Genomic DNA, 115,343 nt, shown 5'->3' with positions numbered 1-115,343 from the left:
TGAAGCGCTGCGGCAGCTCCAGATGCGGACTGTGGCCGGCCGCCGGGATTGTCGCCACCCGCGGCGCCGGTTGCAGCGCGGCCATGGCCGCCGCCAGCGCGGGCCGGTAAAGCCGGCTTCGTTCCCCATACAGGCAGAACAGCGGCAGGGTCGCCTCGCGCAGGGTCTGCCGGTAGTCCTGCCGCGCCATGTCGAGCCACAGCTCGGCCAGCACGCCGGCGTCGCAGCCGGCCATCCATTCCCGCACCCGTGCCGCCTCGTGCGCCGGCGGCTCGACGCCGTCGGCCCATAGCCCCGCGCCGACCAGCGGCACCATGCCGTGCCAATGGCGCCGGACCTGCGCCGCCATCTGCTCGGCCTGGGCAGCGGTGTAGCCGCCATGCAGGCCATGCGGCCAGTCCGGCGCGGTCAGCAGCCGGGGCGTCATGTCGATCGCGCCGATCGCGGCGACGCGCGACTCCAGCCATTGCCGGGGACGGCCGCGCGCCAGCTCCCAGGCGACCATCGCCCCCATCGACCAGCCCACCACGATGGCATCGCGCAGAGCGAGCGCGTCGATCAGCCCGGCCACGCCGTCGGCCAGCCCGGCGATGGTGCCGCCGGCTGCGGGGCGCCACCGCACCGACAGCCCATGGCCCGCATGGTCGGGTGCAATCACCCGATATCCCCGCTGCGCCAGCGCCGCCTGGCCCGTGAAGGCCTGGCCGGGCACCGACCAGCCGTGCAGCAGCAGCAAGGGCCTGCCGGTGCCGGCTTCGCGCCAGCCGGGCAGGTTGGCGTCGCCGGGGTGTTCCGTGAAGCCAAAGGCGGTGTGGAGCGGCGCGGTGGAGAGGCTCGCAGTAGATGGCGGCGCTATGGAGGGCGGCGGGGCGGAGGGCGGCGCTATGGAGGGCGGCGGGGCGGAGGCTGGCGCGGTGGGAAGCGGCCCCGTGGAGGGCGGTGCGGCTGGACCGGGCAGGGCGGAGGGATCGGCGGCGTCCAAACGGTGTCTCCGTGGCGGCGTGGCGCGTCCCGAGGAGCGGCGAAGCCGCGTGCCGCCGCCGTGCCGGCCGGGGCCCCTTGGGACAGCCATCTATTGACATTCCGATTCGCTGCTTTATACCATGAAACATGAATCACTTATCAGGTTTGATGGCTTGATGCGCGATTCCGGAACATGCTCCGGCGATGCTGCACGGCGCCATGCGTTTCCGTTGCTCCCAACCGTATTCCCGCTTGAACGAAGGCGCCGATGCCACCGACCGAAGCCTGTGTGATCCCGAAAACCGCGCGGGGCCAGAAGACGCGCGAGGCGCTGCTGCGGGCCGCCGAGAAGGTGTTCGGCGAGAAGGGCTACTACGCCGCGTCGATCTCCGAGATCACGCAGGAGGCGCAGGTGGCGATGGGCACCTTCTACCTGTACTTCAAGGACAAGGAAGACGTGTTCCGCGCGCTGGTCCAGCACATGCTGGAACTGGTGCGCGCGCATCTGCGCAAGCATGTGGCGCCGGCCACCACGCAGATCGAGGCCGAGCGCCTGGGCCTGAAGGCCTTCCTGTCCTTCGTCTCGCGCCACAAGAACCTGTACCGGATCGTGCTCGACTCGTATTCGGTCGACGAGACCATCTACAGCCAGTACTTCCAGGTCTTCGCCGAGCTCTACAGCCGCCGGCTGACCCGCGCGCAGGAGCTGGGCGAGATCGTGCCGGGCGACGCCGAGGTACGGGCCTGGTGCCTGATCGGCATCAGCAACTTCCTCGGCATGCGCTATGCGCGCTGGAAGCGGCCGGCGTCGATGGAGAAGGTGGTCGACACCGCCTTCGACCTGATCACGCACGGGCTGGCGCCGCGATGAGCGCGCGTTGAGGGCGCGATGAGCCGGACATAAGCAAGGACACCAGCGGTACCAGCCAGGCCACGACAAAACAAGAAGGACCGAGGAGACAACGATGGGACCCCACCGCACCACCTGCCGCACCACCTGCCGCACCACCTGCCGCACTACCTGCCGCACTACCTGCCGCACCAGCGGCGGCACCAGCCACCGCATTACCGGCCGCATCACCCGCCGCACCGCCGCGCTCGCCGCGGCACTGGCCGCCGCGCTGCTGGCCGCCACCGGCACGGCCGCCGCCAAGGACATCCGCATCGCCCACGTCTACGACAAGACCGGGGCGCTCGAGGCCTATGCCAAGCAGACCCAGATCGGGCTGATGATGGGCCTCGAATACGCGACCGGCGGCACCATGACCGTCAACGGCCGCAAGCTGGTGGTGATCGAGAAGGACACGCAGGGCAAGCCCGACGTCGCCAAGGCGCAGTTGGCCGCCGCCTACAGCGACGACGGCGCCGATATCGCGGTCGGGCCGACCTCGTCCGGCACCGCGCTGGCGATGCTGCCGGTCGCCGAGGAATACCGCAAGGTGCTGCTGGTCGAGCCCGCCGTGGCCGATTCGATCACCGGCGACAAGTGGAACCGCTACATCTTCCGCACCGGCCGCAACTCGTCGCAGGATGCGATCGCCAACGCGGTCGCGCTCGACAAGCCCGGCGTGCAGATCGCCACGCTGGCGCAGGACTACGCGTTCGGCCGCGACGGCGTCAAGGCGTTCAAGGACGCGCTGAAGCAGGCGAAGGTCGTGCACGAGGAATACCTGCCGACCAATACCACCGATTTCACCGCGGGCGCGCAGCGGCTGTTCGATGCGCTGAAGGATAAGCCCGGCCGCAAGGTGATCTTCATCATCTGGGCCGGCGCCGGCAATCCGTTCAAGATCGCGGACCTCGATCCGAAGCGCTACGGCATCGAGATCGCCACCGGCGGCAACATCCTGCCGGCGATGGCGAGCTACAAGAACTTCCCCGGCATGGAAGGCGCGACCTACTACTACTTCGGCATCCCGAAGAATCCCGCCAACCAGTGGCTGGTGGCCAACCACTACAACAAGTACAAGACCCCGCCCGACTTCTTCACCGCCGGCGGCATGGCCTCGGGCATCGCGCTGGTCGAGGCGCTGAAGAAGACCGGCGGCGCCACCGGCACCGAGAAGCTGATCGCGGCGATGGAGGGCATGTCCTTCGATACGCCCAAGGGCCGGATGACCTTCCGCAAGGAGGACCATCAGGCGATGCAGTCGATGTACCACTTCAAGATCAAGGTCGATCCGGCGTTTGCCTGGGGCGTTCCCGAGCTGGTCCGCGAGATCAAGCCCGACGAGATGCAGGTGCCGATCCGCAACAAGCGGCAATAAGCGGGGGATAACCCGGTGCAAGCCAGCCCTGCCACCCTCGGCGCCGCCCGCTTGGCCACGGCCGCCCGCCGGGCCACGCCCGCGGGCCCACACATGGTCGCCCAAACGGTCGCGCATACGGTCGCGCATACGGTCGCCCACACGGCCGCCCACACGGCCGCGCGCACCGCGGCTGTCGACGGCGCCGCGCCGCTGCCCGGCGGCGATGCACAGCGCGGACCCACCGGCGCCGCATCGCCGGCCGGACAGCCGGCGCTCGAAACGCGCGACCTGACGATCCGCTTCGGCGGCCATGTGGCCGTCAACGCGGTGTCGTGCGCCTTCCGGGCCGGCGAACTGACCTGCATCGTCGGCCCGAACGGCGCCGGCAAGACCACCTACTTCAACCTGATCTCGGGCCAGCTGGCGCCGACCAGCGGCCGCATCGCGCTGTACGGCCGCGACATCACGGGCCTGAGCGCGTCGGGCAAGGCGCGCCGCGGCATCGGCCGCGCCTTCCAGCTGACCAGCCTGTTTCCCAATCTGACGGTGCTCGAGAACGTGCGGCTGGCGGTGCAGGCGCGGGCCCGCATCGGACTCGATCTGCTGACGGTCTGGAGCAGTCACCGCGGCATCAATGCCGAGGCCGAGCGCTGCCTGGAGCGGGTCGCGCTGGCGGCCAAGCGCGACCTGACCGTCGCCGCGCTGCCGCACGGCGACCAGCGCAAGCTCGAGGTCGCGATCCTGCTGGCGCTGCGCCCGCGCGTGTTCATGTTCGACGAGCCGACCGCCGGCATGAGCGTCGACGAGGTGCCGGTGATCCTCGACCTGATCCGCGAGATCAAGCAGGAGCGCTCGCACACCGTGCTGCTGGTCGAACACAAGATGGACGTGGTGCGCTCGCTGGCCGACCGCATCGTGGTGCTGCACAACGGCAGCCTGATGGCCGATGGCGATCCGGCCGAGGTGATCGCCTCGCCGATCGTGCAGCAGGCCTATCTGGGCCTGCCGGCCGAAGGGGAGGGCCTTGATGTCTGAACGCACGGCCCCGCCATCCGCCCCGCACGGCGCATCGGACCCCGCCCCGCACGCAGCCCCGCATGCCGCGCCGCCGCTGCTGCGCCTCGCCGACGTGCAGACGCATATCGGCCCGTATCACATCCTGCACGGCGTCACGCTCGACGTGCCGCGCGGCGGCGTGACGATGCTGCTCGGGCGCAACGGCGCCGGCAAGACCACCACGCTGCGCACGGTGATGGGCCTGTGGCGCGCGAGTGCAGGGCGGATCGAATTCGACGGCAGGGACATCACCGCGCTCGATACGCCGGCGATCGCGCAGGCCGGCATCGGCTACGTGCCCGAGAACATGGGCGTGTTCTCCGACCTGACCGTGGCGGAGAACCTGCGGCTGGCCGCGCGCCAGGGCCCGGCCGATCCGCGGCGGCTCGACTGGGTGCTGCGCATGTTCCCGGCGCTGAAGGTGTTCTGGCATCAGCGCGCCGGCGTGCTGTCCGGCGGGCAGAAGCAGATGCTGTCGGTCGCGCGCGCCATCGTCGAACCGCGCCGGCTGTTGATCGTCGACGAACCGACCAAGGGGCTGGCGCCGGCCATCATCCAGAACATGATCGCGGTGTTCCGCGAGCTGAAGCAGACCGAGGTGTCGATGCTGCTGGTCGAGCAGAACTTCCAGATGGCGCGCGCGGTGGGCGACACGGTGGCGGTGATGGACGACGGCCGCGTGGTGCACGCCGGCTCCATGGCCCAGCTCGCCGCCGACGAGGGCCTGCAGCAGCGCCTGCTGGGGCTGTCGCTGGCCGCGCATCAGTGACCGGTGATCCATGACGACGCCGAACCCGCTTTACACGCTCCCATGCGCGCCACCGTGCGTGCCATCGTGCGAGGAAACGAAACCATGACCGCTGGCAGGACCGTGTCCGAATCCGCCGCAGCGCATCCCGCAGCATCAGCAACAGCGTCGGCAACAGCGCCGGCCACCGGGTCGGCCACTGGGTCGACCACTGGGTCGGCCACTGCCGCCCCGGCAAGCGCCGCCGATCTGCCGGCCGCCCGCCTGGACTGGCTGCCGCTGGCGCTGGCGCCGCTGCTGATGCTGCTGGCCTGGCCGCTGATCGGCAGCGGCTCGACCTGGCTGACGCTGACCATCGCCGGGCTGGCGATGGGCATGATCATCTTCGTGGTGTCGTCGGGCCTGACGCTGGTGTTCGGCCTGATGGACGTGCTGAACTTCGGCCACGGCGCCTTCATCGCGCTGGGCGCCTATATCGCGGCTTCGGTGCTGCTGCCGCTGGCGCCCTGGGTCGAGGCCGACAGCCTGGCGCTGAACCTGGCGGTGTTCGCGCTGGCGATCGTCGCTGGGATGGCGGTGGCCGGCGTGCTGGGCCTGGCCTTCGAGCGCGTGATGGTGCGCCCGGTCTACGGCCAGCACCTGAAGCAGATCCTGATCACGATGGGCGGCATGATCGTCGCCGAGCAGCTGATCAAGGCGATCTGGGGACCGGAGACCATCGCGTTGACGCTGCCCGCCAGCTTCCGCGGCGCGGTGCTGCTGGGCGACGCCGCGATCGAGAAATACCGGCTGATCGCGGTGGTGCTCGGGCTGGTGGTCTTCCTCGCGATGCTGCTCGTACTGAACCGCACGCGCATCGGCCTGCTGATCCGCGCCGGCGTCGAGAACCGCGAGATGGTCGAGGCGCTGGGCTATCGCGTGCGCCGGCTGTTCGTCGGCGTGTTCGCCGTCGGCGCGGGGCTGGCCGGCATGGGCGGCGTGTTGTGGGGCCTCTATCAGCAGAACATCACCGCGTCGATCGGCGCGCAGGTCAATGTGCTGATCTTCATCGTGATCATCATCGGCGGGCTCGGCTCCACCGCCGGCTGCTTCGTCGGCGCGCTGCTGGTCGGGCTGATGGCCAACTACACCGGCTTCCTGTTTCCCAAGGTGGCGCTGTTCTCGAACATCCTGCTGATGGTGCTGATCCTGCTGTGGCGGCCGCAGGGACTGTATCCGGTGGCCCGGCGCTGAAGCGGCCGCCAGAGCCGCCCATCGCATCGTTGCCAGGCCATCCGTGCATCGCCGTCATTGCTTCCTCTTCGAGAAACCGACCGCATCATGATCCGACTGCTCTCCGGCGATACCCCGCGCAGCCGCACGCTGACGGTGCTGCTGCTCCTGCTGCTGCTGGCGTTGGTCTGCACGCCGTTCCTGATTCCGGGCGCGCGGGCGCTGAACATGGCCGCCAAGATCTGCATCTTCGTGGTGCTGGTGGCCAGCTACGACCTGCTGCTGGGCTACACCGGCATCGTCTCGTTCGCGCACACGATGTTCTTCGGCATCGGCGGCTACGGCGTGGCGATCGCGATGACGCGTTTCGAGCCCGGCTGGGGCGCGCTGCTGGCGGGCATCGTCGGCGCGCTGGCGGTGTCGATGCTGCTGGCGCTGGTGATCGGCCTGTTCTCGCTGCGCGTGCGCGCGATCTTCTTCGCGATGATCACGCTGGCGGTGGCGACCGCCTTTGCCACGCTGGTGTCGCAGCTGTCGGCCTGGACCGGCGGCGAGGACGGGCTGTCGTTCAAGGTGCCGGCGCTGCTGACGCCCGGCTTCGCGCTGGAGGACGCCGACGGCGAGGTGCGCGAATGGCTGGGCGTGCCGCTCAATGGCAAGCTGTTTTCGTATTACCTGGTGCTGGCCGGCGCCGCGGTGCTGTTCCTGCTGCTGCTGCGCGTGGTCAATTCGCCGTTCGGGCGCGTGCTGCAGGCCATCCGCGAGAACGACTTCCGCGCCGAGGCGATCGGCTACCGCACCGTGGTCTACCGCACCGTGTCGACCGTGCTGTCGGCGGCGTTCGCCACGCTGGCCGGCGTGCTGATGGCGATCTGGCTGCGCTACAACGGCCCGGATACCTCGCTGTCGTTCGAGATCATGGTCGACATCCTGCTGATCGTCGTGATCGGCGGCATGGGCACGATGTATGGCGCGGTGATCGGCACCGTGCTGTTCCTGCTGGCGCAGACCTATCTGCAGGACGTGATGAAGCTCGCCAGCGAGGCCACCGCGGCGCTGCCGCTGCTGTCGTCGCTGCTGCATCCGGATCGCTGGCTGCTGTGGCTGGGCCTGCTGTTCGTGCTCAGCGTCTATTATTTCCCGCAGGGCATCGTCGGGCGCCTGCGAGCCTTGCGATGAACACCGGCGCAGTGAACACCGGCGCAATGAACACCGGCGCAATGAACACCGGCGCAATGAACACCGGCGTAATGAACACCGGCGTAATGAACACCGGCACGATCGACACCGGCGCGATCGACACCGGCGCGATCGGCGTCCACGCGATGCTTTCCATCACCGGCACCATACCGATCCCAGGCCAAGCGGGGCGCCCATGTACGTAGTCGACTGGCTGCACAAGCACGCACAGCACCGCCCGGACAAGATCGCGCTGGTCGACGTCGACAGTGGCCGGCAGATCAGCTACCGCCAGTTCGACGAGCGCGCCAGCCGCTTCGCCGCATACCTGAGCGAGACGCTCGCGCTCTCACCCGGCAGCCGCGTCGCCGTGCTGGCGCACAACAGCTCGGACTATCTCGAGATGCTGTACGGCTGCGCCAAGGCCGGCATGGTGATGGTGTGCCTGAACTGGCGGCTGGCGCCGGCCGAGTTGAAGCCGATTCTCGACGACTGCACGCCGCAGGTGCTGGTCGCCGGCGACGGATTCCTGCACGTGTTCGCCGAACTGGCACGCGGACGCGCGTTGCGCGCGGTGCTGCATCTGGCGGACGACGAGGCGACCGATGTGCCGGCCGGCTGGACCGAGTACGAGGCGGTGCTGGCCGCGGCGTCCGGGCGCATCGTCGAGATGCCCTGCCGCGACGAGCACGAGGTCTGGCACTTGCTGTACACCTCCGGCACCACGGGCCGGCCCAAGGGCGTGATCCAGACCTACGGCATGGTGTTCTTCAACGCCGTCAACGCGACGATCGCGAACCGCATCACCCGCGACGACGTGATGCTGGCGGTGCTGCCGTTCTTCCATACCGGCGGATTGAACCTGTATGCCAATCCGGTGCTGCACGCCGGCGGCACCGTGCATGTCGCGCGCCAGTTCGACGCGGGCGCCACGCTGGCGCGGCTCGATGCGCGGTCCGGCGCCGGCATCACGATGTTCTTCGCGGTGCCGTCGATCTACCAGTTCCTCAGCCAGCATCCGGACTTCGAACGGGCCGACCTGTCGGGTCTGCGCAGCTGCGCGGCCGGCGGCTCGCCGGTACCGCTGCCGCTGCTGCAGGCGTACCAGGCCAAGGGCGTGACGATCTGCTTCGGCTTCGGCATGACCGAGACCGGCCCGACCGTGTTCGTCGCCGACGAGGACACCGCGCGCCGCAAGCCCGGCACGATCGGCAAGCCGGTTGGCTCGATGCTGACGCGCGTGGTCGATCCGCTCGGCAACGATGTCGCGCCCGGCGAGCGCGGCGAGCTGCTGATCAAGGGGCCGGGCGTGACGCCGGGCTACTGGAACCTGCCCGAGGCGACCGCGGCCGCGCTGCGCGACGGCTGGCTGCATTCGGGCGACATCGCCTATGTCGACGCCGACGGCGACTACTACATCGTCGATCGCGCCAAGGACATGTTCATCTCCGGGGGCGAGAACGTCTATCCGGCCGAGGTCGAGCAGGCACTGTTCGCGCTGCCGCAGGTGGCCGAGGCGGCGGTGATCGGCGTCGCCGACGAACGCTGGGGCGAGGTCGGCATGGCCCTGCTGGTGCTGAAACCCGGCGCCAGCCTGGACCCGCAGGACGTCATCGCGCATTGCCGGCAACGGCTGGCTGGCTACAAGGTACCGCGCCATGTGCGCGTGGTCGACGCCCTGCCGCGCACGCCGTCCGGAAAGATCGAGAAACACAAGCTGCGCATGCAATACCGGCAGCATTGATGCGGCGCTCGCATGCGGCGTTGCCACGCAAGGAGACCACGATGCAGCACAGACACGGAAGCGATGTGGCAGGACAGGGGGCGGGGCAGGCGGCAAGGCAGGAAGTGGGGCGAGCGGCCGGGCAAGGGGCAAGGCAAGACGCAGGGCACGGCGCAGGGCACGGCGCAGGGCAAGGACGCCGCGGCGCCGCCAGGGCCATGCCAACGGCGGCAGGCGCGGCGCCATCGATGTCGCGGCCGGCCGTGCGCCGGGAAGGGCGGCCCGCCTGTGCGGGACCGGCGCGTCCCGCCGCCACCCGCCTGCTCGCGGTGCCGCTGGCCTGCATGGCGCTGGTCGCATGCGGCTCCGACGATGACGACGACCGTGGCGCTCCGGTCAACCAGCGCCCGGCCTATATCGGTTCGCTGACCGTGCATGAGTACGACGGCAGCGCCGACGACCTGCTGACCGCCGGGCTCGGCAAGGACGGACTGGCAGGCACCGCGCTGCTGCCGGCCGATCCGAATGCGCCGACGCGCACCGAACTGCGCCGCTATGCGATCTGGAGCAACTACACGGCGCTGGTCGATGTCAGCGCCGCCGGCGGCTACGGCACGCTGTACGGGCCCAATGTCGATGCGCAGGGCACCGTGACCGGCGGCCAGGGCAAGATCCCCGGCGTCGAGTACCTGGCCTATGCCGACGACGGCAGCGGCCGGCAGAACGTCACGATGATGGTGCAGATCCCGGCCAGCTTCGATCCCGCGCGGCCCTGCCTGATCACCGCCACGTCCTCCGGCTCGCGCGGCGTCTACGGCGGCATCTCGACCGGCGAATGGGGCCTGAAGCGCGGCTGCGCGGTCGCCTATACCGACAAGGGCACCAGCGCGGCGCCGCACGATCTGGGCAACGACACCGTCGCGCTGATCGACGGCACCCGCACCAGCCGCGCCGCGGCAGGCCGCGAGGCGCATTTCGCCGCGCCGATCGACGACAACGCGCGCGCCGCCTTCAACGCCGCGGCGCCGCATCGGCTGGCCTTCAAGCACGCGCATTCGCAGCGCAATCCCGAGAAGGACTGGGGCCTGTTCACGCTGCAGGCGATCGAATTCGGCATCTGGGCAATCAACGACCGCCATGGCGAGGTGCGCGACGGCCAGCGCCGCCGCACCATCGACAAGGACAAGCTGCTGGTGATCGCCTCGAGCCTGTCCAATGGCGGCGGCGCGGCGGTCGCCGCGGCCGAGGCCGACGTGCAGGGCCTGATTGACGGCGTCGCGGTCAGCGAGCCGAACCTGAACATGCCGCAGGATGCCGGCATCACGGTGCGGCGCGGCGGCACGCCGGTCGCGGTGAACGGCCGCACGCTGTACGACTACACGACGATGGCCAACCTGCTGCAGCTGTGCGCGGCGCAGGACCCGGCCAACGCGCAGGCGCCGGCGGTCGGTTTCTACGCGACGCTGGGCGCCATTCCGGCCAACCGCTGCGCCGCGCTCGCCAGCGCCGGCATCGTCAAGGGCGCGACGCTGGCGGAACAGGCGGCCAGCGCCCAGCAGGCGCTGCGCGACTATGGCTGGGAGCCCGAATCGTCGGTGCTACACGCCTCGCTGGGCTTCTTCGAGGTGGCCAGCGCGGTGTCGGTGACCTATGCCAATGCGCTGTCGCGCGCCAGCGTGACCGACCGGCTGTGCGGCTACAGCTTCAGCGGCATCAACGCGGCGTTCGAACCCGCGCCGGTGACCCAGGCGCAGATGGCCAACATGTTCTCCACCGGCAATGGCGTGCCGCCGTCGTCGGGCGTGCAGCTGATCAACGACCTGGACCCGCGCGGTCCGCGCCGCGACCTGCTGTCGCGCTCGCCCGGCTCGCCGGTAGACGACGCCAACACCGCCGGCGCGCGCTGCCTGCGCGACCTGGCGACCGGCAACTCGCCGCAGGCCCTCGCGCTGCAGGTGGGCCAGCGCCTGACGCTGCGCAACGGCAACCTGCGCGGCAAGCCGGCGCTGATCGTGCACGGCCGCGACGATGCGCTGCTGCCGGTCAACCACACCTCGCGCCCGTACCTGGGCCTGAACCGGCAGCGCGAGGGCGCGGCCAGCCGGCTGTCGTATGTCGAGGTGACCAACGCCCAGCACTTCGACGCCTTCAATGCGCTGGTGCCCGGCTATGGCAATCGCTACGTGCCGCTGCATCTGTACCTGAACCGCGCGCTCGACGCGATGTACGACCATCTGCGCAGCGGCACGCCGCTGCCGCCGTCGCAGGTGGTGCGCACGGTGCCGCGCGGGGGCACGCCGAACTCGCCGGCGCCGGCGATCCAGCCGTCCAACGTTCCCGGCTTTGCCGCCAACCCCGCCGCCGGCGACCGCATCGAGGTCGTCGGGGGCATCGTCGAGGTACCGCAGTGACGACGGCCATCCAGCAGACCGCCGGGCCCGCGGTGGGCGCCGCACCTACCACGCCCGCCGCGGCCGCCCCGATCCGCGTGCTGACGCAGCACGACTTCGACCGCTTCGCGCGCCTGTCGCGCGACGACAATCCGATCCACTGCGATCCCGCGTTTGCGCGCGGCACGCATTTCGGTGCGACCGTCGCGCACGGCATGCTGCTGTTCTCGCTGCTGTGCGCGCAGATGCAGCGAGGGCGAGCGGGGCCGGTGCTGCCGCTGGCGCAGACGCTGATGTTTCCGCAGCCCACCTACGTCGGCGACGGCGTGGTGGCGGAACTGGTGCCGGGGGAGGGCGCGGCCGGACGGATCGCGCTGCGCACCGCGATCCGCTGCGTGCAGCGCGGCGGCCGCGCGCTGGGGGCTCCGCCGTCGGCCACACTTTCGGCCCCGCTGTCGGCCCCGCTGTCAGCCCCACTTTCCGCCCCAGTTTCGGCCGCACTTCCGGCCCGGGAATCGGCACCGTTGTCGGCCACCTTTTCGGCCACCTTTTCGGCCTCGCTGCCTGCTCATGAGGCGCCGGTCACGGCCAGCGGCGAGGCGGAACTGCTGCTCGATCCCGATGCCGCCGCGCTGGCCGGGCCGCTGGTGGCGGGTGCCGACGCGGCGATCGCCGGCGACGCGGCGCTGTACCACCTGCGGCCCGGGCAGCAGGCCGACGCGGTGCGCGCCTTCGAGGCAGCGGACATCGACGAGTACGTGGCGCTGAGCGAGGACGCCAATCCGCTCTACACGGACGCGGCGCTGGCCCGGCGCCGCGGCTTCGACGGCCCGGTGGTGCCGCTGCCGCTGCTGGCCGGCATGTTCTCCGACCTGCTCGGCACCCGCCTGCCGGGGCGCGGCACCGGCTGGATGAAGCAGTCGCTGCGGCTGCGGTCGGCGGCCCGGCTGGGCGAGCCGCTGCGGGCCACGGTGCGGATCGTGCGGCTGCGCGCCGACAAGGAGCTGGTCAATCTGGCCACCGACATCACGGGCGAGGGCGGCCGGCTGGTGCTGCAGGGCGAGGCGCTGGTGCTGGTGCGCAACCTGGAGCGCAAGCTCGCGGGCAGCGCCGCCGACCCTGCCGGCCCGGGGGAGGGCCGGCAGGCCGCGGCGTCGTCCTGATCCCTCCGCCGGCGCATCGCTTCCGCGTGCTCGTGCGCCGCTTGCGCGCTGCTTGCGCCACATCAAGCGACATCAAATACGCATCGTTTCGTCTTGAAATGTCACGGCAAAGCCCTATCTTCGGCAGTGACATCCGGTGTCCTGCCGGCCGACGACGCGGTGCGTACCGACTGCGCCGCCGGGGCCGCCTCGGGACACGTATCCCAGAGAGGGTTTCCCTATGCGTCTTGACAAACTGACTACCCGATTCCAGGAAGCGCTGGCCGATGCCCAGACCCTGGCGATCGGCAACGACAACCAATACATCGAACCGCAGCATCTGCTGCGCGCGCTGCTGGCGCAGAACGACGGCTCGGCGCGCGCGCTGCTGTCGCGCGCCGGCGTCAACATCAACGGCCTGGCCAGCGCGCTCGACGCCGCCATCAAGCGGCTGCCGCAGGTGCAGGGCACCAGCGAGGTCCAGCTCGGCCGCGAGCTGGCGGCGCTGTTCAACGCCACCGAGAAGGAAGCGATCAAGCGCGGCGACCAGTTCGTCGCCAGCGAGCTGTTCCTGCTCGCGGTCGCCGACGACAAGGGCGAGACCGGCCGCATCGCGCGCGAGCATGGCATGAGCCGCAAGTCGCTGGAGGCGGCGATCGACGCCGTGCGCGGCGGCGAGTCCGTCAACAGCGCGGACGCCGAGGCCCAGCGCGAGGCGCTGAAGAAATACACGATCGACCTGACCGAGCGCGCCCGCCTGGGCAAGCTCGACCCGGTGATCGGCCGCGACGACGAGATCCGCCGCGCGATCCAGATCCTGCAGCGCCGCACCAAGAACAACCCGGTGCTGATCGGCGAGCCCGGCGTCGGCAAGACCGCGATCGTCGAAGGGCTGGCGCAACGCATCGTCAACGGCGAAGTGCCCGAGTCGCTGAAGAACAAGCGCGTGCTGGTGCTCGACATGGCGGGCCTGCTGGCCGGCGCCAAGTATCGCGGCGAGTTCGAGGAGCGCCTGAAGGCGGTGCTGTCCGATATCGCCAAGGACGAGGGCCAGACCATCGTCTTCATCGACGAGATCCACACGATGGTCGGCGCCGGCAAGGCCGAGGGCGCGATCGACGCGGGCAACATGCTCAAGCCCGCGCTGGCGCGCGGCGAGCTGCACTGCATCGGTGCGACCACGCTGAACGAGTACCGCAAGTACATCGAGAAGGATGCCGCGCTGGAGCGCCGCTTCCAGAAGGTGCTGGTCGACGAGCCGACGGTCGAGGCGACCATAGCGATCCTGCGCGGCCTGCAGGAAAAGTACGAGCTGCACCACGGTGTCGAGATCACCGACCCGGCCATCGTGGCCGCGGCCGAGCTGTCGCACCGCTATATCACCGACCGTTTCCTGCCCGACAAGGCGATCGACCTGATCGACGAGGCGGCCGCGCGCATCAAGATGGAAATCGACTCCAAGCCGGAGGAGATGGACAAGCTCGAGCGCCGCACGATCCAGCTGAAGATCGAGCGCGAGGCGGTCAAGAAGGAAACGGACGAGGCCTCGCGCAAGCGGCTCGAGCTGATCGAGCAGGAGATCGCGCGGCTCGAGAAGGAGTACGCCGACCTCGACGAGATCTGGAAGGCCGAGAAGGGCGCGGCCCAGGGCGCCGCCGCGCTGAAGGAGGAGATCGACAAGATCCGCCTCGAGATCGCGCGGCTGCAGCGCGAGGGCAAGCTCGACAAGGTCGCCGAGCTGCAGTACGGCCGGCTGCCGGAGCTCGAGGGCAAGCTCAAGGCCGCCACCGCGGCCGAGGCCAGCGAGCAGAAGCAGCCCAACCGGCTGTTGCGCACGCAGGTCGGCGCCGAGGAGATCGCCGAGGTGGTCAGCCGCGCGACCGGCATTCCGGTGGCCAAGATGATGCAGGGCGAGCGCGAGAAGCTGATCGCGATGGAGGACTACCTGCACAAGCGGGTGGTCGGCCAGGACGAGGCCGTGCGGCTGGTGTCCGACGCGATCCGCCGTTCGCGCGCGGGGCTGGCCGACGAGAACAAGCCGTATGGCTCGTTCCTGTTCCTGGGCCCGACCGGCGTCGGCAAGACCGAGCTGTGCAAGGCGCTGGCCGAGTTCCTGTTCGACTCGGAAGAGCACCTGATCCGCATCGACATGAGCGAATTCATGGAGAAGCACAGCGTGTCGCGGCTGATCGGCGCGCCGCCGGGCTATGTCGGCTACGAGGAAGGCGGCTACCTGACCGAGGCGGTGCGGCGCAAGCCGTATAGCGTGGTGCTGCTCGACGAGGTCGAGAAGGCCCACCCGGACGTGTTCAACGTGCTGCTGCAGGTGCTCGACGACGGCCGGCTGACCGATGGCCAGGGGCGCACCGTGGACTTCAAGAACACGGTGATCGTGATGACGTCGAACCTGGGCTCGCAGATCATCCAGCAGATGAGCGGCGAACCGCACGAGGCGATCAAGGGCGCCGTGTGGCAGGAGGTCAAGACGCAGTTCCGGCCGGAGTTCCTGAACCGCATCGACGAAGTGGTGGTGTTCCACGCGCTCGACCAGAAGCACATCGAGTCGATCGCGAAGATCCAGCTGCAGCGCCTGCAGTCGCGCCTGGCCCGCATGGACATGGCGCTGGAAGTCAGCGACGCCGCCCTGGAGCGCATCGCCAGCGCGGGCTACGATCCGGTGTTCGGCGCGCGGCCGCTGAAGCGCGCGATCCAGCAGCAGATCGAAAACCCGGTGGCGCGGCTGATCCTGGAAGGCAAGTTCGCCGCCAAGGATGTCGTGCCGGTGGACTACCAGAACGGGGAGTTCACGTTTGGGCGGGTGGTGCATTGAGAAAGAGGTGGCGCGGCGCATCTCTGGCGCTTGCGCGGCGACGGCGCCCGTTCTTGACCTGCGTCAAGGCGCCGTTGCTTCCTTGCCCCTAACATCGACCCTGTCATGAAGCTGCGGGGGCGCACTTCATGACTTGTCTACCCGTTTCCAACCTGGAAACTTGACCCGCGGTGCTCCCGTACCGCGGGTTTTTTCTTTTGGGCGCGTCCGCGGGTCGTCATCGCCCAGCCGGTCATAGCGCCCTCATTGCCCCCCGTCATAACCCGCGTAATGACCCGCGTCATAACCTGCGTCATAACCCCGTCGTAGCCGCCGTCATTGCGGCCGTCATTGCCCCCGTGGCGGCCGCCGTCATTGCCGCCGCCACGGTCCTCCCGCCGCCTTATGCGAAAAACGTGCTTGGATCGGCGAAACCATTCGTTCCTTGTCGCCTTGCCCGCCGGTAGCCTCGATGCTGTCGCGATGGCCCATGCATGCCGTCGCGCATGCCAGCCTTGTTTTTTCCGACGGACGGGAGCCCTTGAAGATGATTCGCCAGTTGGCCATTGCGGCCGCAGTGTTGTCCCTTGCCGGCGTGGCCGGTCTCGCGCATGCCCAAACGACCCTGTTGAACGTGTCCTACGACCCCACGCGCGAGCTGTATGTCGACGTCAATGCCGCCTTCGCCAAGGCCTGGAAGGCCAGGGGCGGCGACAACGTGACGATCCGCCAGTCGCACGGCGGCTCGGGCAAGCAGGCCCGCTCGGTGATCGACGGGCTGGAGGCGGACGTGGTCACGCTGGCGCTCGGCTACGACGTCGATGCGGTGGCGCAGAAGGGCCTGATCAAGCCGGACTGGCAGAAGCGGCTGCCGCACAACGCCTCGCCCTATACCTCGACCATCGTGTTCCTGGTGCGCAAGGGCAATCCGAAGAACATCCGCGACTGGAGCGACCTGGTCAAGCCGGGCGTGCAGGTCATCACGCCCAACCCGAAGACCTCCGGCGGCGCCCGCTGGAACTATCTGGCGGCCTGGGGCTATGCGCTGCGCCAGCCGGGCGGCAACGAAGCCAAGGCGCGGGATTTCGTCGCCCAGCTGCTGAAGAACGTGCCGGTGCTGGACTCCGGCGCGCGCGGCGCGACCACGACCTTCGTCGAGCGCGGCATCGGCGATGTGCTGATCGCCTGGGAGAACGAGGCGCTGCTGGCGATCAAGGAGCTCGGCCCGGACAAGTTCGATATCGTCGCCCCGTCCGTATCGATCCTGGCCGAGCCGCCGGTCGCGGTGGTCGACAAGGTGGTCGACAAGCGCGGCACGCGCCGTGCCGCCGAGGCCTATCTGCAGTTCCTCTATACCGACGAGGGCCAGGAGATCGCGGCGCGCAACTACTACCGCCCGATCTCGCAGAAGATCGCGGCCAAGTACGCGTCGGCCTTCCCGCAGGTGAAGCTGTTCACCATCGACGAGGTGTTCGGCGGCTGGCAGAAGGCGCAGCAGGCCCACTTCGCCGACGGCGGCACCTTCGACCAGGTCTATCAGCCTGGCCGGCGCTGAGCCGCGGGACGGGAAGCATTCATGAGCCCAGCCGGCACCCAACGCGGCATCGATCGCGGCATCGATCGCGGCATCGATCGTGGCACCGAACGCGGCGCGCTCCGCCGTCGCGCTCCCGCCGATGGACGGCCGCTCGCGGAGGCGGGCGGCATTCGCGATCTTGAACGGTGCGCCGGCGCGCGGTTCGACGCGGCCGGCGCGCCGCCGATACCGGCCGACGCGCCGCCGCTTCCGGCCGCGCTGGCCCGCTATCTCGAGGCGCTGCCGGCGCGGCCCGAGCCCGGCTATTCGCTGTGGCGCGACGCGCACGGCCAGGTGCAGGGGCGCTTTCACCATTGCTCGCTGACCAGCGCGTTCGCGCCGCTGATCGCGCTGGCCGACCGCCGCGTGATCGGCCATGAAGGCACCATCCGGACGTACGCAGGCGAGCAGCCGGGACTGGCCGCGTGGAAGCTGTTCGCGCTGGCGGCCGACGACGCCTCGCTGGTCGCGCTCGACCGGCTGTCGCGGCTGCTGCATGCGATCAACTACGTGGCCGCGGGCGGCACGGGGCGGCTGGTGCTGAACGTGCACAACCGCCTGCTGGCGGCGGTGGCCGACGACCATGGCGCGGCGTTCCGGCGCGCGGTGCAGGCGCTGGACCTGCCGCAATCGCAGTTGGTGATCCAGGTGCCGGCCAGCGCCAACGACAACCTGCCGCTGCTGCTGCAGGTTGTGGGCAACTACCGGCGCAACGGCTTCGCCGTCAGCCTGCAGGCGTCAGACCCGGCCGAGGCGGGCGTGCTGATCGCGCAGGCGCGGCCGGACTGGCTCAAGCTCGATATGGGCCGGCTGTGGACCGACCGCCAGCTGGCCGGCCTGCGCGCCAGCGCCTTTGAGGTCGGCGTGACGCTGATCGGCCGCCGGCTCGACAGCGCCGAGACCGCGCTGCGGCTGCAGGCGGCCGGTATCGAACTGGGGCAGGGCACCCATGCCGGCGCGACGCTCGGCCCGGGCGAGTTGCGGCGCGCGGGGCGCCTGCCGTGCGGCCCGGACTCGTGCCGCGCCGACTCGCACCGCGCCGACTCATGCCGCCCCGACTCGGACCGCCCCGACTCGGACCGCGCCGACCCACACCACGCCGATTCGCGCCACGAAGACCAGGAGGAACCGAGATGACGTCGCATCTGCCGTCCCATGCCGCCGAAATCGAGCTCGAGGTCCCATCGGGGCTCGGCATCCTGACCGTGCCCGGGCTGCACGGCAGCGGCCCCGAGCACTGGCAGAGCCGTTGGGAACGCCGCTTCCCCGACTGGCAGCGCGTCGAGCAGCGCGACTGGTCGCGCCCGAGCCTGCATCTGTGGGCGGACCGGGTGGGCGACGCCGTCGCGCGGGTGCGGCGGGTGGCGCCGCGCGGCGCGGTGCTGGTGGCCCACAGTTTCGGCTGCCTGGCGACGCTGCGGCACGCCGCGAACGACGCCGACGGCATCGCCGGCGCCCTGCTGGTCGCCCCGGCCGATCCCGACAAGTTCGGCGTCGCGCCGCTGCTGCCGGCCTACCGGCTGCCGTTTCCGACGCTGCTGGTGGCAAGCCGCAACGATCCCTGGATGGCGCAGCGCACCGCCTTCACCTGGGGCACGCTGTGGGGCAGCGAGCTGCACGACGCGGGCAGTCTCGGCCACATCAACGCCGATTCGGGCCTCGGCCGCTGGCCGGAAGGGCTGGGATTGCTCGGCACGCTGCTGCAAAGGATCGACACCCGGCGCCGCGGACGCCCTCACGATCAGCACGGCACGGCGTGGGAAGCCGGGCTCGAAGTGATCCCGACCGTCCCATATATCTGAATCGACTAAAGACATGCGTAAATATTCGTTCTGGATATAAGCGCTGCTCTGCACAATCTATTGGTCCCGCCGCCGGCGCCGCACTGACGCGCCGGCGGCGCCCAACGTGCGTCCCGCGTGGCGCGCATCGTCGCCGTCGGCGGCTTTCGAACCAGACACCATGCCTGCCACCCTGCCATTGACCGATACCGTGCCAGCGGCGCCGACCTTTCCGCGGCGCCTGCCCGGCCCGCTGCGCGCCCGCCCGACGGTGCTGCCGGGCTTCGGCCTGTCGCTCGGCTTCACGCTGCTGTATCTGACGCTGATCGTGCTGATTCCGCTGGCGGCCGCCTTCCTGAAGGCATTCACGCTGAGCTGGGACAGCTTCTGGGCGATCGTCACGGCGCCGCGCGTGCTGGCCGCCTACAAGCTGAGCTTCGGCGCCTCGCTGATCGCGGCGCTGGTCAATACCGTGTTCGGGCTGGTGGTGGCCTGGGTGCTGGTGCGCTACCGCTTTCCCGGCCGGCGCCTGGTCGATGCGCTGGTCGATCTGCCGTTCGCGCTGCCGACCGCGGTGGCCGGCATCGCGCTGACCGCGCTGTTTGCCGGCAACGGCTGGATCGGCCGCTGGCTCGAGCCGCTGGGCATCAAGGTCGCCTTCACCCCGCTGGGCGTGGTGATCGCGCTGACCTTCATTGGGCTGCCGTTCGTCGTGCGCACCGTGCAGCCGGTGCTGGAGGAACTCGAGCGCGAGCTGGAAGAGGCCGCGGCCAGCCTTGGCGCGACCCGCTGGCAGACCTTCCGGCGCGTGATCGTGCCGGCGATCGCGCCGGCGCTGCTGACCGGGTTTGCTCTGGCCTTCGCCCGCGCCACCGGCGAGTACGGCTCGGTCGTCTTCATCAGCGGCAACATGCCGATGGTGTCCGAGATCGCGCCGCTGATGATCTACGCCAAGCTCGAGCAGTACGACTATGCCGGCGCGACCGCGGTGGCGGTGGTAATGCTGCTGATCTCGTTCGCCTTGCTGCTGCTGATCAACGGGCTGCAGGCCTGGTCGCGGCGCCGCCAGAACGGCGGCCGCCAGGCCCCGGCGCAGGCGCGCGACGACGCGGCCGACTCCTCCCGTGCGCTGACCGCTGCCGGAGACTTCTGAGATGGCCGCGACGATTCCTCTGGGCGCCGCCCGCGCGCTGCCGCCCGGGCGCCTGCATGACGCCACCGCCGAGGCGCCGTGGGTGCGCCGCACGCTGATCGCGCTGGCCGCGCTGTTCCTGACGCTGTTCCTGTTCGTGCCGCTGGCCGCGGTGTTCTACGAGGCGCTGCGCCACGGTTTGCATGCCTACTGGAACGCGCTGGTCGAGCCCGACGCGCTGTCCGCGATCCGCCTGACGCTGACCGTCGCGGCGATCGCGGTGCCGCTGAACCTGGTGTTCGGCGTCGCCGCGGCCTGGGCCATCGCCAAGTTCGAATTTCCCGGCAAGAGCCTGCTGACCACGCTGATCGACCTGCCGTTCTCGGTCTCGCCGGTGATCTCGGGCCTGATCTATGTGCTGCTGTTCGGCGCGCAGGGCTGGCTTGGTCGGTGGCTGGCCGAGCACGACATCCGCATCCTGTTCGCGGTGCCGGGCATCGTGCTGGCGACCGTCTTCGTGACCTTTCCCTTCGTCGCCCGCGAACTGATTCCGCTGATGCAGGCGCAGGGCACGGAGGAAGAGGAGGCCGCCATCGTGCTCGGCGCCTCGGGCTGGCAGACCTTCTGGCGCGTGACGCTGCCCAATATCCGCTGGGGCCTGCTGTACGGCGTGATCCTGTGCAATGCGCGGGCGATGGGCGAGTTCGGCGCGGTGTCCGTGGTGTCGGGCCATATCCGCGGGCTGACCAACACGATGCCGCTGCACGTCGAGATTCTCTACAACGAATACAACTTCGTCGCCGCCTTCGCGGTGGCCTCGCTGCTGACGCTGCTGGCCCTGCTGACGCTGGCGATCAAGACACTGGTCGAATTCCGGACGCGGCGGGAGCTGGGCGAGGCGAGCGAAGAGGCCGTGCCGGCCGCTTCGGCTGCCTCGCCCGCATCGGCAGTATCGGCGGCAACGTCCGCAGCGGCCGCACGGCCGGCCATGTTGCATGCGCATGCCCCCTCGTTCGGTGGGGAATCCGCGCGCGACGGGCACCCCGCCAAGGTACGCGGCCCGGCCGCCGCGGCCGACGCGCAAGACAGCTTGGGATGGACATCATGAGCATTCAGGTAAGGCATCTGCACAAACAGTTCGGCGATTTCGTCGCGCTGGACGACGTCTCGCTCGATTTCGCCGAAGGCGAGTTGACCGCGCTGCTGGGACCTTCCGGCTGCGGCAAGACCACGCTGCTGCGCGTGATCGCGGGGCTCGAGCGCGCCGACCGCGGGCAGGTGCTGCTGGAAGGCCAGGATGCGACGGGGCAGCCGGTGCGCCAGCGCCAGGTCGGCTTCGTGTTCCAGCACTACGCGCTGTTCCGCCATATGACGGTGTTCGAGAACGTCGCCTTCGGCCTGCGCGTCAAGCCGCGCGGCGAGCGGCCGAGCGAGGCGCAGATCCGCGAGCGCGTGCGCGCGCTGCTGGAGCTGGTGCAGCTGGACTGGCTGGCTGACCGCTATCCGCCGCAGCTGTCCGGCGGCCAGCGCCAGCGCATCGCGCTGGCCCGCGCGCTGGCGGTCGAGCCGCGCGTGCTGCTGCTGGACGAACCGTTCGGCGCGCTCGACGCCAAGGTCCGCAAGGAACTGCGGCGCTGGCTGCGACGCCTGCACGACGAACTGCATGTGACCAGCGTCTTCGTCACGCACGACCAGGAGGAGGCGCTGGAGGTGGCCGACCGCGTGGTGCTGATGCAGCGCGGCCGCGTCGAGCAGGTGGGCTCGCCGCAGGCGGTCTACGAGCATCCGGCCACGCCGTTCGTGTTCGGCTTCCTGGGCCATGTCAATCGCATTCACGGGCGGCTCGAGCGCGGGACCGATGGCGGGGCGCTGCGTAGCGGGGCGGCGCTGCTGTCGCTGTCCGATGGTCTGGGCGACGACGGCCTGGGCTCGGTCGACGAGGCCGAGGGCGCCGAGGCGATCGGCTACGTCCGTCCGCACGAGGTCGAGCTGGAGCGCTATGCGCCCGGCGCCGAAGGCATCGTCGCGACGCTGCGGCGTGCGCTGGCGCTCGGACCGGTCGCGCAGCTGGAACTGGAGCGCGAGGACAACCGCGAGCTGATCGAGGTGGTGCTGCCGCTGGAGCGCTTCCAGCGCGACGGCTATCGCGAGGGCGAGCTGCTGGCGGCGCGGCCGCGGCGCATGCGCGTGTTCGCGGGCGGGCAGGGCGTGCGGCAGGCGGGTCGAGGTTCGGCACAAGCGGCGGCACAAGCGGCGACGCAAGCGGCGGCGCAAGCGTCTGCACAGGCAGGAGCGGCCCGATGAACTTCCAGCAACTGCGATCGATCCGAGAGGCGGTGCGCCGCCAGTTCAACCTAACCGAGGTCGCCAACGCGCTGTACACCTCGCAGCCGGGCGTGTCGCGCCAGATCCGCGAACTCGAGGAAGAGCTGGGCGTCGAGATCTTCGAGCGCTACGGCAAGCGGCTGACCGGGCTGACCGCGCCGGGCCGCGAGATCGTCCGTATCGTCGAGCGTCTGCTGCTCGAGGCGGAGAACCTGCGCCAGGCGGGCGACGAATTCGCCGGCCGCCATACCGGCCGGCTGACGGTGGCCACCACGCATACGCAGGCCCGCTACGCGCTGCCGAAGGTCGTCACGGAATTCCGCCGCGCCTATCCGCACGTCACGCTGGCGCTGCAGGAGGCCTCGCCCAACCATATCGTCGAGCTGCTGCTGTCGGGGCAGGCCGATATCGGCATCGCCACCGAGGCGCTGGCGAGCGAGCCGTCGCTGACCGCGTTCGACGCCTACACCTGGCGCCATGTGCTGGTGGTCGCGCCGGACCACCCGCTGACGCGGCTGCCCGAGCCGACGCTGGAGGACCTGGCCGGTTTTCCGATCATCACCTACGACGCGGGCTTTACCGGCCGGCGCAAGATCGACAGCGCCTTCGCGCAGGCCGGCCTGCAGCCGGAGATCGTGCTGACCGCGCTCGATGCCGACGTGATCAAGACCTATGCGGAGCTCGATCTCGGCGTCGGCATCATCGCCTCGATGGCCTACGATCCGCGCAAGGACAGCGGGCTGGTGCGGATCGCGGCCGATCATCTGTTCGCGCCGAACACCACCAGCGTGGCGGTGCGCCGCGGCGCCTATCTGCGCGGCTATGCGCATGCCTTCATCCAGCTGTTCGCGCCGCAGCTGTCCGAGCAGGCGGTCAGCAGCGCGCTGGCCGAGGGCGGCAGCTTCGGGGCGCTGACGGCCGAGGCTGCGTAGGCTTGCGCACGAAGCCGGCATCGCGGCGCCGCCGCATGCTGGCTCTTCTTCGGCGCCGCGCGATCGCCGCGGTGCATCGTTGCATTGCCTCGCGATGCCGTCGCGCGGCCGCATCCACTTCGGACCCGGCAGCGGCCCCTTCGCGCCGCTGGTCGCCCGTTCGTCGCATCCGGGTTTCATTCGCGCCGTGACCCGGGTTACATTACGCGCACGGACACGGGATGCGTACCGATGCAGCGGCCGCCAGCCATGCTGCACCGCATCGCCGGTCATCCCGTGCCGCATGCGATCCGCCTCCGAGCTGGCGAATGCCGCGGTTGGGGGCCGCACCGCCGCATGGAACGTCGGCGGGTCGCGGCTAGAATGAGGCAATGGTCCCTCCCCACACCCGCGTCGCCGAGGTGGCGGTGGAAGGACGGAGGCGACATGAGATCGACGCACCGCTGTTTCACCCACGCCATTCCTTCCCGCCTGACGCTGCTGGGGCGCGACCTGGTGTTCGTGCTTGTCATGAACGGCGTGATCGCGGTCAGCCTCACCTGGGGCTTCCAGACCGGCGGCACCTTCCTGAAGAACTTCGTCTATAGCCAGCTGATCGGCCTGTCGATCTGGGCGCTGATCGATATTCCGCGCGTGGTGATCTGGCGCAACGAGCGCCCGGCGGGCTGGCCCTTCATCCTGCTGGCGATCGCCGCGGTGCCGCTCGGCGTGCTGTTCGGCAGCTGGGCGACGCGGATGGTGATGGACCTGCCGCCCAAGTCGATGGAAGAGGCCAACGACATGCTGCGCATGTGCCTGGTGGTCGGGATGCTGGCGGCGACCAGCATGATCTACTTCTACTGGTCGCGCGAGCGCCTGGCCTTCCTGCAGCGCCAGGCCGCGCTCGACGCGCTGCAGCGCGAGGAGGCCGAGAAGCAGCTGGTGCGCGCGCAGCTGATGGCGCTGCAGGCGCAGATCGAACCGCACTTCCTGTTCAACTCGCTGGCCCACCTGGACGGCCTGATCGCCACCGATCCGCATGCCGCGCGCAAGCTGCTGCAGGGGCTGATCGGCTTCCTGCGGCGCTCGCTGGCCCATACCCGCGCGGAACAATGCACGCTGCAGCAGGAATTCGCGCTGCTGCGCAGCTATCTCGATATCCAGGGGCTGCGCTTCGGCCAGCGCCTGTCCTATCAGTTCGATCTGCCCGACGATCTGGCCGAGGTCGAGATTCCGCCGATGCTGATCCAGCCGCTGGTCGAGAACGCCGTCACGCATGGCATCGAGCCCTGCATGGCGGGGGGGCGCATTACCGTGTCGGCGCGCGCGCAGGGCGAGAACGCCGTGCAGGTGTCGATCGCCGATACCGGCGTCGGCTTCGCGCAGGCGCCGGTCAAGGGCTCGGGCCTGGGGTTGACGCATGTGCGCGAACGCCTGGCGCGGATCTTCGGCGCCGCCGCCACGATGCAGATCGAGGAGAACGTGCCCAGCGGCGTGGTGGTGCGGCTGACCGTGCCGGTCACGCGCAAGCCGGTCCAGCAGGGCGTGACCGCGCCGGCGGCCACCTGCGGGACGGCGCAGGCCGGCGCCGCTGCGGCGGTGACCGTGCCCCCCGTGCCGGCCGCCTCGGCCGCGGCACGGTCGTGACATTGCGGACCCGATATCGGGTCTTGATACCGCGGGGCTGATATCGCGGTGCCGATATCGGTCCTGAAATCGAATTTGCCGACCCGGCGGCCGGTTGCCGCCGGGCCCTTCGTTGCCGCCGGCGGCCGCCAATGCCAAGCAATGACCGCCGAACCACCACGATCGACTGCCACCGACTCCACGATGACGCCGACCCTGCTGATTGCCGACGACGAACCGCTCCTTGCCCGCGTGTTGCATGCCGAGTTGTCCAGCCTCTGGCCGGAGGCGCAGATCGTCGCGACGGTGCATGACGGGGTGTCGGCGCTCGAAGCGGTGCGGCAGCACGCGCCGCGCGTCGCCTTTCTCGATATCCGGATGCCCGGCATCACCGGCATGGAGGTGGCGCGCGACCTGCTGGGCAAGCCCGGCGCGCCGCTGGTGGTGTTCGTCACCGCCTACGACCAGTTCGCGCTCGAGGCCTTCGAGAGTGCGGCGGTCGACTACGTGCTCAAGCCAATCCAGCGCGAGCGGCTGGAGGCGACCGTGAACCGGCTGAAGACGCGGCTGGCGATGCCGCCGCAGACGATGGACGGCACCCCCTCGGCGGGCGCGCTCGAAGGCGAGCGGCTGGAGCAGCTGCTGAACCGGCTCGAGGCGCTGGACCGCGATACCATCGCCCGCACCGGCGGGCCGTATCTACGCTTCATCAAGGCCCTGGTCGGCCAGGAGGTGCGGATCATCCCGGTCGACGAGGTGATCTACCTCGAGGCCACCGACAAGTATGTCAACGTGGTGTCCAGCAGCGGCGAGGCGCTGATCCGCACCAGCCTGCGCGAGCTGACCCAGCAGCTCGATCCGGACCGCTTCTGGCAGATCCATCGCGGCACGGTGGTCAACATCGACTGCGTCGCCGCCGCGGTCAACCAGTCGCTCGGGCGGCTCACGCTGAAGTTGCGCAATCGCCCCGAGACGCTGGCGGTGGCGCGGCAGTACGCGTATCTGTTCAAGCAGATGTAAGGGCTGTTGGGGGGTGCGCCGGCGCGGGCCTTGCGTCGGCCTTCTCCGGCCTTCGGCCTTCTCCGGCCTTCGGCCCGGCCTCCCGCGCGCGCTTCCTTCGGAGCTTCTGCCCGGCCTTCCGCGCGGACTTGCTTCCGCGCTTCTGCCCGGTCTTCCCCGGTCGTTTTCCACTATGATGCTTCGGTTGCGCCGCACCATCGGGCGCACCCGGGCATCGCGCCCGTCTTCGCGTTTTTCGCTTTGTCCGCTTTTTCCCCTTTTCCCCTTTGTTTCCCTGCTGATCGAGGAGTGAATTGCCATGGATTTCGCCACCACCGACCTTTGCGACGATCACGAGGCACGCCTGGCCGACGGCTCGCTGCGCGTGCTGACGCCGGGCTGGCAGGCCTTCGGCAAGCGCGCGCGCTTCGCCGGCCCCGCCATGACGCTGAAGGTGTTCGAGGACAACTCGCTGGTGCGCGAGGCGCTCGAGTCGCCGGGACAGGGCAGGGTGCTGGTGGTCGACGCCGGCGGCTCGGCGCGCTGCGCGCTGGTCGGCGGCAATCTCGGCCAGCTCGGCGAGAAGAACGGCTGGGCCGGCATCGTGCTGAACGGCTATGTGCGCGACACCGTCGAGCTCAACGATTGCGACATCGGCATCCGCGCGCTGGGCGTGCATCCGCGCAAGAGCGAGAAGCGCAACAGCGGGCAGCGCGACGTCGCGCTGCAGATGCCGGGTGCGGTAGTGCGTCCGGGCAACTGGATCTACGTCGACGAGGACGGCGTGCTGGTGTCGGACGTCGACCTGGCGAGCCCGGTGAGCGCGGTGAGCGCGAAGCAGGGCTGACGATGGCGCTGGTGTTCGTCTATGGCACCTTGCGCGCCGGCGAGGTCAACGACCTGAACGAGGCGGCGCGCCGCCATGGCCTGCCGGCGCCGCGGCTGGTCGGCAGCGGCAGCGTGCCGGGGCGGCTCTACGACTTCGGCAGCTATCCGGGCTATGTGCCGGCGGCGCTTGAGCCGGACAGCGCTGGCCTGCCCGGCGGTCCGCGCGTGGTCGGGGACATCTACGAGATCGACGAGGCCCTGATTCCCGTGCTCGACGAGATCGAGGAGGTCTATCCGGGCCAGGCGACGCTGTTCGTGCGCACCGAGCAGGAGGTGGCATGCGCCGATGGCAAGCGGCGCTGCCTGCTCTATCCGGTCGGCGCGGAGGCGGTGCGCAGCCTGCCGGAGATCGAAGGCGGCGACTGGGTGGCCTACCGGCGCGCCCGGGTTGCGGCCGGCTGAACCGCCCGACAGCGCTTGCACACAATTTCACGATGCGGAAAGACGTTTTGGTCCGCAAAAATACATGGATGCATGGCACAACGGTCGTTTCTCATGATGGGAAAGGTCTTGCCGCATCGTGAAATGTTTTCGATAAACTACTGAAATATAAGGATAAAAAATCTGCGGCGCAGGCCGCATCGAGCCTTGTTGCGTCGCGGGACGCTTCTCTACACTCTTATATAAGACATATGACTTGCGGCGCAGCCGGAACGCTGAAACCGGCACCCGGTGCCCCAGGTCGGCAGACCGGCTCCCCCTCCGGTCGCGTCGCACAGATTTGCCGAACCCCATCAACAGGAGAGTGACATGTCCCGCGAAATCGAAGCACAAAAGCTCAAGCAAGACTGGGAAACCAACCCGCGCTGGAAGGGCATCAGCCGCCACTACACCGCCGAGGACGTGGTGCGCCTGCGCGGCTCGGTCCAGATCGAGCACACGCTGGCCCGCCGCGGTGCCGAGAAGCTGTGGCATCTGCTCAATACCGAGCCGTTCGTCAACACGCTGGGCGCGCTGACCGGCAACCAGGCGATGCAGCAGGTCAAGGCCGGCCTGAAGGCGATCTATCTGTCGGGCTGGCAGGTCGCCGGCGACGCCAACCTGGCCGGCGAGATGTATCCGGACCAGTCGCTGTATCCGGCCAACTCGGTGCCGCAGGTGGTCAAGCGCATCAACAACACCTTCCAGCGTGCCGACCAGATCCAGTGGAGCGAAGGCAAGGGCGACATCGATTTCTTCGCGCCGATCGTGGCGGACGCGGAAGCGGGCTTCGGCGGCGTGCTGAACGCCTTCGAGCTGATGAAGGCGATGATCGAAGCGGGCGCCGCCGGCGTGCACTTCGAAGACCAGCTGGCCTCGGTCAAGAAGTGCGGCCACATGGGCGGCAAGGTGCTGGTGCCGACCCGCGAGGCCGTCGCCAAGCTGACCGCCGCGCGCCTGGCCGCCGACGTGATGGGCGTGCCGACGCTGGTGATCGCCCGTACCGATGCGGAAGCGGCCGATCTGCTGACCTCGGACATCGACGATCGCGACAAGCCGTTCTGCACCGGCGAGCGCACCGTCGAGGGCTTCTACCGCACCAAGGCCGGCATCGAGCAGTCGATCGCACGCGCGCTGGCCTATGCGGAAGTGGCCGACCTGGTCTGGTGCGAAACCGGCAAGCCGGATCTGGAATTCGCCAAGAAGTTCGCCGAGGCGGTGCACGCCAAGTACCCGGGCAAGCTGCTGGCCTACAACTGCTCGCCGTCGTTCAACTGGAAGAAGAACCTGGACGACGCCACCATCGCCAAGTTCCAGAAGGAGCTGGGCGCGATGGGCTACAAGTTCCAGTTCATCACGCTGGCCGGCTTCCACTCGCTGAACTACTCGATGTTCAACCTGGCCTACGGCTATGCGCGCAACCAGATGAGCGCGTTCGTCGAACTGCAGGAAGCCGAGTTCAAGGCGGCCGAGAAGGGCTTCACCGCGGTCAAGCACCAGCGCGAAGTCGGCACCGGCTACTTCGACGCGGTCACGCAGACCATCGAAGGCGGCCAGTCGTCGACCACCGCGTTGAAGGGCTCGACCGAGGACGAGCAGTTCTTCGACAAGAAGGTGGCTTGATGTAGTGGGTTCTCCCTCTCCGTCTCCCTCTCCCGATGGCGGGAGAGGGAGAGGGGAAGGGGTTCAGCGAAGGTGCTGCCTTACCGGTAGACGATCACCGGAATATCGGTATGCGTCAGCACCTTCTGCGTCTCGCTGCCGAGCAGCAGGCCGGACAGGCCGCGGCGGCCGTGCGAGGCCATGAAGATCACGTCGCAGCCATGCCGTTCGGCCGCGTCGATGATGCCCAGATAGGGCACCGCGAAGGTCGACATATCGGTGTCGCAAGGCACACCGGCCGCGGTCGCGGCGGTTTCGACCTCCTTCAGATAGATGCGCGCCTGCGCCTCGATGCGGTCCTTGAAGGCCTGCGGGGCCTCGACCACGATTTCGCTGAAGGGCGTGTACGGATATTCCTCGAGACAGACATAGGCCGTGACCCGGGCGCCGATGGCCCTGGCCAGTTCGATGCCGCCGTCGATCGCTTTCTTGGACAGCTCCGAACCGTCAGTGGGGAGCAGGATGTGCTTGAACATGGCCGATCTCCTTGCGATGAGTCCAAAGGCATACCCGAGGGGCACCGGAAGCGGGCGGACAAAACCGGGCCCGCGCTGACTTCATTGTAGCCAGTGTGGCGGCTAATGCATCGCGGGCGAACCCTTGCCCGATCGTCGTGCAGGGTCAGGCACCGACCGGCTCGTCGGTAGCGGGCAGCGGCGCCTGTTCGCCCCGGCGCCAGTAGGCGGGGTTGCCGTAGGTGTTCTTCAGATGATCGATAAACAGCCGCACCCGCAACGGCAGATGCTTGCGCTGCGGAAACACCGCATGGATGCCGATCGGCGGCGCCTGGAACTCATCGAGCACCGTCACGAGGCGCCCGGTCGCGATCTCGTGGCCGACCTCCCACCACGAGCGCCACGCCAGCCCGTGTCCTTGCAGACACCAGGCATGCAGCACCGCGCCGTCGGTGCATTCCATATTGCCGCCGACCTTGACCGTGACCGGCCGCCCGTCCTGCTGGAACACCCAGCCGCGCTGCACGTTGGCGCTGGCCCCGAAGGCCAGGCAGTTGTGCGCGGCGAGTTCCTCCGGCAGCTGCGGCGTGCCGCGCCGCGCCAGATACGAGGGCGCCGCCACCACCACGCGGCGGTTCTCGGCCAGCCGGATCGACACCAGGCTCGAATCGGGCAGGTCGCCCAGGCGAATCGCGCAATCGAAGCCCTCGTTGACCAGGTCGACCACGCGGTCCGACAGGTCCAGCGTGATGGTCACGTCCGGATGCGACTCGATGAACAGCGGCACCACCGGCGCCACGTGCTTGCGGCCGAAGCCCGCCGGTGCCGTCACGCGCAGATGGCCGCTGGCCTTGACGCCGCCCGCCGACACGCTGGCCTCGGCGTTCTGCAGATCGTTCAGGATGCGCTGGCAGTCTTCCAGGAAGGCCGAGCCCTCGAAGGTCAGCGTGATCTTGCGGGTGGTGCGCACCAGCAGCTTGACGCCCAGCCGTTCCTCGAGCGCGTCGATGCGGCGGCCGATGATGGCCGGCGCGACGCCCTCGGCGGTGGCGGCCGCGGACAGGCTGCCGCGCGAGGCGACCGAGACGAAGGTCGCCAGTTGCTTGAAATGATCCACGTGTCCCCGACGGTTTGCGGCTGCCCGGACACAAAGCGATCTTGGCGATACGTGCCGGTCAGCGGATGGCATGGTCGGAGCCGATATTGGTTTCGGATCTTCCGACGGTTCGCCAAGATTAGTAGGGCAAAAGTAAAAGATCAAGTGACCCGGGTCGGCTATGCCGCGCTGCAGCGCCTGCCTACAATGCTCGGAATTCGTGGTACGCCGGCCCTGCGCCGCGGCCGCCAACCCTGGTCCTTGCCCGCTATGAACCCGATCCGCGCCGTCGTCTTCGATGCCTATGGCACGCTGTTCGACGTGTATTCCGTCACGGCGCGCGCGGAGCAGCTGTTTCCCGGCAAGGGCGAGGCGCTGGCGCTGCTGTGGCGCGACCGCCAGATCGACTACACGCGGATCCGCACCCTGGCCGCGCCGGACGGGGCCTGGTACAAGCCGTTCTGGGCGATCACCGTCGACGCGCTGCGCTATGCGGCGCAGCGGCTGGCGCTGCGGCTCGATGCCGCGGCCGAGGCGCAGCTGCTGAAGGAGTACGCCTGCCTGTCGGCCTTTCCGGAGAACCTGGGCACGCTGCGCCGGCTGCGCGCGGCCGGGCTGCCGCTGGGCATCCTGTCCAACGGCAATCCCGAGATGCTGGACATCTCGGTCAAGAGCGCCGGCATGCAGGGCCTGTTCGACCATGTGCTGTCGGTCGACGCGGTGCGCCAGTACAAGACCGCCCCGGCCGCCTATGCGCTCGGTCCCGCGGCCTTCGGCGTGCCGGCGCACGAGATGCTGTTTGTCTCGTCCAACGGCTGGGACGCGTGCGGCGCGACCTGGTTCGGCTACACCACGTTCTGGATCAATCGTGCCGGCCACCCGGCGGAGCGGCTCGACGCCGAGCCGAGCGGGACCGGGCACGACATGAACGACCTGCTCGATTTCGTGCGCGCACGCGGCATTGCCGTCGCGCACGGATGACGAGGGCAGGCATGGCACAACCCCCATCGATCACAGGAGAACATTGATGGCCATCACGTTGCCTGCGGGCATGAAGATTACCGGCGAAATCCTGCCGGCCTACGAAGATATCCTCACGCCGGAAGCGCTGGCCCTGGTGGACAAGCTGCACCGCGCCTTCGAGCCGCGCCGCCAGCAGTTGCTGGCCGCGCGCGTCGAACGCGCCAAGCGCCTGGACGCGGGCGAGCGCCCCGACTTCCTGCCGGAGACCAAGTCGATCCGCGAAGGCGACTGGAAGATCGCGCCGATCCCCAAGGCGCTGGAGTGCCGCCGCGTCGAAATCACCGGCCCGGTCGAAGCCAAGATGGTCATCAACGCGTTCAACTCGGGCGCGGACAGCTACATGACCGACTTCGAGGACTCGAACACCCCGAACTGGCACAACCAGCTGCAGGGCCAGGTCAACCTGAAGGCCGCCGTGCGCCGCACGCTGACGCTCGAGGCCAAGGGCAAGGTCTACAAGCTGAACGACAAGATCGCCACGCTGCAGGTGCGTCCGCGCGGCTGGCATCTGGACGAGAAGCACGTGACCATCGACGGCCAGCGCGTGTCGGGCGGCATCTGGGACTTCGCGCTGTTCCTGTTCCATAACGCCAAGGAGCAGATCGCGCGTGGCGCCGGTCCGTTCTTCTATCTGCCGAAGATGGAAAGCCATCTCGAGGCGCGCCTGTGGAACGACATCTTCGTGATGGCGCAGAACGAGATCGGCCTGCCGCAGGGCACCATCAAGGCGACCGTGCTGATCGAGACGATCCTGGCCGCCTTCGAGATGGAAGAGATCCTGTACGAACTGCGCGAGCACAGCGCGGGCCTGAACGCCGGCCGCTGGGACTACATCTTCTCGTGCATCAAGAAGTTCAAGACCGACAAGAACTTCTGCCTGGCCGACCGCGCCAAGGTCACGATGACCGCGCCGTTCATGCGCGCGTACGCGCTGCTGCTGCTCAAGACCTGCCACAAGCGCGGCGCGCCGGCGATCGGCGGCATGAGCGCGCTGATCCCGATCAAGAACGATCCGGAGAAGAACGAGATCGCGATGCAGGGCATCATCGGCGACAAGCGCCGCGATGCCACCGACGGCTATGACGGCGGCTGGGTGGCCCACCCGGGCCTGGTCGAGCCGGCGATGAAGGAATTCGTCGCGGTGCTGGGCGACAAGCCGAACCAGTTCGAGAAGCAGCGCCCGGACGTCAACGTGAGCGCCGCCGACCTGCTGAACTTCCAGCCCGAAACGCCGATCACCGAAGGCGGCCTGCGCATGAACATCAACGTGGGCATCCATTACCTGGGCGCCTGGCTGGCCGGCAACGGCTGCGTGCCGATCCACAACCTGATGGAAGACGCCGCCACCGCCGAGATCTCGCGTTCGCAGGTCTGGCAGTGGATCCGCTCGCCGAAGGGCGTGCTGGAAGACGGCCGCAAGGTGACCGCCGAGATGGTGCGCGCGCTGATTCCGGAAGAACTGGCCAAGGTCAAGGAAGTGGTCGGCGGCGACACGAAGACCTACGACCGCGCCGCGGAGATCTTCGAGCAGATGTCGACGTCGGAATCGTTCGCCGAATTCCTGACGCTGCCGCTGTACGAGGAGATCTGAGTGTGAGCCTCGTCCCCGCTCGCGCGGGGACGACGGCCATCTCGATTCCAGAGTCCGAAGCCCGCATCCGCGGGCTTTTTGCTTTGCGGGATGCGGCCCCGGCGCGGGGCCTTCATAATGGCGGCTTGAGCAAGAGGGAGAATCAAGTTGCGCTTCGAGCATCTGGTAGAGATCAATGACCCCAACATGCCGGCGCTGGACCCGCTGACGGCGGACCAGGTCTGGCAGGGGCTGGTGCTGCGCGGCCAGTCGCCGGAGCTGTTCGTGCTGGGCCTGGACCGCGCCGAAATCACCGGCCGCGGCGACGACTGGATCGAGCGCGTGCTGCATTTCGGCAAGGCCGAAGTGCGCGACCGGGTCGTGTTCGAATCGCGCCGATCGGTCCGTTACGAGACCGCCGCCACCGCCGACCATGCCGGCGGCACGCTGACGATGACCATCGAGACGCCGGGCCCGGGCGCGCTGCTGCTGCGCTTCACCTACGAGACCACGATGCCGGCGGTCGACGCCAGCGGCGACGACCGCTACGCCGAGATCGTCAAGTCGGCCTATCACGAGGCCGATCTCGATACGGTCCGCAAGATCCGCGAACTGGCCAGCACCGGCAGGCTCGGGTGAGCGAAGGTTCCTTGCCGCCGCGCGGCGGCGACGGTCCGGCGCGCGGCGCGCCCACGCGCGCGCAGCTGCGCGAGCGCTACGGCGACAAGCTGCGCTGGCTGGTGCTGGTCACGCTGATGATCGGCACGATGTCCTCGATCGTGTCGTCGACCATCGTCAATGTCGCGGTGCCGGACCTGAGCCGGCATTTCGGCCTCGGGCAGGAACGCGCGCAATGGGTCGCGGCCAGCTTCATGATCGCGATGACGCTGGCGATGCTGCTGACGCCGTGGCTGCTGAACCGCTACGGCCTGCGCCGCACCTTTCTTGGCGCCGCCGTGCTGCTCGGCGTCGGCGGGCTGGTCGGCGGCTTCTCGCCGACCTATGGCGTGATGATCGCGATGCGCGTGGCCGAAGGCGTGGCCGCCGGCATCATGCAGCCGCTGCCCAATATCCTGATCCTGCGCGTGTTCGAGGAACGCGAGCAGGGCAGGGCGATGGGCATGTTCGGCTTCGGCGTGGTGCTGGCGCCGGCGCTGGGGCCGAGCCTGGGCGGCTTCCTGGTCGAATCGTTCGGCTGGCGCTCGATCTTCTTCGTGGTGGTGCCGCTGACCATCGTCGCCGGACTGATGGCGCGCCGCTTCATGGCGATCGATTCCGCGATGATGGGCGAGCGCAAGCCGCTCGACTGGCAGGGCCTGGCGCTGGCCGGCGTCGCCACCGTGATGCTGCTCAACGGCCTGGTCGAGCTGCGCGAGGACACCGTCACGGGCCTGCTGCTGTCGGGCCTGGGCGTGCTGCTGCTGGTGCTGTTCGTGCTGTGGCAGCTGCGCGCCTCGGACCCGCTGATGAACATGCGGCTGTACAGCTATCGGCAGTTCTCGGCCGGCGCGGTGGTGGCCTTCATCTATGGCGCCGGGCTGTTCGGTTCGACCTATCTGCTGCCGGTCTATATGCAGATGGCGCTGCAGTACTCGCCGTCGCAGGCGGGCTTCGTGCTGCTGCCGGCGGGGATCGCGCTGGCGGTGACCATCGCCGCGGCCGGCCGGCTGACCAGCCGCGTGCCGCCGCATATCCAGGTGTCGGCGGGGCTGGCGCTGCTGGCCGCGTCCTTCCTGCTGATGGCGCTGGGCTCGCTGACGACGCCCTATGTGGTGCTGGTGGCGCTGGCGGTGCTGGGGCGTATCGGCCTGGGCTGCATCCTGCCGTCGCTGTCGCTGGGCGCGATGCGGGGCGTCGATTTTTCGCTGATCGCGCAGGGGTCCAGCGTGATCAACTTTGTGCGGCAGCTGGGTGGTGCCATCGGTGTCAGCCTGGCCGGGGTCGGCCTGCAATGGCGGCTGGAGTCGCACGGCGCGCTGCTGGCCGGCAATCAGGCCGGGGCCGATGCCGCGGCGCGCATCCGCGCGTTCGACGAGACCTTCCTGGCGGTGGGGCTGGTGATTGCGACCGCGATCCTGGCCGCCTGGCGGATCCGGCCGCGGCAGCAGCCGGAGCGGGTGGGGCAGTAGCGCCTGATGTCTGTCGCGCCCGCGAACGCAGCGGGCGCACCGTGCTGGCTGTCTCGCGTGGAAGCCGCCGGGTCCCCGTCGGCGCAAGGGATGGCAGGGCGGGGACGGCGGCGCGGGGATGTCCGCGCGAAGAAGACAGCGCGCGAAGGCGGCGGCGCGGCGCTGGCTCAGCTGGCCGCGCCGGACTTCAGCTCCTCCACCAGCTCGATGTACTTCTGCATCGCCTCTTCCTGGCTGGTGCCCTTCAGCGTTTCCCAGGCCTCGAACTTGTAGCGCCCGACGAAGTCGGTCATGCCCGGCTTGTCGCCATGGACGTCGCCCTCGCTGCCTTGCTTGAACAGCGCGTACAGGCGCAGCAGCGTCATGTTGCTGGGGCGTTCGGGCAGTTGCTTGACGTCGTTCTGCGCTTGCTCGAAGCGCTGTTGCAGGTCGCTCATGGGGGACTCCGGGACGGTGAGGGAGATGGACCCGCGATGATAGCCCCCGGGCCGCCAAACCCGCCCGGAAAAAACCGAGGGCGGCTTCGGTTCCGCGGCCAGCGGATACAATCGCGGCATGTCATGGATTCTTGCCGTTGAAACCTCCACCGAGTGGTGTTCCGTCGCGCTCGGACACGCCTCGCCGACCGGCGGCCTGCGCTGCCTGGCCCGCCACGAACAGACCGGCCCGCGCTCGTCGGGCCGGGTCCTGCCCGCCGCCGGCGAACTGCTGGCCGAGGCCGGCATCCGGCTGGCCGATTGCGCCGCGATCGCCTTCGGCGCCGGCCCGGGCTCGTTTACCGGCCTGCGCACCGCCTGCGGCATCGCGCAGGGGCTGGCCTTCGGCGCCAATCTGCCGGTCGTGCCCGTCAATACGCTGATGGCCTGCGCCGAACGCGTGCGCGGGGGGCCCGGGGCCGCGCTGGAGGGCGACGCCACGGACCTGCCGCTGCCCGCCGGCGTGCCGGTGCTGGTCGCGCTCGACGCACGCATGGACGAGGTCTATACCGGGCTGTTCGAATGGGACGCGGTCCGCGGCGAATGGCAGGAAGCCGGTCCGATGCGCGTCGCGGCACCCGAGGCGGTGCAGGCGCCGGCCGCGCCGTTCTGGCTGGCCGGCAACGGCGCCGCCGTCTACGGCGAACGCTTGCATGCCGCCGCGCAAGCCGCGCGCACGATCGCCGGCGCGATGCCGCACGCGGCTGCCGTGGTCGCGCTTGCGCAGCGCGCGCTGGCGCGCGGCGAGACCGTGGCCGCCGCCGATGCCGCGCCGCTGTACCTGCGCGACAAGGTCGCCCAGACCGTGGCCGAGCGCCGGGCCGCGGCGGCGGGGCGCGCCTCGCTGGCGGCCACCGGAGAACGGCAATGAGCGCCGCCCTCGGCGACAGCCGCACCGGCGCCGCCGCCTGGCCCGCGGTGCCCGATATGCCGACGCTGCCCGGCGGCTGGGCGCTGGCGCGCATGAGCGCGCGCGACCTGGACGCGGTGGTCGACATCGAGCAGCGCGCCTACAGCCATCCGTGGACCCGCGGCAATTTCGAGAACTCGGTCAAGGCCGGCCATATCGGGCTGACACTGCGCGACCCGGCCGGCAAGCTCGCCGGCTATGCCGTGCTGATGCCCGTGGTCGACGAGATGCATTTGCTCAATATCACGATCGAGCCGGCGCGCCATCGGCAGGGCCTCGGCAAGCTGCTGCTCGCCGTGGCGCTGGCCACCGCGCATCAGCATCGGCTGCCCAATGTGCTGCTCGAAGTCAGGCCGTCGAATACCGCCGCGCTGGCGCTGTACGAGGCCGCCGGCTTCGAGACGATCGGCCGACGCAAGGGCTATTATCCGGCCGCCGACGGGCGCGAGGATGCGCTGGTGCTGCGCCGCCGCTGGGGCACGGAGCAGGGCACGGAGCAGGACGGGCAGCAGGGCGGCCCGCGGGGGGCATCGGCATGAACCGGCGCGCGCTGTTTCTCGAAGCGCTCGGCATCGGCACCGAATGGGTGCCGCGCCATGCCGAGGCGGTGCAGGCCGAGCCCGAGTCCGCGTCGGCATTGGCCGAGGCCGTGAGCCACGACGCGCCGAGCCACGAAGGGCCGAGCCGTGAAGCGTCGGGCAGTGAAGCGCCGAGCCCCGAAGTACTGAGCCGCGAAGCGCCGACCAACGAAGCGCCGAGTCGTGAAGCGTTGGGCCGTGAAGCGCTGAGCCAGGAAGCGCAGGGCCATGAAGCGCAGGGCCATGAAGCGGCAAGCCCGATGGCCGCCGCGCCGGCGCCGCGCCAGCCGACCATTCCGCTCGTGCCGATCATGCAGAGCGTGCCCGACGATGGCCTGCCGCTGTCGGAAGGCCAATCCATTGCCGCGCCCGCCGACGACCTCGCCACGCTCGACTGGCAGGCGCTGGAAGCGCGCGTGGCGGGCTGCACGGCCTGCCAGTTGTGCAGCACGCGGACCCGCACGGTGTTCGGCGTCGGCGACCGCGAGGCCGACTGGATGCTGATCGGCGAGGCCCCGGGCGAGAACGAGGACCGGCAGGGCGAGCCCTTCGTCGGCCAGGCCGGCAAGCTGCTCGACAACATGCTGGCGTCGCTGCAGCTGGCGCGCGGGCGCAATGTCTTCATCGCCAACGTGCTCAAGTGCCGGCCGCCCGGGAATCGCAATCCGGAGCCGGCCGAGGTCGAGCAGTGCGAGCCCTTCCTGCGCCGGCAGATCGCGCTGGTGCGCCCGCGCCTGATCGTCGTGCTGGGCCGCTTCGCCGCGCAGACCCTGCTGCGTACCACCACGCCGATCAGCAAGCTGCGCGGCACGGTGCATCGCTACGAGGGCATCCCGGTGGTCGTGACCTACCACCCGGCCTACCTGCTGCGCACGCTGACCGACAAGGCCCGCGCCTGGGAAGACCTGTGCCTGGCGCGCGATGTCTATCGGCAGAACGATCCGGCCGCGCCGGCCGATCTGCTCGACTCCCCACGGACCGGCGCTGCCGGCAGCGGCGATGCGGGAGCCGGTCACTGAACTGGCGGGCGCCGGCGCGACCACGGCCGAGCCGCTGTGGCGCGCCGCCACGTCGGCGCGGGTGCGCGATCTGGCCTGGTGCACGCTGGCGCCGCCGCTGTTGAGCGCCATTCCCCGCGAATTCGCCGCGCTGGCCGAACCCGGCGGCGCCGCGCTCGCCGGTTGGCCACCGGGAGCACTGGCCGCCTGGCAGCGCTGGCTGGCCAGCGCCGATCCGGACCTGCTGCCTCCCACCATCGAAGAACTGTCCGCCTTGCCCGGGGCCGTGCAGGCGCTGGCCCCGGCCGCGCGCAGCCTGCGGCTGGGCCGGCATGCCGAACGGCTGCTGCATTTCGCGCTGGAACACGGTGAGGGCATCGAGCTGGTCGCCTCCAATCTGCCGGTGCGCCGGCATGGCCCGCATGGCGTGCAGACGCTGGGCGAGCTCGACTTCGTCTGGCGGGACGTGGCGCGCGGCGGGACGGGGGGCGCACCGCAGGGCCAGCTCGTACATTGGGAGATGGCGACGAAGTTCTACCTGCTGGTCGAGCCGGAGGCGAACGTCGAGGCGATGGCGCCGGACCCTTGTACGCGGCTGCAAGCCTTCGTCGGCCCGAATCTGGTGGACCGGCTTGGCGACAAGCTGTCGCATATCCTGCGCCGGCAACTGCCGCTGTCACGCACGACCGAGGCGGAGGCGCTGCTGGGCGCGCGTGTCGATCGCAGCGAAATCTATCTGCTGGGCTGGCTGTTCTATCGCGATGGGGTGATGCCGGCCGGCCTGGACGCGCTGGGGCTCAATCCCGCCCATCTGCGCGGCTGGTGGTCGACGCTGGCGCAATGGGCGCAGCGGGTGGAGGCGCGCTCGCCGGGCTCGCCGGGCTCGTTGGACTCGTCGGGCACGTCGGGCACGTCGGGCACGTCGGCCTCCGCCTCATCGGTGCGCTGGCATCGCCTGCCGCGCGCCCGCTGGCTGTCGCCGGCGCTGGTGCCGGAGCACGAAACCGAACCGTTCGAGACCCTGCACGGCGCGCTGGCCGCACGCTTCGCCGAGCCGCATCGCGAGCTGGCCTGGCGGCGCGAGGCCCCGGTGATGGTCTGCGAGATGGAGCCGGCCGGCGCTTCCGCGCCGGGCTGGTGGCGCGAACGTTCGCGCGGTTTCGTGGTGCCGCCCGGCTGGGAGGAAAGGGCGCGCCAGCGGGCGGTGCAGCCGCCGCGATGCTGAGTGCACGGCGGCGTGCCGCCTTCGCATGGCCTGGTGCGGCCGCCGGAGGGGTCCAGGCGTTCGAGCGGGCTACGCGACGTAAACGGTGCGAACGAATTTCCGTTCGGTCGGCATCATCCCCTCGGCGCTGTCCAGGGAAATGAAGCGCTGCTCCAGGGCTTCGATGTACGCGTTGACCTTGTCGTTTGCCGAAGGACCCGCATCCGGTACGTGTGCCGCGGCCACCGACGCGAACTCGGTTGCCGTCTCGCGCAAACGCTGCACCACCGGCGCCAAAGGCGTGGCCTGTTCGGGGATCGCTGGCAGGGCGAGGATCTGTTCGAGCGAAACCAGCAGTGGCGTGGCCCAATCGCGCTGAAATGCGACTGGCTCCCCGGCGTTGCAATTGGCATTCCAGGCGCGGCTGAAGTCTTCGCAAAAGCGCTTCATTCTGGCTTCGACCTCCGGCATCGGCAGGTCCTTCATGGCGGCAGGCGAATAATCCGACAGACTTTCCCGCAGGTGCGCGAAGCGCAGGGAGGCGTCCTTCCTCGCTTCCGGTTCGAGCGAGCGGGGAGCCAGAACCAGCAGCATGACCAGCATCGGCGAAATGACGTTGAGCGCCTGCTTCGGAGGCTCGGCCGCTGCCGGGGAGCGCAAGTAATCGTTCAGATCGTCCAGGGTGGCCATGCCATCGGGCTGCGCAATGCGCGCGAGCAGATCGGCGGCTTCGGCGGTGCGCAGGAGCTCGCCCCTTACCCGCGCCCCAACATTCTGCGTATGGCCATGAACCGCCTGCCGAACGTCAGGGTGGGGAAGGCGAGGGTCGTTGATGCGGGCCACGTTCGGATAGGTCACGGATATGTCCTCCTGATAACGGCGATCGCCCGGGCCGATATTCCAGCCGGCCGCATACAGGGCGCTCGGGAGTTCGGCGTCGCTGACCGCTGCCAGGTATCCGCTGCCGTCATCCGCCAGCAGGTCCCGTAGATGGGCATTGATCCTGGCGACCTGCACGGCATGGGGTTCGGCCGGATCGGCGCCTGCCTGGCGGCAAAGTTCGGCAAACAGCGTCTGGTTGACGAAGCCGTGCGAAAAGACGGTTCGTCCGTCCAGCGAGGTCGAACACACGTTCAGATGCGGGAAATAGGCGCGTTCGGCTGCCTCGCGAAAGAAAGCGCGCGTGCCGCGATGCTCGTTCAGCAGCTTGTCGCACCGTTCCAGCGAGGCGGCCTGATCCGGGTTCTGCATCAGGCCGATGCCCTTGACCTCGAACGGCTCGTCCTGCGACCTGGACCGATTGCGCAGGTAGTACTGAATGAACCCCATGTCGTGGTTCGACAGAATCACCTGATAGTCGACGCCACGCTGATGGAGCAGGTCGAGTATGGCCAGCATGCAGATATCGTTGTGCATGCGGTCGGCGAGCAGATCGCCCAGCAGCGTCAGCCGGGTCTCCCGGCAGCCAGGGTCGACCGTGACGGCTCGATGCAGCGTATCCCGGAAGCGGGCGAGCCCGGCCGCGGTCATGGGTTCGCTCTGCAGCTTGCGGAGCATGCCGCGCAGCCGGCTCCATGCCTGGGGATCGGCAATCTCGAGGAAGCCGAGCTGTACCAGGCTGTGCAACAGCAGTTCGCAATTGCCGTGCATGTCGCCCAGCGCGACTTCATTGAACAGCGCGAGCCCATGCACGCGTTCGGGCTCCTGATCGAGATCATGGGAAAGCTGGATGCATTGCTGCGCGGGCGTCGGAAAACGGGTGACCTTGTCCAGCTCGAGCTGGCGGATCTTCGGATCGTTGGGGTGGCTTGCCGCAACCGTCCCGAACTTCTCCACCCGCGCGGAGATGGCCAGGCGATGCTTGATCGCTTCCGCGACATCGGGAGACACGGCCGCCAGCCAGGCGTCCAGTTCCTGGCCGATCCGGTCCACCAGGCCGGTGGCCATGTCCCTGGCCTGGGGCGCAGGGTAGTTGCCATACAGATGTTTGACCGCCTCCATGACACGGCCGACTTCCGGGGCAAAATGCGCGACCACGGTGTCCCGATGTCCATCCTTGACCCACTGTTCGGGCAGGGTCCCGGCCTTGGGCAGAGCCTTGGCCTCGGGCAGGGCCTCGGCCTCGGGCAGAGCGCCGGCCTCGGGCAGGGCGTCGGCTGGCGCCGCCATCCGTTTTTTCCACTGTGCCAGTTCGGTGTCGCGGCGCTGGCGTTGCATCGACGCCGCCGTGAAGATCGCATCGCGTTGCGCTGGGGTCGGTGTCAGCGTGGCCGGCGCGCGCAGACCGAACATCCGCAACAGCGCATCGATGTATCTGGAGAATCGTCCGCGGACCGCACCGGGCAGTTCGGCGAGCCGAATCTGGTCGATCTTCCGGGTGGCGGAGGTGTCCACCAGATATTGCATGGTTCGTTTGCCAATGCGGTACACCATGCCGGGAACCGGGGCGCTCACACTGCCGGGCGCCTGGGCGGCGCGAGCGGCCGCGTCGAAGAACGCGTGGCTGGAAGGGAAACTGAAGGTTGGCTGCTGCGTCGTGATCGGCATCGCGGAGTCCCGGAAAGTTGACGTATCGGGCCAGGGCCCGGGTGCCGGGATACTGCCGCGGCCTGCGCGAGCCCGCTTTCGGAATTGGATGCGTTTCGTGCCATTGTGGACGGCAGTGCGCCGCACACGCGCAGCCGGTCAGTGGTGCGCGGAGCAGGTCAGCTCGGGAGGCTACGGAGGGGAGGGCGGCCGCCCATGGACGGACGGCCGCGGCAGCGCAGGGCCGGACGCCGCCGTGGCGGCTGCCGGCGTGGCTTTGCTAGTGGTGCTTGTCCTCGCCGATCATCGCCAGCGAGTTGTACAGCCGGACGTTCTTGCGATGCTGGCGCATCACCAGCAGCATGGTGCCGCAGACGAACATGCCGAAGGCGATGATCACGATGCCGATCGGCACGTTCAGCTTGATCAGCAGCGCGTACAGGCACAGCATCAGCAACACCGAGACGTTCTCGTTGAAGTTCTGCACCGCGATCGAGTGGCCGGCCGACAGCAGCACGTGGCCGCGATGCTGCAGCAGCGCGTTCATCGGCACCACGAAGTAGCCCGACATGCCGCCCACCAGCATCAGGAACACGTAGGCGATCGCCATATACAGCGGCATCCGCATGCCCAGTATGTCGAGCGCGACATCGGGCATCGCGTCCTTGGTGTAGAAGGCCATCAGCATCACGATCGCGCCCATCGCCACGCCGAACGGCAGCACCGACAGCGACTTGCGCAGCGGGATGCGCATCGCCGCCATGATCGCGCCGACGGCCACGCCGACCGCCACCACCGCCTGCAGCAGCGCGCCCTGCGACAGGTTCAGGCCGAGCGACTTTTCCGCCCACTTCAGCACGATGAACTGCAGCGTCGCGCCGGCGCCCCAGAACAGCGTGGTGACCGCCAGCGAGATCTGGCCGAGCTTGTCCTTCCATAGCGCGGTGAAGCAGTCGGCGAACTCGGCGATCAGCTTGATCGGGTTCTTCTCCTGCTGCGGATAGCGCGCGCCGGTGTCGGGGATGAACAGGTTGAACAGCGCGGCGATCACGTAGAACAGCATGATCACCACCATCGCGGCCTCGGCCGGCGTGTCGATGCCGGTCTCGATCCACGGCAGGTCCATCGCCAGCATCAGGCTCGACACCTTGACCGAGATCAGCGCACCGCCGACCACCGTGCCGAGGATGATCGAGCCGACCGTCAGGCCCTCGATCCAGCCGTTGGCGGCCACCAGGCGCTCGGCCGGCAGCAGCTCGGTCAGGATGCCGTACTTGGCCGGCGAATACGCCGCCGCGCCGAAGCCGACCACGCCATAGGCCAGCAGCGGATGCAGTCCGAACATCATGATGGCGCAGCCGGCGATCTTGATCGTGTTGGTGATGAACATCACCTTGCCCTTGGGCATCGAATCGGCAAAGGCGCCGACGAAGGCGGCCAGCACGACATAGGACAGCACGAAGAACAGCTTGAGCAGCGGAGTCATCCACTGCGGGGAGTGCAATTCGGCGAGGAGGGCAATGGCGGCGATGAGCAGAGCGTTGTCGGCCAGCGAAGAGAAGAACTGCGCGGCCATGATGGTGTAAAAACCCTTCTTCATACCTTGGACTCTGTCTCCATCGCGATTTCCTTGCGCTACTGGCGTGCCCGCGCCAACGGCCGTCGGCATCGTGCGGAGGGGGTGAACGGCGGCCGTGCCAAAAGGTCGCCCGCGCCTGGTCCGGTTCGGCGTGGCTGGGGCGTGTACGTACCTGACGGGACCCGTCATATTGAATCACTTTTGAAACATGGCCGGAACGTCCGGCTTTATATCACGAAAGTCTTTCAATTCCGAAGAAGGGAAGACCGCAAATTGACCGGGTTTGACCATTCGACGTGGAGCGGATTCCCGGGAATCGCCGAACCAATGTGGTCAAATAACGGTCTACGCCGTGCGCCTTCGGTGTGCTGCCGCGCATTGGTGCCGAACGTGGCGCCGAACGCCGTCGACGTTCCCGCGGACAGTGCCCCAGGCACCACTTCGGCACGCCCGCCCAGGCCATCGCACACCAAGGGCCGGCACGCCGCGAGGCCGCTGTGACGAACCTTCCCTGATCCCATGCCAAGACCGATTCACGCTGTCATCCATCAACCCGCCCTGGCCAACAATCTCGAGGTGGTGCGCCGCCACGCGCCGGCGTCCCGCGTCTGGGCGGTGGTCAAGGCCAACGCCTACGGTCACGGCATTCGCCGCGCCTTCGCCGGGCTGCGCGCCGCCGACGGCTTCGGCCTGCTGGACCTGAACGAGGCCGTGCTGCTGCGTGAGCTGGGCTGGCAGGGTCCGATCCTGCTGCTCGAGGGCTTCTTCCAGCCGCAGGACGTGCCGCTGCTCGAGGAATACCGGCTGACCACGGCGATCCACAACGAGGAGCAGCTGCGCATGCTGGAGGTCGCACGGCCCAAGGGCCCGCTGGCGATCCAGCTCAAGCTCAATACCGGCATGAACCGGCTCGGCTTCGCGCCGGACCAGTACCGCACCGCCTGGGAGCGCGCCCGCACGCTGTCCGGGGTGGGCAGCATCGTCCATATGACGCATTTCTCCGACGCCGACGGCGAGCGCGGCATCGCGCACCAGCTGGAGGTGTTCGACACCACCACGGCCAATCTGCCGGGCGAGGCAAGCCTGTCCAACTCGGCCGCCACGCTGTGGCATCCGGCCGCGCACCGCGCCTGGGTGCGGCCCGGCATCGTGCTGTACGGCGCCTCGCCGAGCGGCCGGCACGTCGACATCGCCGACACCGGGCTGATGCCGGCGATGTCGCTGCACAGCGAACTGATCGCGGTGCAGGAATTGCGGCCCGGCGACACGGTCGGCTACGGCTCGCTGTTCACCGCGGACCGGCCGATGCGGATCGGCGTGGTCGCCTGCGGCTATGCCGACGGTTATCCGCGCCATGCCGCGGGCTGGGGCGACCGGCCGGCGCCGGTGCTGGTCGACGGCGTGCGCACGCATCTGGTCGGCCGCGTGTCGATGGACATGCTGTGCGTCGACCTGACGCCGTGCCCCAAGGCGCGCGTCGGTTCGCCGGTCACGCTGTGGGGCCACGGCCTGCCGATCGACGACGTGGCCGCCGCCAGCGGCACGGTCGGCTACGAGCTGATGTGCGCGCTGGCGCCGCGGGTGCCGGTCACGGTCGCGACGCTGACCGTGCCGGACGCGCCGAACGTGGCCGAGACCGCTCCGGCCAAGTAGAATCGGCGCCTCGCGGGCGCCTTGCAGCACCTGCGGCACCCTGCAGTCCCGCCGCCTGCGCCGCCTGCGCCGCCTGCCCCGCCTCCCGCTCCCCGGCCCCAAGGATTCCCGTTGGCAAAGACCAAGACCGCCAAGACCGTTTACACCTGTACCGAATGCGGCGGCTCCGTGCCGCGCTGGCAGGGGCAGTGCCCGCATTGCCAGCAATGGAACACGCTGGTCGAAAGCGTGCCCGAGGCGCCCTCGGCGCGGCGCTTCCAGCCGCTGGCCGCGTCGGCCACGGTGCAGCGGCTGTCCGAGATCGAGGCGTCCGACGTGCCGCGCTTCACCAGCGGCATCGAGGAATTCGACCGGGTGCTCGGCGGCGGGCTGGTGGCCGGCGGGGTGGTGCTGATCGGCGGCGACCCCGGCATCGGCAAGTCGACGCTGCTGTTGCAGGCGCTGGCGAACCTGGCGGCGAGCCGGCGCGTGCTCTATGTCAGCGGCGAGGAGTCGGGCGCGCAGATCGCGCTGCGCGCGCAGCGGCTGGGCATCGACAGCCCGAGCCTGGGCCTGCTGGCCGAGATCCAGCTGGAGAAGATCCAGGCGACGCTCGACGCCGACAAGCCCGAGGTCGCGGTGATCGACTCGATCCAGACGTTGTACTCGGAGGCGCTCAGCTCGGCGCCGGGCTCGGTGGCCCAGGTGCGCGAATGCGCGGCGCAGCTGACCCGGATCGCCAAGAGCAGCGGCACCACCATCATCCTGGTCGGCCATGTGACCAAGGAGGGCAGCCTGGCCGGGCCGCGCGTGCTCGAGCATATCGTCGACACGGTGCTGTATTTCGAGGGCGACACGCATTCTTCGCACCGGCTGATCCGCGCGTTCAAGAACCGCTTCGGTGCGGTCAACGAACTGGGCGTGTTCGCGATGACCGAGCGCGGGCTGCGCGGCATCAGCAATCCGTCGGCGCTGTTCCTGTCGCAGCATGAGCAGACCGTGTCCGGTTCCTGCGTGATGGTCACGCAGGAGGGCTCGCGTCCGCTGCTGGTCGAGATCCAGGCCCTGGTCGATGCGGCGCACGTGCCGAACCCGCGCCGCCTGGCGGTCGGCCTCGAGCAGAACCGGCTGGCGCTGCTGCTGGCCGTGCTGCACCGCCACGCGGGCATCGCCTGCTTCGACCAGGACGTGTTCCTCAATGCGGTGGGCGGGGTCAAGATCACCGAGCCGGCCGCCGACCTGGCGGTGCTGCTGTCGATCCACTCGTCGATGCGCAACAAGCCCTTGCCGCGCGGGCTGGTGGTGTTCGGCGAGGTGGGGCTGGCGGGGGAGATCCGTCCGAGCCCGCGCGGCCAGGACCGGCTACGCGAGGCCGCCAAGCTGGGCTTCACGCAGGCGGTGATTCCCAAGGCCAACGCGCCCAAGCAGCCGATCGAGGGGCTGGAGGTGATTGCCGTCGAACGGATCGAACAGGCGATCGAACGCGTGCGCTATCTCGACGGCTGATCGCCGTCCGCCAATCGCCAGGGGCTAGCGGCTAAAGGGTGGAGGGCTAACGGCCAACCGCCAAGGGTTTGGGCTCGGGATTCCGCTCGGGCTCGGGCTCGGGCTTGGGCTCGGGCGCCCTCAACCGAACACCGAGTCCTCGCACAGCGCGCCCAGTAGCGCCGCGATCAGCACCACCGCCGACACGAACAGCCAGCGCTGCGTGCGGCGGTATTCGGGCACCTGGTCGTCCTCGACCCGCAGCGAGCGGAACAGCGCCACCACCTGCAGGCCGGCGGCGACGCCCAGCGAAACCTCGACCACCAGCGACAGCGGGTTCCACGCGCCGGGGCTCTCGAAGCTCCAGTAGCGCCAGAACGCCAGCGTAAAGGCCAGCAGCACGGAGATCGCGGTGATGAACCCCTGGCGGTAGCCGACCGGCACCACCGGAACCGCCGGCCGTGCGGAATTGGCCGCCGGGCCGCGCTGGGCCATGGGCGCCGACGGCGGCGTGGTCGTGCGAAAACGCGGGGCACGAAAATCGTTGCTGCGCACCGCGCGCAGCGCATTGCTCTTCATGGGTACGGTCCTCGATGAAATCAGGGGGTCGAACGCATGGGAACGCATGGGGTTCACAGGGCGTGCCGACGCAATGAAACGGCATTGTTGGCGCGTTCGGCGCCATGGGCAATGCCGAGGTGCCGCGCTGCGGCGATCGGCCGCAACGATGGCCCCAGCGCGTGCAGGGGTCATCGCATCGCTGCGACGCGCGTGGCGCAAAATCGGTAAGATGGCGCCTGTCCGCGATGCCCGGCACGCCCGAGCCTTGCGTGCCTCGCCGTCTATTCACGTCGTCTATTCAGGCCTTCAATTCACGCTGTATTCCTTACCGCTCTGTCGACCGCCACTCCGCCATGCAAGCGAATTCCCGCGCCTACTTCCTGCTGATCGCCATCGTCTCGTTCGGGCTGGTCGGCTACGCCCTCTACCTGCAGCACGCACAGGGCTACCAGCCGTGTCCGCTCTGCGTGATGCAGCGCTTCGCCTTCGTCGCGATCGGCCTGTTCTCGCTGCTGGCGGCGCTGGGGCAGGGCACGCGCACGCTGTGGCAAGGGCTGGCGATGCTGTCCGGCGTCGGCGGCATCGCGGTGGCGGGCTATCACATCTCGCTGCTGCTCGATCCGAAGGCGAGCTGCGGCATCGATCCGCTGGAAAACTGGGTCAACGCGCTGCCGACCGCGCGGGTGCTGCCGCAGGTCTTCTATTCGGACGGCCTGTGCACCGCGCCGCTGCCGCCGGTGTTCGGCATCTCGATTCCCGGCTGGTCGCTGATCTGGCTGGTGGTGCTGACCGGCGTGCTGGCGGTCGGACTGATCCGGCGCGAGCGCAACTACCGTTGAGCGAGCCCGCGCGGCCGCTCGACACCATTCCTGGAGAAACTGGCCGTGTTCCGTTGGTTTGAAAGGCGCATCCACAACTACCCGGATTCGCTTCCCGATACGCCCCCGCAGCACTGGATCGCATTCATCGTCGATTGCACCGCGGGCGTGCGGCGTTATCTGCTGCTGCTGGTGCTGTGCGCGATGGCGATCGGCATCTTCGAGGCGGTGCTGTTCAGCATGCTGGGCCGCCTGGTCGACTGGCTCGCCGCGGTCAAGCCGCAGGAGCTGTGGTCGACCTATTCGGACCGCCTGCTGCTGCTGGCCGGCATCGTGCTGGCGAGCATCGTCGTGGTCGCGGTCTGGAGCATGCTGAAGTTCCAGACGCTGTTCGGCAATTTCCCGATGCGGCTGCGCTGGAATTTCCACCGGCTGATGCTCAACCAGAGCATGGGCTTCTTCCAGGACGAGTTCGCCGGGCGCGTCACCACCAAGGTCATGCAGACCGCGCTGGCCGTGCGCGACGCGGTGATGACGGTGGCCGATATCCTCGTCTACATCGTGATCTACCTGGTGTCGGCGGCGGTGGTGCTGGCCAATTTCGACGGCTGGCTGCTGGCGCCGTTCCTGCTGTGGGTGGTCGCCTATGTCGGCGCGTCCTGGTACTTCGTGCCGCGGCTGGCGCGCGTGTCGGCGCATCAGGCCGACGCGCGCTCGGTGATGACGGGGCGCGTCACCGACGCGTACACCAATATCGCCACTGTCAAGCTGTTCTCGCACTCGCGGCGCGAGGCCAGCTACGTGCGCAGCGCGATGCAGGAGTTCATGCAGCCGGTCTATGCGCAGGGGCGGCTGATCAGCGCCTTCGAGATCGTCAACCACACGCTGATCATGATGCTGATCGTCGCCACCACGGGGCTCGCGCTGTACCTGTGGTCGGCCGGCCAGATCGGCATCGGCGCGGTGGCGGCGGCGACCGCGATGGCGATGCGCCTGAACGGCATTTCGCAATGGGCGATGTGGGAGATTGCCGAGCTGTTCGAGCATATCGGCACGGTGCGCGACGGCGTGTCGACGCTGGCGCGTCCCCGGCATATCGAGGACCGTCCCGATGCCGTACCGCTGCGGGTGCCGCACGGCGAAATCCGCTTCGAGCACGTCGGCTTCTCCTACGGCTCCGGCCGGCCGGTGTTCGACGACTTCACGCTGACGATCCGCCCCGGCGAGAAGGTCGGGCTGGTGGGCCGCTCCGGCGCGGGCAAGTCGACGCTGGTCAATCTGCTGCTGCGCTTCTATGACGTCGAATCGGGCCGCATCCTGATCGACGGCCAGGATATCGCCGGCGTGACGCAGGACAGCCTGCGCGCGCAGATCGGCATGGTCACGCAGGACACCTCGCTGCTGCACCGTTCGGTGCGCGACAACATCGTCTACGGCCGGCCCGATGCCAGCGATGCCGAGATGATTGCCGCCGCGCGGCGGGCCGAGGCCGAGGACTTCATCCACACGCTGAGCGACCGGGAAGGGCGGCGCGGCTACGACGCCCACGTCGGCGAGCGCGGCGTCAAGCTGTCGGGCGGCCAGCGCCAGCGCATCGCGATCGCGCGCGTGATGCTCAAGGACGCGCCGATCCTGCTGCTGGACGAGGCCACCAGCGCGCTCGACAGCGAGGTCGAGATCGCGATCCAGCAGAGCCTGTACCGGCTGATGGAGGGCAAGACCGTGGTGGCGATCGCGCACCGGCTGTCGACGTTGGCGGCGATGGACCGCATCGTCGTGCTCGATCGCGGCCGCATCGTCGAGCAGGGCTCGCACCGCGAGCTGCTGCAGCGCGGCGGCCTGTACAGCAGGCTGTGGGCGCACCAGAGCGGCGGCTTCCTGACGGCCGAGGAGGCGTTGCAGGAGTAAGCGGCGGGGCTGGGGGAAAGCCGCGCGGGGAGACGGCCGCCGGAGACGGCGGCGGAAACCACCGCGGGGCAGCAGCAGCGGGAAAGCGGAGGCGGGAAGCGGAGAGGGGAAGCGGAGAAGGGAAGCGGAGAAGGGAAGCGGAGAAGCGGGCCGGGAAGGGCAAGCGGCGCGAAGCCGCTCGCCCGCCCTCAGGCGATCTGCTCGATCTGCTCCTGCAGCTCCAGCCAGCGCTCTTCCAGCGTGGCCAGTTCCCCCTCGACCTCGCCCTGGCGCTTGAGCATCTCCAGCAGCCTGGCCTTGTTGGCCTCCGCGTAGCTGGCTTCGTCGGCCATGAAGCCGTCGATCTCGGTCTTGGCCTGTTGCAGCACGGCCATCCGCTTCTCGACCTTTTCCAGTTCCTTGGTCAAGGGTTTGCGCAGCTGCGCCAGCCGCTGCCGTTCGTCGGCCTCGGCGCGGCGCTGGTCGCGGCGATTCTGCGCCGGCACCGCGGCGTCGGCCCCGTTGCTTCCTTCACCGCCATGGGCTCCGTCCGAGCGATGCGCCGCGGCCGCGGCGTTGCGCTTGGCGGCGGCCTGCAGCAGCAGCCAGTCGCGATAGTCGTCGAGGTCGCCGTCGAAGGGCTGCAGGCCGCCGTCGGCCACCAGCATGAACTGGTCGGTGGTGGCGCGCAGCAGATGCCGGTCGTGCGAGACCAGGATCAGCGTGCCCTCGAATTGCGCCAGCGCCATCGTCAGCGCCTCGCGCGTATCGAGGTCCAGGTGGTTGGTCGGTTCGTCGAGCAGCAGCAGGTTCGGCTTCTGCCAGACGATCAGCGCCAGCGCGAGCCGCGCCTTCTCGCCGCCCGAGAACGGTTCGATCGGCGAGGTCGCCATGTCGCCGCGGAAATTGAAGCTGCCGAGGAAGTCGCGCAGTTCCTGCTCGCGCGTATCGGGCGCCAGCCGCGCCAGATGCTGCAGCGGCGAGTCGTGGTCGCGCAGCGTCTCCAGCTGGTGCTGGGCGAAGTAGCCGATCTGCAGGCCCTTGCCGTGGCGCAGCGTGCCGGCCAGCGCCGCCAGCGTGCCTGCCAGCGTCTTGACCAGCGTCGATTTGCCCTGGCCGTTGGCGCCCAGCAGGCCGATGCGCTGGCCGTTCTGGATCGACAGCGTCAGGCCGCGCAGGATCGTCACCGGCGGCGGACCCGCGTAGCCGCAGTTGACGGCATCGAGCACCATCATCGGATTGGGCGCGGCATCGGGCTCGCGGAATTCGAACGAGAAGCCGGCCGCGGCGTGCACCGGCGCCAAGCGCTCCATCTTCTCCAGCGCCTTGACGCGGCTCTGCGCCTGGCGGGCCTTGGTCGCCTTGGCCTTGAAGCGGGTGATGAACGATTCGAGATGCGCGATCTGCTTCTGCTGGCGCGCGTAGGCGGCCTGCTGCTGCGCCATCTGCTGCAGCCGCAGCGTCTCGAACAGGCTGTAGTTGCCGCCGTAGCGGCGCAGCTGCTGCCGCTCGATATGGACGGTGACGTTGCAGATCGCGTCGAGGAATTCGCGGTCGTGCGAGATCATCACCAGCGTGCCGGGATAGCGCGCCAGCCAGTCTTCGAGCCAGACGATCGCGTCGAGGTCCAGGTGGTTGGTCGGTTCGTCGAGCAGCAGCAGATCGGACGGGCACATCAGCGCCTGCGCCAGGTTCAGGCGCATGCGCCAGCCGCCGGAGAAGGCTGCCACCGGCTGGCCGACCTGCGCCAGCGTGAAGCCCAGGCCCAGCAGCAGCGCCTCGGCGCGCGAGGCCGCGGTGTAGCCGTCGGCGTCGGCGTAGGCCGCGTGCGCCTCGGCCTCGGCGTGGCCGTCGCCGCTGGCCTGCGCAGCCGCGATGGTCTGCTCGATCGCGCGCAGCCGGGTGTCGCCGTCGATCACGTATTCCAGCGCGCTGCGCGCCACCGCCGGCGTTTCCTGCGCGACATGGGCCACGCGCCATTGCGCCGGCACCGCGACGTCACCGCCGTCCGGATGCAATTCGCCGCGCAGCAGCGCGAACAGCGTCGATTTGCCGCTGCCGTTGGCACCGACCAGGCCGACGCGCTCGCCGGGGTTCAGTGTCACGCTGGTGTGGTCGAACAGCACCTTGGTGCCGCGCTGGAGTACTAGCTGGTCGATTCGGATCACGAGAGTCTTTTATGGAAAGTCGAGCCCGGCACGGGGCCGGGCAGGGCGCATTTTAGCCCGGGGCGGCGGGCGGCATGGTGCGAGGCTGTCGAGCGCCTGTCGCGCGGCCCTCGCCAACGTCTAGCCAACGTCTAGCCAACGTCTCGCCAGGCTCGCCGGGCTTGCCAGGCTTTCGCGCGATTGCGCCGCGATTGCCGGACCATCGGCGGCTATCGCCTCCGGCGGGTTTTCGCGCGACAATGCGCGCCCCGCCGTCGTTTCGTGGCGGTTTCGCCGTCCTTCGCCGTTTCGCTGTTCCCCAATCAAGGCATGCCCCTCGAGCCCGCTTCCACCCTTCGCCCCGCCTGGACCGCCGTCCGCAAGGATTTCGTCGAGCCGGGCACGCGCTGCGCGGGCTCGGACGTTGGCACCGGTGTCGGCGCTGGCGTCAGCGCTGGCGTCAGCGCTGGCGTCGCGTCGGCTGGCAGGAAGGGCCACGGCATCGGCTCGGGCCATGCCTATATCCTGCGCGACGCGGCCGGCCACGAGCATGCCTTCGGGCCGGATTGCGCGCTGCGGCTGCTGGGCGGCCATGGCGCGTTCGACGGCGTGCCCGACTTCACCGCCCGCGCCGCGGGCGCCGGACCGTGGCGCGACGAGGCGCGGCCACGGCGCGGCGCGGGCGCGAGCCGCGAGCGGGAACAGGCCCGCCAGCATGCCGCCGCGGTCCGCTATCTGCTGCTGCGCATGGAGAAGGTCGCCGGCGTGCCGCGCGTGCAGCCCAGCGTCCGTTTCGCGCCGTTGGAGCCCTTGTATGCCGCCTATCGCGAGACCGGGGCGCTGACGCCGCAGCAGGCCGGCCGCGTGCTGGCGATCGAGCGCAGCCCGTCGACGCCGGCCACGCTGAAGAGCGCCAATCTGCTCGACGTCTACACCGCCTACGTGCAGCTCGAACGCGCGCTGCGCGAGGCCGTGCGGCTCGAGCAGCAACGCTTCCTGCGCGGGGTGATGGACTGGCTGGCGCGCCATCTGACGCTGACGCGCGCACAGGGCGAAGCGGCCGGACTGGCGCTGCATCCGCGCGCCTGGCAGCTGGAGGCGCCGCCGCGGCGCGCGGCGGGCGCCGGGGATGCCGACTGGGAGGGATGACTTGCCGGCACGGACTTGCCGGCGCTCGTTATCGACGCCGACCCATCCACGCCGACTTATCGGCGCAACTTATCGGCGCAACTTATCGGCATGTCTCATCGACGCCGGCTTGCCGCCGCCGGCCTACCGATCGCCGGCCAGATCAAGATCGTCGTACGGCAGGCTGACGTAGATCAGCACCGTCAGCAGCGTGATGAAGAAGCGGAACGCGTCGGGCACGCCGTTCCATTCCTTCGACATCCACATGCCGAACCACTCGCCGCCGATCGACATGAACGCGACCTGCCAGGTCAGGAAGCCCAGCGTCAGGCCGGCCACCGCCCACGTCTTGGCGCGATGGAAGGCACGCGGCGATTGCCGGCGCGCGCGCCACAGCGCGATGCCGCCGGCCCAGCACAGCAGCGCGGTGGCGGTTTCCAGCGCGATGATGCCGATATAGCCGGCGTGATGCAGTACCGGCGACCGGATGGCGCGGTACATGATGCCGTTGCCGGGGAAGGTCGTGTCCATCAGGAACACATGCTGGACGAAGGCGAAGTTGGTGCCGTAGTCGGTGATATTGCCGAACGACACCAGCGAGGCGAACAGGGCCATGGCCAATACCGCGGCGATCTTGGAATAACGCACGATCATGTTGACAGTCTCAGGATGAAGGACCGCGAGCCGGCCGGCGGGATGGGCGTGCCAATCCATGCCGGGCGCGCGACGTGGCGGTCGGGAACGAAGGGATCAGGCGGGACCCGGAGCGGGCGCGAGGGAAATCCGGCTGGAGATCGGGACTGGTGTTACCTGAGACGCGTGGCGGGCCTGGGAAGCCGCGCCGGCCGCGCTGGATCGATCCAACCTTGTGCGGACGGGATTGTACCGGCTGGCGCGCGGCGGCGGAATGGCGTTTAATGCGGTCATCGATCCTGGTCGCCCCGGAGAGCCGCCGATGCAGCTGCACGATTGCTTTTCAAGCCGCTACGAGGAAGCCCGCGCCAAGTTCAGGCTCGCGGCCGAGAACGTCGGCGACGTGCCCACGCCGTTCGCGCATCCCACGCGGCGCGGCGCCGAGGACGAGGAGCTGGCGATGGACGTCGCCTGGATCGGCCCGCGCGATGCGCGCCATCTGATCCTGGTCACCTCCGCGATGCACGGCGCCGAGGGCTTCTGCGGCTCGGGCGCGCAGATCGCGCTGCTGCACGATGCCACGCTGCTGCAGCAATGCGCCAAGGCCGGCGCGGCGCTGCTGCTGGTGCATGCGGTGAACCCCTACGGCTTCTCGCACATGCGCCGGGTCAACGAGGACAACGTCGACCTGAACCGCAACTTCATGGATTTCACGCGGCCGCTGCCGCAAAACCCGGCCTATGCCGAGGTCGCGCCGCTGCTGCTGCCGGCGCACTGGCCGCCGTCGGAGCAGGACGAGGCCGCGCTGGCGCGCGCGATCGCCGAGCGCGGCATGAGCTGGTACCAGGCCGCCGTCAGCGCGGGCCAGTACGACGATCCGCACGGCATGTTCTATGGCGGGCGCGTGGCGACCTGGAGCAATTACACGCTGCGCCGCATCCTCGCGCGCTACGGCGCGGGGCGGACCGGCCTGCGCTGGATCGACATCCATACCGGGCTCGGCCCGTGGGGCTATGGCGAGCCGATCTACATGGGACCGGACGATGCGGCGCAACTGGAGCGGACCCGCGCGATCTGGGGCCAGCACGTGACGTCGATGTACGACGGCTCGTCGACCTCGGCCAACCTGACCGGCCTGGCCTGGCACGCCGTTCCCGATACGCTGCCCGGCATCGACTTTGCCGGCATTGCGCTGGAATTCGGCACCTTGCCGCTGCCCGACGTATTGCAGGCGCTGCGCGGCGACCACTGGCTGCATCTGCATCCCGACGCCGACAACACGCAGCGCGCGTTGATCCGCCAGGGCATGTGGCGCGCCTTCTATGGCGACGCCGACGACTGGCGCGAAGGGGTCGTGGAGCAGTGCACGACCGCGGTGCGGGCCGCGGCGGCGGCGCTGGCGGCCGGGCAATAAGCCGCGCGCCGCGGCGATCCCGCGCCCGCGCGCTCCTGCGTCCCCGCGCGCCAGCGCTCGCGCGTCCCGCCCCCGGCGCCGCGGCCGTCCTTACAGGCCCGCCGCCTGCAGTGCCTCGTACGTCAGCAGGAACACCTGCTCCTCGCCCGCGCTGACCGTCAGCCAGACCAGTTCCAGGTCGGGGAAGGCGGCCTCGACATTCTCGAACTCGTTGCCGATCTCGACCACCAGCACGCCGCCGGGGTTCAGGTGCGCGCGTGCGCCGGCCACGATCCGGCGCACCACGTCCATGCCGTCGTCGCCGCCGGCCAGCGCGATGCGCGGCTCGGCCTGGTATTCGGCCGGCAGACGCTGCATGGCGCCTTCGTTCACATAAGGCGGATTGCTGAGGATCACGTCGTAGGTGGCACCGGCCGGCAGCGGCGCGTACAGGTCGCCGTGATACAGGTGGATGCGGTCCTCGAGGCCGTAGTCGGCGACATTGCGACGCGCCACCTCCAGCGCATCGGCCGAGATGTCGACCGCATCGATGGAGGCGTGCGGCCAGGCCTGCGCGGCCAGGATCGGCAGGCAGCCCGAGCCGGTGCACAGCTCAAGCACCGGGCCGATCGCGTCGATGTCGCTGACCCACGGGGCCAGGCCATCCTGCAGCAGCTCGCCGATGAAGCTGCGCGGCACGATCACGCGCTCGTCGACATAGAAGCGCTGCCCATGCATGTACGCCTCGTGCGTGATGTAGGCCGCCGGCACGCGCTCGTCGACGCGGCGGCGGATCACCTCCATCACCGCGGCGATTTCGTCGGGCAGCAGCCGGGCGTCGAGGAACGGGTCCAGCGTATCGAGCGGCAGATGCAGCGTATGCAGGATCAGGTAGACGGCCTCGTCGTAGGCGTTGTCGGTGCCGTGGCCGAACGAAAGGCCGGCCTGGGTGAAGCGCGACACCGCCAGGCGCAGCAGGTCGCGGACGGTGGACAGGGGAGAGGCGGTGGCCATGGCGAATCAGAGGTCAGGGGTCGGTCGGGGCGGCGCGATAACGGAGGCGCGGTCTGCGCAACGTGCTAAGAGCGGCGCGATCAGGGCAGTGCGGTCAGGAACGATCGCTCAGGCGATCAGCCGCTCCAGCACGCCGCGATAGATGTTCTTCAGCGGCTCGATGAAGCGCACTTCGACGTGCTCGTCGATCTTGTGGATGCTGGCATTGGGCGGACCGAACTCGATCACCTGCGGGCACAGCTTGGCGATGAAGCGGCCGTCCGAGGTGCCGCCGGTGGTCGACAGCTCGGTCTGCACGCCCGTCTCGGCGGCGATCGCCGCGGCCAGCGCCTCGGACAGGTCGCCGCGCGGCGTCAGGAACGGTTCGCCGCCCAGCGTCCAGTCGATCTGGTAGTCGAGCCCGTGCCGATCGAGGATCGCGTGCACGCGGGCCTTCAGCTGCTCGGGCGTGCTGGCCGTCGAGAAGCGGAAGTTGAAATCGATCGTCACGTGGCCGGGGATCACGTTGGTCGCGCCGGTGCCCGCGTGGATGTTCGACATCTGCCAGGTGGTCGGCGGGAAATACTCGTTGCCGTCGTCCCAGCGCTCGCCGACCAGTTCGGTCAGCGCCGGCGCCGCCAGATGGATCGGGTTGCGCGCCAGGTGCGGATAGGCGATATGGCCCTGCACGCCCTTGACGGTCAGCTTGCCGGACAAGGAGCCGCGCCGGCCGTTCTTGACCATGTCGCCGAGCGTATCGACCGAGGTCGGCTCGCCGACCACGCAGTAGTCGAGTCGTTCGCCGCGCGCCTGCAGCGCCTGTACGACCTTGACGGTGCCGTCGTGGGCCGGGCCTTCCTCGTCGCTGGTGATCAGGAGCGCGATCGAACCGGCATGGTCCGGATGGGCCTGCAGGAATTCCTCGATCGCCACCACGAAGCCCGCGATCGAGGTCTTCATGTCGGCGGCGCCGCGGCCGTACAGCTTGCCGTCGCGATGGGTCGGCTCGAACGGCGGCGAGGTCCATTGCTCCAGCGGGCCGGTCGGCACCACGTCGGTGTGGCCGGCGAAGGCCAGCAGCTTGCCGGCGGTGCCCAGCCGGCCGCGCTTGACGGCCCACAGATTGGTGACGCGGAACGCGTCGGGGCCGCTGACCAGCGACTCGCAGGCGAAGCCGAGCGCGGACAGCCGCGCCTGCAGCACGGCCTGGCAGCCTTCGTCGGCGGGGGTCACCGACTGGCGGCGGATCAGGTCTTCGGTCAGCGCCAGCGTCGGGTTGGCGGCGGGCGTTGCGGGGGCGTTGGAGGTCATGGGGCGGCGATGGTTAAGCGGACATTCGGACTGGCGGCGAGCAAACGGAAATCCAGCGGCAATCGAGCGGCAATCGAGCGGCAATCGAGCGGCAATCGAGCGGCAAGCAAGGGGCGGCAGGCCGGCAATCGGCGGGCTCAGCCCTGGAAACGTTCGGCGTACTGATCGGCGGCGAAGCCGACCGCGACCGCGCCGTCATGCTCGAGCACCGGCCGCTTGATCAGCGAGGGGCTGCGCTGCATCAGCGCGATCGCGCCATCGGCGTCCTCGGCCAGGGCCTTGTCGGCGTCCGGCAGCGCGCGCCAGGTGGTGCCCTTGCGGTTGAGCAGCAGCGACAGCGGCACCTGCTTGAGCCAGCGGCGCAGCATCGTCTCGTCGACGCCCTGCTTCTTGAAATCGTGAAAGGCGTAGTCGACGCCGTTGGCTTCGAGCCAGGTGCGGGCTTTCTTGACGGTATCGCAGTTCGGGATGCCGTAGAGCTGGACGGTCATGGCGAATGAAGAATGAATCGTTGGCGAGAGGGACGCGAGGCGCGATGGCGGCAAAGGACGATGGCGGCGCGATGGCGCGAGCCGTGGCCCGCTTCAGCGCAGCAGCAGATTGATGGCGATCACCAGCGCGGGCAGGCCCAGCGCGAAGCCGGCCATCGCCACGCCGGTCATCAGCCGCAGCCGGCGGTCCAGCCGGGCCGCTTCCTTGCGCAGCGCGTCGATCGTGATCGCATGTTGTTCGGCCAGCAGCTTGACGTTCTCGGCCTGCTGCATCGCGGCCGTTTCCAGCTCGGCGACGCGCGCCGCGAGCTGGCGCGCCTGCTCCTGCGGATCGGCCGCGGGCGTGCCGTCGCCGCCGTCGGCGGGCTCGTCCTTGCGCTTGCTCTTCTTGAGCTTCTCGATGGTCTTGTTGGCCTGCTCGAGAATGGTCGGCAGCAGGGACAGCACGGTGCTGACGGTAGCGGGGTCCAGGGCCATGAATCGCTTGCGTAGGGAGGGCACGGGTCACCTCACGTAAGAGCCGGCGCGTTGTGCCGCTCGGGGGCGAGGAGGGCGAGGCGCGGGTTGGGACGCGGGTTGGGGCGCGGGTTGCGGCGAACCGGACAGCGGTGGCGGCACGCGGGCCGCCACCTCGCTGCCGTCAGTCGCCGCGCAGCAGGTCGTTCAGGCTGGTCTTGGCGCGCGTCTGCGCGTCGACCTTCTTGACGATCACCGCGCAGTAGAGGCTGTACTTGCCGTCCTTCGACGGCAGGTTGCCCGCCACCACCACCGAGCCCGCCGGCACGCGGCCGTAGTGGATCTCGCCGGTTTCGCGATCGTAGATCTTGGTCGACTGGCCCAGGTAGACGCCCATCGAGATCACCGAGTTCTCCTCGACGATCACGCCCTCGACGACTTCCGAGCGCGCGCCGATGAAGCAGTTGTCCTCGATGATGACCGGGTTGGCCTGCAGCGGCTCGAGCACGCCGCCGATGCCGACGCCGCCCGACAGATGCACGTTCTTGCCGATCTGCGCGCACGAACCGACGGTCGCCCAGGTATCGACCATGGTGCCTTCATCGACATAGGCGCCGATGTTGACGTACGAGGGCATCAGCACCGCATTCTTCGCGATGAACGAGCCGCGGCGGGCGACCGCCGGCGGCACCACGCGAAAGCCGCCCTTGGCGAAGTCGTCGGCCGACCAGCCGGCGAACTTGGTCGGCACCTTGTCGTAGAACTGCGCGAAGCCGCCGGCGGCCATCGGCGCGTTGTCTTCCAGGCGGAACGACAGCAGCACCGCCTTCTTGACCCACTGGTTGACGATCCAGTCCTTGCCTTGCTTCTCGGCCACGCGCAGCGTGCCCGCGTCGAGCTGGCCGATCACCGTGGCCACCGCTTCGCGGATGTCGGCCGGGGCGGACTTGGGCGACAGGCTGGCGCGGTCTTCCCAGGCCTGGTCGATCAGAGCTTGCAGTGCTTGCGTCATATGCGTTTCTTCGCGTGTTGTCGTGGTTGAATTCGCGGCCGCCGCGCGGTGGCGGTCGGCAGCCGATATTGGGGTGGATATTGCGGTCGACTCCAGGTCCAAGGCGGCGAATCCCGGGACCGAACCGTGGGATCGAACCGCGCTCCGGCCGGTTCAGCCGCGGCCCGCCAGGCCCCGGCAGAAGGCGAGGATGCGCTCTGCACCCTCGCGGCATTCCTCGGGCGTCGCCACCAGCGCCATCCGCACGCGATTGGCGCCCGGATTGATGCCGTCGGCCTCGCGCGCCAGATAGCTGCCGGGCAGCACGGTCAGGTGCTGCTCGGCATAAAGCCGCGCGGCGAACTCGGTGTCGCTCAGCCCCGTGCGCGAGACGTCCGCCCACAGGTAGAAGCCCGCGTCGGGCAGGGCGACGTCCAGCACTTCGGCCAGCATCGGCGTGACCTCGGCGAACTTGGCGACATAGGCGGCACGGTTCTCGCGCACATGCGCCTCGTCGTTCCAGGCCGCGACGCTGGCGCTCTGCACCGCCGGGTTCATCGCGCCGCCATGATAGGTGCGATACAGCAGAAAGCGGCCCAGCAGCGCCGCGTCGCCCGCGACGAAGCCCGAGCGCAGGCCCGGCACGTTGGAGCGCTTGGACAGGCTGGAGAACATCACCAGCCGCTCGAAGCCGCGGCCCAGACGGTGCGCCGCCTCCAGCGCGCCCAGCGGCGCCTTGCCCTCGTCGAAATAGATCTCGGAGTAGCACTCGTCGGAGGCGATCACGAAGCCGTGGCGGTCCGACAGCGCGAACAGCTGGCGCCAGTCGTCCAGCGACAGCACCGCGCCGGTCGGATTGCCGGGCGAGCAGACATAGACCAATTGCACGCGCGGCCAGACTTCATCGGGGATACGGTCGAATGCCGGGGCGAAATTGCGGGCCGGATCGCTGTTGGCGAACACCGGCGTCGCGCCGGCCAGCAGCGCGGCGCCCTCGTAGATCTGATAGAAGGGGTTCGGACACAGCACCAGCGCGCCGGGGCGGGTGCCGTCGACCACGGTCTGGGCAAAGGCGAACAGCGCCTCCCGCGAGCCGGTGACCGGCAGCACCTGGCTGGCGGGGTCGACACGGGGCAGGCCGTAGCGGCGCTCCAGCCAGCTGGCGATGCATTGGCGCAGGGCTTCGGAACCGGCCGTTGTGGGATAATTCGCCAGCCCGCCAAGCGACTCGGCCAGCGCATCGCGGATGAAGCGCGGGGTCGGATGCTTGGGCTCGCCGATGCCGAAACTGATCGGCCGCAGCGCGCCGTTCGGCTGGATTCCCGCAAACAGGGCCTTCAGTTTCTCGAACGGGTAGGGCTGCAGCAAATCGAGACGCGGGTTCATGATGGGTCGAAGGCCTGTCGAAACGCAGCATTATAAGGGACGAGGCGCCGCGCCGAGGGACCGGCGTAACGCCGGCGTTCCGGTCCGGATCGGCTCCGATCCGGGCTTCACGTATCACCCACATCCATGTCAGGCACCGTTTCCCGGGTGCCGCCAGTGTTTTCCAATCCATGAGCCATTCCAACGCCAACGTGCGGCCCGGCGCCTCCCATGCCGACGCCCACGCCGATACCGATACCTTCAAGGCTTCCCTGTCGATCCTGCTCGGCGCCTCGGTGTGGGGCATCGCCTGGTATCCGTATCGGCTGCTGGCCGCCTGGGGCCTGGGCGGCATGAAGGCCGCGGCGGTGGTCAGCGCGGTCGCCGCCGTGCTGGCGCTGCTGGTGCTGCGGCGGCAATTGCGGGGCCTGCGCTGGTCGTGGCTGTTCGTCGCGATCGCGCTGGCGGCCGGGATTACCAATGCCGGCTTCGTCTGGGGCAGCGTCCACGGCCACGTGATGCGGGTGCTGCTGCTGTTCTACCTGACCCCGGTGTGGACCGTGCTGGTCGCGCGGCTGCTGCTGGGCGAGCGGGTCTCGCCGGCGGGCCTGATGCTGGTCGCGCTGGCGATGTTCGGTGCCGGGCTGATGCTGTGGACGCCAGAGGTCGGCGTGCCGCTGCCGGGCGATGCCGCCGAATGGGCGGGCCTCGCCGCCGGCATCGCCTTCGCGTTCAACAACGTGCTGTCGCGCCGCGCCGGCCAGCGCTTTCCCGAGATGGACGCGCGGCTGCGCACGCTGATGGTGTTCGGCGGCGGCACGGTGGTCGGGGGCATCGCCGCGCTGTGGCTCGATACCGGCGCCGTGGCGATCGCGCCCGAGGCGCGCGTGGCGGCGCCGCTGCTGGTGCTGGCCCTGGCGGGCACGCTGGTGGTCGGCAACGCCATCGTCCAGTACGGGCTGCAGCATCTGCCCGCCAACCGGGTCTCGCTGCTGATGCTGTTCGAGATCGTGGTCGCCGCGGTGTCGTCGTGGTGGCTGGCGACCGAGACGCTGAGCTGGAAGGAGGCGGCCGGCGGCCTGTGCATCGTGGCGGCCGGGGCGCTGTCCGGCCTGGTGCACCGGCGCAGCGGGCCGGCGCGGGCGCCGGCGGGCGAGGGCGCGGGGTGTACCGGCCTGCAGGGGCAGTAAGCGGCCGGCACGACCGCGTGGGTGTGCCGCCGGGATCGGCTCCGGACTGGACCGATGCGGCCCGAGATGCCGCCGGATGCCGGCCCGGTACCGCCAGCACGCCGGCCGGACGCCGCTCGTACACCGCCTCGATGCCGCCCGGACGCCGTCCCGAAGCCGCCCGGACACCGCCCGGACACCGCCCGGACACCGCCCGGACACCGCCCGGACGCCGCCCGGATGTCGCCCGGATGTCGCCCCGATGCCGCCCGAACCGGCCGGCAACGACCCCGTAACTGCCGGTAAATCCGGCTGGACGGCGTCACACCGATGGTATGATTAGCGCCAATTTTCGGGCACAAGTGCGCGACGAATGCGGTGCGGGCGGCACGTCCGCGCAGGGCGTCGCGCAGGCTGTCCGGCCTTTCTGGGTGCCGCTCCCGGGCGTGCCTCACCACGGATTCGAACCCATTCAAGACCAACCGTGCGACTGTCCTCGATCAAGCTGGCGGGCTTCAAGTCCTTTGTCGATCCCACCAATTTCCAAGTGCCCGGCCAACTGGTCGGCATCGTCGGTCCCAACGGCTGCGGCAAGTCCAACATCATCGATGCGGTGCGCTGGGTGCTCGGCGAGTCCCGCGCCTCCGAGCTGCGCGGCGAATCGATGCAGGACGTCATCTTCAACGGTTCCACCGCGCGCAAGCCGGCCGGGCGCGCCAGCGTCGAGCTGGTGTTCGACAACGCCGAAGGCCGCGCCGCCGGGCAGTGGAGCCAGTACGCCGAAATCGCCGTCAAGCGGGTGCTGACCCGCGACGGCACCTCGTCCTACTACATCAACAACCAGCCGGTGCGCCGGCGCGACATCCAGGACATCTTCCTGGGCACGGGCCTGGGCCCGCGCGCCTACGCGATCATCGGCCAGGGCATGATCTCGCGGATCATCGAAGCCAAGCCCGACGACATGCGGATCTTCCTGGAGGAAGCCGCGGGCGTGTCCAAGTACAAGGAACGCCGCCGCGAGACCGAGAACCGGCTGTCCGACACGCGCGAGAACCTGACCCGGGTCGAGGACATCCTGCGCGAGCTGTCGGCCAACCTCGACAAGCTCGAGGGCCAGGCCGAAGTCGCGCAGCGCTTCAAGGCGCTGCAGGCCGAGGGCGAGGAGAAGCAGCATCTGCTGTGGCTGCTGCGCAAGCGCGAGGCGCTGGCCGAGCAGGAACGCCATCAGCGCGCGATCGAGCAGGCCCAGATCGACCTGGAAGCGCAGACCGCGCAGCTGCGCCACGTCGAGGCCGAGCTGGAGACGCTGCGCGCCGCGCACTATGCCGCTTCCGACGGCATGCACGCCGCGCAGGGCGCCCTCTACGAGGCCAATACCGAGGTCAGCAAGCTCGAGGCCGAGATCCGCTATGTGGTCGAATCGCGCAACCGGGTGCAGGCGCAAATCGCCGCGCTGACCGCGCAGCGCGAGCAGTGGCAGGCCAAGGCCCAGCAGGCGAGCGACGAGCTCGAGCAGGCCGAGGAGGAACTGGCGCTGGCCGAGGGCCGCACCATCGAGGCGCAGCAGGCGGTCGAGCAGCAGAGCGAGGCGCTGCCGACGCTCGAAGCGCAATGGCGCGATGCGCAGGCCCTGCTGAACGAGCAGCGCACCGGCATCATGCAGGCCGAGCAGGCGCTCAAGCTCGAGGCCGCGCATCAGCGCAACGCCGACCAGATGCTGCAGCAGCTGGAGCAGCGCCGCGAACGCCTTTCCGGCGAGGAAAAGGGCCTGGACCGGCCCGACGACGTGCGGCTGGAGGAATTGCGCGCCGAGCTCGCCGAACACGAGGCGATGCTCGAGGACGCCCAGGCCGCGCTGGCCGAGGCCGAGGACAATCTGCCGCGGCTCGATGCCGAGCGCCGCGCCGCGCAGGAGCGCGTGCAGCGCGAAGCGGCCGCGATCGCGGCGCTGGAAGCGCGCCTGGCCGCGCTGCGCCAGCTGCAGGAGAACGTGCAGAGCGAAGGCAAGGTCCAGCCGTGGCTGGCAAAGCACGGCCTGGCCGAACTGCCGCGCCTGTGGAAGAAGATCCATATCGAACCGGGCTGGGAAAACGCGCTCGAGTCGGTGCTGCGCGAAAAGCTGGCCGCGCTGGAGGTCTCCAACCTCGACTGGATCAAGGGACTGCTGACCGACGCGCCGCCGGCCAAGCTGGCCTTCTACGCGCCGCCGCCCGCGGCACGCCCGGGCGAGGCGCCGGCCGGACTGCGTCCGCTGATGTCGCTGCTGCAGATCACCGAGCCGGGCATCCGCGCGGTGATGCAGGACTGGCTGGCCGACGTCTACACCGCGGACGACATGGAGCAGGCGCTGGCCGCACGCGCGAACCTGCCCGAGGGCGCGACCTTCGTCGTCGCCGAGGGCCATCTGGTCGGCCGCAGCTCGGTGCACCTGTATGCCGCGGACTCCGAGCAGGCCGGCATGCTGGCGCGCGAGCAGGAAATCGAGAATCTGCAGAAGCAGGCGCGCGCGCAGACGCTGCTGGCCGACGAGGCCAAGGCGCAGGCGGTGCGCGCCGAGGCGGCCTATACCGAGGGCAGCCGCAAGCTGGTGGAAGCGCGCGCCGACAGTGAGCGCGTCACGCGGCGCGTGCACGGGCTGCAGATGGACGTGCTCAAGCTGTCGCAGGCGATGGAGCGCTACGCCGCGCGCAGCAGCCAGATCCGCGAGGAGCTGGAGGAAATCGCCGCGCAGATCGACGAGCAGCGCGCGCTGAAGGCCGAATCCGAGGCCAACTTCGAGCGCCACGATACCGAGCTGGCCGAGATGCAGGCCGCGCACGAAGACCACCAGATGGCCTACGAAGCGCTGGATGCAAAGCTGTCCGACGCGCGCCAGCAGCTGCGCGACCTGGAACGTGCCGCGCAGGAGGCCGTGTTCGCCGAGCGCAATCTGGCGACCCGCATCGACGAGCTGCGCCGCAATATCCAGGTCGCGGGCGACCAGAGCGAGCGCATCGCCGAATCGCTGGAGAACGCGCGCGCCGAACTCGAAACCATCAACGAGCAGACCGCGCACACCGGCCTGCAGGAAGCGCTCGAACTGCGCGCCGAACGCGAGCAGAAGCTGGCGACGGCCCGCATCGAGCTCGACGCGCTGTCGGCGCAGCTGCGCCAGTTCGACGAGCAGCGCCTGGCCGCCGAGCGCAGCCTGCAACCGCTGCGCGACCGCATCACCGAACTGCAGCTCAAGGAGCAGGCCGCGCGCCTGGCGCAGGAGCAGTTCGCCGAGCAGCTGGCCGCGGCCGAGGTCGACGAGGCCGCGCTGATCGGCAAGCTCAACGGCGACATGAAGCCCTCGTATCTGCAGGGCGAAGTCACGCGCATCAACAACGCGATCAACGCGCTCGGCCCGGTCAACATGGCCGCGCTCGAGGAACTGGCGGCGGCGCGCGAGCGCAAGACCTTCCTCGACGCGCAGTCGGCCGACCTGAACGACGCCATCCAGACGCTGGAAGACGCGATCCACAAGATCGACCAGGAAACGCGCGCGCTGCTGCAGGGCACCTTCGACCAGGTCAACCATCATTTCGGCGAGCTGTTCCCGCAGCTGTTCGGCGGCGGCCAGGCCAGGCTGATCATGACCGGCGAGGAAATCCTCGATGCCGGCGTGCAGGTGATGGCGCAGCCCCCGGGCAAGAAGAACTCGACCATCCATCTGCTGTCGGGTGGCGAAAAGGCGCTGACCGCGATCGCGCTGGTGTTCGCGATGTTCCAGCTGAACCCGGCACCGTTCTGCCTGCTGGACGAGGTCGACGCGCCGCTGGACGACGCCAATACCGAGCGCTACGCCAATATGGTCGCGCGCATGTCCGACAAGACGCAGTTCGTCTTCATCTCACACAACAAGATCGCAATGGAAATGGCGCACCAGCTGATCGGCGTCACGATGCAGGAGCAGGGGGTGTCGCGGATCGTCGCCGTCGACATGGATGCGGCCGTTTCGATGGCGGAGGCGGCATGACAGGATCGCTTCGATCGACGCATGGGCCGAAGAACCGGCAGACGTATCAGCTGAAGGATTGGCTGAAGGATCGGCCGACGTCGGCCCCGAACCGCGGAGGGCGCGCGTGATGGACCTGCAAACCGCGCTGGTCGTCGCCGGCATCGTGCTGCTGCTGCTGGTAGTGGCCTACAACCAATGGCAGATCCGCAAGTCGCGCCGGCCGCGCGCGCTGCAACCCGAGGACGACCTGCCGCCGATGCGCGAGCCGGTGGTGGGCGAGGAAATCAAGCCCGAGGTCAGTGCCAAGCTGCACGAGCCGCCGCGTCCCGAAACGATCCAGCGCAAGGAGCCGACGCTGGTGGTGCCGCCGCTCGATGACGACGCGCAGGCGGCGCAGGCCGCCTCGCCGCTGGTGTCCGGCAGCGCCGATGCCGACGAGCTGCTGGCCGAGGAGGTCGCCGACGGCCTCGCGCGCAGCGCGCCGTCCGCCCGCACCGTGGCCCCGGGCAACGCCCACGGCGCCGACGCCGACGCCGGCAAGACGCCGGCGCAAGCGCCCGCATCTTCGTCCGCCGCGCCGTCCGCATCCCAGTCCGCATCCCAGTCCGCATCCCAGTCGGCACCGCCAGCGGCGCCGCGGCCCGAACCCGTCGCCGAGCCCATCGTGGCCGACGGCCAGCCCCGGCCCGCGGTGATCGATCCGCTGATCGACTGCATCGTGCCGCTGCATCTGGAGCGCAAGGCCTCCGGCGACCGCATCCTGCCGCTGACCGGGCGCCTGCGCCGCGCCGGCACCAAGCAGGTCCATATCGAGGGCCTGTACGAACCGGCCAACGCCTGGGAGCCGGTGACCGCCGGTCACCAGTACGAGGACCTGCAGGTGGCGGTGCAGCTGGCCAATCGCGGCGGTCCGCTGAATGCGCTGGAGTTCTCCGAGTTCGTCAACGCGGTCGAGGCCCTGGCCGAATCGCTCGACGCATCGGCCGAACTGCCCGACATGAGCGAGACCGTCGCCAATGCGCGCGAGCTCGACGGCTTCGCCGCCGCCTGCGACGTGCAGCTGGGCGTCAACGTGGTGTCCGATGGCGCGCCCTGGTCGGCCGCCTATGTGCAGAACGTCGCCACCCAGGACGGCCTGGTGCTGTCGCGCGACGGCACCCGCTTCACCCGCTACCAGGCCGGTCCCGACGGCATCCAGCGCGCGCTGTTCACGCTGCAGTTCGGCGATACCAACTTCCTGCGCGACGATCTGACGGTCAAGGCGGGCAGCCAGATCACGCTGCTGCTGGACGTGCCGCAGGCATCCCAGGCCGTCAAGCCGCTGAAGACCATGTGCGAGTACGGCGACAGCCTGGCGCAGCGGATGGGCGCGCGACTGGTCGACGACAATCATCGGCCGCTGACCGAGACGTCCTTCGTCGCCATCTTCCAGCAGCTGCAGGCGCTGTACGACAAGCTCGAGGCGCGCGGCATGCCGGCCGGCTCGCCGGTGGCATTGCGCCTGTTCAGCAGCTGACGCGCGGACCGGCACCGGTTTTTCGCCGTCCGCCTTTCGCCGCCCACCTTCGCCGCCACCTTCGCCGCCCGCTTTTTCGTACCGCTCACGCCTCATGCCAGCAAAGAAACACGGCGCTCCCACTTCGGCTGATGCGCCGCGGCCTGCCGCGGCCGATGCAGCCGACGCCGCCAATGCCGCCAATGCCGCCCGGCCGGACAATTCCGCCGACAAGCCCGACGCCCCGGCCGCGCGTGCCGACTGGCTGCGCGAGCAGATCGAGCACCACAACTACCAGTATTACGTGCTCGACGCGCCGACCATTCCGGACGCCGAGTACGACGCGCTGTTCCGCGAACTGCAGGAACTCGAGGCCGCGCATCCCGAGCTGTTGACGCCGGAATCGCCGACCCAGCGCGTCGGCGGCCAGCCACTGACGGCGTTCGCGACGGTGCGGCACCGGCTGCCGATGCTGTCGCTGAACAACGCCTTCGACGACGACGACGTGATCGGCTTCGATCGCCGCTGCGCGCAGGGCCTGGGCCGCACCGTGGCCGCCGAGGGCGCCGCCGACCTGTTCTCGGCCGCCGATGCGGTCGAATATGCCTGCGAGCTCAAGTTCGACGGGCTGGCGATGTCGCTGCGCTACGAGAACGGCCGGCTGGTGCAGGCCGCCACGCGCGGCGATGGCGAGACCGGCGAGGACGTGACCGCCAATGTGCGCACGATCAAGGCGATTCCGCTGAAGCTGAAGGCCGGCGCGCCCGCGGTGATCGAGGTGCGCGGCGAGGTCTTCATGTACCGGCGCGATTTCGACCGGCTCAATGCACGCCAGGCCGAGGCCGGCGAGAAGACCTTCGTCAATCCGCGCAACGCCGCGGCCGGCAGCCTGCGCCAGCTCGATCCGCGCATCACCGCGCGCCGTCCGCTGTCGTTCTTTGCCTACGGGCTTGGCGAGCTGGACGGCGAGCCGCGCCCGGCCACCCACGATGCGCTGCTGGAACGCTTCGCGGCGCTCGGCCTGCCGGTCTGCGCCGAGCGCGCCGTGGTCAAGGGCGCGCAGGGGCTGCTCGACTTCTATCGCGGCGTCGGCAGGAAGCGCGACAGCCTGCCCTATGACATCGACGGCGTGGTCTACAAGGTCAATGCGGTCGAGGAGCAGGAACGCCTGGGCTTCGTCTCGCGCGCGCCGCGCTTCGCGCTGGCGCACAAGTTCCCCGCGCAGGAAATGACCACCGTGGTCGAGGACATCGAGGTCCAGGTCGGCCGCACCGGCGCGATCACCCCGGTGGCGCGGCTGGCGCCGGTGTTCGTCGGCGGCGTCACGGTGACCAATGCCACGCTGCACAACGAGGACGAGATCCGCCGCAAGGACGTGCATATCGGCGACACCGTGATCGTGCGCCGCGCCGGCGACGTGATTCCGGAAGTCGTCGCCGTGGTGCCGGAGCGCCGGCCCGCCGATGCGCGGCCCTTCACGATGCCGACCGCTTGCCCCGTGTGCGGCTCGCATATCGAGCGGCTGGAGGACGAGGCGATCGCGCGCTGCACCGGCGGGCTGATCTGCGCCGCGCAGCGCAAGCAGGCGCTGCTGCATTTCGCCCAGCGCCGCGCGATGGATATCGAAGGGCTCGGCGAGAAGGTGGTCGACCAGCTGGTGGAGCAGGGCATCGTGCGCACGCCGGCCGACCTGTACAAGCTCGGCGTGGCCAAGCTCGCGGCGCTGGACCGCATGGCCGACAAGTCGGCCGGCAATCTGGTGGCCGCGATCGACGCGTCGCGCGCCACCACGCTGAACCGCTTCATCTTCGCGCTGGGCATCCGCCATGTCGGCGAGGCGACCGCCAAGGATCTGGCGCGGCATTTCGGCAAGCTCGACGGACTGATGGCGGCCGACGAGGCCGCGCTGCTTGAGGTCAACGACGTCGGCCCGGTGGTCGCGCAGTCGATCGCGCATTTCTTTGCCGAGGCGCACAACGTCGAGGTCATCGAGCAGCTGCGCGCCGCCGGCGTGCACTGGCCCGAGAGCGAGCCCGCCGCGCGCGCGCCGGCGCCGCTGGCGGGCAAGACCTTCGTGCTGACGGGCACCTTGCCGACGCTGTCGCGCGAGGCGGCCAAGGAGATGCTGGAGGCGGCCGGCGCCAAGGTGGCGGGCTCGGTGTCGAAGAAGACCGACTACGTGGTGGCCGGCGAGGAGGCGGGCAGCAAGCTCGCCAAGGCGCAGGAACTGGGCGTGCCGGTGCTGGACGAGGCCGGCATGATGGCGCTGCTCGAGGAGCACGGCGCGGCGGGACGCTGACAGGGGCAGGGACCGCGGTCCCTGTCGCTGTCCGGTGGCGACGATGTCCAGCGACGCTGTCCAGTGAGACGGCCGATCGCGGCTCGCCAAAGCAAAGGTGCAGCGCCGAATGCGAAAGATGCGGCCACTGCCGCGCGATTAACCTCGCCGGGTTCTTCCATCACGTGTTCCTCACGACAAGGAGTCCCCATGGGTTCGATCGCCGCCGCACACCATACGCCATGCCAGGATTGGGTCGCCGTCCGCGTCAAGCTCGAGGGGCTGCGCGAAGGCTTCCAGCGCCAGCCGGCGCAGCGGCACCAGCAGGACTTCGTGTTTCGCGGGCAGCATTTCCGGCTCGAGTATGTCGCCGACACGGACGCGGGCATCCTGCAAGGCCTCAAGGCCCACAAGGGCAGCGTCGAGCGGCCCGCCGGACGGCTGGTGTGCCGGGTCTCATCCGCGCCATCGCAGGCCTCGTGGATGGACCGCATCCGCCAGGTCGTCGCGAACCTGTTTGCGCCGCTGCTGGACATGTGGGACGGCGACAAGCAGTGGACATTCGGCTGCCCGATGCTGGAATCGCGCGCACAGGCGATGCTGCGCTATCTGGCACCCCATGTGCCGCTCGAGCGCCTGCGTTCGATCCATGTCGACGTGGACAGGATCTTTGCGGCGTGAGTGCGGATTCCGACGCGGGCGCGGACGCCGGCCGCGCCCGGAGGCGCTGGCTATAATCGACGGAATTTCGGCGGAGACCCGCCGCATGCGGCAGCCAACATCGCGCCCGGCTGCCCGAGCAGAGGACGAGCAATGATTCGCGACATTCTGAAAATGGGCGACCCCCGGCTGCTGCAGGTCGCGCGCCCGGTCCAGCGCTTCAATACCCCCGAACTGCGCACGCTGATCGAGGACATGTTCGACACGATGGACCACGCCAACGGCGCCGGGCTGGCCGCGCCGCAGATCGGCGTCGACCTGCAGGTGGTGATCTTCGGCTTCGAGCGCAACCCGCGCTACCCCGATGCGCCGCAGGTGCCCAAGACCGTGCTGATCAATCCGGAGCTGACGCCGCTGTCCGACGAGATGGAGGACGGCTGGGAGGGCTGCCTGTCGGTGCCCGGGCTGCGCGGCATGGTGCCGCGCCATACCAGCCTGCGCTATACCGGCTTCGACCTGATGGGACAGCGCATCGAGCGCGTCGCCGAGGGCTTCCATGCGCGCGTGGTGCAGCACGAGTGCGACCATCTGCGCGGCATCCTGTACCCGATGCGGGTCAAGGACTTCAGCAAGTTCGGTTTTACCGAGGTGCTGTTTCCCGAGTTGAACGGGGTACAGTCGGACGACTGAGGCCCCGGGCCGTAGCTCCGGCCCTCGGCCCTCGGCCGTCGGCCCTTGGCCCGTCGGCCCCCCGGCGATACGCAACAAGCGATAGCAAATTGGGATGGAGCCGGGACCGCGCGGTGCGCCGGTCCCGGCAGCGCGCCTCAGAACTTCTCGAACGGCCCCAGGAAGCGCCACTGGCCGACCGGCAGGTCGCCCAGCACGATGCGGCCCATGCGGACGCGTTTGAGTCCGACAACCTTCAGGCCGACCTGCTCGCACATCCGGCGGATCTGCCGTTTCTTCCCTTCGCGCAGCACGAAGCGCAGCTGTTCCTCGTTCTGCCAGCTGACCTTGGCGGGCTTGAGCGGCTCGCCGTCGAGCGACAGGCCGTGGCGCAGCTTGTCGAGCCGCTCGGCGGGGAACACGGCCGACACATTGCGCTCGACCGGGCCGTCGGGCGCATCCTCCCAGACCACCCGCACCAGGTATTCCTTCTCGATGTTCGAGTCCTCGCCGATCAGTTGGCGGGCGATGCGGCCGTCCTGCGTCAGCACCAGCAGGCCCGTGGAATCGATATCGAGGCGTCCGGCCGGTGCCAGGCCCTTGTGCTGCCAGGGCGCAAAGCGCTTGCGGGTCGGATCGTTTTCCCACTGGTTCTCGGCGGTGAACAGCGCGGCCGCCGGCTGATAGCCTTCCTCGGCCTGGCCGGACACATAGCCGACCGGCTTGTGCAGCAGCACCGTGACGCGCTCGCCTTGCTCGGAGCGGGCGGCCTGCTGGATCTCGATGGTCGCGTCCGGGCGGATGCGCGTGCCCAGCTCGGTCACGGGCTTGCCGTCGACCAGCACCCAGCCGCGCGGAATCCATTCGTCGGCCTCGCGGCGCGAGCACAGGCCCAGCTCTGACATCCGCTTGGACAGGCGCACCAGGCCGTCGGACTCGTGCGCCGCGCCGGCGGCATGGGCGTTCGACGGCGGGCGGGCCGGGCTGCGGGTGGGGGTGGCGCGCGGTGCGTCGTATGCCGCGGCGTGCGGCACGTTGCTGCGCGCGCGGGCGCCGCCCGGTTTGGGCGCGCGGCCGGTGCCGGCGCCGAAGCCGGAGCGGGCCGGGCGCATGTCGCCGGCTTCCGCCTGCGGACGGCGGGGACGATCGCGCGATTCGGCCGATGCCGGGCGCGGCGGACGATCGCCGCGCTCGGTCGGACGGGGGCGCTGACCGCGCTCGGTCGGACGGGGGCGCTGACCGCGCTCGCCGCGCTCACTGCGATCGCCCGCGAATTCGCGACGCGGCCCGGCGCCGGGGCGCGCGCCGCGGTCGGTGCGTTCGCCACGCTCGGTCGGGCGGCCACGTGGATCGCGCTCGCCGCGATCGGCACCGAACTCGCGGCGCGGGGCGGTGCCCGGACCGCCGCTGCGTTCGGTGCGCTCACCGCGCTCGAAGCGCGCCGGCCGCTCGGTGCGCTCGCCACGATCGAAGCGCTGCGGGCCTTCGGTACGCGGGCCGCGCTCGAAGCGCTGTGGGCGCTCGGTACGTTCGCCGCGCTCGAAACGCGGCGGCCGCTCGGTGCGCTCGCCGCGCTCCCCGCGCTCGAAGCGCTGTGGGCGCTCGGTACGTTCGCCGCGTTCCCCTCGCTCGCTGCGCTCGCCCCAGCGCGCCGGCCGTTCGCGCGCTTCGTCGCCGAAACGACGCGGCCCGCGTTCCTCGGTGCCGAAACGGCGCGGTCCGCGCTCGTCGCTGCTTGGCCGACGCAGGCCGCGTCCTTCCGGCGCCGGGCGGGCGCCGCCTGGTTTGCGCGGCTTGCCAGTGACGTCGGCGCGTTGCTGCGCGGCGCGCACGCCTTCGGCCACCGTCTGGACGCGGCGCCGGTTCAGATCGGATACGCGTACCGGCCGGGTGGCGCCGCTCTTGCGCGCGGGACTGGCGGCCGCGGACTTCAGTCCCAAGGTCTTGCGCTTGGGGGAGGGTTGATCGCTCATGGTTTCAATGGTGTCGCGGCTCAGATTTCGAGCGCCGCGAGCAGGTCCTGTTCAAGCTGGATTTCGAGCCGGTTGTCGGCGGCGAGTCGGCTGCCGTCGACGAGGAACATGTCCTCGACCCGTTCCCCCAGCGTGTTGATGCGTGCGGTATGCACGGAGATATGGTGGCGGCCCAGCACGCGGGCGATCGCGTACAGCAGGCCGGTGCGGTCGTTGGCAGACAGTTCGAGCAGGAAGTACTGGCCGCGCTCGTCGGGCCGCAGATCGACGCGCGGCTTGATCGGGAAGCTGCGCGACTGGCGCGACAGCCGGCCCTGCGACGGTTCCGGCAGCGGCGCCTGCTGCGCCAGCCGCTCGCACAGCTCGTGCTCGACCAGCGCGATGATGTCGCGGTACGTCTCGCGCCCGCCGCCGACGACGCCTGGATCGAACACCTGGAAGGTATCCAGCGCGTAGCCATGCCGCGTGGTATGGATCTTCGCCTCCTGGATCGAGAAGCCCTTGCGCTCGAAGTAGCCGCAGATGCGTGCGAACAGGTCGGGCTGGTCCTTGGCGTAGACCGCCACCTGCAGCCCCTCGCCGGCGGGCGACACGCGCGCCTTGACCACCGGCTGCTCGCTGTCGACACGGTCGGCCAGATGGCGCGTCAGCCAGGCGATGTCGCGCGCGTCGTGGCGCAGGAAGAAGGCCACGTCCAGCCGTTCCCACAGCGCCTCGGCGCGGGCCGGGTCGAAGGCCTGCAGCCGCAGTGCGGCGATGGTTTCCTCGCGCCGCTGCGCCCACAGCGAATGCGGATCGACGCGCGCGCCGCCGAGCACGCGCAGCGTGATGCGGTACAGGTCCTCCAGCAGCTTGCCCTTCCACGCGTTCCAGACCTTGGGACTGGTGCCGCGGATATCGGCCACCGTCAGCAGATACAGCGCGGTCAGATAGCGTTCGTTGCCGACCACGCGGGCGAAGGCATGGACCACCTCGGGGTCGGTCATGTCCTGCTTCTGCGCGACATGGCTCATGGTCAGGTGATGCTCGACCAGCCAGGCGATCAGGTTGGCGTCCTCGCGCGCGATGCCGTGCTGGCGGCAGAAGCGGCGCGCATCGGCGGTGCCGAGCTTGGAGTGGTCGCCGCCGCGGCCTTTGGCGATATCGTGGAACAGCGCCGCCAGCCATAGCACCCACGGCTTGTCGAAGTTCGCCATCAGCTGGCTGCAGAACGGGAACTCGTGGGTGTGCTCGACGATGGCGAACCGCCGCATGTTGCGCACGACCATCAGGATGTGCTGGTCCACGGTATAGACGTGGAACAGGTCGTGCTGCATCTGGCCGACGATGCGCCGGAAGTTGATCAGGTAGCGGCCGAGCACGCTGGTCTGGTTCATCAGCCGCAGCGCGTGCGTGATGCCCTGGGGCTCCTGGATGATCGCCAGGAACTGCTGGCGGTTGACCGGATCGTTGCGCCAGCGCGCGTCCATCACGGTGCGCGCGTTGTACAGCCCGCGCAGCGTGCGCGGCGACAGGCCCTTGACGCCCGGCGTGCGCTCGTACAGCAGGAACGTTTCGAGGATCGCGTGCGGATTGCGTTCGTACAGGTCGTCGCTGGTGATTTCCAGCATGCCCTGGCGCTCGACGAAACGCTCGTTGAGCACGCGCGTGACCTTCGACTCGCTGGGGAACAGCATCGCCTCGATATTGAGCAGCAGCACGCTGTTGAGCTGGGTCACCGCCTTGGCGGCCCAGTAGTAGCGCCGCATCAGCTGCTCGCTGGCGCGCTTGTTGGCGTTCTGCCGATAGCCGAAGGCCTCGGCCAGCGCGGTCTGCAGGTCGAACACCAGCACGTCCTGGCGGCGTCCGGCCAGCAGGTGCAGGCGGGCGCGGATGGTCTTGAGCAGGCGCTCGTTGCGCGTCAGTTCCTGCGCCTCGCGCTCGGTCAGCAGGCCCTTGTCGCGCAGCTCCTTCCAGCTGTCGCCGTAGCCCGCCGCCTGCGTCATCCACAGGATCACCTGCAGGTCGCGCAGGCCGCCCGGGCTTTCCTTGCAGTTCGGCTCGAGCGCGTAGGGCGTGTCCTGGTACTTGGCGTGGCGCTGGCGCAGTTCGAGCAGCTTGGCCTGGAAGAAGGCGCGCGGGTCCAGCTCGGCGCGATAGCGCGCCTGCAGCTCGGCGAACAGCGTGCGGTTGCCCGTCACCAGCCGGGCCTCGAGCAGCGCGGTGCGGATGGTCACGTCGGCGCGCGCCTCGCGCAGGCAATCGTCGACCGTGCGTACCGACGACCCGATTTCCAGTCCCAGGTCCCAGCACAGGCCGATGAACTTCTCCATGCGGCCGACGGTGTCGGCGTCCGGCTCGGCCGGCAACAGCAGCAGCACGTCGACGTCCGAATGCGGAAACAGCTCGCCGCGGCCATAGCCGCCCACGGCCACCAGCGCCATCCCGGCCGGCAGCCCGAGGCCGCGCCAGCATTCGACCAGCGCCTGGTCGACCGCCTGGCGCAGCCGCGTCAGCAGCGTGCCGACCTGGCCGCCGCCGGTGAAGGCGTCGAACAGCGCCTGCTTGCCGGCCTTGAGCCGGTCGCGCACGCGCGTGGCGAGCAGCAGTTCCGGAGAGGAATCCATGGCTGGGACGGGTTGGGTCGACATGGGTGAAGGAGGGCGCAGGTGGCGGCGAGGGCGGTGGCGACGTATGTCGGTGAACGGCGAATCGGCGCGACCCAAACGACAGGGGCGCCTCCCGGCGCCCCCTGCAATCAGGCCGCGAGCGTGTCGGTGATGAAGGCGGGCGGCGCCTGCGTGCCGGCCGAGACGGTCAGCACCTCGTAGCCGGTGTCGGTCACCAGCACGGTGTGTTCCCATTGCGCCGACAGGCTGCGGTCGCGCGTCTTGACCGTCCACTGGTCGGGCATCGTGCGGATGTCGCGCTTGCCGGCGTTGATCATCGGCTCGATCGTGAAGATCATGCCGGCCTGCAGCTCCATGCCGGTGCCCGGGCGGCCGTAGTGCAGGATCTGCGGGTCCTCGTGGAAGTTCTTGCCGATGCCGTGGCCGCAGTATTCGCGCACCACGCTGTAGCCGGCCGCCTCGGCGTGCTGCTGGATCACGTGGCCGATATCGCCGAGCTTCGCGCCAGGGCGCACCTGGGCGATGCCCTTCCACATGCATTCGAAGGTCACCTGGGTCAGGCGCTTGGCCAGGATCGAGCCCTCGCCGACGATGAACATCCGGCTGGTGTCGCCGTAATAGCCTTCCTTGGTGATCACCGTGATGTCCAGGTTCACCGCGTCGCCGTTCTTCAGCACGCGATCGCCCGGGATGCCGTGGCAGATCACGTCGTTGACCGAGGTGCAGATCGCGCCGGGGAAGGGCGGATAGCCCGGAGGCGCATAGTTCAGCGGCGCAGGCACCGTGCCTTGTACGTCACGCATATAGGCGTGGCACAGGCGGTCGAGTTCGCCGGTGGTGACGCCGGGCTTCACGAACGGCGTGATGTAGTCGAGGACTTCACTGGCCAGCCGGCAGGCGACGCGCATCTGGGCGATGTCTTCGGCGGTCTTCAAATGGATGCTCATGCTGCGACGCGGAAAAAGTGTCACGGGCGCCAAGTGGGGTTGGCGCCCGTTTCTGGATTGTCAAACCGGGATTATCGCACCATCGGGGGCCCGCCGCACCCCGCGGCGGCGAGAAGCCGGCGCCGCACCGTGACGGTGCCTCCTGGGATCGGCGACGTCGTGCGGGCTTGAGCGATGGCCGGGATGTTGCTACAATCGCGGGCTCGCTTGGCTTCGCCTCGCTTCACGGAGTCCTAATGTTAGGGATTTCGGCAATGCGCGATGGCGGTCCGGGCGGGTGCGGGAAGGCGCAGCATGCCAATCCCGCGAAATCGCGAGTCCGCCCATCCGGGGTGTTCCTGTTCAGGAATGTCGGGGCGGACTTCAGACCGAACCCTTTTGGAGAATTCAATGTCCGTCACCATGCGTGAAATGCTGGAAGCCGGTTGCCACTTCGGCCACCAGACCCGCTTCTGGAACCCCAAGATGGCCCCGTTCATCTTCGGCCATCGCAACAAGATCCACATCATCAACCTGGAAAAGACGCTGCCGATGTTCCAGGACGCGCTGAAGTATGTGCGTCAGCTGGCAGCGAATCGCGGCACCATCCTGTTCGTCGGCACCAAGCGCCAATCGCGCGAGATCCTGGCCGAGGAAGCTGGCCGTGCCGGCATGCCCTACGTCGACGCCCGCTGGCTCGGCGGCATGCTGACCAACTTCAAGACGGTCAAGACCTCGATCAAGCGCCTGAAGGACATGGAAGCCGCCAAGGAAGCCGGCGCGCTGGACACCATGAGCAAGAAGGAAGCGCTGATGTTCGAGCGCGAGATGGAAAAGCTCGAGAAGTCGATCGGCGGCATCAAGGACATGGGCGGCATTCCTGACGCGATCTTCGTGGTCGACGTCGGCTACCACAAGATTGCCGTGACCGAAGCCAACAAGCTGGGCATTCCGGTGATCGGCGTGGTCGATACCAACCACTCGCCGGACGGCATCGACTACGTGATCCCGGGTAACGACGACTCGAGCAAGGCGGTTGCGCTGTACGTGCGCGGCGTTGCCGACGCGATCCTGGAAGGCCGCGCCAACGCGGTGCAGGACGTGGTCGAGGCGGTCCGCGGCAGCGACGACTTCGTCGAAGTCGAGGAAGCCTGAGGTCGGGCCTGAAAGCCTGAAGGCCCGGACGGCCCTGACGGACCCGTGGCGCGCGGCGGCATCGTCGGCCGCGCGACCACCAGAAAAGGGGGCGACATGGTACGCCCCCTTTTTTGAATGCGCGCGGTCCGCGCGCAAGCCCGGCAACGGGCAGCAAGCAGCAAGCAGACAGGAATGATTGTCATCCGGCGTGGCTACGATCACGGCGGGTGAGTCTTTGAACACCACGCGGCCGGCCGCGGCGCGGGACTTCCAGTTCCGGCGGAATGGGCGGGGCGTGAACCAATCAAGGAGTGACAAATGGCGGCAATTACCGCAAGCATGGTGGCTGAACTGCGCGCGAAGACCGACGCGCCGATGATGGAGTGCAAGAAGGCCCTGACCGAGGCCGACGGCGACCTGGCCAAGGCCGAGGAGCTGCTGCGCGTCAAGCTGGGCAACAAGGCCAGCAAGGCCGCTTCGCGCGTGACTGCCGAAGGCGTGGTCGCTGCCTTCATCGACGGCACCACCGGTGCGCTGGTCGAACTGAACTGCGAGACCGATTTCGTCTCGAAGAACGACGACTTCCTGGGCTTCTCGGCCAAGGTCGCCGAGCTGGTCGCCAAGCAGAACCCGGCCGACGTGGCCGCGCTGTCGGCGCTGCCGCTGGACGGCCAGACCGTCGACCAGGTCCGTGCGGCGCTGATCGGCAAGATCGGCGAGAACATGACGATCCGCCGTTTCGCCCGCTATGCCGGCGGCGGCAAGCTGGTCTCGTACCTGCACGGCACCCGTATCGGCGTGATGGTCGAGTTCGACGGCGATGAAGTCGCCGCCAAGGACGTCGCCATGCACATCGCCGCGATGAAGCCGGTGGCGCTGTCGTCGGCCGACGTGCCGGCCGATCTGATCGCCAAGGAGCGCAGCATCGCCGAGCAGAAGGCTGCAGAGTCGGGCAAGCCGGCCGAGATCACCGCCAAGATGGTGGAAGGCTCGGTGCAGAAGTACCTGAAGGAAGTCTCGCTGCTGAACCAGCCGTTCGTGAAGAACGACAAGCAGACCGTCGAACAGATGCTCAAGGCCGCCAACACCACGGTCAAGGGCTTCACGCTGTACGTGGTCGGCGAGGGCATCGAGAAGCGCCAGGACGACTTCGCTGCCGAAGTGGCCGCGCAGGTCGCCGCCGCGCAGAAGGGCTGATATCCCGGGCGGGAGGCAGGCGCCGGTCTGGCGCCATGACGGCCCGCCGTATAATCCCGAGGGGCACCGCGAGGTGCCCCTCGGCACAAGAAGAGAGAACAATGGCGCGTGCCGCCCGAACGGCCGGCGCATGCGTCCAGCGCGTCGGTCTCGAAGCCGGCCGCGGAGCCCGTTTTCGCCGTCGCCCGTTTTGACTGGCATCGCCCCTTCGGGCCTGCCGACGCGCCCGGGCCACGGGGAAAGCCGGCTTGGTCCCGGCGGCATCCGCCCTCCGGGGCAAGGCCCAGATCGAAGACTCGAACCAGCCCGAGGGTGAATATGCCAGCCTACAAGCGCGTCCTTCTGAAACTGTCCGGTGAGGCCCTGATGGGCGACGATGCCTTCGGCATCAACCGGTCCACGATCGAAGGCATGGTCAATGATATTGCCGAGATCGTGAAGCTCGGCGTGCAGGTGGCAGTGGTGATCGGCGGCGGCAACATCTTCCGCGGCGTCGCCGGCGGCGCCGCCGGCATGGACCGCGCGACCGCCGACTACATGGGCATGCTGGCCACGATGATGAACGCGCTGGCGCTGCAGGACGCGATGCGGCACGCCAATATCGAGGGCCGGGTCCAATCGGCGCTGCGCATGGACCAGGTGGTGGAGCCCTATATCCGCCCCCGCGCGATCCGCCAGCTGGAAGAGGGCAAGGTGGTGATCTTCGCCGCCGGCACCGGCAACCCGTTCTTCACCACCGATACCGCGGCCGCGCTGCGCGGCTCCGAGATCGGCGCCGAGGTGGTGCTCAAGGCCACCAAGGTCGACGGCGTCTATACCGCCGATCCGAAGAAGGATCCCAGCGCCACGCGCTACACCACGATCAGCTTCGACGAGGCGATCTCCCGCAATCTGCAGGTGATGGACGCCACCGCCTTCGCGCTGTGCCGCGACCAGAAGCTGCCGATCAAGGTGTTCTCGATCGTCAAGCCGGGCGCGCTCAAGCGCGTGATCCTGGGCGAGGACGAGGGTACGCTGGTCCACGTTTGAGCCGCCGTGCGGGGCCGCCGCGAGGTGGCGCGCGCAACGGCACAGAGTAGAATGATTCGTTTTCGGCCCCGCCCGCCGGGGTCATGGCAGCCAGTTTTCCGGAGGTTATGATGAGCGTCGCCGACATCAAGAAGAGCGCCGAGCAGAAGATGCAGAAGACCATCGAAGCGTTCAAGGCCGATCTGGCCAAGATCCGCACGGGTCGTGCCCACACCGGTCTGCTCGACCATGTCCAGGTCGAATACTACGGTTCGCCGGTGCCCATCAGCCAGGTCGCCAATATCGGCCTGGCCGATGCCCGCACCATCAGCGTGCAGCCGTGGGAAAAGAAGATGGTCGGCGCGGTCGAGAAGGCCATCCGCGACGCCGACCTGGGCCTGAACCCCGCCACCATGGGCGAGGTCATCCGCGTGCCGATGCCGCCGCTGACCGAGGAGCGCCGCAAGGAGCTGACCAAGGTCGTCAAGGGCGAGGGCGAGAGCGCCAAGGTGGCGGTGCGCAATCTGCGCCGCGACGCGAACGAACAGTTCAAGAAGCTGGTCAAGGACAAGAGCATCTCGGAAGACGACGAGCGTCGCGGCCAGGACGAGGTGCAGAAGCTGACCGACCGCTATGTCGCCGAGATCGACAAGCTGGTCGCCGAGAAGGACAAGGAGATCATGACGGTCTGAGCCGCGGCGCCGCTCGCCAGTCCCGCCGTGGGCTGGCGCGGCGACGCCGTCGGGGACCCGTCCACCACCATGCACATCAGTTCCACACTCGCCATCCCCGAAACCGGTTACGTACCGGCCCACGTCGCCATCATCATGGATGGCAACGGGCGCTGGGCCACGCAGCGGCATCTGCCGCGGGTCGCCGGCCATAGCCGCGGCCTGGATGCGGTACGTACCGTGGTGGAGGCGTGCGCGGTGCGAGGGGTCAAGTACCTGACGCTGTTCGCCTTCAGTTCCGAAAACTGGCGGCGGCCGGCCGACGAGGTCACCTTCCTGATGCGGCTGTTCATGATGTCGCTGCGGCGCGAGGTGGTGAAGATGCACGCCAACAATATCCGCCTGAAGGTGGTTGGCGATCTGAGTCGCTTCAGCCCGCGCATCCAGCAGCTGATCGCCGACGCCGAGCGCCGCACCGCGGGCAATACCGGCCTGACGGTGACCATCGCCGCCAATTACGGCGGCCGCTGGGACCTGCTGCAGGCGGTGCGCAAGATGCTGCTGCAGCAGCCGATGCTCGACCCCTCGACGATCGAGGAATCGACGCTGGCGCCGCACCTGGCGATGGCCTACGCGCCGGAGCCAGACCTGTTCATCCGCACCGGCGGGGAACAGCGCATCAGCAATTTCCTGCTGTGGCAGCTCGCCTATTCCGAGCTCTATTTCACCGACGTGTTCTGGCCCGACTTCGACGCGGCCGAACTGGACAAGGCGTTCGCCTCGTACCGGCAGCGCGAACGGCGTTTCGGCCGCACCAGCGCGCAGGTCGTGGCGCCGTCCGGGCTGTCCGGCACCGCCTGAGCGGGCCGGCCGCTCGCCATCGAACCAACCGGGACTCGCAGCGCATGCTTCTTACCCGTGTCATCACCGCCCTGTGCCTGTTGCTGCTGATCCTGCCGATCCTGTTCCTGGCGCCGCCCGCGGCGCTGGCCGGCCTGATGGCGGTGATCGTGGCGCTGGCCGCCTGGGAATTCGGCCGCCTGCTCGGCCTGCGCGGCGCGGGCCCGTGGATCTACGCGATCGCCTGCGTGGTCGCGATGATCGCCTGGCATGACCTGCCCGCGCGCGGCGCCATGCTGTGGCTGATGCAGGCCGCGGTGGTCGCCTGGGGCGTCGCCATCGTGCTGCTGGCGCGCGGCGTGCGCAAGGCCACGCCGGCCTTCGCGATCGTTGCCGGCCTGGTCGGCCTGGTGATCCTGCCCGCCTTCGGCCATGCCGCGATGCTGCTGCGCGGCCTCGGCGTGGGCGTGCTGCTGTCGGCCGCGGCGCTGGTCTGGGCCGCCGATATCGGCGCCTATTTCGTCGGCAAGGCGATCGGCCGCCGCAAGCTGGCGCCGTCGATCAGCCCCGGCAAGTCGTGGGAGGGCGCGATCGGCGGCTGGCTGTTCGCGCTCGCCGTGGCGCTGTCGCTGGCGGCCACCCACGCCTTCGCGCCGACCTGGTTCGATCGTGTGGCCGACCGCAACGGCCTGCTGGTGGTGGCGCTGCTGACCACGCTGATGGTGATCGCCAGCGTGGTGGGCGACCTGTTCGAATCGCTGCTCAAGCGGCAGGTCGGCAAGAAGGACAGCAGCCGGCTGCTGCCCGGCCACGGCGGCGTGCTCGACCGCATCGACGCGCTGCTGCCGGTGCTGCCGCTGGCCGCGCTGCTGATCCTGTATCTCTGATTTTCCCCAGGCCTCTTTCATGCGTCGCATTACCGTCCTAGGCGCCACCGGCTCGATCGGCGACAGCACGCTGGACGTGATCCGGCGCCATCCCGAGCGCTACGCCGTGCATGCGCTGACCGCGCATCGCCAGATCGACAAGCTGGCCGAGCGCTGCGCCGAGTTCCGCCCGGCGCGGGCGGTGGTCGGCAGCGAGAGCGCGGCCGTCGAGCTGCGCGAGCGGCTGCGCGTAGCCGGCGTGGGCACCGAGGTGCTGCACGGCGACGCGGCGCTGGCCGAGGTCGCCGCCGATGGCGAGGCCGATACCGTGATGGCCGCCATCGTCGGCGCCGCCGGGCTGCGGCCGACGCTGGCCGCGGCGCGGGCCGGCAAGCGCGTGCTGCTGGCCAACAAGGAGGCGCTGGTGATGTCCGGCGCCATCTTCATGGACGCGGTGCGCGAGCACGGCGCGACGCTGCTGCCGATCGACAGCGAGCACAACGCGATCTTCCAGTGCCTGCCGTTCGACGATCCGCGCTATCGGGCCGGCGTCGCCCGCGTGGTGCTGACCGCCTCGGGCGGGCCGTTCCGCACGCGCGATCCGGCCTCGCTGCACGACATTTCCCCCGACGAGGCCTGCGCCCATCCGAACTGGGTGATGGGGCGCAAGATCTCGGTCGATTCGGCGACGATGATGAACAAGGGCCTCGAGGTGATCGAGGCCCACTGGCTGTTCGGCGCGCCGGCCGAGCGCATCGAGGTGCTGATCCACCCGCAGAGCATCGTCCATTCGATGGTCGCGTACGCCGACGGCTCGGTGCTGGCGCAGCTGGGCAACCCCGACATGCGCACGCCGATCGCCTATGGGCTGGCCTATCCCGAGCGCATCGACGCCGGCGTCTCGCCGCTGGACCTCGTCGCGGCCGGCACGCTGGCCTTCGAGACGCCGGACCTGCAGCGCTTCCCGTGCCTGGCGCTGGCCTTCGATGCGCTGCGCGCCGGCGGGGTGGCACCGGCGGTGCTGAACGCCGCCAACGAGATCGCGGTCGACAGCTTCCTGCAGGGCGCGATCCGCTTCACCGATATCGCCGGCGTTGTCGCGCGGGTGCTCGAGCAGGGGCCGCGCCATGCGGCCGATTCGCTCGACGCCGTGCTGCAGGCCGACCAGCAGGCCCGCGCGCTGGCCCGGACGCTGGTGCAGGCGGGCGGGCGGGCAAGTGCCGGCGCGAGGGCGGGTGCCAACGTCGGCACCAGCGCTGGCAACAACGCCGGCAACAACGCGGGCAACAACGCCGGCAACAACGCGGGCACCAACGCCGGCGCGGCCACGCCGAGCTGAACCGGACCGCCGCCATGCAGACCATCCTCGCCTTCATCGTTGCGCTCGGCATCCTGATCTACGTGCACGAGATGGGCCACTACCTGGCCGCGCGCGCCTGCGGCGTCAAGGTGCTGCGTTTCTCGATCGGCTTCGGCCGTCCGCTGCTGCGCTGGGTCTCGCGCCATCGCGACCGCACCGAATGGACGCTGGCGGCGATTCCACTGGGCGGCTACGTCAAGATGCTCGACGAGCGCGAACGCGATCCCGAGCGCGATCCTCCCTTCGATCCGGCCGACCTGCCGCGCGCCTTCAACCGGCAGCCGGTCGGCAAGCGCATCGCCATCGTCGCGGCCGGGCCGGTCGCCAATTTCCTGCTGGCGATCGTGCTGTATTTCACGCTGTTCGCCGGCGGCATGCAGGAGCCCGCGCCGGTGCTGGCCGCTCCGGTCGCCGGTACGGCTGCGGCGCAGGCGGGCGTGCGCGACGGCGACCGCGTGCTCGCGCTGAGCGCCAACGACGAGACCGAGACGGTGCGCTCGTGGAACGATCTGCGCATGGCCGTGATGGCGCAGGGCTTCGACGGTGCCGGCGCGGTGCTGCGCGTGCGCGGGGCCGACGGCGCCGACCGCGACCTGACCATTGCGCGGCTGCCCAATACCGGCGGCGATCCGCAGCGCGATCCGCTGGCCACGCTGGGGCTCGCGCTCAAGGGCGGGCCGGTGACGATCAGGGAGGTGTTGCCCGATTCGGCCGCCGAACGCGCGGGCCTGCGCGCCGGCGACCGCGTGCTGGCGTGGCAGGGCGAGCCCATCCGCCAGGCCGATCAGCTGATCCGCGCGGTGCGCGCGAATCCGGGCGCGCATGCGACGCTGTCGATCGAACGCGAAGGCCGGACGCTGCAGGTGCCGGTCAAGGTCGACGCGGTGCCGGCCGAGGGCGAAGGGCCGGGCGAGGGCGGCAGCAAGGCCGCCACGGCCGGCAAGCTGGGCGCCGCGCTGGCGCAGGCGGTGCAGATGGAGACCGTGCGCGATGCCCCGCTGCAGGCGCTGGTCCGTGCCGGACAGCAGGTGTGGGACACCAGCGTGCTGTCGCTGAAGCTGCTCGGCCGCATGCTGATCGGCCAGGCTTCGCTGCAGAACCTCAGCGGTCCGCTGACCGTCGCCGACTACGCGGGCAAGGCCGCGAACCTCGGCTGGCAACCGTTCGTCGGCTTCCTGGCGCTGGTCAGCGTCAGCCTCGGCGTATTGAATTTGTTACCCATTCCGGTATTGGACGGGGGGCATTTGCTGTATTATTGCGTTGAATTTTTGACTGGCAGGCCCGTTCCAGACCACTGGCAGGCTGTGCTGCAGAAGGTCGGCATTGCCTGCATCTTGCTCCTGACTTCTCTCGCCTTGTTCAACGACGTCAGCCGCCTGTTTCTCGCGCGCAGCTAGAATCCGGTGCGCAACGACGTAGCGGCGTGCTGTGGCACCGGCCACGGCGTACCGTTGCGGACCTCGTCGCGAGGCCGCCCGGCGAAGCATCAGAGCCCAATCCTGCATGGAATCAAAGAGGGGATCAAGATTGATCAGACATAAGCGCATCTCGCTTAGCATGCTGGCGAGTGCCATCATCGCGGCCTGGGCACCGGCGGGCTGGGCCGCGGATCCGTTTGTGGTCAGGGATATTCGGGTTGAAGGTCTGCAGCGGGTAGAACCCGGCACGGTCTTCGGCTATCTGCCAGTCAAGGTAGGCGAGACCTTCACCGACGACAAGGGCGCCGACGCGATCCGCGCGCTCTACAACACCGGCTTCTTCAAGGACGTGCAGATCCGCGCCGAGGATGGCGTGCTGGTCGTCCACGTCGAGGAACGCCCGGCCATCTCGCAGCTCGAGTTCGTCGGCATCAAGGAATTCGACAAGGACACGCTGCGCCGTTCGCTGCGGGCCGTCGGCGTGGCCGAGGCGCGCTACTACGACCGCGCGCTGATCGACAAGGCCGAGCAGGAACTGAAGCGCCAGTACGTCGCGCGCGGCTACTACGCGGCCGAGGTGCAGACCACGATCACGCCGGTGGACCGCAACCGCGTCTCCGTCGTGTTCAACGTCGACGAAGGCCCGATCGCCAAGATCCGGCAGATCAATATCGTCGGCAACAAGGCCTTCAAGGAAGGCACGCTGCGCGACGAGATGCAGCTGTCCACGCCGAACTGGCTGTCCTGGTACACCAAGAACGACCTGTACTCGAAGCAGAAGCTGACGGCCGACCTCGAGGCGCTGCGCTCGTTCTACCTGAACCGCGGCTATCTCGAGTTCGCGATCGAATCGACCCAGGTGTCGATCACGCCGGACAAGAAGGACATCTACCTGACGCTGAACATCAAGGAAGGCGACCAGTACAAGGTGTCCGACATCCGCCTCGCCGGCGAGCTGCTCGGCAAGCAGGAAGAAATGGAGAAGCTGCTGACCCTGAAGAAGGGCGACATCTTCTCGTCGGAAAAGCTGACGCAGAGCACCAAGGCCATCACCGACCTGATGGGCACCTACGGCTATGCGTTCACCACCATCAATCCGCAGCCGCAGATCGACCGCGAGAAGCGCGAGGTCGCGCTGACGCTGATGGTCGACCCGGGTCGCCGCGTCTACGTGCGCCGCGTCAACGTGGTCGGCAACAGCAAGACCCGCGACGAGGTGGTGCGCCGCGAGATGCGCCAGATGGAAAGCTCGTGGTTCGACAGCGAGAAGCTGACGCAATCGCAGGCCCGCATCAACCGCACCGGCTACTTCACCGACACCAACATCACCACCGAGGACGTGCCGGGCGCGCCCGACCAGGTCGATGTGAACGTCAACGTCACCGAGAAGCCGACCGGCCAGATCAGCCTGGGCATGGGCTTCTCGTCGACCGACAAGCTCGTGCTGCAGGCCGGCCTGCGCCAGGACAACGTGTTTGGTTCGGGTACCAGCCTGGGCCTGGACGTCAACACCGCGAAGTCGTTCCGCACGATTGCCCTGACGCAGTACGACCCGTATTTCACCGTCGACGGCATCAGCCGCTCCACCGACATCTACTACCGGACCTCGCGCCCGCTGTACTACATCGGCGACCAGGACTACCGCATCGTGTCGACCGGCGGCGGCTTCAAGTTCGGCGTGCCGTTCTCGGAGAACGACACGGTGTTCTTCGGCATCGGCTACGAGCGGACCGAACTGACGGTGTCGAACAACACGCCGATTCAGTACCAGCGCTGGGTACGCGAGAACGGCGACGTCACCAACAACTTCCCGTTCACGATCGGCTGGGCACGCGATCGCCGCGACAGCGCGCTGATCCCGACCAAGGGTCCGTACACGCAGGCCAACCTCGAAGTCGGCCTGCCCGGCATCGGCGATACGCAGTACTACCGCGCCACGCTGCAGCAGCAGTACTACTATCCGCTGTCGAAGGCCTTCACGCTGGCGTTCAACGGCGAGATCGCCTACGGCCACGGCTATGCCGGCAAGGACTTCCCGGTCTTCAAGTACTTCTACGCCGGCGGTATCGGCTCGGTGCGCGGCTACCAGACCAGCACGCTGGGCCCGAAGGACCAGAACGGCAACCCGATCGGTGGTGCCTCGAAGGTGATCGGCAACGTCGAATTCATCTTCCCGCTGCCGGGCTCCGGCGTGGACCGCACGCTGCGGCTCTTTACGTTCTTTGATTTCGGTAACGTGTACCAGGAAGGCGAGGCGCCGCGCTTCAGCGATCTGCGGTATTCGACCGGCCTTGGCCTGTCGTGGCTGTCGCCGATCGGTCCGCTGAAGGTCAGCGTGGGCTTCCCGCTCAAGCGCGAAGAGGGCGACCGCACCCAGCGCTTCCAGTTCCAGATCGGTACCGCGTTCTGACAGAGGTCGATTCATGAAAAATACAACCCGCATCATCCAATCGTTTGCCGTCGCCGCCGCGGCGGCGGCCGCACTGGCGGTGGCCGCGCCCGCCGGCGCGCAGGAAACCCGCATCGCCGCCGTCAATTCCGAGCGCATCCTGCGCGATTCGCAGCCGGCCAAGCAGGCTCAGGTCAAGCTGGAGCAGGAGTTCTCCAAGCGCGACCGCGAGCTGCAGGACATGGCCCAGAAGATCAAGGGCATGGCCGACCGGCTCGACAAGGACACCGCCGTGCTGGCGGACGCAGACCGCCAGCGCCGCCAGCGCGAGCTGGCCGATCTGGACCGCGAATTCCAGCGCAAGCAGCGCGAGTTCCGCGAGGACCTGAACCAGCGCCGCAACGAGGAACTGGCGCAGGTGCTCGAGCGCGCCAACCGCGTGATCCGGCAACTGGCGGAGCAGCGCAAGTACGATCTGATCGTGCAGGAAGCCGTCTACGTCAATCCGCGCATCGACATCACCGACGATGTGATGAAGGCCCTGAACGCCGGCGGCAAGTAAGCCGTCCGCGTTCGTCGTTCCAGGAAGTACCGCGATGAAGACACCCACACTGGGTCAGCTCGCCACGGACACCGGCGCGCAAGTTGTGGGTGATCCCACGCTGGCCGTGCGCGGCCTCGCGCCGCTCGACCAGGCCGGGGAAGGGCAGCTGTCCTTCCTGTCCAATCCGCTGTATCTGCCGCAGGCGCTGACCTCGTCGGCCGCCGCGGTGATCGTCTCGCCGGCCGACCTCGAGCGCATCCGAGAGCAAGGCCACGCCGACGGCCGCAACTGGCTGGTCGCGCGCAATCCTTACGTCTGCTTCGCCCGCATCGCGCAGCAGTTCGACCGCGCCGCCAACCACGACCCGCGCACCGGCATCGATCCGCGCGCCAGCGTCGCCGACGATGCGGTGGTCCCCGCCTCCTGCTATATCGGCCCCAATGTCGTGATCGAAGCCGGCGCCCGGCTCGGCGAGCGCGTGCGCGTGCTGGCCAACACCTATATCGGCGCGGGCGCGCAGATCGGCGACGACACGCTGCTGTTCGCCAACGTATCGATCTATCACCGCTGCGTGGTCGGGCAACGCTGCATCGTCCACAGCGGCGCGGTGATCGGCGCCGACGGTTTCGGTTTTGCGCCGGACATCCGCCCGGATGGCGTCGAATACGTCAAGATTCCGCAGACCGGCCGCGCGGTGCTCGGCGACGATGTCGAGATCGGCGCCAACACCGCGGTCGACCGCGGCGCGATGGGCGACACCGTGATCGAGGAAGGCTGCAAGATCGACAACCAGGTCCAGATCGCGCATAACGTGCGCGTCGGCGCCCACACCGTGATCGCCGGCTGCGCCGCGGTGGCCGGCAGCACCCGGATCGGCCGCTTCTGCATGATCGGCGGCTCGGCCAATTTCGCCGGCCATCTGCAGATCGCCGATCGCACCACGGTATCAGGCGGGACCTCGATCACCAAATCGATCGCCAGGCCGGGCCAGCACTTCACCAGCGTGTTTCCCTTCCTGCCGCATGGCGACTGGGAGCGCAACGCCGCCATCGTGCGGGGGCTGTCCAAGCTGCGCGAGCGCGTGATGCAGCTGGAGAAGCGCCTGCGCGGGCAGGGCCCGGACGCCACGACAAAGAATACGGAAGAGAAATCATCATGACCGCCACCGACATCGACATCCGCCAGATCCTGAAGCTGTTGCCGCATCGCTACCCGATCCTGCTGGTGGACCGCGTGCTCGAGTTCGAGCCGCAGAAGCGCATCAAGACGCTGAAGAACGTCACCATCAACGAGCCGTACTTCCAGGGCCATTTCCCCGGCGCGCCGGTGATGCCGGGCGTGATGATCCTCGAAGCGCTGGCGCAGTCGGCCGGCCTGCTGACCTTCGGCGCCGACATGGAGCGCAAGGAAGGCTCGCTGTACTACTTCGTCGGCATCGACGGCGCCCGCTTCAAGCAGGTGGTCTATCCGGGCGACCAGCTGCATATGCATGTCTCGGTCGAACGCTATATCCGCGGCATCTGGAAATTCAAGGCCTACGCGACTGTCGAAGACAAGGTCGCCTGCGAGGCCGAACTGATGTGCACCGTCAAGCAGGCCGACGCCTGAAGACACGGCGCCAGGCGCCGTCTTGACGCGGCGTCCGCCACGGCGGACGCGCCGCCCACCCCAAGATCGATAGGACTTTCACGCATGACGCAAATCCATCCCACCGCCCTGGTCGACCCGAAGGCCGAACTGGCGGCCGACGTCAGCGTCGGACCGTTTTCCATCGTCGGTCCCCATGTGCGGATCGGCAGCGGTACCGTGATCGGTGCGCATACCACGATCGAAGGCCATACCACCGTCGGCGCGGACAACCGCATCGGGCCGTACGCCTCGGTCGGCGGCGCGCCGCAGGACATGAAGTACCGCGACGAGCCGACCCGGCTGGTGATCGGCGACCGCAACCGCATCCGCGAATTCACCACGATCCATACCGGCACGGTACAGGACGAGGGCGTGACCAGCATCGGCAACGACAACTGGATCATGGCGTACGTGCATATCGCGCACGATTGCCGCGTCGGCAACCACACCGTCTTCTCGAGCAATGCGCAGATCGCCGGCCACGTGCAGGTCGGCGACTGGGCCATCCTCGGCGGCATGAGCGGGGTGCACCAGTTCGTGCGCATCGGCGACCACGCGATGCTGGGCGGCGCCTCGGCGCTGGTGCAGGACGTGCCGCCGTTCGTGATCGCGGCCAGCGACAAGAACGGCAACAAGGCCACGCCGCACGGCATCAACGTCGAAGGGTTGCGCCGCCGCGGTTTCGACGCCGGCCAGATCGCCGCGCTGCGCCAGGCCTACAAGCTGCTGTACAAGTCGGACCTGGGCTTCGACCAGGCCCAGGCCGAGATCGGCCAGATGCTGGCCCAGGCCGATGCGAGCACCGCCGTGCCGCTGCGCGCCTTCCTCGACTTCATCGCCGCGACCAAGCGCGGCATCGTGCGCTGAAGCCCGGCGTCGCCATGGCCGACGCGAAAATGCAGCCGATTCCGGTATTCGAATCCCAGGCCGCCGCGGCCCCATCGGCGCTGTCCGACCTGCGTGGCGAGATTGCGATGGTGGCCGGCGAGGCCTCGGGCGACCTGCTTGCCTCGCTGCTGTTGTCGGGGCTGCGGGCCCGGCTCGGCGACGCGGTGTCCTACTCGGGCATCGGCGGCGCGCGCATGATGTCGCAGGGCTTCGTCTCCCATTGGCCGATGGAGATCCTGTCGGTCAACGGCTATGTCGAGGTGCTGGGCTCGCTGCGCGAGATTCTCGCCACGCGGCGCGCGATCCGCGACAGGCTGCTGGCCGATCCGCCGCTGTGCTTCATCGGCGTCGACGCGCCCGACTTCAATTTCGGCCTGGAGGTGCCGCTGCGCCGCGCCGGCATCCCGGTCGTGCACTTCGTCAGCCCGTCGATCTGGGCCTGGCGGGGCGGGCGCATCCGCACCATCGCGAAAGCCGTCGACCATATCCTCTGCCTGTTCCCGTTCGAGCCCGAGATCTACGCCAAGGCCGGCATCGCCGCGACCTATGTCGGCCATCCGCTGGCCGACGTGATTCCGATGGTGCCCGACGTCGACGGCGCGCGCGCCAGGCTGGGCCTGCTTCCCGGGCGCCGCGTGGTAGCGGTGCTGCCGGGAAGCCGGCAGTCCGAGGTCCGGCACCTGGGCGCGACGTTCTTCGCCGCGATGGCGCAGATGCGGCAGATGGACAACGCGCTGGCCTTCGTGGTGCCGGCGGCCAATGCGTCGCTACGGGCCGTGATCGAATCGCATGCCAGCGAATATCCCGAACTCGATGTCACCATCGTCGACGGCCAGTCGCACCTGGCGATGGAGGCGGCCGACGTGGTGCTGCTCGCCAGCGGCACCGCGACGCTGGAGGCGGCGCTGTACAAGAAGCCGATGGTGATTTCGTACAAGGTGCCCTGGCTGACCGCGCAGATCATGAAGCGGCAGGGCTATTTGCCCTATGTCGGCCTGCCGAATATCCTGTCGGGACGCTTCGTCGTTCCAGAGCTGCTGCAGGACGACGCCACGCCCGAGGCGCTGGCGCGCGAGACGCTGCTGCAGCTGAACGACCAGGACAACACCGCCTTCCTGTACGAGCACTTTACGCAGATGCACCAGACCCTGCGCCGCAATACCGCCGATATCGCCGCCGACGTGGTGGTCGATCTGCTGCGCAGCCGGAGGGCCGGCTGATGGTGCGGCTGCCTGCGCGCAATCCCGGCAGCGGTGCCGCCGCCGGAACTGCCACTGGCGCCGCCAAGGCCGGCAAGACCGGCGCGAAGACCAGGGCCGCCACGGCCGCGAAGGCAACGAGGCCCGGCAAGGCCGCCAAGGCCGCCGCCGCCGAAGCGCAGCTGGGCCTGTCGCTGTCGCCCGCCGCGGCGATGGCGCAGCGGCTGTGCGGCGTCGACGAGGCCGGACGCGGGCCGCTGGCCGGTCCGGTGTTTGCCGCCGCGGTGGTGCTCGATCCGGCCCGGCCGATCGAGGGCCTGGCCGACTCCAAGATCCTGACCGCGGCCCGGCGCGAGGCGCTGTTCGACGAGATCCGCTCGCGCGCGATGGCCTGGCATATCGCCTTTGCCACGGTCGAGGAGATCGACACGCTGAACATCCTGCACGCGACGATGCTGGCGATGCAGCGCGCGGTCCACGGCCTGGCCGCCTGCGGCATCGCGCCGGACCTGGTGCAGGTCGACGGCAACCGCTGCCCGCACGTGCCGTATCCGGTCGAGGCGGTCATCAAGGGCGATGCCACTGTGCAGGCGATCTCGGCGGCATCGATCCTCGCCAAGGTCGCCCGCGATCGCGAACTGGTCGCGCTGCACGCGCAATATCCCGAATACGGCTTCGACAGCCACGTCGGCTACGGCACGCCGCAGCATCTGCTGGCGCTGGCGCGCTTCGGCGCCACGCCGCATCACCGCCGCTCGTTCGCGCCCGTGCGCGAGGCCCTGCTGCGCGGGCCGTTGGGCGCCGACGCCATGCTGCCGGTCGGCGAGCTGGACGCGGCGGCCGCGGGACTGCGGCCTTCGCCCGACGAACTGGCCGAGACCATCGATGCCTTCGACGCGCTCGATGCGATGGAAGCGATCGACGACGCCATCGGCGCGGCCGTCAGCCCCGGGCCGGCGCTGTCCTGAGCCGCTGCGGCATAACTTGGTGGCATAACCCCTGCGGCATAACGTAGAACCACGTGGATTAACGTGAAGCACGTCAGCTCGCGCGACAACGCGCTGTTCAAGCATCTGAAGGCCCTGACCGGCTCGACCCATCAGCGGCGCAAGGCCGGCCAGTCGGTACTCGACGGCGTGCATCTGGCCGACGCCTATCTGGCTGCGCTCGGCCAGCCGGTCAGCTGCGTGGTGTCCGAGCGCCATCTCGATCATCCCGAGGTCGCCGCGCTGCTGGCCCGCATCGACGAGCAGCGCGTCGTGGTGCTGGCGGACGCGCTGTTCGCGCAGATCACCGGCGTGGTCAACGGCATTGACCTGATGCTGGTGATCGATACCCCGGCGGGCCATCTGCCCGCGCGCATCGACACCGACTGCATCGTGCTGGACGGCGTGCAGGATGCCGGCAACGTCGGCTCGATCCTGCGCAGCGCCGCGGCGGCCGGCATCCAGCATGCGTTCCTCGGTACCGGCTGCGCCTTCGCGTGGTCGACGAAGACGCTGCGCGCGGCGATGGGCGCCAACTTCCACCTGAATATCGTCGAGCACTGCACGGTCGAGATGCTGGCGCCGCGGCTCGCGGTGCCGCTGCTGGCGACCTCGTCGCACGCGGATGCGGCGCTGTTCGATACGGACCTGCGCGGGCCGGTCGGCTGGGTGGTCGGCAACGAAGGGGCGGGGGTCAGCGCGCAATGGATGGCGCTGGTGCAGCGCACGGTCGGGATTCCGCAGCCCGGCGGGCTCGAATCGCTGAACGTCGCCGCGGCTACCGCGGTGTGCCTGTTCGAGGCGGTGCGGCAGCGGCGGGGGTAGGGCGCTCGTCGGCGTCGACACTCGGCTGCTCCCCTCTACCGCAGGGGCGGGAGAGGGAGGCAACCCAATGCTCGATCAATAATTGTCCCGATCGACCTTGATCTCCTGCAGGATCGTGGTGGCGATTTCCTCGATCGACTTGTGCGTCGACGACAGCCATTTGATCCCCTCGCGGCGCATCATGATCTCGGCTTCGTTGACCTCATAGCGGCAATTTTCCAGCGAGGCGTATTTGCTGCCGGGACGGCGCTCATTGCGGATTTCCGACAGCCGCTGCGGGTCGATCGACAGGCCGAAGATCTTTGGCTTGAAATCGTACAGCGCGGACGGCAGCTTGCCGCGTTCGAAATCGTCGGGGATCAGCGGGTAATTGGCCGCCTTCAGGCCATATTGCATCGCCAGATACAGGCTGGTCGGGGTCTTGCCGCTGCGCGAGACACCCACCAGGATCACGTCGGCCTCGGCCAGATTCTTGTGCGACTGGCCGTCGTCGTGGGCCAGCGAGAAATTGATGGCCTCGATCCGGTTCTTGTACGCCTCGGTATCGGCATTCTGGTGAAAGCGCCCGATCGCATGGGTCGATTTCAGGCCCAATTCCTTTTCGAGCGGCTCGATAAAGGTCTGGAACATGTCCAGAATCATGCCCTTGGCGCGGCGCAGCGCCTTGTTCGACTCGGCATTGACCAGCGTGGTGAAGACGATCGGCGGAACGCCTTCGGCATGGAAGGCCTCGTTGATCTTGCCGACCGCCATATGCGCCTTTTCCGGCGTATCGATAAAGGGCATTCGCACCTTGCGAAAGCGCATCTCGAACTGGGCCAGGATCGAATGACTGAAAGTTTCGGCGGTGATCCCGGTGCCGTCCGAGACGATAAATACGGTGCGGACGGCGGGCTTGTCGGCGCGCGGCGCGGCGGGGGAATCCATGTCTGAACAATTATTTGGGGCCTGCCGCACGCGAAAGTGCGGTGCGGCACGGTAGAATAGCGGCGATCTTTTCGCTAAGCAATTGCACGGCGCGCCACGCGCGGGACGATTCGAAGCGGGATTGTCGACAAAATGGCTCGACAGCATTCCGCCGATTCCATCGACCCGATCCGTCGCGAAGGGCGCGATGACCGCAATGACCGCAATGAGCGCGATGGCCGACCGGATGTCTCGATCGATATCGAAACCACGGTCCCCCGTGCCCCGGATTGTTTAGCAAAGCGATCCGCCCGGTAGCAGAACTCCAACCACATTCCGGCGTGAGCGACAGGTTTCCTACTTTGTTTTGAGGCATTTATGACCAACCTGGCAAATGACGGCGCCTACGTGCTGCCGTTCGAGCAGTTGCGCATGGCGGATGTGGAAGTGGTGGGGGGCAAGAATTCGTCGCTCGGCGAAATGATCTCCCAGCTGGCAGGCGCCGGCGTGCGCGTGCCCGGCGGCTTCGCCACCACCGCGCTGGCCTTCCGCGACTTCCTGGCCCACAACAACCTGACCCAACGCATCTCCGATCGCCTGAAGGCGCTCGACGTCGACGACGTCAAGGCGCTGGCCGAGGCCGGTGCCGAGATCCGCAACTGGGTCGCCACCGCACCGTTCCAGCCGCGCCTGGAACAGGAAATCCGCGAGCACTACGCCCGCGTCGCGGAGCGCGAGGGCGCCGAAGCGTCGTTCGCGGTGCGCTCGTCGGCGACCGCCGAGGACCTGCCCGACGCCTCGTTTGCCGGCCAGCAGGAGTCCTACCTGAACGTCAGCGGCATCGAAGACGTGCTCGACAAGATCAAGCACGTGTTCGCCTCGCTGTACAACGACCGCGCGATCTCCTACCGCGTGCACAAAGGCTTCGCCCATGACGTGGTGGCGCTGTCGGCCGGCGTGCAGCGCATGGTCCGTTCGGACCTGGCCGCGTCGGGCGTGATGTTCACCATCGACACCGAATCGGGCTTTCCCGACGTGGTCTTCATCACCTCCAGCTACGGCCTGGGCGAAACGGTGGTGCAGGGCGCGGTCAATCCGGACGAGTTCTACGTCTTCAAGCCGACGCTGCAGGCCGGCAAGTACCCGATCATCCGCCGCTCGATCGGCTCGAAGCTGATCAAGATGGAATTCACCGCGCCGGGCGAAGCCGGCCGCGTCAAGACCGTCGACGTGCCGAGCGAACTGCGCAACCGCTACTCGATCACCGACGAGGACGTCTGCGAGCTGGCGCGCTACGCGATGACCATCGAGAAGCATTACGGCCGCCCGATGGACATCGAGTGGGGCAAGGACGGCAAGGACGGCAAGATCTACATCCTGCAGGCGCGTCCCGAGACCGTGAAGAGCCAGTCGGCCGGCAAGGCCGAGCAGCGCTTCAAGCTCAAGGGCACCTCGGCGGTGCTGGCCACCGGCCGCGCCATCGGCCAGAAGATCGGCACGGGTCCGGTCCGCGTGATCAACGACCCCAGCGAGATGGAGCGCGTGCAGCCTGGCGACGTGCTGGTTGCCGACATGACCGACCCGAACTGGGAACCGGTGATGAAGCGCGCTTCGGCCATCGTGACGAACCGCGGCGGCCGCACCTGCCACGCCGCGATCATCGCGCGCGAGCTGGGTGTGCCCGCCGTGGTCGGCTGCGGCGACGCCACCGATGTGCTGAAGGACGGCACGCTGGTCACCGTCTCGTGCGCCGAGGGCGACGAGGGCCGCATCTACGACGGCCTGCTCGAGACCGAGGTCACCGAGGTGCAGCGCGGCGAGATGCCGGAGCTCGACGTCAAGATCATGATGAACGTCGGCAATCCGCAGCTGGCCTTCGACTTCGCGCAGATCCCGAACAGCGGCGTGGGCCTGGCCCGCCTCGAATTCATCATCAACAACAACATCGGCGTCCACCCGAAGGCCATCCTCGACTATCCGCAGGTCGACTCCGACCTGAAGAAGGCCGTCGAGAGCGTGGCCCGCGGCCATGCCAGCCCGCGCGCCTTCTACATCGACAAGCTGGCCGAAGGCATCGCCACCATCGGCGCCGCCTTCTATCCGAAGCCGGTGATCGTGCGCCTGTCGGACTTCAAGTCCAATGAGTACAAGAAGCTGATCGGCGGCTCGCGCTACGAGCCGGACGAGGAAAACCCGATGCTGGGCTTCCGCGGCGCCTCGCGCTATATCGCCGAGGACTTCGCCGAGGCGTTCGAGATGGAATGCAAGGCCATGAAGCGCGTGCGCGACGAAATGGGCCTGACCAACGTCGAGATCATGGTGCCGTTCGTGCGCACGCTGGGCCAGGCCGAGAAGGTCGTCGACCTGCTCGCCAAGCACGGCCTGAAGCGCGGCGAGAACGGCCTGCGCGTGATCATGATGTGCGAGGTGCCGTCCAACGCGATCCTGGCCGAGGAGTTCCTGCAGTACTTCGACGGCTTCTCGATCGGCTCGAACGACCTGACGCAGCTGACGCTGGGCTTGGACCGCGATTCGGGCATGGAGCTGCTGGCCAAGGACTTCGACGAGCGCGATCCCGCGGTGCGTTTCATGCTGTCGCGCGCGATCTCGACCGCGCTGCGGCTGAACAAGTATGTCGGCATCTGCGGCCAGGGCCCGTCCGACCATCCGGACTTCGCCGCCTGGCTGGCCAAGGAAGGCATCAAGTCGATCTCGCTGAATCCCGATTCGGTGATCGACACGTGGCGGCAGCTGGCGTCGTAAATTCGATCGACAACGCCAGTCAACGGCACCGTCAGCCGCACCCTACCTCGGTCGGGTGCGGCCATGCCCCCGCAGGCGCCACGGCGCCGCGGGGGTTTTTCGCTTTGGCAGGGCGCGCCCGCGGTCGATGCACATGGGGCCGCGCCCGGCATCAGAACAAGAACAGCAACAACGATATCGAGGGGTGAATCGCCATGGCGGACTACCACATCTGGTTCGGCCTTGCGGTCCTGCTGGTCATTGCGGAACTGGCCAGCCTGACGCTGTATCTGCTGATGGTCGCGCTGGCGGCCGTGGCCGCGGGCATCGCGGCGCTGTCGGGGCTCGGCGTCGCGGCGCAGTTCGGCGTCGCGGCGGTGGTCGCGCTGGTCGGCTTCGCGGCGCTGCGGCGCTCGCGCTTTGGCCGCGCGCGGCGCGGGGCGGCCGCCACCGATCCGAACGTCAATCTCGATATCGGCCAGGAGCTCGATGTACCGGCCTGGGATGCCGATCGGCGTGCCCGGGTGCCGTATCGCGGCGCGCAGTGGCAGGTCGAGCTGGGCGCGCCCGGCGAGGCCCTGCCGGGCCGCTATCGCATCGTCGAGGTCCGCGGTAATACGCTGGTCGTGGTGCCGCGCTAGGCTGCCGCGGGGCAGCACCGCCTTCGTTTTCCCTTCAAGCAACCGATGGAGTCCCCATGCTAGACGTCGCCGGCAGCGTGCTGCCTCTCCTGGTCCTGATCGCCGTGATCGTGCTGCTCGCGCAGAGCTTCAAGATCGTGCCGCAGCAGCACGCCTGGGTGCTCGAGCGCCTGGGCAAATATCGCGCGACGCTGACTCCCGGGCTCAACGTGGTGCTGCCGTTCATCGATCGCGTCGCCTACAAGCACATCCTGAAGGAAATCCCGCTCGACGTGCCCAGCCAGGTCTGCATCACCAAGGACAACACGCAGCTGCAGGTCGACGGCGTGCTGTACTTCCAGGTCACCGACCCGATGAAGGCGTCCTACGGCTCGAGCAACTTCGTCGTCGCGATCACGCAGCTGGCGCAGACCACGCTGCGCTCGGTGATCGGCAAGATGGAACTCGACAAGACCTTCGAGGAGCGCGAGTTCATCAACCACAGCATTGTCAATGCGCTGGACGAGGCGGCCTCGAACTGGGGCGTCAAGGTGCTGCGCTACGAGATCAAGGACCTGACGCCGCCGAAGGAGATCCTGCATGCGATGCAGGCGCAGATCACGGCGGAGCGCGAGAAGCGGGCGCTGATCGCTGCCTCGGAGGGGCGCCGGCAGGAGCAGATCAACCTGGCTTCGGGCGCGCGCGAGGCGGCGATCCAGCAGTCGGAGGGCGAACGCCAGGCGGCGATCAACCAGGCGCAGGGCGAGGCCGCGGCGATCCTGGCGGTGGCCGAGGCCAATGCGCAGGCGATCGAGAAGATCGGCCGCGCGATTCGCGCGGAGGGCGGCGTCGAGGCGGTGAACCTGAAGGTCGCCGAGGAATACGTGAGCGCGTTCGCCAATCTGGCCAAGACCGGCAATACGCTGATCGTGCCGGGCAACCTTGGCGAAATGAGTTCGATGGTGGCGTCGGCGCTGCAGATCGTCAAAAGCCAGAAGAACGCGGGCTAGCTGATTCAGCGACAAGCCAGGCTAGCCCGGCAGGGCGGAGGAGAGGACCGGGCGGCGGGACTTATTCCTTGCCGCCGCTCTTGATGATCCGCGCCTTCTCGCGCTGCCAGTCGCGGTCCTTCTCGGTCTCGCGCTTGTCGAACAGCTTCTTGCCCTTGGCCAGGCCGATCTCGCATTTGACGCGCCCGCGCGTGTAATGCAGGTTCAGCGGCACAAGCGTATAGCCGCGCTGCTCGACCTTGCCGATCAGCTTGCGGATCTCGTCGGCCTTGAGCAGCAGCTTGCGGGTGCGCACCGGATCGGGCTTGACGTGCGTGGAGGCGCTCTGCAGCGGGCTGATATGCGCGCCGATCAGGAACAGCTCGGCGTCGCGCACCACCACATAGCCTTCCTTGATCTGCACGCGCCCGGCCCGGATCGCCTTGACCTCCCAGCCTTCGAGCACGATGCCGGCTTCGTATCGCTCCTCGATGAAATAGTCGAAGAAGGCCTTCTTGTTGTCTGCGATGGTCATGCGTGGTGGTGGATGGTAGGGTGCGGCGGCGCCGTGCTGCGGGCCCCGCCGGTTTGGCGACCGCCGGTGGCGGCCGCTGGTACGATGACTGGCGCCGCGGCCGATGGCGGCGTTCCGGCCGGAGGGTGCGCCAGGGCAGGCGCGCGTCGGCTAAAATCCGGATTCTAGCAAACAGACCGGCCCCGGTTGTCGCCCGTGGACAGCCATCGGCCCAGAACCGTCAACTCATGGCAGACGTCCATAAAACCGTGCTGCTCGGTTATTCGGCCGAGCGAATGTACGACCTGGTCACGCGCGTCGAGGACTATCCCAAGTTCCTGCCCTGGTGCGGCGGCGTGGAAGTGTTCGAGCAGACCGAGACGTTGCTCGACGCCAAGCTGCATATCCATTTCAACGGCATCAAGCAGTATTTCCATACCCGCAATACGCAGCATCGGCCGACCCGCATCGACATGAATTTCGCCGATGGGCCATTCAAGACCTTCAACGGCTACTGGAATTTCATTCCGCTGCGCGAGGACGCCTGCAAGATCGAATTCCATCTGCATTACGAGTTCTCCAGCATCATCCTCGAGAAGATCATCGGGCCGGTGTTCAGCATGATTGCGAATACCTTCGTCGACGCCTTCGTCAAGCGCGCGGAGGTGGTCTATGGCAATAGCTGAGCCGGGCGGGGCGACCGTCCGCGTGGCGGTCTGCCATGCGAAGCCGGACGCGGTGTTCATGAAGGAGATCGAACTGCCCGCCGGCAGCACGATCGCTGCTGCGATCGAGGCCAGCGGCGTGCTGGCGGCCCATCCGGAGCTCGATCCGGCGACACTGCGCGTCGGCATCTTCGGCAAGCTCAAGACGCTGGAAACGGCGGTGCGCGAGGGCGATCGCATCGAGCTCTACCGGCCGCTGGTGGCCGATCCCAAGACGGCGCGACGGCGCCGCGTGCAGAAGGCGCGCGAGGCCGGCACGCGGGAAGGGCAGAAGTGGATGCGCGGCGGCGGCGACAGCGAGGCGGTGGGGCGCTGAACCGTCGGCAGGCGAGGGCGAAAAGCCGCCCCAAGCCAGCCCAATCCGGTCTGTCCCAATCCGGTCGGTCCTGACCCGGCCCTAAGCGATCCGTTTGCCGGCCTGGCCCGATTCGGCGGTTTCGCCGGCTTCGGCGCTTGCAGGCTCACCCGCAGCCGGTGCCGGCGCCGCGGCCTTGTCCCCCGCATGCAGCCGCACCGACCACGCCACGCCGATCATCAGCAGCACGATCGCCGCCAGCTCCAGCGGCCGCGGCCAGCGCTGCTCGTACAGGAAGCCGTAGGCCAGCGCGAACAACGTCTCGAACACGATCATCTGGCCCGACAGCGTCAGCGGCAGCCGCCGGCTGGCGATATTCCACAGGTTGTTGCCGATCAGCGAGGCGCCCAGCGCCACCGCCGCATTGACCCACCAGAACCATTGCCAGTCGCGCCCGCTGCCCGGGGCGGTCAGCACGTCGCGGAACAGCAGCCAGCCCACCAGCGCCAGCAGCGCCGACACGATGCCGGTCGACAGCCCGTACAGCGCCGACCATTCGTTGCCGCTGTATTGCGGATTGCGCTGCAGGTAGCGGGCATTGTCGACGGCGTAGAGCGTCCAGCAGACCAGCGCGCCGGCCGCGCAGACCACGCCGGCCAGCTTCTGCCAGACCGGCCGTGCGGCCTCGGCGGCGGCCGCGCCGTGGGCGCCGTGCCCGCCGCCGGCGAACAGGTCCAGGTTGATGCAGGCGATGCCGACCGCGACCACCAGCAGCGGCAGCAGCAGCCGCGACAGCGGCACCGCGCCGTGGTCGCGCCGGCCCATCACGGTGACGGAGATCGGCAGGATGCCGATGATCAGCGAGGTCGGACCGACCCCGGCCAGTTGCACGCCGAAGGCCAGCAGCACGTAGTAGAGCAGGTTGCCGGTGAAGGCCTGGCGCAGCAGGGCGATGCAGTCGGCGCGGGTCAGCTTGCGGGCGATGCGGCGCATCAGCGGCGCCGCCGCCACCGCGGCCACCAGCCCGTAGGCCAGGTATCGGCCGATCGCCAGTTCCCACGGCGAAAACACCGGCAGCAGTTTCGGCGCGATGAACACCATGCCCCAGAACGCGCCGGCCAGCAGGCCGCACAGTACGCCGATTCCCATCCGTTTTGCCGCGCTGGACGCGCCTCCGCTCAGAAAAGCCTCAAAGCATAGCATTGGCCCGGCAGTTTCCGCGCACGCGGACGTCATGCAAAGGGCGGTTCCTGTATAATTCGATTTTGCGCCTAGAGGAATCGCTATGCGTCTTGTCCAGAAAGCACTCACGTTCGATGATGTGCTGCTCGTGCCGGCCTACTCGGCCGTCCTCCCCCGGGATGTCTCCCTCCGCACCCGCCTGACCCGCTCGATCGAATTGAACATTCCGCTGGTTTCCGCCGCCATGGATACCGTGACGGAAGCGCGCCTTGCGATCGCCATGGCGCAGGCGGGCGGCATCGGCATCGTTCACAAGAACCTGAAGCCAGCCGACCAGGCCCGGGAAGTCGCGCGGGTCAAGCGCTTCGAATCGGGCGTGCTGCGTGATCCGATCACCATTTCGCCGGACATGAAGATCCGCGACGTGATCGCGCTGTCGCAGCAGCACGGCATTTCGGGCTTCCCGGTGCTGGAAGGCAAGACCGTGGTCGGCATCATCACCAACCGCGACCTGCGCTTCGAGGAAGAACTCGACGCCCCGGTGCGCGCCAAGATGACCCCCCGCGAGAAGCTGGTCACGGTGGCCGAGGGTGCCAGCCTGGACGAGGCCAAGCGCCTGATGAACCGGCACCGCCTGGAGCGCGTGCTGGTCGTCGACGACGCCTTCCAGCTGCGCGGCCTGATCACCGTCAAGGACATCCAGAAAGCGGTCGAGCACCCGCTGGCGAGCAAGGACGACCATGGCCAGCTGCGCGTCGGCGCGGCGGTCGGCGTCGGCCCGGACAACGACGAGCGTGTCGAACTGCTGGTCAAGGCCGGCGTCGACGTGATCGTGGTCGACACCGCCCACGGCCATAGCCAGGGCGTGCTGAACCGGGTCCGCTGGGTCAAGGACAACTTCCCGCACGTGCAGGTGATCGGCGGCAATATCGCCACCGGCGAGGCCGCCCGCGCGCTGGTCGAGCATGGCGCCGACGGCGTCAAGGTCGGCATCGGCCCGGGCTCGATCTGCACCACGCGTATCGTCGCCGGCGTCGGCGTGCCGCAGATCACCGCGGTGTCGAACGTGGCCGAGGCGCTGGCCGGTACCGGCGTGCCGCTGGTGGCCGATGGCGGCGTCCGCTACTCGGGCGATATCGCCAAGGCGCTGGCAGCAGGTGCGCATACCGTGATGATGGGCGGCATGTTCTCGGGCACCGAGGAAGCCCCGGGCGAAGTGTTCCTGTACCAGGGCCGCTCGTTCAAGAGCTACCGCGGGATGGGGTCGGTCGGCGCGATGAAGGACGGCGCGGCCGATCGCTACTTCCAGGAAGACAACACCGCCAACGTCGACAAGCTGGTCCCCGAAGGGATCGAAGGCCGCGTGCCCTACAAGGGCTCGGTGATGGCCATCATCCACCAGCTGACCGGCGGCGTGCGCGCCTCGATGGGTTATTGCGGCAGCAGCTCGATCGCCGAATGGCACGAGAATGCGCAGTTCGTGCAGATCACCGCGGCCGGCATGCGCGAGTCGCATGTCCACGACGTGCAGATCACCAAGGAAGCACCGAACTACCATATCGACTGACGTCAGCGACTGACCGGCGAACGCCGCGCCATTCGCGATGCCAGTGATGCGCGGCTGCACGGCCTGAAGGCGGTGCAGCCGCGCGTCATATCCGGGCCGCGCATTGCACGCGTAACACGCGGGCCGGCCGGCGATGCTGACCGGCCCGCTGGTTTTTCGCGGTTTCAGTTGTCGGTCCGCCAAATTGTTGGTCCGCTCGTCAGTCGGGAATCAGTCGGGAATCAGTCGGAATCAATCGACGTCAGTCCGCCAAGGAGAATCGATGAAGGTCCTGCTCCGCGCCGTGTTGTTCTTCGATGCCCTGTTCGACCTCGCGCTCGGCGCCGTGCTGCTGCTCGCGCCGTTCGCCACCTTCTATGCCGCGTTGCAACTGCCGCAGCCGCAGCCGGCGCTGTACGGCCAGCTGCTCGGCATGGCGCTGCTCGGCTTCGCCTGGCTGCTGGCCCAGGCGGCGTTCCGCGGCCAGCTGACGGTGCCGGTCGCACGCATGGCCGGGCCGGTCAATCTGGCCAGCGCGGTGCTGATCGCGGCCTGGCTGCTCTTCTTCGATCTGCCGGTGCAGGGCGCCGGCCGGATCTGGCTCGGACTGCTGGCCGCGATGCTGGCCTTCTTCGCGCTGGTGCAGATTACGCTGGCCAAGCGCATCCGCAATCGCGAGCGCGAGGAACTGCTGCGCCGCGAGGCCGAACTGGCGGCGGCCAACCGTCCCGCGGCCGCCGCCCCGACCATTCATCCAACCCCATCCCCCGAAGTCCGGCGCGAGCCGGTCATCACGCCGCCGCCCGGCTACGGTCCCGGCACCGAAGTGGTGACCGATGTCGAACCGGTCGACACGTCAATCGCTCCCCATCATGCACGACAAAATCCTCATCCTTGATTTCGGCTCGCAAGTTACGCAGCTGATCGCGCGACGCGTCCGCGAGGCGCACGTCTATTGCGAGATCCATCCGAACGACGTGTCGGACGAATTCGTGCGCGAGTTCGCGCCGAAGGGCATCATCCTGTCGGGCAGCCACGCCAGCACCTATGAGGACCATCAGCTGCGCGCGCCGCAGGCGGTGTGGGACCTGGGCGTGCCGGTGCTGGGCATCTGCTACGGCATGCAGACCATGGCCGTGCAGCTGGGCGGCAAGGTCGAGTGGAGCGATACCCGCGAATTCGGCTACGCCGAGGTCCGCGCGCACGGCCATACCGAGCTGCTGAAGGACGTGCAGGACTTCGTCACGCCGGAAGGCCACGGCATGCTGAAGGTCTGGATGAGCCACGGCGACAAGGTTACCGAACTGCCGCCGGGCTTCAAGCTGATGGCGTCGACGCCGAGCTGCCCGATCGCCGGCATGGCCGACGAAGCGCGCGGCTACTACGCCGTGCAGTTCCACCCCGAGGTCACGCACACGGTCAAGGGTCGCGAAATGCTGGAGCGTTTCGTGCTGAAGATCGCCGGTGCCAGCCCCGACTGGGTCATGCGCGACCATATCGCCGAGGCGGTGGCCAGGATCCGCGAGCAGGTCGGCGACGAGGAGGTGATCCTCGGCCTGTCCGGCGGCGTCGATTCGTCGGTGGCTGCGGCGCTGATCCATCGCGCGATCGGCGACCAGCTGACCTGCGTGTTCGTCGACCACGGCCTGCTGCGCCAGGACGAGGGCAAGCTGGTGATGGAGATGTTCGCCGGCCGCCTGCACGCCAAGGTCGTGCACATCGACGCCTCGGAACAGTTCCTCGGCCATCTGGCCGGCGTCACCGATCCCGAGCAGAAGCGCAAGATCATCGGCCGCGAATTCGTTGAGGTGTTCCAGGCCGAGGCGAAGAAGCTGACCCGCGCCAAGTGGCTGGCCCAGGGCACGATCTACCCCGACGTGGTCGAGTCCGGCGGCACCAAGACCAAAAAGCAGACCACCATCAAGAGCCACCACAACGTCGGCGGCCTGCCGGAGACGCTGGGCCTGAAGCTGCTAGAGCCGCTGCGCGACCTGTTCAAGGATGAAGTGCGCGAACTCGGCGTCGAACTTGGCCTGCCGCCCGAAATGGTCTACCGCCATCCGTTCCCGGGCCCCGGCCTGGGCGTGCGGATTCTCGGCGAGGTCAAGCGCGAATATGCCGACCTGCTGCGCCGCGCCGACGCGATCTTCATCGAAGAGCTGCGCGGCACCATCGCCACGGCGCAGGACGCCGCCGCAGGCCTGTGCACTGAAGACCAGGTCGGCAAGAGCTGGTACGACTTGACCAGCCAGGCCTTCGCCGTGTTCCTGCCCGTCAAGTCGGTCGGCGTGATGGGCGACGGCCGCACCTACGACTACGTCGTCGCGCTGCGCGCGGTGCAGACCACCGACTTCATGACGGCGCATTGGGCGCATCTGCCGTACGCGCTGCTGGGCCGCTGCTCCAACCGGATCATCAATGAAGTGCGGGGTTTGAACCGGGTCGTCTATGACGTTTCGGGGAAGCCGCCGGCGACGATCGAGTGGGAGTGAACCAGCGTTCAGAGCTGGTCTGCACCACGCACCGCCAAGACACACCGAAGCCCGCGTAACCGCGGGCTTTTTTCATTCTCAGCCCGACACTGTCCAGCAAGCTCAACCCTTCTCGTGGTCGTTGCCACCGTGCGCGGCGATGAACATGGCGACAGCCGACCGGCAATAGGATTCGATTTCGTTGTCGTCCTGTGCTCTCGCCTCATCGAAGCGTGCGATGAGCAGGAGATCGGATCCCTTGAAAAGCGCGGCAAACAAGCGGGCGGACCGGAGAGGATCGGGCACGTTCAGTACCGCCTTCGCGTGCAACTGACGCAACAGGGCCTCGATTTGGGCGATGACATGGGCGGGGCCGGCTTCGTAATGGCGCTTGCTTAACGACTTTTGATTCGTCTTGTCGGCCATGATCATGGCTTCGACACTGCGCACGTCCGGGTTCAGCAGCGTGCGGAGCAGGGATGATCCCACCGCCATCAGCTGGTCTTCGGCCGAACCGTCGACGCCTTCAAGAAGGGCCTGTGGTGCGAACTGATGGCAGCGGGCCGCGATGGCCGCGCTGAACAGCGCCTCCTTGTTCTCGAAGTGCCGATAGATGCTTAGCTTGGATATCTTCGCGCGCTGGGCGACCTTGTCCATCGTCGTCGCCTGAAAACCCAATTCCACAAAGAGTTCGCACGCGGCGTCGACGATCGTTTGGCCAAGCGCCTCGTTGGCGGGCCGCCCGCGCCGGCCCTGGTTGTTTTCGGTCACGACAATTCCAGTACTTGACAGTATTCAAATTCGTGCATTACGATACCATTAAGTATCGTAAATGGTCAAGCACGGAGCCCATCACCATGAATGACGTCATCATCATCGGCGGCAGCTTTGCCGGGCTCGCCGCCGCCCTGCAGCTCGGCCGTTCCCGCCGCAAGGTCACCGTTCTGGATACCGGCCTGCCGCGCAATCGCTTCGCCGACCACTCGCATGGCCTGCTGGGCCACGATCACAAGCCACCGCTCGACATCCTGGCCGAGGCGCGGCAGCAGCTGATGCGTTATCCCACGATCAGGCTGGTCAGTGCCCGGGCCGAGAGCGTCTCCGGCGCCATCGACGATTTCTCGGTCCTCACTGGCGATGGCGAAAGCCTTGCGGCGCGCCGCCTGATCCTGAGCTATGGCGTCGCGGACCAGATGCCTGATGTTCCGGGCTTTGCCGAAAGCTGGGGCACGTCCGTCGTGCCTTGCCCCTATTGCGACGGCTTTGAAGTCGCCGGCCGGCATTGGGGCCTCGTCTGGTCCGGCCCGCCGTCGCACAACCATGTCAGGCTGTACCAGGACTGGACCGACACGTTGACGGTCTTCGCCAATGGTCACGACCTTTCACCCGATATCCGGGCCGATCTGGCGCACCGCAATATACCTGTCGTCGATGGCCGGATCACCGAAATTGACCATGACGAGAGCCATAACACCACCGTCAAACTCGATGCCGGCGCCAATGTCGCGGTCGACATCCTGTTCGCGCATCCGCGCAACAAGCCGTCCGCAAGCCTGCATGAATCGCTGGGCCTTGCCACGGTCGATACGCCCCTGGGCATCGCCCTCAAAGTCGACGAGCGCCGCGAAACAAGCATGCCCGGCGTCTACGCCGCGGGCGACCTCGCCAACCCCCTGATGCACTCGGTCACCACGGCATCATGGCAGGGCGCGATGGCCGGTATCTTCGCCCAGCAATCGATGGTGACTTGAGAGCACAGGGTTGGCTCGAGACGATACGCGCCTTCGCATCGGTTCGGATCGTCCTTGTCTTGATCGACGGGTAGCTGGTTGAGCAGCTCCAGCGATGACGGACTACCCTGGACGGCGGTCCGTCATTCCTCCGGTAGTCGTCCACGAGGTTGAAGCGGTCGAACCGCCGGCGGTAGTCCCGGGCCGTCGGCCGCCATGCTTCCGGCAGATTACGAACGGCCGTCACTCCGGCTCAATCCCGGCCCCCTTGACGACACGGCCCCATTTCTGGATTTCGGCATTCTGAAACGCGCGCAGCTCCGCGGCCGTCGTGGTCCAGGGCTGTGTCGCGGAATTGCGGAAGAAGGCGCGCGCTCCCGCGCTGCCGACCGCCGTAATCAGTAGCTGTCGCAGCCTCGCGGCAACGGGGGCGGGCGTTCCTGCCGGCACGTAGGCGGCGAACCAGTACCCCATGTCGTAGCCCTTGATGCCGGCCTCATCCAGGGTCGGTATGTCCGGAAGCTCGGGCAGCCTTTCCCGGGTGGACGCGCCAAGTGCGCGGAGTTTGCCCGATCTGATCTGCGACAGGCCGGTGACCGTGTCGATGACCATCATGTCGATATGACCGCCGAGCAGATCGTTCAGGGCGTTTGGATTGCTGTTGTATCCGACCCAGACGATGTCCGTACCGGTCAGCTGCTTGAGCATTTCGCCCGCCATTCGGCTGGAGGAATTGCCGCTGCCGAAGCTCAGTTTTCCTCTCGCCTTCCTGGCTGCCTGCAGCAGATCGTCGACGGTGCGGAAAGGCGCGTCGGCGCGCACGACGAGCACCTGACCGCCACGCCCCAATCCCGTCAAGGGCAGGAAATCCGCGATCGGGTCGTAGGGCAGTTTCTTGAAAAGGTGGGGATTGGCGGCTTGCGTCGTGTTCGTCGTAATCAGCACGGTGTAGCCGTCCGCGGCGGCGCGGGCAACATGCTGTGCGGCAATCATGCCGCTGGCGCCGGGCCGGTTTTCGACGACGACGGCCTTCCCGGTCTGCTGTGCCGTCGACGCCGACAGGGCGCGCGCGAGCAGATCGGTCGCGCTGCCGGCGCCGAACGGCACGACAAAGGTAATCGGCTTTTCCGGAAAGTCGGCCGCCCGTGCCGATATGGCGCAGGCCAGGCCGATGACCGCCGATGCCATCGCGGCTGCCAGACGGGCGATGCGTGTTGTGGTCCGGATCATGGTGTTTGTCTCCTGTTATATGGGACGCGGCGTGCGAGCGGCTTCACCGTGCCATGCACCTGTCCCGAGCGAGCGCCGTAGCTGCGCCTTCAGCGGGATTGCGGGTAGAGGTGGCGTCGTGCGCGGCGCCCCAGGAAATCCCGCACGGCAGCCTTGTGCTCGTCACCGCAAAGCAGGATCGCCTGCATCGCGGCCGCAGTCTCCAGCGCCACGGGCAGCGTCGTTTCGGCCGCGTCCAATACCAGGCGCTTGGCCATGCGCAGGGCCTGGGGCGGGCTGGATGCGATCCGGCGCGCCATGGTGGTACTGACTTCGTCCAGCGCCTCGGGCGAAACGACACGGGACACCATGCCAAGCTGCAAGGCCGTAGGCGCATCGACAAATTCGCTGGTCAGCGTCAGTTCCAGCGCCTTTGCCGTTCCGACCAGCCGGGTCAGGAACCACGCGCCGCCGATGCCGGACACGAGGCCCAGCCGCAGAAAGCTCTCGGCGAAGGTGGCCCGCTCGCTCGCGACGCGCAGATCGCACATCAGCGCCAGGTCGCAACCCGCCCCGATCGCTGCCCCGTTGACCGCGGCGATCGACGGCACCTGCAGTGCCTGCAGGGCATGGGTGATTCGGTGCAACGTGGCTTTCAGCCGCGCCCGGACCTGCGTCGCGGAACCCTGCATCAGATCCGATCCGCTCTCCATGTCCTTGACGTTGCCGCCGGTGCAGAAATACTCGCCGGTGGAGCGCAGCAGTACGCAATGGACGTCTGGCAGGCGATTGGCGGCCTCAAGGGCTTCGGCAAGCGCCTCGGCCATGGCCACCGACATGGCGTTGCCCGTGCCAGGGTCATTGAGGCTCAATGTGAGGACGCCTTCGCCGATGTCTTGCCGAACCAGCGTGTCGGGCAGGGCGTTGGAGGGGCGCATTGCGCGGGCTTCTTCCGATTTCATCGACGTATCCTGGGTCATGTGGATGTGGTGTGGTGAACGACGAGGACGCCGCGCTCGCGCATGGCGTCGATTTCAGGCCGCGTATAACCGCATTCCTCGAGGACATCGGGACCATGCTGGCCCAGGGTAGGCGCGGGCATATCGCGATCCTCTGCACTGGCCGCGTGGGCAGGCCCCGGCGCGAAGCCGGGCATGCGCACCTTCCCGGCGAGCGGGTGGTCAACCCAGCTGTCGAGGCCGCTGGCTGCGTACTGAGGGGATCGCAGCACCTCCTGGTAGCTCGCAACGGGCGCACACAAGATGTCGTGCGCGGCCAATTCCTGCATCCATGCTTCGGTGGTGCGCTGCTGGAACAACGGCGTCAGTACCTGGCGCAGCGCGTCGCGGTGTGCGACGCGGTCAGCATTGCCGGCGAAGCGCGGGTCGTTTTCGAGGTCAGGCGCTCCGAGGACTGCGCATAGTGCTTGCCAACGCTTCGGGTGGTAGGCAGCGACCATGATCCAGCCATCACGCGTCTGGTACGCTTCATTGGGCGCCGCGTACGGGGCTGCGCTGCCCGTCCTCGCAGGCAGCGCGTTCGTGGCGAAGTACGATGCGTAGCCGATCTGCTGCAGCATCAGCGTCGCGTTGTACAGGCTGATGTCGAGGTACTCGCCTTGGCCGCCTTGCCGGGCAGCGTTGACCGCGGCAAGGACGGCGATCGTCGCCAGATAGCCAGCCACCATATCTGCGACCGGGATCGCGACCTTCATGGGCTCGCTGTGCGCGGTGCCAAGCGTGCTCATCAGCCCGCTGGCGGCCTGGATGATTCCGTCCACACCGGCGCGATCGCGCATCGGCCCGGTTTGGCCATAGGCGGAGATCGAGCAGTACACCAGTTTGCGGTTGCTGCGAGCGACCGTGTCATAGTCCAGGCCCAATGCCTGCATGACGCCCGGCCTGAAGTTCTCGACCACCACGTCCGCGCCCTGGATCAGGCGACGGGCAACTTCGCGGCCATCCGCGCATTTCAGGTCCAATGCGATGCCGCGCTTGTTGCGGTTGACGCTCAGGTACACCGCGCTTTCACCCGCTATCCAGGGTGGGCCGATCTGCCGCCCCAATTCGCCACAGGGCGGTTCGACCTTGATGACATCGGCGCCCATGTCGGCAAGCATCATGGTGCAAACGGGTCCCGCGAGGACATGCGAAAAATCGACGACCCGCAGTCCTCGCAAGCTGCGCTTCAACATATCCTGCCTCCCGGATGACACGGCCTCGCTGGTGGCCGCGATCAGTTGTCATGCGGGCAGAATAGGCAGGGGGACCCGGGCCGGCAATCGACTTTATGGGCCGTACGCTTTGACTTTTTGTAAAGGGGATCGCCCGGGCGGATCAGGTTGCTACGAGAGTGGCCAGCCAATCGCGAAATGCGCGCAATGCGCTTGACTGCGGTTTGCCCGTCGGCCACGCGAAGTAGTATGTGTAGTCGCCGCGATCGAGCGTCTGACCGAGTGGCGCCACCAGCGTCTGGTCCGCCAGCTCTTTCTCGATCAATGCCTTCTGCGCGATGGCCACGCCATGCCCTTCGATTGCCGCCTGATAGGCAAGCAACGATGTCTCGTATTTCATGCCATGGGTAGGACTGACGTTGCGCAAGCCTGCCGCGCGCAGCCATAGCATCCAGTCGTCGGGGCGCGCCATCGAGTGGAGCAAGGTCTGCGTGGCCAACTGCTTCTTGTGCGTCAGGCGCACGGCAGGCGAGGTGACGGGAACAAGCTCGTTGCGAACCAGCTGCAGCGTTCGCATTCCCGGCCAACGCCCGTCGCCCAGTTGTATGCCTGCGTCGATGTCCTCGCGCTCGAAGTCCAACGGCGCGAACGAGGTCATGAGCTGAACGTCGATGTCCTTGTGCAGCTGGTGAAAGCTCGCCAACCGGGGGATCAGCCAGCGCACCGCGAACGTGGCGGGCGATCTGATCCGCAAGGTGTTCCGGCCAGGGCTGCTGTTGGTCACCGCCAGGGTGGCTTCCCGCAATGTCTCGAACAGCGGTATCAGGTCGGAAAGGTAACGCGCGCCGGCCGGCGTCAATTCCAGCCCGCCGTGGACGCGGACGAACAGAGGCGTTCCGAGGTAGCTCTCCAGCGCGCGTACCTGCCTGCTGACCGCGGCGGGCGTGACACACAACTCATCGGCGGCCTTGGAAATGCTGAGCAGCCGCCCGGTGGCTTCGAATGCTCGGGCCGGATTCAGTGGGGGAAGCAGGGCGCGACGGACCATGGCAGTAACAGGAGGCGTACGCTGAGTGGTCGTCACTATAACGCCCTGTCCCCCGTGGAGTCAGGACGCCAGTCCGGCCATCAGCACGTATTTGACCTCGACATACTCCTCGATCCCGTAGTAGCTGCCTTCGCGCCCGTAGCCCGAATGCTTGACCCCGCCGAATGGCACCGAGGCGGTGCCCACCGAACCGGAATTCAGGATCACCATGCCCGCCTCGATATCGCGGGACAAGCGAAAGGCTCGGCCGAGATCGCGCGTGCAGGCATAGGCCACGAGTCCGTATTCGGTGTCGTTGGCTCTGCTCACGACTTCGGCTTCATCACGGAAGCGATAGAAGGGGAAGACCGGTCCGAAGATCTCGGTATGGGCAATCGGCATATCGTCATCGAGATCGGTGAGGACGGTGGGTTCATGGAACAGTCCGCCTTTCTCGTGCGGTTTGCCGCCGAGCAGAACTTTGCCACCGCGCCGCTTCGTGTCTTCGACGAGCTGAACGACCTTGTCGAAGCCCGCTTGATTGATCAGTGGCCCGACGACGAATTCCGGCTGCAATCCCTGGTCCACGCGGAATTGGGAGACTTTTTCCACCACGGCGGCGACGACGCGATCGTAGACGCCATCCTGCACGTAGATGCGGTTTGGCGAAATGCAGACCTGGCCGGAATTTCGGAGCTTGGCGGCGATCAGGCCGCTTACGGCGTCGTCCAAATTGGCGTCATCGAAGACGATGAAAGGCGCATTGCCGCCCAATTCCAGTGTCATCTTTTTCAACGCCTGCCCGCTGGCCTCGGCCAGCAGTTTGCCGACGGCGGTGGAGCCGGTGAACGAGATCTTGCGGATCCGGTCGTCGCTGGTAAAGAGCGCACCGATCTCTTGCGGGTTGCCGGTGACCATTTCGAATACGCCCTCCGGAATGCCCGCCTTGCGCGCGTACTCGAGCAGCTTGTACGCGGTCAGCGGCGTTTCTTCGGAGGGCTTGATGACCATGGTGCAGCCCGCCGCCAGTGCCGTCGCGACTTTGCGCGTGATCATCATGAAGGGAAAATTCCACGGCGTGATGGCCGCAGTCGGTCCAACGGGCTCTTTGATGACCATCACGGCGGCATCATTCGCGTGGGACGGGATGGTGTCGCCATAGACCCGCTTGGCTTCCTCGGCATACCACTCGATAAAGCCGAGCCCGTAGTCGATTTCGCCCAGTGCTTCGGCAAGGCACTTGCCGTTTTCCCTGACCATCAATTCGGCAAAGACCTGCTTGTCGTCCCTGACGAGTTCGAACCAGCGGCGAAGCAGCTCGCTGCGTTCCCTGGCGAGTTTGCGCGACCATGCCGGAAATGCGCCGCAGGTCCTGTCTATTGCCGCCTTTACCGCCGCGCCGTTCATGTGGGGCGCGGCCCCGACGCGCGATCCGTCTGCAGGGTTGAGTACGTCGATCATGAGAGTTCCACCGCTCCAGTTGATAGCAATGCGCGCCGCGTCACCACGACGCGGCCTGGCGCTGCGGATTGAATAATGGAATCAAGCTGCGCATGACTCCATGGCAACGGGTCTCTGATGTTTGCCTGATCCTATGAGCGGCAAGAATTCCGGCAAAGGTGCTGGTAAGCTACGCCGCAATGCAGACAAGGGATTCAAGCCATGGCTCGATCTGGCAAAAGCGAGGCGCCAAGCCAGGCGATGTTGGTACAGCGGATGGTGTCCATGCTGGCAGCGCTCGCGCCGCGCGAAGGATATAACCTGTCGGCGTTGCCCGATGTCCGATTCCTGCGTTCCAACCGCCCATTGAAAGCGGTGCCGGTGCTCTACGATCCCGGAATCGTGATCGTTTGCCAGGGCAGGAAACGCGGGTATTTCGGCGATCGGATTTACCTGTACGACGATCGGCATTACCTGGCCGTTTCGGTGCCGGTGCCATTCACCATGGAAACGGACGCCAGCGAAACCGAGCCGCTGCTGGCGATCTACATGCATCTCGATTTCAAGCTCGCCGCCGATTTGATGTTGCAGATCGACCAGCATGGCGGCATGGAACCGACCGAGCCCAGAGGCATGATGTCCAGCCCGATGGACAGCCGGCTATGCGAATCGCTGGTTCGATTTCTTGAGGCGATGAGCCGGCCTCTGGAAGCCCAAATTCTTGGCCCGGCGCTGCTGCGCGAGATCTACTTCCATGTGTTGACCGGGGAGCAAGGGGCGTCGATGCGCGCCGCGCTGTCCATGCATGGACAGTTCGGCAAGATTGCGCGAGCGTTGCGCCGGATCCATGCGTCTTTCCATGTCGACGTCAGCGTCGAGCAGCTGGCGCGCGAAGCAGGGATGAGCGTTCCTGCCTTCCACGCTCACTTCAAGGCCGTCACCAGGACGTCTCCGGTGCAGTACCTGAAGTCGATACGGTTGCATCAGGCTCGCCTGCATATGGTCCGCAGTGGCATGACCGCGGCAGCCGCCAGTGCCGAAGTCGGCTATGACAGCCCCTCGCAATTCAGCAGGGAATTCAAGCGCCTGTTCGGGCGAAGTCCTGTCGAAGAGGTCAAGCGGATGAAGGCGGAATTTGCCGTGCCGCCCCCGCATGCTGGCTCGCCGTTTGTGTCATCGCACTGATGCTACTGATCGCGCTTGTTGCGAGCGGTCCGGCGCTTGGCGTGCAAGCATGCGGCGACGGCCGCGGCCCCCGAGAGGCCGCGTAGCCGGATCAGGCCAATGGCGCGCGCCGGCGTTGCGATCGCATCCACCAGGCCTGCAACACGGAGCCGATCACAAAGACGATCAACCACGCGGCCAGCGCGCCGCGCACCACAGGCGATTGCGGGCCGTCGGCAAGAGGATGGGCGGCGGGCAGTCGCGTCAGCGTCTCGTTGATTCCCGGGTACGAGCAGCAGGAAGAAGCTGAACGTGAGACCGAACTGGGACAGGTAGGGTTGGGCGCGGGTCAAGACCGGAATTCGGGGCAGCAACAGCGCGCCGGAGATGGCCAGCAGCGCCAGGATGCCCAGCGCATGGCCGGCGTTGAAGCCTCCGGTGCTGGACAGCCCGAATGACGTCAGTACCGATAGCACCAGCCCAACGAGGTAAGTCTTGCCGGCGTGTGTGGCGCTGTCGATCCTGCAGTGGCGCGCGAAGCTATAGAGGCCAGCGATGACGGGGACGATGCTGATCAGGGTGTGCCCGGACCCCAGGGCGGAAATCGGATGCGGCATAGGACGATGGCTCCTTCAAACCACGGGTTGAAACAACGGGATTCCACGCGCATGGCAACCAACTAGTTGGTCGGTAGCGCAGTGAAAAAATAGCCGGCTCGCGGCCGGTACAAAACAGCGGTCAATTCGCCCCGGTCAGCCGTCGGATCGCCGCTTGCGAGACGGAGGCGAATGCCTCGGGATTATCGAAAGCCCGTGCGGTCAACATGGCGCCGTGCACCGTGGACATGAACGTCTGTGCCTCGACAAGCGGGGTATCGCGCAGATGGAATTGTCCTTTCGCGGCACCGGCTTCAAGGACCGTTGCCAGCCATGCGGTCAGGTCCCCAAAATAGGCTCGCACCTCATGCGCGATCTCTTGCGGGATCATGGGCAATTCGGCGGCAAGCATCGCGCAAATACATATCGGCAAGGTGCCATCGCCTATGCACCGGGACCAGTAATCGATATAGGCCGCCAGCCGCGCCAGCGGATCGCCGATCTGTTGATCGAGCGCGGCCATACCTTGCACTGCCTGCGCCCGGTGCAGCCTGACCACAGTCAGGACCAGGTCCGCCTTGCTCGGAAAATGATGATGGATGCTCGGCTTGCCGATATGCACGCGCTCGGACAGATCCGCATAACTGAATCCGTGATAACCGCCGGCGGC

General features: G+C 68.3%; 95 protein-coding genes and 3 pseudogenes (2 of these 98 only partly in view). 69 read left to right on the top strand and 29 right to left on the bottom strand.

The window, feature by feature from the left end; translation table 11 throughout:
* On the bottom strand, nucleotides 1-736 hold the 5' portion of the coding sequence (locus tag KZ686_RS12675; RefSeq protein ID WP_265632543.1) for an alpha/beta fold hydrolase. It extends 32 nt beyond the left edge of the window; 736 of the gene's 768 nt are visible here — the first part of the coding sequence; its start codon is at nucleotides 734-736; its stop codon lies beyond the left edge, outside the window.
* Nucleotides 737-1,231: 495 nt separating this feature from the next.
* Here KZ686_RS12675 and KZ686_RS12670 point away from each other — a divergent pair, with 495 nt between their 5' ends.
* From KZ686_RS12670 to aceA, 23 genes are all read left to right on the top strand, one after another.
* Nucleotides 1,232-1,834, top strand: a complete 603-nt coding sequence (locus KZ686_RS12670; protein WP_006577456.1) for a TetR/AcrR family transcriptional regulator — start codon at nucleotides 1,232-1,234, stop codon at nucleotides 1,832-1,834.
* Nucleotides 1,835-2,039: 205 nt separating this feature from the next.
* The gene (locus KZ686_RS12665; RefSeq protein ID WP_149319190.1) at nucleotides 2,040-3,230 is read left to right on the top strand and encodes a substrate-binding domain-containing protein; all 1,191 of its coding nucleotides are present in this window, start codon (nucleotides 2,040-2,042) and stop codon (nucleotides 3,228-3,230) included.
* Nucleotides 3,231-3,323: 93 nt separating this feature from the next.
* A complete protein-coding gene (locus KZ686_RS12660; RefSeq protein ID WP_265632541.1) occupies nucleotides 3,324-4,247 on the top strand; it encodes an ABC transporter ATP-binding protein in 924 nt (307 codons plus the stop codon).
* Nucleotides 4,240-5,037, top strand: coding sequence for an ABC transporter ATP-binding protein (locus KZ686_RS12655; RefSeq protein WP_265632540.1), 798 nt, complete (start codon nucleotides 4,240-4,242; stop codon nucleotides 5,035-5,037). The genes KZ686_RS12660 and KZ686_RS12655 overlap by 8 nt, the downstream gene beginning before the upstream one ends.
* Nucleotides 5,038-5,316: 279 nt before the next feature.
* Nucleotides 5,317-6,249, top strand: coding sequence for a branched-chain amino acid ABC transporter permease (locus KZ686_RS12650; protein ID WP_265633482.1), 933 nt, complete (start codon nucleotides 5,317-5,319; stop codon nucleotides 6,247-6,249).
* Nucleotides 6,250-6,336: 87 nt separating this feature from the next.
* Nucleotides 6,337-7,407 (top strand): branched-chain amino acid ABC transporter permease, encoded by a 1,071-nt coding sequence (locus KZ686_RS12645; protein ID WP_150084651.1) that lies wholly within the window; start codon nucleotides 6,337-6,339, stop codon nucleotides 7,405-7,407.
* Nucleotides 7,404-7,613, top strand: a complete 210-nt coding sequence (locus KZ686_RS12640) for a hypothetical protein (protein ID WP_265632539.1) — start codon at nucleotides 7,404-7,406, stop codon at nucleotides 7,611-7,613. Before KZ686_RS12645 ends, KZ686_RS12640 begins: the two co-directional genes overlap by 4 nt.
* Complete coding sequence (locus tag KZ686_RS12635; protein WP_265632538.1) at nucleotides 7,604-9,151, top strand: acyl-CoA synthetase; 1,548 nt, start codon at nucleotides 7,604-7,606, stop codon at nucleotides 9,149-9,151. Before KZ686_RS12640 ends, KZ686_RS12635 begins: the two co-directional genes overlap by 10 nt.
* A gap of 227 nt (nucleotides 9,152-9,378) precedes the next feature.
* Entirely contained in the window at nucleotides 9,379-11,541 is a 2,163-nt protein-coding gene (locus tag KZ686_RS12630) for a D-(-)-3-hydroxybutyrate oligomer hydrolase (protein ID WP_265632536.1), read from the top strand.
* Nucleotides 11,542-11,573: 32 nt separating this feature from the next.
* A complete protein-coding gene (locus tag KZ686_RS12625) occupies nucleotides 11,574-12,683 on the top strand; it encodes a MaoC/PaaZ C-terminal domain-containing protein (protein ID WP_265633481.1) in 1,110 nt (369 codons plus the stop codon).
* Nucleotides 12,684-12,903: 220 nt separating this feature from the next.
* Nucleotides 12,904-15,492, top strand: coding sequence for an ATP-dependent chaperone ClpB (clpB, locus tag KZ686_RS12620; RefSeq protein WP_265632535.1), 2,589 nt, complete (start codon nucleotides 12,904-12,906; stop codon nucleotides 15,490-15,492).
* Nucleotides 15,493-16,018: 526 nt separating this feature from the next.
* The gene (locus KZ686_RS12615; RefSeq protein WP_265632534.1) at nucleotides 16,019-17,026 is read left to right on the top strand and encodes a sulfate ABC transporter substrate-binding protein; all 1,008 of its coding nucleotides are present in this window, start codon (nucleotides 16,019-16,021) and stop codon (nucleotides 17,024-17,026) included.
* A 207-nt stretch (nucleotides 17,027-17,233) separates the two neighbouring features.
* Complete coding sequence (locus KZ686_RS12610) at nucleotides 17,234-18,184, top strand: EAL domain-containing protein (protein ID WP_265633479.1); 951 nt, start codon at nucleotides 17,234-17,236, stop codon at nucleotides 18,182-18,184.
* Entirely contained in the window at nucleotides 18,181-18,849 is a 669-nt protein-coding gene (locus tag KZ686_RS12605) for an RBBP9/YdeN family alpha/beta hydrolase (RefSeq protein ID WP_149319072.1), read from the top strand. Before KZ686_RS12610 ends, KZ686_RS12605 begins: the two co-directional genes overlap by 4 nt.
* 160 nt (nucleotides 18,850-19,009) lie before the next feature.
* Nucleotides 19,010-19,981: a sulfate ABC transporter permease subunit CysT gene (cysT, locus tag KZ686_RS12600; RefSeq protein ID WP_149319071.1), complete on the top strand. Its 972-nt coding sequence runs from the start codon at nucleotides 19,010-19,012 to the stop codon at nucleotides 19,979-19,981.
* Nucleotide 19,982: 1 nt separating this feature from the next.
* A complete protein-coding gene (gene cysW, locus KZ686_RS12595) occupies nucleotides 19,983-21,068 on the top strand; it encodes a sulfate ABC transporter permease subunit CysW (RefSeq protein WP_265632533.1) in 1,086 nt (361 codons plus the stop codon).
* Complete coding sequence (locus KZ686_RS12590; protein ID WP_149319069.1) at nucleotides 21,065-22,264, top strand: sulfate/molybdate ABC transporter ATP-binding protein; 1,200 nt, start codon at nucleotides 21,065-21,067, stop codon at nucleotides 22,262-22,264. The genes cysW and KZ686_RS12590 overlap by 4 nt, the downstream gene beginning before the upstream one ends.
* Nucleotides 22,261-23,217 (top strand): CysB family HTH-type transcriptional regulator, encoded by a 957-nt coding sequence (locus KZ686_RS12585; protein WP_149319068.1) that lies wholly within the window; start codon nucleotides 22,261-22,263, stop codon nucleotides 23,215-23,217. The genes KZ686_RS12590 and KZ686_RS12585 overlap by 4 nt, the downstream gene beginning before the upstream one ends.
* Nucleotides 23,218-23,643: 426 nt before the next feature.
* Entirely contained in the window at nucleotides 23,644-24,843 is a 1,200-nt protein-coding gene (locus tag KZ686_RS12580; protein WP_265632532.1) for a sensor histidine kinase, read from the top strand.
* Between the two features lie 183 nt (nucleotides 24,844-25,026).
* Complete coding sequence (locus KZ686_RS12575) at nucleotides 25,027-25,842, top strand: LytR/AlgR family response regulator transcription factor (protein WP_265632531.1); 816 nt, start codon at nucleotides 25,027-25,029, stop codon at nucleotides 25,840-25,842.
* Nucleotides 25,843-26,140: 298 nt separating this feature from the next.
* The gene (gene rraA / locus KZ686_RS12570; protein WP_226108817.1) at nucleotides 26,141-26,668 is read left to right on the top strand and encodes a ribonuclease E activity regulator RraA; all 528 of its coding nucleotides are present in this window, start codon (nucleotides 26,141-26,143) and stop codon (nucleotides 26,666-26,668) included.
* A 2-nt stretch (nucleotides 26,669-26,670) separates the two neighbouring features.
* Nucleotides 26,671-27,111, top strand: coding sequence for a gamma-glutamylcyclotransferase family protein (locus KZ686_RS12565; RefSeq protein ID WP_226108818.1), 441 nt, complete (start codon nucleotides 26,671-26,673; stop codon nucleotides 27,109-27,111).
* 348 nt (nucleotides 27,112-27,459) lie between these two features.
* The gene (aceA, locus tag KZ686_RS12560; RefSeq protein ID WP_149319064.1) at nucleotides 27,460-28,752 is read left to right on the top strand and encodes an isocitrate lyase; all 1,293 of its coding nucleotides are present in this window, start codon (nucleotides 27,460-27,462) and stop codon (nucleotides 28,750-28,752) included.
* An 80-nt stretch (nucleotides 28,753-28,832) separates the two neighbouring features.
* On the opposite strand, the gene KZ686_RS12555 is transcribed toward aceA, so the two are convergent.
* Nucleotides 28,833-29,267 (bottom strand): universal stress protein, encoded by a 435-nt coding sequence (locus KZ686_RS12555; RefSeq protein WP_149319063.1) that lies wholly within the window; start codon nucleotides 29,265-29,267, stop codon nucleotides 28,833-28,835.
* A gap of 145 nt (nucleotides 29,268-29,412) precedes the next feature.
* Nucleotides 29,413-30,363 carry a LysR family transcriptional regulator gene (locus KZ686_RS12550; RefSeq protein WP_265632529.1) on the bottom strand — a complete coding sequence of 317 codons (951 nt, stop codon included), beginning with the start codon at nucleotides 30,361-30,363 and terminating at the stop codon, nucleotides 29,413-29,415.
* Nucleotides 30,364-30,612: 249 nt separating this feature from the next.
* On the opposite strand from KZ686_RS12550, the gene KZ686_RS12545 reads away from it, so the two are divergent.
* From KZ686_RS12545 to KZ686_RS12530, 4 genes are all read left to right on the top strand, one after another.
* Nucleotides 30,613-31,323 carry a haloacid dehalogenase type II gene (locus KZ686_RS12545; RefSeq protein WP_265632528.1) on the top strand — a complete coding sequence of 237 codons (711 nt, stop codon included), beginning with the start codon at nucleotides 30,613-30,615 and terminating at the stop codon, nucleotides 31,321-31,323.
* Nucleotides 31,324-31,369: 46 nt separating this feature from the next.
* On the top strand, nucleotides 31,370-32,956 hold the full coding sequence (aceB, locus tag KZ686_RS12540) for a malate synthase A (protein WP_265632527.1): 1,587 nt from the start codon (nucleotides 31,370-31,372) through the stop codon (nucleotides 32,954-32,956).
* Nucleotides 32,957-33,103: 147 nt separating this feature from the next.
* Nucleotides 33,104-33,574: an SRPBCC family protein gene (locus KZ686_RS12535; RefSeq protein ID WP_149319059.1), complete on the top strand. Its 471-nt coding sequence runs from the start codon at nucleotides 33,104-33,106 to the stop codon at nucleotides 33,572-33,574.
* Nucleotides 33,571-35,064, top strand: a complete 1,494-nt coding sequence (locus tag KZ686_RS12530) for a DHA2 family efflux MFS transporter permease subunit (protein ID WP_370639581.1) — start codon at nucleotides 33,571-33,573, stop codon at nucleotides 35,062-35,064. The genes KZ686_RS12535 and KZ686_RS12530 overlap by 4 nt, the downstream gene beginning before the upstream one ends.
* 167 nt (nucleotides 35,065-35,231) lie before the next feature.
* On the opposite strand, the gene KZ686_RS12525 is transcribed toward KZ686_RS12530, so the two are convergent.
* Nucleotides 35,232-35,501 (bottom strand): acyl-CoA-binding protein, encoded by a 270-nt coding sequence (locus KZ686_RS12525; RefSeq protein ID WP_149319058.1) that lies wholly within the window; start codon nucleotides 35,499-35,501, stop codon nucleotides 35,232-35,234.
* Nucleotides 35,502-35,619: 118 nt separating this feature from the next.
* On the opposite strand from KZ686_RS12525, the gene tsaB reads away from it, so the two are divergent.
* From tsaB to KZ686_RS12505, 4 genes are read left to right on the top strand one after another with little or no spacing between them, the layout of a single operon-like run.
* A complete protein-coding gene (tsaB, locus tag KZ686_RS12520) occupies nucleotides 35,620-36,411 on the top strand; it encodes a tRNA (adenosine(37)-N6)-threonylcarbamoyltransferase complex dimerization subunit type 1 TsaB (protein WP_265632526.1) in 792 nt (263 codons plus the stop codon).
* Complete coding sequence (gene rimI / locus KZ686_RS12515) at nucleotides 36,408-36,989, top strand: ribosomal protein S18-alanine N-acetyltransferase (RefSeq protein WP_226108821.1); 582 nt, start codon at nucleotides 36,408-36,410, stop codon at nucleotides 36,987-36,989. Before tsaB ends, rimI begins: the two co-directional genes overlap by 4 nt.
* Nucleotides 36,986-38,047 (top strand): uracil-DNA glycosylase, encoded by a 1,062-nt coding sequence (locus KZ686_RS12510; protein ID WP_226108822.1) that lies wholly within the window; start codon nucleotides 36,986-36,988, stop codon nucleotides 38,045-38,047. Before rimI ends, KZ686_RS12510 begins: the two co-directional genes overlap by 4 nt.
* On the top strand, nucleotides 38,028-39,251 hold the full coding sequence (locus KZ686_RS12505) for a DUF1853 family protein (RefSeq protein ID WP_265632524.1): 1,224 nt from the start codon (nucleotides 38,028-38,030) through the stop codon (nucleotides 39,249-39,251). Before KZ686_RS12510 ends, KZ686_RS12505 begins: the two co-directional genes overlap by 20 nt.
* Nucleotides 39,252-39,320: 69 nt before the next feature.
* On the opposite strand, the gene KZ686_RS12500 is transcribed toward KZ686_RS12505, so the two are convergent.
* The gene (locus KZ686_RS12500; RefSeq protein WP_265632523.1) at nucleotides 39,321-41,777 is read right to left on the bottom strand and encodes a hypothetical protein; all 2,457 of its coding nucleotides are present in this window, start codon (nucleotides 41,775-41,777) and stop codon (nucleotides 39,321-39,323) included.
* Between the two features lie 259 nt (nucleotides 41,778-42,036).
* On the bottom strand, nucleotides 42,037-43,356 hold the full coding sequence (gene lplT / locus KZ686_RS12495) for a lysophospholipid transporter LplT (RefSeq protein WP_149319054.1): 1,320 nt from the start codon (nucleotides 43,354-43,356) through the stop codon (nucleotides 42,037-42,039).
* Nucleotides 43,357-43,854: 498 nt separating this feature from the next.
* Between lplT and alr the strand changes: the two genes are divergently transcribed.
* Together alr and radA are read left to right on the top strand one after the other, a co-directional pair.
* Nucleotides 43,855-44,988 (top strand): alanine racemase, encoded by a 1,134-nt coding sequence (gene alr, locus KZ686_RS12490; RefSeq protein ID WP_149319053.1) that lies wholly within the window; start codon nucleotides 43,855-43,857, stop codon nucleotides 44,986-44,988.
* Between the two features lie 111 nt (nucleotides 44,989-45,099).
* Nucleotides 45,100-46,473: a DNA repair protein RadA gene (gene radA, locus KZ686_RS12485; RefSeq protein ID WP_149319052.1), complete on the top strand. Its 1,374-nt coding sequence runs from the start codon at nucleotides 45,100-45,102 to the stop codon at nucleotides 46,471-46,473.
* A 120-nt stretch (nucleotides 46,474-46,593) separates the two neighbouring features.
* On the opposite strand, the gene KZ686_RS12480 is transcribed toward radA, so the two are convergent.
* Nucleotides 46,594-47,031 (bottom strand): hypothetical protein, encoded by a 438-nt coding sequence (locus KZ686_RS12480; RefSeq protein ID WP_317845749.1) that lies wholly within the window; start codon nucleotides 47,029-47,031, stop codon nucleotides 46,594-46,596.
* 335 nt (nucleotides 47,032-47,366) lie between these two features.
* On the opposite strand from KZ686_RS12480, the gene KZ686_RS12475 reads away from it, so the two are divergent.
* Nucleotides 47,367-47,852: a disulfide bond formation protein B gene (locus KZ686_RS12475; RefSeq protein ID WP_149319051.1), complete on the top strand. Its 486-nt coding sequence runs from the start codon at nucleotides 47,367-47,369 to the stop codon at nucleotides 47,850-47,852.
* A 45-nt stretch (nucleotides 47,853-47,897) separates the two neighbouring features.
* A complete protein-coding gene (locus KZ686_RS12470; protein ID WP_150083698.1) occupies nucleotides 47,898-49,739 on the top strand; it encodes an ABC transporter ATP-binding protein in 1,842 nt (613 codons plus the stop codon).
* A gap of 188 nt (nucleotides 49,740-49,927) precedes the next feature.
* Here the strand turns inward: KZ686_RS12470 and KZ686_RS12465 are convergent, their stop codons facing one another.
* Nucleotides 49,928-51,886 (bottom strand): ATP-binding cassette domain-containing protein, encoded by a 1,959-nt coding sequence (locus KZ686_RS12465; RefSeq protein WP_265632522.1) that lies wholly within the window; start codon nucleotides 51,884-51,886, stop codon nucleotides 49,928-49,930.
* A gap of 309 nt (nucleotides 51,887-52,195) precedes the next feature.
* Between KZ686_RS12465 and KZ686_RS12460 the strand changes: the two genes are divergently transcribed.
* Nucleotides 52,196-53,014, top strand: a complete 819-nt coding sequence (locus KZ686_RS12460; RefSeq protein ID WP_265632521.1) for a hypothetical protein — start codon at nucleotides 52,196-52,198, stop codon at nucleotides 53,012-53,014.
* A gap of 123 nt (nucleotides 53,015-53,137) precedes the next feature.
* Here the strand turns inward: KZ686_RS12460 and KZ686_RS12455 are convergent, their stop codons facing one another.
* Complete coding sequence (locus KZ686_RS12455; RefSeq protein ID WP_149319047.1) at nucleotides 53,138-53,647, bottom strand: DUF2165 family protein; 510 nt, start codon at nucleotides 53,645-53,647, stop codon at nucleotides 53,138-53,140.
* A 301-nt stretch (nucleotides 53,648-53,948) separates the two neighbouring features.
* On the opposite strand from KZ686_RS12455, the gene KZ686_RS12450 reads away from it, so the two are divergent.
* Nucleotides 53,949-55,040 (top strand): M14 family metallopeptidase, encoded by a 1,092-nt coding sequence (locus KZ686_RS12450; protein ID WP_149319046.1) that lies wholly within the window; start codon nucleotides 53,949-53,951, stop codon nucleotides 55,038-55,040.
* 90 nt (nucleotides 55,041-55,130) lie between these two features.
* Here the strand turns inward: KZ686_RS12450 and prmB are convergent, their stop codons facing one another.
* From prmB to dapC, 6 genes are all read right to left on the bottom strand, one after another.
* Nucleotides 55,131-56,033: a 50S ribosomal protein L3 N(5)-glutamine methyltransferase gene (gene prmB, locus KZ686_RS12445; RefSeq protein WP_226108831.1), complete on the bottom strand. Its 903-nt coding sequence runs from the start codon at nucleotides 56,031-56,033 to the stop codon at nucleotides 55,131-55,133.
* Between the two features lie 108 nt (nucleotides 56,034-56,141).
* Nucleotides 56,142-57,323 carry a succinyl-diaminopimelate desuccinylase gene (gene dapE, locus KZ686_RS12440; protein ID WP_226108833.1) on the bottom strand — a complete coding sequence of 394 codons (1,182 nt, stop codon included), beginning with the start codon at nucleotides 57,321-57,323 and terminating at the stop codon, nucleotides 56,142-56,144.
* 137 nt (nucleotides 57,324-57,460) lie between these two features.
* Entirely contained in the window at nucleotides 57,461-57,814 is a 354-nt protein-coding gene (locus KZ686_RS12435) for an ArsC family reductase (protein ID WP_149319043.1), read from the bottom strand.
* A gap of 93 nt (nucleotides 57,815-57,907) precedes the next feature.
* Nucleotides 57,908-58,291 (bottom strand): hypothetical protein, encoded by a 384-nt coding sequence (locus KZ686_RS12430; protein ID WP_187829248.1) that lies wholly within the window; start codon nucleotides 58,289-58,291, stop codon nucleotides 57,908-57,910.
* A gap of 163 nt (nucleotides 58,292-58,454) precedes the next feature.
* Complete coding sequence (dapD, locus tag KZ686_RS12425) at nucleotides 58,455-59,282, bottom strand: 2,3,4,5-tetrahydropyridine-2,6-dicarboxylate N-succinyltransferase (protein ID WP_149319041.1); 828 nt, start codon at nucleotides 59,280-59,282, stop codon at nucleotides 58,455-58,457.
* Between the two features lie 153 nt (nucleotides 59,283-59,435).
* Nucleotides 59,436-60,647 (bottom strand): succinyldiaminopimelate transaminase, encoded by a 1,212-nt coding sequence (gene dapC, locus KZ686_RS12420; RefSeq protein ID WP_265632520.1) that lies wholly within the window; start codon nucleotides 60,645-60,647, stop codon nucleotides 59,436-59,438.
* A gap of 170 nt (nucleotides 60,648-60,817) precedes the next feature.
* Here dapC and KZ686_RS12415 point away from each other — a divergent pair, with 170 nt between their 5' ends.
* The 6 genes from KZ686_RS12415 (at nucleotide 60,818) to def (ending at nucleotide 70,900) form a co-directional block, all read left to right on the top strand.
* Nucleotides 60,818-61,816, top strand: a complete 999-nt coding sequence (locus tag KZ686_RS12415) for a DMT family transporter (protein ID WP_265632519.1) — start codon at nucleotides 60,818-60,820, stop codon at nucleotides 61,814-61,816.
* Nucleotides 61,817-62,279: 463 nt separating this feature from the next.
* Entirely contained in the window at nucleotides 62,280-65,795 is a 3,516-nt protein-coding gene (gene smc, locus KZ686_RS12410; RefSeq protein WP_265632518.1) for a chromosome segregation protein SMC, read from the top strand.
* Between the two features lie 109 nt (nucleotides 65,796-65,904).
* Nucleotides 65,905-67,293, top strand: a complete 1,389-nt coding sequence (locus KZ686_RS12405; protein ID WP_265633478.1) for a cell division protein ZipA C-terminal FtsZ-binding domain-containing protein — start codon at nucleotides 65,905-65,907, stop codon at nucleotides 67,291-67,293.
* A 94-nt stretch (nucleotides 67,294-67,387) separates the two neighbouring features.
* Complete coding sequence (gene ligA / locus KZ686_RS12400; RefSeq protein ID WP_265632517.1) at nucleotides 67,388-69,571, top strand: NAD-dependent DNA ligase LigA; 2,184 nt, start codon at nucleotides 67,388-67,390, stop codon at nucleotides 69,569-69,571.
* Nucleotides 69,572-69,760: 189 nt separating this feature from the next.
* Nucleotides 69,761-70,231, top strand: coding sequence for a hypothetical protein (locus KZ686_RS12395; protein WP_150083689.1), 471 nt, complete (start codon nucleotides 69,761-69,763; stop codon nucleotides 70,229-70,231).
* A gap of 132 nt (nucleotides 70,232-70,363) precedes the next feature.
* A complete protein-coding gene (gene def / locus KZ686_RS12390; protein WP_149319035.1) occupies nucleotides 70,364-70,900 on the top strand; it encodes a peptide deformylase in 537 nt (178 codons plus the stop codon).
* Between the two features lie 137 nt (nucleotides 70,901-71,037).
* On the opposite strand, the gene KZ686_RS12385 is transcribed toward def, so the two are convergent.
* From KZ686_RS12385 to map, 3 genes are all read right to left on the bottom strand, one after another.
* Entirely contained in the window at nucleotides 71,038-72,852 is a 1,815-nt protein-coding gene (locus tag KZ686_RS12385; protein ID WP_265632516.1) for a pseudouridine synthase, read from the bottom strand.
* 20 nt (nucleotides 72,853-72,872) lie between these two features.
* Nucleotides 72,873-75,458: a [protein-PII] uridylyltransferase gene (locus tag KZ686_RS12380; protein ID WP_265632515.1), complete on the bottom strand. Its 2,586-nt coding sequence runs from the start codon at nucleotides 75,456-75,458 to the stop codon at nucleotides 72,873-72,875.
* Between the two features lie 131 nt (nucleotides 75,459-75,589).
* Complete coding sequence (gene map, locus KZ686_RS12375) at nucleotides 75,590-76,408, bottom strand: type I methionyl aminopeptidase (RefSeq protein WP_265632514.1); 819 nt, start codon at nucleotides 76,406-76,408, stop codon at nucleotides 75,590-75,592.
* A gap of 390 nt (nucleotides 76,409-76,798) precedes the next feature.
* Here map and rpsB point away from each other — a divergent pair, with 390 nt between their 5' ends.
* The 16 genes and pseudogenes from rpsB to KZ686_RS12295 all read left to right on the top strand — a co-directional run bounded on the left by rpsB (nucleotide 76,799) and on the right by KZ686_RS12295 (nucleotide 93,344).
* Nucleotides 76,799-77,542: a 30S ribosomal protein S2 gene (gene rpsB, locus KZ686_RS12370; protein WP_053821659.1), complete on the top strand. Its 744-nt coding sequence runs from the start codon at nucleotides 76,799-76,801 to the stop codon at nucleotides 77,540-77,542.
* A gap of 300 nt (nucleotides 77,543-77,842) precedes the next feature.
* Nucleotides 77,843-78,721 (top strand): translation elongation factor Ts, encoded by an 879-nt coding sequence (gene tsf / locus KZ686_RS12365; protein WP_064577112.1) that lies wholly within the window; start codon nucleotides 77,843-77,845, stop codon nucleotides 78,719-78,721.
* Between the two features lie 318 nt (nucleotides 78,722-79,039).
* Nucleotides 79,040-79,750 (top strand): UMP kinase, encoded by a 711-nt coding sequence (gene pyrH / locus KZ686_RS12360; RefSeq protein WP_006578101.1) that lies wholly within the window; start codon nucleotides 79,040-79,042, stop codon nucleotides 79,748-79,750.
* A gap of 110 nt (nucleotides 79,751-79,860) precedes the next feature.
* Nucleotides 79,861-80,421 carry a ribosome recycling factor gene (gene frr, locus KZ686_RS12355; RefSeq protein WP_149319031.1) on the top strand — a complete coding sequence of 187 codons (561 nt, stop codon included), beginning with the start codon at nucleotides 79,861-79,863 and terminating at the stop codon, nucleotides 80,419-80,421.
* A gap of 69 nt (nucleotides 80,422-80,490) precedes the next feature.
* Complete coding sequence (locus tag KZ686_RS12350) at nucleotides 80,491-81,261, top strand: isoprenyl transferase (RefSeq protein WP_149319030.1); 771 nt, start codon at nucleotides 80,491-80,493, stop codon at nucleotides 81,259-81,261.
* A 44-nt stretch (nucleotides 81,262-81,305) separates the two neighbouring features.
* On the top strand, nucleotides 81,306-82,127 hold the full coding sequence (locus KZ686_RS12345) for a phosphatidate cytidylyltransferase (protein WP_149319029.1): 822 nt from the start codon (nucleotides 81,306-81,308) through the stop codon (nucleotides 82,125-82,127).
* Nucleotides 82,128-82,146: 19 nt separating this feature from the next.
* Nucleotides 82,147-83,343: pseudogene (ispC, locus tag KZ686_RS12340) on the top strand (1-deoxy-D-xylulose-5-phosphate reductoisomerase); the annotation flags it as partial.
* Nucleotides 83,344-83,459: 116 nt separating this feature from the next.
* Nucleotides 83,460-84,863, top strand: a complete 1,404-nt coding sequence (rseP, locus tag KZ686_RS12335; protein ID WP_265632513.1) for an RIP metalloprotease RseP — start codon at nucleotides 83,460-83,462, stop codon at nucleotides 84,861-84,863.
* A gap of 130 nt (nucleotides 84,864-84,993) precedes the next feature.
* The gene (gene bamA / locus KZ686_RS12330; protein ID WP_043438778.1) at nucleotides 84,994-87,294 is read left to right on the top strand and encodes an outer membrane protein assembly factor BamA; all 2,301 of its coding nucleotides are present in this window, start codon (nucleotides 84,994-84,996) and stop codon (nucleotides 87,292-87,294) included.
* Between the two features lie 13 nt (nucleotides 87,295-87,307).
* A complete protein-coding gene (locus KZ686_RS12325) occupies nucleotides 87,308-87,835 on the top strand; it encodes an OmpH family outer membrane protein (protein WP_149319026.1) in 528 nt (175 codons plus the stop codon).
* A gap of 34 nt (nucleotides 87,836-87,869) precedes the next feature.
* Nucleotides 87,870-88,976: a UDP-3-O-(3-hydroxymyristoyl)glucosamine N-acyltransferase gene (lpxD, locus tag KZ686_RS12320; protein ID WP_265632512.1), complete on the top strand. Its 1,107-nt coding sequence runs from the start codon at nucleotides 87,870-87,872 to the stop codon at nucleotides 88,974-88,976.
* The gene (gene fabZ / locus KZ686_RS12315; protein WP_149319024.1) at nucleotides 88,973-89,425 is read left to right on the top strand and encodes a 3-hydroxyacyl-ACP dehydratase FabZ; all 453 of its coding nucleotides are present in this window, start codon (nucleotides 88,973-88,975) and stop codon (nucleotides 89,423-89,425) included. The genes lpxD and fabZ overlap by 4 nt, the downstream gene beginning before the upstream one ends.
* Before the next feature lie 84 nt (nucleotides 89,426-89,509).
* On the top strand, nucleotides 89,510-90,313 hold the full coding sequence (gene lpxA, locus KZ686_RS12310) for an acyl-ACP--UDP-N-acetylglucosamine O-acyltransferase (RefSeq protein WP_149319023.1): 804 nt from the start codon (nucleotides 89,510-89,512) through the stop codon (nucleotides 90,311-90,313).
* A 107-nt stretch (nucleotides 90,314-90,420) separates the two neighbouring features.
* The gene (gene lpxB / locus KZ686_RS12305; protein ID WP_265633477.1) at nucleotides 90,421-91,554 is read left to right on the top strand and encodes a lipid-A-disaccharide synthase; all 1,134 of its coding nucleotides are present in this window, start codon (nucleotides 90,421-90,423) and stop codon (nucleotides 91,552-91,554) included.
* Between the two features lie 191 nt (nucleotides 91,555-91,745).
* Complete coding sequence (rnhB, locus tag KZ686_RS12300; RefSeq protein WP_265633476.1) at nucleotides 91,746-92,501, top strand: ribonuclease HII; 756 nt, start codon at nucleotides 91,746-91,748, stop codon at nucleotides 92,499-92,501.
* A gap of 63 nt (nucleotides 92,502-92,564) precedes the next feature.
* On the top strand, nucleotides 92,565-93,344 hold the full coding sequence (locus tag KZ686_RS12295; RefSeq protein WP_149319021.1) for a TrmH family RNA methyltransferase: 780 nt from the start codon (nucleotides 92,565-92,567) through the stop codon (nucleotides 93,342-93,344).
* Between the two features lie 75 nt (nucleotides 93,345-93,419).
* On the opposite strand, the gene ppsR is transcribed toward KZ686_RS12295, so the two are convergent.
* On the bottom strand, nucleotides 93,420-94,271 hold the full coding sequence (ppsR, locus tag KZ686_RS12290; protein ID WP_149319020.1) for a posphoenolpyruvate synthetase regulatory kinase/phosphorylase PpsR: 852 nt from the start codon (nucleotides 94,269-94,271) through the stop codon (nucleotides 93,420-93,422).
* 357 nt (nucleotides 94,272-94,628) lie between these two features.
* Between ppsR and ppsA the strand changes: the two genes are divergently transcribed.
* The 3 genes from ppsA (at nucleotide 94,629) to KZ686_RS12275 (ending at nucleotide 98,622) form a co-directional block, all read left to right on the top strand.
* Nucleotides 94,629-97,013 carry a phosphoenolpyruvate synthase gene (ppsA, locus tag KZ686_RS12285; protein ID WP_265632511.1) on the top strand — a complete coding sequence of 795 codons (2,385 nt, stop codon included), beginning with the start codon at nucleotides 94,629-94,631 and terminating at the stop codon, nucleotides 97,011-97,013.
* A 194-nt stretch (nucleotides 97,014-97,207) separates the two neighbouring features.
* Nucleotides 97,208-97,633, top strand: a complete 426-nt coding sequence (locus KZ686_RS12280; RefSeq protein WP_226108854.1) for an NfeD family protein — start codon at nucleotides 97,208-97,210, stop codon at nucleotides 97,631-97,633.
* 56 nt (nucleotides 97,634-97,689) lie between these two features.
* Nucleotides 97,690-98,622 carry an SPFH domain-containing protein gene (locus tag KZ686_RS12275; protein ID WP_265632510.1) on the top strand — a complete coding sequence of 311 codons (933 nt, stop codon included), beginning with the start codon at nucleotides 97,690-97,692 and terminating at the stop codon, nucleotides 98,620-98,622.
* A 61-nt stretch (nucleotides 98,623-98,683) separates the two neighbouring features.
* Here the strand turns inward: KZ686_RS12275 and smpB are convergent, their stop codons facing one another.
* Nucleotides 98,684-99,136, bottom strand: a complete 453-nt coding sequence (smpB, locus tag KZ686_RS12270; RefSeq protein WP_006579356.1) for an SsrA-binding protein SmpB — start codon at nucleotides 99,134-99,136, stop codon at nucleotides 98,684-98,686.
* A 227-nt stretch (nucleotides 99,137-99,363) separates the two neighbouring features.
* Between smpB and KZ686_RS12265 the strand changes: the two genes are divergently transcribed.
* A complete protein-coding gene (locus KZ686_RS12265; RefSeq protein ID WP_006579355.1) occupies nucleotides 99,364-99,801 on the top strand; it encodes a type II toxin-antitoxin system RatA family toxin in 438 nt (145 codons plus the stop codon).
* The gene (locus tag KZ686_RS12260) at nucleotides 99,788-100,156 is read left to right on the top strand and encodes an RnfH family protein (protein WP_265632508.1); all 369 of its coding nucleotides are present in this window, start codon (nucleotides 99,788-99,790) and stop codon (nucleotides 100,154-100,156) included. Before KZ686_RS12265 ends, KZ686_RS12260 begins: the two co-directional genes overlap by 14 nt.
* A gap of 168 nt (nucleotides 100,157-100,324) precedes the next feature.
* Here KZ686_RS12260 and KZ686_RS12255 read toward each other — a convergent pair.
* Nucleotides 100,325-101,284, bottom strand: a pseudogene (locus tag KZ686_RS12255) (DMT family transporter); the annotation flags it as partial.
* Between the two features lie 136 nt (nucleotides 101,285-101,420).
* Between KZ686_RS12255 and guaB the strand changes: the two are divergent.
* The 3 genes from guaB to guaA all read left to right on the top strand — a co-directional run bounded on the left by guaB (nucleotide 101,421) and on the right by guaA (nucleotide 105,355).
* Nucleotides 101,421-102,884 carry an IMP dehydrogenase gene (guaB, locus tag KZ686_RS12250; RefSeq protein ID WP_149319014.1) on the top strand — a complete coding sequence of 488 codons (1,464 nt, stop codon included), beginning with the start codon at nucleotides 101,421-101,423 and terminating at the stop codon, nucleotides 102,882-102,884.
* A 262-nt stretch (nucleotides 102,885-103,146) separates the two neighbouring features.
* Nucleotides 103,147-103,761 carry a hypothetical protein gene (locus KZ686_RS12245; RefSeq protein WP_265632506.1) on the top strand — a complete coding sequence of 205 codons (615 nt, stop codon included), beginning with the start codon at nucleotides 103,147-103,149 and terminating at the stop codon, nucleotides 103,759-103,761.
* Nucleotides 103,736-105,355 (top strand): glutamine-hydrolyzing GMP synthase, encoded by a 1,620-nt coding sequence (gene guaA / locus KZ686_RS12240; RefSeq protein WP_149319012.1) that lies wholly within the window; start codon nucleotides 103,736-103,738, stop codon nucleotides 105,353-105,355. The genes KZ686_RS12245 and guaA overlap by 26 nt, the downstream gene beginning before the upstream one ends.
* A 102-nt stretch (nucleotides 105,356-105,457) precedes the next feature.
* Here guaA and KZ686_RS12235 read toward each other — a convergent pair whose 3' ends face one another.
* A complete protein-coding gene (locus tag KZ686_RS12235; protein ID WP_265632505.1) occupies nucleotides 105,458-106,105 on the bottom strand; it encodes a TetR/AcrR family transcriptional regulator in 648 nt (215 codons plus the stop codon).
* A gap of 86 nt (nucleotides 106,106-106,191) precedes the next feature.
* Here KZ686_RS12235 and KZ686_RS12230 point away from each other — a divergent pair, with 86 nt between their 5' ends.
* Nucleotides 106,192-107,085, top strand: coding sequence for an NAD(P)/FAD-dependent oxidoreductase (locus KZ686_RS12230; protein WP_226108866.1), 894 nt, complete (start codon nucleotides 106,192-106,194; stop codon nucleotides 107,083-107,085).
* Between the two features lie 222 nt (nucleotides 107,086-107,307).
* On the opposite strand, the gene KZ686_RS12225 is transcribed toward KZ686_RS12230, so the two are convergent.
* From KZ686_RS12225 to KZ686_RS12205, 5 genes are all read right to left on the bottom strand, one after another.
* Nucleotides 107,308-108,294: a Bug family tripartite tricarboxylate transporter substrate binding protein gene (locus tag KZ686_RS12225; protein ID WP_226108868.1), complete on the bottom strand. Its 987-nt coding sequence runs from the start codon at nucleotides 108,292-108,294 to the stop codon at nucleotides 107,308-107,310.
* Between the two features lie 89 nt (nucleotides 108,295-108,383).
* Nucleotides 108,384-109,211 (bottom strand): enoyl-CoA hydratase-related protein, encoded by an 828-nt coding sequence (locus tag KZ686_RS12220; protein ID WP_226108939.1) that lies wholly within the window; start codon nucleotides 109,209-109,211, stop codon nucleotides 108,384-108,386.
* A gap of 38 nt (nucleotides 109,212-109,249) precedes the next feature.
* The gene (locus KZ686_RS12215) at nucleotides 109,250-110,467 is read right to left on the bottom strand and encodes a CaiB/BaiF CoA transferase family protein (protein WP_265632504.1); all 1,218 of its coding nucleotides are present in this window, start codon (nucleotides 110,465-110,467) and stop codon (nucleotides 109,250-109,252) included.
* 142 nt (nucleotides 110,468-110,609) lie between these two features.
* Nucleotides 110,610-111,494: a LysR substrate-binding domain-containing protein gene (locus KZ686_RS12210; RefSeq protein WP_265632503.1), complete on the bottom strand. Its 885-nt coding sequence runs from the start codon at nucleotides 111,492-111,494 to the stop codon at nucleotides 110,610-110,612.
* Nucleotides 111,495-111,554: 60 nt separating this feature from the next.
* Nucleotides 111,555-112,934, bottom strand: coding sequence for an NAD-dependent succinate-semialdehyde dehydrogenase (locus KZ686_RS12205; protein WP_149319002.1), 1,380 nt, complete (start codon nucleotides 112,932-112,934; stop codon nucleotides 111,555-111,557).
* Between the two features lie 255 nt (nucleotides 112,935-113,189).
* On the opposite strand from KZ686_RS12205, the gene KZ686_RS12200 reads away from it, so the two are divergent.
* On the top strand, nucleotides 113,190-114,098 hold the full coding sequence (locus KZ686_RS12200; protein ID WP_226108876.1) for an AraC family transcriptional regulator: 909 nt from the start codon (nucleotides 113,190-113,192) through the stop codon (nucleotides 114,096-114,098).
* Between the two features lie 91 nt (nucleotides 114,099-114,189).
* On the opposite strand, the pseudogene KZ686_RS12195 reads toward KZ686_RS12200, so the two are convergent.
* Both KZ686_RS12195 and KZ686_RS12190 read right to left on the bottom strand, forming a co-directional pair.
* Nucleotides 114,190-114,694 (bottom strand): annotated as a pseudogene (locus KZ686_RS12195) (hypothetical protein).
* A gap of 121 nt (nucleotides 114,695-114,815) precedes the next feature.
* Nucleotides 114,816-115,343, bottom strand: partial view of a TetR/AcrR family transcriptional regulator gene (locus KZ686_RS12190; RefSeq protein ID WP_226108878.1) — the 3' portion only. 60 nt of this gene lie beyond the right edge of the window; 528 of the gene's 588 nt are visible here — the last part of the coding sequence; its start codon lies off the right edge, out of view; its stop codon occupies nucleotides 114,816-114,818.

This window comes from Cupriavidus cauae (assembly GCF_026210475.1).
Taxonomy (GTDB): Bacteria; Pseudomonadota; Gammaproteobacteria; order Burkholderiales; family Burkholderiaceae; genus Cupriavidus; species Cupriavidus cauae.
This window is presented reverse-complemented; position numbering and strand designations above follow the sequence as displayed.

Bases quoted from the DNA above. Each gene is read 5' to 3' on its own strand.
- KZ686_RS12565 (WP_226108818.1), top strand. From the start codon at position 26,671: ATGGCGCTGGTGTTCGTCTATGGCACCTTGCGCGCCGGCGAGGTCAAC.
- KZ686_RS12205 (WP_149319002.1), bottom strand. From the start codon at position 112,934: ATGATCGACGTACTCAACCCTGCAGACGGATCGCGCGTCGGGGCCGCG.
- lpxA (WP_149319023.1), top strand. From the start codon at position 89,510: ATGACGCAAATCCATCCCACCGCCCTGGTCGACCCGAAGGCCGAACTG.
- KZ686_RS12555 (WP_149319063.1), bottom strand. From the start codon at position 29,267: ATGTTCAAGCACATCCTGCTCCCCACTGACGGTTCGGAGCTGTCCAAG.
- KZ686_RS12655 (WP_265632540.1), top strand. From the start codon at position 4,240: ATGTCTGAACGCACGGCCCCGCCATCCGCCCCGCACGGCGCATCGGAC.
- KZ686_RS12385 (WP_265632516.1), bottom strand. From the start codon at position 72,852: ATGAGCGATCAACCCTCCCCCAAGCGCAAGACCTTGGGACTGAAGTCC.
- tsaB (WP_265632526.1), top strand. From the start codon at position 35,620: ATGTCATGGATTCTTGCCGTTGAAACCTCCACCGAGTGGTGTTCCGTC.
- map (WP_265632514.1), bottom strand. From the start codon at position 76,408: ATGAGCATCCATTTGAAGACCGCCGAAGACATCGCCCAGATGCGCGTC.
- KZ686_RS12455 (WP_149319047.1), bottom strand. From the start codon at position 53,647: ATGATCGTGCGTTATTCCAAGATCGCCGCGGTATTGGCCATGGCCCTG.
- KZ686_RS12585 (WP_149319068.1), top strand. From the start codon at position 22,261: ATGAACTTCCAGCAACTGCGATCGATCCGAGAGGCGGTGCGCCGCCAG.
- KZ686_RS12260 (WP_265632508.1), top strand. From the start codon at position 99,788: ATGGCAATAGCTGAGCCGGGCGGGGCGACCGTCCGCGTGGCGGTCTGC.
- KZ686_RS12450 (WP_149319046.1), top strand. From the start codon at position 53,949: ATGCAGCTGCACGATTGCTTTTCAAGCCGCTACGAGGAAGCCCGCGCC.
- KZ686_RS12325 (WP_149319026.1), top strand. From the start codon at position 87,308: ATGAAAAATACAACCCGCATCATCCAATCGTTTGCCGTCGCCGCCGCG.
- KZ686_RS12395 (WP_150083689.1), top strand. From the start codon at position 69,761: ATGGGTTCGATCGCCGCCGCACACCATACGCCATGCCAGGATTGGGTC.
- KZ686_RS12245 (WP_265632506.1), top strand. From the start codon at position 103,147: ATGAAGGTCCTGCTCCGCGCCGTGTTGTTCTTCGATGCCCTGTTCGAC.
- def (WP_149319035.1), top strand. From the start codon at position 70,364: ATGATTCGCGACATTCTGAAAATGGGCGACCCCCGGCTGCTGCAGGTC.
- aceB (WP_265632527.1), top strand. From the start codon at position 31,370: ATGGCCATCACGTTGCCTGCGGGCATGAAGATTACCGGCGAAATCCTG.
- KZ686_RS12505 (WP_265632524.1), top strand. From the start codon at position 38,028: ATGCGGGAGCCGGTCACTGAACTGGCGGGCGCCGGCGCGACCACGGCC.
- KZ686_RS12670 (WP_006577456.1), top strand. From the start codon at position 1,232: ATGCCACCGACCGAAGCCTGTGTGATCCCGAAAACCGCGCGGGGCCAG.
- KZ686_RS12525 (WP_149319058.1), bottom strand. From the start codon at position 35,501: ATGAGCGACCTGCAACAGCGCTTCGAGCAAGCGCAGAACGACGTCAAG.
- clpB (WP_265632535.1), top strand. From the start codon at position 12,904: ATGCGTCTTGACAAACTGACTACCCGATTCCAGGAAGCGCTGGCCGAT.
- ligA (WP_265632517.1), top strand. From the start codon at position 67,388: ATGCCAGCAAAGAAACACGGCGCTCCCACTTCGGCTGATGCGCCGCGG.
- alr (WP_149319053.1), top strand. From the start codon at position 43,855: ATGCCAAGACCGATTCACGCTGTCATCCATCAACCCGCCCTGGCCAAC.
- lpxB (WP_265633477.1), top strand. From the start codon at position 90,421: ATGGTGGCCGGCGAGGCCTCGGGCGACCTGCTTGCCTCGCTGCTGTTG.
- lplT (WP_149319054.1), bottom strand. From the start codon at position 43,356: ATGAAGAAGGGTTTTTACACCATCATGGCCGCGCAGTTCTTCTCTTCG.
- KZ686_RS12415 (WP_265632519.1), top strand. From the start codon at position 60,818: ATGAGCCATTCCAACGCCAACGTGCGGCCCGGCGCCTCCCATGCCGAC.
- KZ686_RS12200 (WP_226108876.1), top strand. From the start codon at position 113,190: ATGGTGTCCATGCTGGCAGCGCTCGCGCCGCGCGAAGGATATAACCTG.
- KZ686_RS12280 (WP_226108854.1), top strand. From the start codon at position 97,208: ATGGCGGACTACCACATCTGGTTCGGCCTTGCGGTCCTGCTGGTCATT.
- KZ686_RS12640 (WP_265632539.1), top strand. From the start codon at position 7,404: ATGAACACCGGCGCAGTGAACACCGGCGCAATGAACACCGGCGCAATG.
- lpxD (WP_265632512.1), top strand. From the start codon at position 87,870: ATGAAGACACCCACACTGGGTCAGCTCGCCACGGACACCGGCGCGCAA.
- guaA (WP_149319012.1), top strand. From the start codon at position 103,736: ATGCACGACAAAATCCTCATCCTTGATTTCGGCTCGCAAGTTACGCAG.
- KZ686_RS12645 (WP_150084651.1), top strand. From the start codon at position 6,337: ATGATCCGACTGCTCTCCGGCGATACCCCGCGCAGCCGCACGCTGACG.
- KZ686_RS12575 (WP_265632531.1), top strand. From the start codon at position 25,027: ATGACGCCGACCCTGCTGATTGCCGACGACGAACCGCTCCTTGCCCGC.
- ppsR (WP_149319020.1), bottom strand. From the start codon at position 94,271: ATGGATTCCCCCGCCGCGCCGCGCGCCGACAAGCCCGCCGTCCGCACC.
- KZ686_RS12380 (WP_265632515.1), bottom strand. From the start codon at position 75,458: ATGGATTCCTCTCCGGAACTGCTGCTCGCCACGCGCGTGCGCGACCGG.
- rimI (WP_226108821.1), top strand. From the start codon at position 36,408: ATGAGCGCCGCCCTCGGCGACAGCCGCACCGGCGCCGCCGCCTGGCCC.
- smpB (WP_006579356.1), bottom strand. From the start codon at position 99,136: ATGACCATCGCAGACAACAAGAAGGCCTTCTTCGACTATTTCATCGAG.
- KZ686_RS12650 (WP_265633482.1), top strand. From the start codon at position 5,317: ATGCTGCTGGCCTGGCCGCTGATCGGCAGCGGCTCGACCTGGCTGACG.
- prmB (WP_226108831.1), bottom strand. From the start codon at position 56,033: ATGGCCACCGCCTCTCCCCTGTCCACCGTCCGCGACCTGCTGCGCCTG.
- KZ686_RS12275 (WP_265632510.1), top strand. From the start codon at position 97,690: ATGCTAGACGTCGCCGGCAGCGTGCTGCCTCTCCTGGTCCTGATCGCC.
- KZ686_RS12435 (WP_149319043.1), bottom strand. From the start codon at position 57,814: ATGACCGTCCAGCTCTACGGCATCCCGAACTGCGATACCGTCAAGAAA.
- dapC (WP_265632520.1), bottom strand. From the start codon at position 60,647: ATGAACCCGCGTCTCGATTTGCTGCAGCCCTACCCGTTCGAGAAACTG.
- KZ686_RS12225 (WP_226108868.1), bottom strand. From the start codon at position 108,294: ATGATCCGGACCACAACACGCATCGCCCGTCTGGCAGCCGCGATGGCA.
- KZ686_RS12615 (WP_265632534.1), top strand. From the start codon at position 16,019: ATGATTCGCCAGTTGGCCATTGCGGCCGCAGTGTTGTCCCTTGCCGGC.
- rnhB (WP_265633476.1), top strand. From the start codon at position 91,746: ATGGCGCAGCGGCTGTGCGGCGTCGACGAGGCCGGACGCGGGCCGCTG.
- KZ686_RS12660 (WP_265632541.1), top strand. From the start codon at position 3,324: ATGGTCGCCCAAACGGTCGCGCATACGGTCGCGCATACGGTCGCCCAC.
- dapD (WP_149319041.1), bottom strand. From the start codon at position 59,282: ATGACGCAAGCACTGCAAGCTCTGATCGACCAGGCCTGGGAAGACCGC.
- KZ686_RS12500 (WP_265632523.1), bottom strand. From the start codon at position 41,777: ATGCCGATCACGACGCAGCAGCCAACCTTCAGTTTCCCTTCCAGCCAC.
- KZ686_RS12220 (WP_226108939.1), bottom strand. From the start codon at position 109,211: ATGCGCCCCTCCAACGCCCTGCCCGACACGCTGGTTCGGCAAGACATC.
- KZ686_RS12580 (WP_265632532.1), top strand. From the start codon at position 23,644: ATGAGATCGACGCACCGCTGTTTCACCCACGCCATTCCTTCCCGCCTG.
- KZ686_RS12265 (WP_006579355.1), top strand. From the start codon at position 99,364: ATGGCAGACGTCCATAAAACCGTGCTGCTCGGTTATTCGGCCGAGCGA.
- dapE (WP_226108833.1), bottom strand. From the start codon at position 57,323: ATGACCTCCAACGCCCCCGCAACGCCCGCCGCCAACCCGACGCTGGCG.
- ppsA (WP_265632511.1), top strand. From the start codon at position 94,629: ATGACCAACCTGGCAAATGACGGCGCCTACGTGCTGCCGTTCGAGCAG.
- KZ686_RS12475 (WP_149319051.1), top strand. From the start codon at position 47,367: ATGCAAGCGAATTCCCGCGCCTACTTCCTGCTGATCGCCATCGTCTCG.
- KZ686_RS12405 (WP_265633478.1), top strand. From the start codon at position 65,905: ATGGACCTGCAAACCGCGCTGGTCGTCGCCGGCATCGTGCTGCTGCTG.
- guaB (WP_149319014.1), top strand. From the start codon at position 101,421: ATGCGTCTTGTCCAGAAAGCACTCACGTTCGATGATGTGCTGCTCGTG.
- KZ686_RS12590 (WP_149319069.1), top strand. From the start codon at position 21,065: ATGAGCATTCAGGTAAGGCATCTGCACAAACAGTTCGGCGATTTCGTC.
- KZ686_RS12430 (WP_187829248.1), bottom strand. From the start codon at position 58,291: ATGGCCCTGGACCCCGCTACCGTCAGCACCGTGCTGTCCCTGCTGCCG.
- KZ686_RS12350 (WP_149319030.1), top strand. From the start codon at position 80,491: ATGCACATCAGTTCCACACTCGCCATCCCCGAAACCGGTTACGTACCG.
- frr (WP_149319031.1), top strand. From the start codon at position 79,861: ATGAGCGTCGCCGACATCAAGAAGAGCGCCGAGCAGAAGATGCAGAAG.
- KZ686_RS12480 (WP_317845749.1), bottom strand. From the start codon at position 47,031: ATGAAGAGCAATGCGCTGCGCGCGGTGCGCAGCAACGATTTTCGTGCC.
- KZ686_RS12230 (WP_226108866.1), top strand. From the start codon at position 106,192: ATGAATGACGTCATCATCATCGGCGGCAGCTTTGCCGGGCTCGCCGCC.
- pyrH (WP_006578101.1), top strand. From the start codon at position 79,040: ATGCCAGCCTACAAGCGCGTCCTTCTGAAACTGTCCGGTGAGGCCCTG.
- rpsB (WP_053821659.1), top strand. From the start codon at position 76,799: ATGTCCGTCACCATGCGTGAAATGCTGGAAGCCGGTTGCCACTTCGGC.
- KZ686_RS12510 (WP_226108822.1), top strand. From the start codon at position 36,986: ATGAACCGGCGCGCGCTGTTTCTCGAAGCGCTCGGCATCGGCACCGAA.
- rraA (WP_226108817.1), top strand. From the start codon at position 26,141: ATGGATTTCGCCACCACCGACCTTTGCGACGATCACGAGGCACGCCTG.
- KZ686_RS12460 (WP_265632521.1), top strand. From the start codon at position 52,196: ATGCCCCTCGAGCCCGCTTCCACCCTTCGCCCCGCCTGGACCGCCGTC.
- cysT (WP_149319071.1), top strand. From the start codon at position 19,010: ATGCCTGCCACCCTGCCATTGACCGATACCGTGCCAGCGGCGCCGACC.
- KZ686_RS12630 (WP_265632536.1), top strand. From the start codon at position 9,379: ATGTCGCGGCCGGCCGTGCGCCGGGAAGGGCGGCCCGCCTGTGCGGGA.
- rseP (WP_265632513.1), top strand. From the start codon at position 83,460: ATGCAGACCATCCTCGCCTTCATCGTTGCGCTCGGCATCCTGATCTAC.
- KZ686_RS12215 (WP_265632504.1), bottom strand. From the start codon at position 110,467: ATGTTGAAGCGCAGCTTGCGAGGACTGCGGGTCGTCGATTTTTCGCAT.
- KZ686_RS12210 (WP_265632503.1), bottom strand. From the start codon at position 111,494: ATGGTCCGTCGCGCCCTGCTTCCCCCACTGAATCCGGCCCGAGCATTC.
- KZ686_RS12605 (WP_149319072.1), top strand. From the start codon at position 18,181: ATGACGTCGCATCTGCCGTCCCATGCCGCCGAAATCGAGCTCGAGGTC.
- cysW (WP_265632533.1), top strand. From the start codon at position 19,983: ATGGCCGCGACGATTCCTCTGGGCGCCGCCCGCGCGCTGCCGCCCGGG.
- KZ686_RS12545 (WP_265632528.1), top strand. From the start codon at position 30,613: ATGAACCCGATCCGCGCCGTCGTCTTCGATGCCTATGGCACGCTGTTC.
- aceA (WP_149319064.1), top strand. From the start codon at position 27,460: ATGTCCCGCGAAATCGAAGCACAAAAGCTCAAGCAAGACTGGGAAACC.
- tsf (WP_064577112.1), top strand. From the start codon at position 77,843: ATGGCGGCAATTACCGCAAGCATGGTGGCTGAACTGCGCGCGAAGACC.
- KZ686_RS12635 (WP_265632538.1), top strand. From the start codon at position 7,604: ATGTACGTAGTCGACTGGCTGCACAAGCACGCACAGCACCGCCCGGAC.
- fabZ (WP_149319024.1), top strand. From the start codon at position 88,973: ATGACCGCCACCGACATCGACATCCGCCAGATCCTGAAGCTGTTGCCG.
- KZ686_RS12345 (WP_149319029.1), top strand. From the start codon at position 81,306: ATGCTTCTTACCCGTGTCATCACCGCCCTGTGCCTGTTGCTGCTGATC.